The organism is Treponema socranskii subsp. buccale, from assembly GCF_024181585.1.
Lineage (GTDB): Bacteria > Spirochaetota > Spirochaetia > Treponematales > Treponemataceae > Treponema_D > Treponema_D buccale.
This window is the reverse complement of the sequence record NZ_CP054258.1, coordinates 1-114799: the sequence shown is the minus strand read 5'-3', so window position 1 is coordinate 114799 and position 114799 is coordinate 1. Positions and strand designations below refer to the sequence as shown.

Annotated in this window: 113 protein-coding genes and 4 pseudogenes (1 of these 117 cut by a window edge); 56 read left to right on the top strand and 61 right to left on the bottom strand. The window is 47.8% G+C overall.

Annotation, left to right across the window (positions count from 1 at the left end; translation table 11 throughout):
- Window positions 1-212: pseudogene (locus tag HRI97_RS12605) on the bottom strand (ketopantoate reductase family protein); its annotated part reaches 676 nt to the left of the window's first position; the annotation flags it as partial.
- 80 nt (window positions 213-292) lie between these two features.
- Window positions 293-637, bottom strand: a complete 345-nt coding sequence (locus tag HRI97_RS00565; RefSeq protein ID WP_253725985.1) for a winged helix-turn-helix transcriptional regulator — start codon at window positions 635-637, stop codon at window positions 293-295.
- Window positions 638-769: 132 nt separating this feature from the next.
- Here HRI97_RS00565 and HRI97_RS00560 point away from each other — a divergent pair, with 132 nt between their 5' ends.
- From HRI97_RS00560 to HRI97_RS00545, 4 genes are all read left to right on the top strand, one after another.
- Window positions 770-1165, top strand: coding sequence for a nuclear transport factor 2 family protein (locus HRI97_RS00560; protein ID WP_253725983.1), 396 nt, complete (start codon window positions 770-772; stop codon window positions 1163-1165).
- An 86-nt stretch (window positions 1166-1251) separates the two neighbouring features.
- Window positions 1252-1584, top strand: a complete 333-nt coding sequence (locus HRI97_RS00555; protein WP_253727334.1) for a BrnT family toxin — start codon at window positions 1252-1254, stop codon at window positions 1582-1584.
- Window positions 1556-1828 carry a BrnA antitoxin family protein gene (locus HRI97_RS00550; RefSeq protein ID WP_016521330.1) on the top strand — a complete coding sequence of 91 codons (273 nt, stop codon included), beginning with the start codon at window positions 1556-1558 and terminating at the stop codon, window positions 1826-1828. The genes HRI97_RS00555 and HRI97_RS00550 overlap by 29 nt, the downstream gene beginning before the upstream one ends.
- A gap of 180 nt (window positions 1829-2008) precedes the next feature.
- On the top strand, window positions 2009-2368 hold the full coding sequence (locus HRI97_RS00545) for a hypothetical protein (protein WP_253725982.1): 360 nt from the start codon (window positions 2009-2011) through the stop codon (window positions 2366-2368).
- On the opposite strand, the gene HRI97_RS00540 is transcribed toward HRI97_RS00545, so the two are convergent.
- The 3 genes from HRI97_RS00540 to HRI97_RS00530 all read right to left on the bottom strand — a co-directional run bounded on the left by HRI97_RS00540 (window position 2353) and on the right by HRI97_RS00530 (window position 3436).
- Window positions 2353-2646 (bottom strand): hypothetical protein, encoded by a 294-nt coding sequence (locus tag HRI97_RS00540; RefSeq protein ID WP_253725980.1) that lies wholly within the window; start codon window positions 2644-2646, stop codon window positions 2353-2355. The genes HRI97_RS00545 and HRI97_RS00540 overlap by 16 nt on opposite strands.
- A 129-nt stretch (window positions 2647-2775) precedes the next feature.
- Window positions 2776-3174: a PIN domain-containing protein gene (locus HRI97_RS00535; protein WP_253725979.1), complete on the bottom strand. Its 399-nt coding sequence runs from the start codon at window positions 3172-3174 to the stop codon at window positions 2776-2778.
- Entirely contained in the window at window positions 3158-3436 is a 279-nt protein-coding gene (locus HRI97_RS00530; protein WP_253725977.1) for an antitoxin, read from the bottom strand. The genes HRI97_RS00535 and HRI97_RS00530 overlap by 17 nt, the downstream gene beginning before the upstream one ends.
- A 426-nt stretch (window positions 3437-3862) precedes the next feature.
- Between HRI97_RS00530 and HRI97_RS00525 the strand changes: the two genes are divergently transcribed.
- The gene (locus tag HRI97_RS00525; RefSeq protein ID WP_253725976.1) at window positions 3863-4426 is read left to right on the top strand and encodes a YbhB/YbcL family Raf kinase inhibitor-like protein; all 564 of its coding nucleotides are present in this window, start codon (window positions 3863-3865) and stop codon (window positions 4424-4426) included.
- Window positions 4427-4476: 50 nt separating this feature from the next.
- On the opposite strand, the gene HRI97_RS00520 is transcribed toward HRI97_RS00525, so the two are convergent.
- The 3 genes from HRI97_RS00520 to HRI97_RS00510 form a co-directional block, all read right to left on the bottom strand.
- Window positions 4477-4854 carry a RidA family protein gene (locus HRI97_RS00520; protein WP_253725974.1) on the bottom strand — a complete coding sequence of 126 codons (378 nt, stop codon included), beginning with the start codon at window positions 4852-4854 and terminating at the stop codon, window positions 4477-4479.
- Window positions 4855-5052: 198 nt separating this feature from the next.
- Window positions 5053-5760, bottom strand: coding sequence for a hypothetical protein (locus HRI97_RS00515; protein WP_253725973.1), 708 nt, complete (start codon window positions 5758-5760; stop codon window positions 5053-5055).
- Between the two features lie 134 nt (window positions 5761-5894).
- The gene (locus tag HRI97_RS00510; RefSeq protein WP_253725971.1) at window positions 5895-6749 is read right to left on the bottom strand and encodes an aldo/keto reductase; all 855 of its coding nucleotides are present in this window, start codon (window positions 6747-6749) and stop codon (window positions 5895-5897) included.
- A 491-nt stretch (window positions 6750-7240) separates the two neighbouring features.
- Between HRI97_RS00510 and HRI97_RS00505 the strand changes: the two genes are divergently transcribed.
- Window positions 7241-8155, top strand: coding sequence for a ketopantoate reductase family protein (locus HRI97_RS00505; protein ID WP_253725969.1), 915 nt, complete (start codon window positions 7241-7243; stop codon window positions 8153-8155).
- Window positions 8156-8296: 141 nt separating this feature from the next.
- Here HRI97_RS00505 and HRI97_RS00500 read toward each other — a convergent pair whose 3' ends face one another.
- The 4 genes from HRI97_RS00500 to HRI97_RS00485 all read right to left on the bottom strand — a co-directional run bounded on the left by HRI97_RS00500 (window position 8297) and on the right by HRI97_RS00485 (window position 11990).
- Complete coding sequence (locus HRI97_RS00500) at window positions 8297-9031, bottom strand: glycerophosphodiester phosphodiesterase (RefSeq protein WP_253725968.1); 735 nt, start codon at window positions 9029-9031, stop codon at window positions 8297-8299.
- A 41-nt stretch (window positions 9032-9072) separates the two neighbouring features.
- The gene (locus HRI97_RS00495; RefSeq protein WP_180487502.1) at window positions 9073-10371 is read right to left on the bottom strand and encodes a TRAP transporter large permease; all 1299 of its coding nucleotides are present in this window, start codon (window positions 10369-10371) and stop codon (window positions 9073-9075) included.
- Window positions 10368-10853, bottom strand: coding sequence for a TRAP transporter small permease (locus HRI97_RS00490; RefSeq protein WP_253725967.1), 486 nt, complete (start codon window positions 10851-10853; stop codon window positions 10368-10370). Before HRI97_RS00490 ends, HRI97_RS00495 begins: the two co-directional genes overlap by 4 nt.
- A gap of 120 nt (window positions 10854-10973) precedes the next feature.
- Window positions 10974-11990 carry a C4-dicarboxylate TRAP transporter substrate-binding protein gene (locus HRI97_RS00485; protein ID WP_253725965.1) on the bottom strand — a complete coding sequence of 339 codons (1017 nt, stop codon included), beginning with the start codon at window positions 11988-11990 and terminating at the stop codon, window positions 10974-10976.
- Between the two features lie 148 nt (window positions 11991-12138).
- Between HRI97_RS00485 and HRI97_RS00480 the strand changes: the two genes are divergently transcribed.
- Window positions 12139-13191 (top strand): LacI family DNA-binding transcriptional regulator, encoded by a 1053-nt coding sequence (locus tag HRI97_RS00480; RefSeq protein ID WP_253725964.1) that lies wholly within the window; start codon window positions 12139-12141, stop codon window positions 13189-13191.
- A 35-nt stretch (window positions 13192-13226) separates the two neighbouring features.
- Here the strand turns inward: HRI97_RS00480 and HRI97_RS00475 are convergent, their stop codons facing one another.
- The 3 genes and pseudogenes from HRI97_RS00475 to HRI97_RS00465 all read right to left on the bottom strand — a co-directional run.
- Complete coding sequence (locus tag HRI97_RS00475; RefSeq protein ID WP_253725962.1) at window positions 13227-14072, bottom strand: HAD-IIA family hydrolase; 846 nt, start codon at window positions 14070-14072, stop codon at window positions 13227-13229.
- Between the two features lie 73 nt (window positions 14073-14145).
- Window positions 14146-14559, bottom strand: a pseudogene (locus HRI97_RS00470) (nuclease/transposase family protein); the annotation flags it as partial.
- 146 nt (window positions 14560-14705) lie between these two features.
- A pseudogene (locus tag HRI97_RS00465) lies at window positions 14706-15191 on the bottom strand (Rpn family recombination-promoting nuclease/putative transposase); the annotation flags it as partial.
- Between the two features lie 573 nt (window positions 15192-15764).
- On the opposite strand from HRI97_RS00465, the gene HRI97_RS00460 reads away from it, so the two are divergent.
- The 3 genes from HRI97_RS00460 to HRI97_RS00450 all read left to right on the top strand — a co-directional run bounded on the left by HRI97_RS00460 (window position 15765) and on the right by HRI97_RS00450 (window position 17467).
- Complete coding sequence (locus tag HRI97_RS00460; protein WP_253725961.1) at window positions 15765-16844, top strand: cytidylate kinase family protein; 1080 nt, start codon at window positions 15765-15767, stop codon at window positions 16842-16844.
- An 87-nt stretch (window positions 16845-16931) separates the two neighbouring features.
- On the top strand, window positions 16932-17177 hold the full coding sequence (locus tag HRI97_RS00455; RefSeq protein ID WP_253725959.1) for a hypothetical protein: 246 nt from the start codon (window positions 16932-16934) through the stop codon (window positions 17175-17177).
- Window positions 17174-17467, top strand: a complete 294-nt coding sequence (locus HRI97_RS00450) for a hypothetical protein (RefSeq protein WP_253725957.1) — start codon at window positions 17174-17176, stop codon at window positions 17465-17467. Before HRI97_RS00455 ends, HRI97_RS00450 begins: the two co-directional genes overlap by 4 nt.
- Before the next feature lie 232 nt (window positions 17468-17699).
- On the opposite strand, the gene HRI97_RS00445 is transcribed toward HRI97_RS00450, so the two are convergent.
- The 4 genes from HRI97_RS00445 to HRI97_RS00430 all read right to left on the bottom strand — a co-directional run bounded on the left by HRI97_RS00445 (window position 17700) and on the right by HRI97_RS00430 (window position 23585).
- Complete coding sequence (locus HRI97_RS00445; RefSeq protein ID WP_180487511.1) at window positions 17700-18488, bottom strand: formylglycine-generating enzyme family protein; 789 nt, start codon at window positions 18486-18488, stop codon at window positions 17700-17702.
- A 285-nt stretch (window positions 18489-18773) separates the two neighbouring features.
- A complete protein-coding gene (locus HRI97_RS00440; RefSeq protein WP_253725956.1) occupies window positions 18774-20108 on the bottom strand; it encodes a DUF1302 family protein in 1335 nt (444 codons plus the stop codon).
- The gene (locus HRI97_RS00435) at window positions 20105-20914 is read right to left on the bottom strand and encodes an outer membrane lipoprotein-sorting protein (protein ID WP_253725954.1); all 810 of its coding nucleotides are present in this window, start codon (window positions 20912-20914) and stop codon (window positions 20105-20107) included. Before HRI97_RS00435 ends, HRI97_RS00440 begins: the two co-directional genes overlap by 4 nt.
- A 202-nt stretch (window positions 20915-21116) precedes the next feature.
- Window positions 21117-23585, bottom strand: a complete 2469-nt coding sequence (locus HRI97_RS00430; protein WP_253725953.1) for an efflux RND transporter permease subunit — start codon at window positions 23583-23585, stop codon at window positions 21117-21119.
- Between the two features lie 122 nt (window positions 23586-23707).
- Between HRI97_RS00430 and HRI97_RS00425 the strand changes: the two genes are divergently transcribed.
- From HRI97_RS00425 to HRI97_RS00395, 7 genes are all read left to right on the top strand, one after another.
- Window positions 23708-24487 (top strand): ZIP family metal transporter, encoded by a 780-nt coding sequence (locus HRI97_RS00425; protein WP_253725952.1) that lies wholly within the window; start codon window positions 23708-23710, stop codon window positions 24485-24487.
- A gap of 236 nt (window positions 24488-24723) precedes the next feature.
- A complete protein-coding gene (locus HRI97_RS00420; protein ID WP_252722170.1) occupies window positions 24724-24945 on the top strand; it encodes a hypothetical protein in 222 nt (73 codons plus the stop codon).
- Window positions 24946-24954: 9 nt separating this feature from the next.
- Window positions 24955-27051 (top strand): heavy metal translocating P-type ATPase, encoded by a 2097-nt coding sequence (locus HRI97_RS00415; RefSeq protein WP_253725951.1) that lies wholly within the window; start codon window positions 24955-24957, stop codon window positions 27049-27051.
- Between the two features lie 32 nt (window positions 27052-27083).
- Window positions 27084-27362: a hypothetical protein gene (locus HRI97_RS00410; RefSeq protein WP_253725949.1), complete on the top strand. Its 279-nt coding sequence runs from the start codon at window positions 27084-27086 to the stop codon at window positions 27360-27362.
- A gap of 123 nt (window positions 27363-27485) precedes the next feature.
- Window positions 27486-28700, top strand: coding sequence for a pyridoxamine 5'-phosphate oxidase family protein (locus tag HRI97_RS00405; RefSeq protein WP_253725948.1), 1215 nt, complete (start codon window positions 27486-27488; stop codon window positions 28698-28700).
- A gap of 472 nt (window positions 28701-29172) precedes the next feature.
- Window positions 29173-30342, top strand: a complete 1170-nt coding sequence (locus HRI97_RS00400) for an FIST signal transduction protein (RefSeq protein ID WP_253725947.1) — start codon at window positions 29173-29175, stop codon at window positions 30340-30342.
- Window positions 30343-30362: 20 nt separating this feature from the next.
- Window positions 30363-31799, top strand: coding sequence for an aldehyde dehydrogenase family protein (locus HRI97_RS00395; protein ID WP_016521298.1), 1437 nt, complete (start codon window positions 30363-30365; stop codon window positions 31797-31799).
- A gap of 258 nt (window positions 31800-32057) precedes the next feature.
- Here HRI97_RS00395 and HRI97_RS00390 read toward each other — a convergent pair whose 3' ends face one another.
- From HRI97_RS00390 to HRI97_RS00380, 3 genes are read right to left on the bottom strand one after another with little or no spacing between them, the layout of a single operon-like run.
- On the bottom strand, window positions 32058-32849 hold the full coding sequence (locus HRI97_RS00390) for a MurR/RpiR family transcriptional regulator (protein ID WP_253725945.1): 792 nt from the start codon (window positions 32847-32849) through the stop codon (window positions 32058-32060).
- Window positions 32850-32880: 31 nt separating this feature from the next.
- Window positions 32881-33930, bottom strand: coding sequence for an SIS domain-containing protein (locus HRI97_RS00385; protein WP_180487487.1), 1050 nt, complete (start codon window positions 33928-33930; stop codon window positions 32881-32883).
- A gap of 52 nt (window positions 33931-33982) precedes the next feature.
- Window positions 33983-34867: an ROK family protein gene (locus HRI97_RS00380; RefSeq protein ID WP_253727333.1), complete on the bottom strand. Its 885-nt coding sequence runs from the start codon at window positions 34865-34867 to the stop codon at window positions 33983-33985.
- A 161-nt stretch (window positions 34868-35028) separates the two neighbouring features.
- Here HRI97_RS00380 and HRI97_RS00375 point away from each other — a divergent pair, with 161 nt between their 5' ends.
- From HRI97_RS00375 to HRI97_RS00365, 3 genes are read left to right on the top strand one after another with little or no spacing between them, the layout of a single operon-like run.
- Window positions 35029-36294 (top strand): ABC transporter substrate-binding protein, encoded by a 1266-nt coding sequence (locus HRI97_RS00375; protein ID WP_253725944.1) that lies wholly within the window; start codon window positions 35029-35031, stop codon window positions 36292-36294.
- Window positions 36295-36296: 2 nt separating this feature from the next.
- Entirely contained in the window at window positions 36297-37199 is a 903-nt protein-coding gene (locus HRI97_RS00370) for a carbohydrate ABC transporter permease (RefSeq protein WP_180487484.1), read from the top strand.
- Window positions 37196-38041 (top strand): carbohydrate ABC transporter permease, encoded by an 846-nt coding sequence (locus HRI97_RS00365; protein WP_180487483.1) that lies wholly within the window; start codon window positions 37196-37198, stop codon window positions 38039-38041. The genes HRI97_RS00370 and HRI97_RS00365 overlap by 4 nt, the downstream gene beginning before the upstream one ends.
- A gap of 81 nt (window positions 38042-38122) precedes the next feature.
- Here the strand turns inward: HRI97_RS00365 and HRI97_RS00360 are convergent, their stop codons facing one another.
- Window positions 38123-38887: an IclR family transcriptional regulator gene (locus HRI97_RS00360; protein ID WP_253725943.1), complete on the bottom strand. Its 765-nt coding sequence runs from the start codon at window positions 38885-38887 to the stop codon at window positions 38123-38125.
- Between the two features lie 109 nt (window positions 38888-38996).
- Here HRI97_RS00360 and HRI97_RS00355 point away from each other — a divergent pair, with 109 nt between their 5' ends.
- The 3 genes from HRI97_RS00355 to HRI97_RS00345 all read left to right on the top strand — a co-directional run bounded on the left by HRI97_RS00355 (window position 38997) and on the right by HRI97_RS00345 (window position 41612).
- Window positions 38997-39458, top strand: a complete 462-nt coding sequence (locus tag HRI97_RS00355; protein ID WP_253725942.1) for a chemotaxis protein CheX — start codon at window positions 38997-38999, stop codon at window positions 39456-39458.
- A 277-nt stretch (window positions 39459-39735) separates the two neighbouring features.
- Window positions 39736-41100 carry an aminopeptidase gene (locus tag HRI97_RS00350; RefSeq protein WP_253725941.1) on the top strand — a complete coding sequence of 455 codons (1365 nt, stop codon included), beginning with the start codon at window positions 39736-39738 and terminating at the stop codon, window positions 41098-41100.
- Window positions 41101-41198: 98 nt separating this feature from the next.
- On the top strand, window positions 41199-41612 hold the full coding sequence (locus HRI97_RS00345) for an EamA family transporter (protein ID WP_253725940.1): 414 nt from the start codon (window positions 41199-41201) through the stop codon (window positions 41610-41612).
- A 99-nt stretch (window positions 41613-41711) separates the two neighbouring features.
- Here the strand turns inward: HRI97_RS00345 and HRI97_RS00340 are convergent, their stop codons facing one another.
- The 6 genes from HRI97_RS00340 to HRI97_RS00315 all read right to left on the bottom strand — a co-directional run bounded on the left by HRI97_RS00340 (window position 41712) and on the right by HRI97_RS00315 (window position 48741).
- Window positions 41712-44849 carry a hypothetical protein gene (locus tag HRI97_RS00340; protein WP_253725939.1) on the bottom strand — a complete coding sequence of 1046 codons (3138 nt, stop codon included), beginning with the start codon at window positions 44847-44849 and terminating at the stop codon, window positions 41712-41714.
- A complete protein-coding gene (locus HRI97_RS00335) occupies window positions 44830-45786 on the bottom strand; it encodes an RluA family pseudouridine synthase (RefSeq protein ID WP_253725938.1) in 957 nt (318 codons plus the stop codon). Before HRI97_RS00335 ends, HRI97_RS00340 begins: the two co-directional genes overlap by 20 nt.
- Window positions 45787-45795: 9 nt before the next feature.
- The gene (locus tag HRI97_RS00330; RefSeq protein WP_180487696.1) at window positions 45796-46011 is read right to left on the bottom strand and encodes a SlyX family protein; all 216 of its coding nucleotides are present in this window, start codon (window positions 46009-46011) and stop codon (window positions 45796-45798) included.
- Between the two features lie 18 nt (window positions 46012-46029).
- Window positions 46030-47100, bottom strand: a complete 1071-nt coding sequence (locus HRI97_RS00325; RefSeq protein ID WP_253725937.1) for an endo alpha-1,4 polygalactosaminidase — start codon at window positions 47098-47100, stop codon at window positions 46030-46032.
- On the bottom strand, window positions 47097-47639 hold the full coding sequence (locus tag HRI97_RS00320) for a methylated-DNA--[protein]-cysteine S-methyltransferase (RefSeq protein WP_253725936.1): 543 nt from the start codon (window positions 47637-47639) through the stop codon (window positions 47097-47099). Before HRI97_RS00320 ends, HRI97_RS00325 begins: the two co-directional genes overlap by 4 nt.
- Before the next feature lie 142 nt (window positions 47640-47781).
- Complete coding sequence (locus tag HRI97_RS00315; protein ID WP_253725935.1) at window positions 47782-48741, bottom strand: DMT family transporter; 960 nt, start codon at window positions 48739-48741, stop codon at window positions 47782-47784.
- 200 nt (window positions 48742-48941) lie between these two features.
- Between HRI97_RS00315 and HRI97_RS00310 the strand changes: the two genes are divergently transcribed.
- The 7 genes from HRI97_RS00310 to HRI97_RS00280 all read left to right on the top strand — a co-directional run bounded on the left by HRI97_RS00310 (window position 48942) and on the right by HRI97_RS00280 (window position 58287).
- Window positions 48942-49787, top strand: a complete 846-nt coding sequence (locus tag HRI97_RS00310; RefSeq protein WP_180487462.1) for a phosphohydrolase — start codon at window positions 48942-48944, stop codon at window positions 49785-49787.
- Window positions 49788-50037: 250 nt separating this feature from the next.
- Window positions 50038-50757: a TetR/AcrR family transcriptional regulator gene (locus HRI97_RS00305; protein ID WP_253725934.1), complete on the top strand. Its 720-nt coding sequence runs from the start codon at window positions 50038-50040 to the stop codon at window positions 50755-50757.
- 51 nt (window positions 50758-50808) lie between these two features.
- Window positions 50809-52266: an MATE family efflux transporter gene (locus HRI97_RS00300; RefSeq protein WP_253725933.1), complete on the top strand. Its 1458-nt coding sequence runs from the start codon at window positions 50809-50811 to the stop codon at window positions 52264-52266.
- Window positions 52267-52472: 206 nt separating this feature from the next.
- Window positions 52473-54236 (top strand): ABC transporter ATP-binding protein, encoded by a 1764-nt coding sequence (locus HRI97_RS00295; protein WP_253725932.1) that lies wholly within the window; start codon window positions 52473-52475, stop codon window positions 54234-54236.
- A gap of 79 nt (window positions 54237-54315) precedes the next feature.
- Window positions 54316-56052, top strand: a complete 1737-nt coding sequence (locus HRI97_RS00290; protein ID WP_253725931.1) for an ABC transporter ATP-binding protein — start codon at window positions 54316-54318, stop codon at window positions 56050-56052.
- 2 nt (window positions 56053-56054) lie between these two features.
- Window positions 56055-57773 carry an ABC transporter ATP-binding protein gene (locus HRI97_RS00285; protein WP_253725929.1) on the top strand — a complete coding sequence of 573 codons (1719 nt, stop codon included), beginning with the start codon at window positions 56055-56057 and terminating at the stop codon, window positions 57771-57773.
- Window positions 57763-58287: a methyltransferase family protein gene (locus HRI97_RS00280; protein ID WP_253725928.1), complete on the top strand. Its 525-nt coding sequence runs from the start codon at window positions 57763-57765 to the stop codon at window positions 58285-58287. The genes HRI97_RS00285 and HRI97_RS00280 overlap by 11 nt, the downstream gene beginning before the upstream one ends.
- 53 nt (window positions 58288-58340) lie before the next feature.
- On the opposite strand, the pseudogene HRI97_RS00275 reads toward HRI97_RS00280, so the two are convergent.
- Window positions 58341-58469 (bottom strand): annotated as a pseudogene (locus HRI97_RS00275) (SUMF1/EgtB/PvdO family nonheme iron enzyme); the annotation flags it as partial.
- A gap of 191 nt (window positions 58470-58660) precedes the next feature.
- Window positions 58661-59713, bottom strand: a complete 1053-nt coding sequence (locus HRI97_RS00270) for a formylglycine-generating enzyme family protein (RefSeq protein WP_253725927.1) — start codon at window positions 59711-59713, stop codon at window positions 58661-58663.
- A 214-nt stretch (window positions 59714-59927) separates the two neighbouring features.
- On the opposite strand from HRI97_RS00270, the gene HRI97_RS12600 reads away from it, so the two are divergent.
- The 7 genes from HRI97_RS12600 (at window position 59928) to HRI97_RS12560 (ending at window position 63930) form a co-directional block, all read left to right on the top strand.
- Window positions 59928-60356 (top strand): ATP-binding cassette domain-containing protein, encoded by a 429-nt coding sequence (locus tag HRI97_RS12600; protein ID WP_366794191.1) that lies wholly within the window; start codon window positions 59928-59930, stop codon window positions 60354-60356.
- Window positions 60341-60760 carry an ATP-binding cassette domain-containing protein gene (locus HRI97_RS12595; RefSeq protein ID WP_366794189.1) on the top strand — a complete coding sequence of 140 codons (420 nt, stop codon included), beginning with the start codon at window positions 60341-60343 and terminating at the stop codon, window positions 60758-60760. The genes HRI97_RS12600 and HRI97_RS12595 overlap by 16 nt, the downstream gene beginning before the upstream one ends.
- A gap of 82 nt (window positions 60761-60842) precedes the next feature.
- Window positions 60843-61670, top strand: coding sequence for an EFR1 family ferrodoxin (locus HRI97_RS00260; protein WP_253725926.1), 828 nt, complete (start codon window positions 60843-60845; stop codon window positions 61668-61670).
- 167 nt (window positions 61671-61837) lie between these two features.
- Window positions 61838-62089: a type 1 glutamine amidotransferase family protein gene (locus tag HRI97_RS00255; protein ID WP_253725925.1), complete on the top strand. Its 252-nt coding sequence runs from the start codon at window positions 61838-61840 to the stop codon at window positions 62087-62089.
- A 29-nt stretch (window positions 62090-62118) separates the two neighbouring features.
- Window positions 62119-62865: an alpha/beta hydrolase gene (locus tag HRI97_RS00250; RefSeq protein ID WP_253725923.1), complete on the top strand. Its 747-nt coding sequence runs from the start codon at window positions 62119-62121 to the stop codon at window positions 62863-62865.
- A gap of 263 nt (window positions 62866-63128) precedes the next feature.
- Complete coding sequence (locus HRI97_RS00245; RefSeq protein WP_253725921.1) at window positions 63129-63788, top strand: epoxyqueuosine reductase QueH; 660 nt, start codon at window positions 63129-63131, stop codon at window positions 63786-63788.
- 16 nt (window positions 63789-63804) lie between these two features.
- Window positions 63805-63930: a hypothetical protein gene (locus tag HRI97_RS12560; protein WP_277055230.1), complete on the top strand. Its 126-nt coding sequence runs from the start codon at window positions 63805-63807 to the stop codon at window positions 63928-63930.
- A gap of 122 nt (window positions 63931-64052) precedes the next feature.
- On the opposite strand, the gene HRI97_RS00240 is transcribed toward HRI97_RS12560, so the two are convergent.
- Window positions 64053-64625, bottom strand: a complete 573-nt coding sequence (locus HRI97_RS00240; RefSeq protein ID WP_253725920.1) for a flavin reductase family protein — start codon at window positions 64623-64625, stop codon at window positions 64053-64055.
- 223 nt (window positions 64626-64848) lie between these two features.
- Here HRI97_RS00240 and HRI97_RS00235 point away from each other — a divergent pair, with 223 nt between their 5' ends.
- Together HRI97_RS00235 and HRI97_RS00230 are read left to right on the top strand one after the other, a co-directional pair.
- On the top strand, window positions 64849-65679 hold the full coding sequence (locus HRI97_RS00235) for a hypothetical protein (protein ID WP_253725918.1): 831 nt from the start codon (window positions 64849-64851) through the stop codon (window positions 65677-65679).
- Between the two features lie 64 nt (window positions 65680-65743).
- The gene (locus tag HRI97_RS00230) at window positions 65744-65938 is read left to right on the top strand and encodes a type II toxin-antitoxin system RelB/DinJ family antitoxin (RefSeq protein ID WP_253725917.1); all 195 of its coding nucleotides are present in this window, start codon (window positions 65744-65746) and stop codon (window positions 65936-65938) included.
- Window positions 65939-65984: 46 nt separating this feature from the next.
- Here HRI97_RS00230 and HRI97_RS00225 read toward each other — a convergent pair whose 3' ends face one another.
- Window positions 65985-66320 carry a helix-turn-helix domain-containing protein gene (locus tag HRI97_RS00225; protein ID WP_253725915.1) on the bottom strand — a complete coding sequence of 112 codons (336 nt, stop codon included), beginning with the start codon at window positions 66318-66320 and terminating at the stop codon, window positions 65985-65987.
- A gap of 90 nt (window positions 66321-66410) precedes the next feature.
- Window positions 66411-68552 (bottom strand): ATP-dependent helicase, encoded by a 2142-nt coding sequence (locus HRI97_RS00220; RefSeq protein WP_253725914.1) that lies wholly within the window; start codon window positions 68550-68552, stop codon window positions 66411-66413.
- Window positions 68553-68587: 35 nt separating this feature from the next.
- Between HRI97_RS00220 and HRI97_RS00215 the strand changes: the two genes are divergently transcribed.
- Window positions 68588-68995, top strand: coding sequence for a hypothetical protein (locus HRI97_RS00215; protein WP_253725912.1), 408 nt, complete (start codon window positions 68588-68590; stop codon window positions 68993-68995).
- A 112-nt stretch (window positions 68996-69107) separates the two neighbouring features.
- Window positions 69108-69611 carry a CAP domain-containing protein gene (locus HRI97_RS00210; RefSeq protein ID WP_253725911.1) on the top strand — a complete coding sequence of 168 codons (504 nt, stop codon included), beginning with the start codon at window positions 69108-69110 and terminating at the stop codon, window positions 69609-69611.
- A gap of 71 nt (window positions 69612-69682) precedes the next feature.
- Here HRI97_RS00210 and HRI97_RS00205 read toward each other — a convergent pair whose 3' ends face one another.
- The 8 genes from HRI97_RS00205 to HRI97_RS00170 form a co-directional block, all read right to left on the bottom strand.
- On the bottom strand, window positions 69683-70957 hold the full coding sequence (locus tag HRI97_RS00205; RefSeq protein ID WP_253725910.1) for an MFS transporter: 1275 nt from the start codon (window positions 70955-70957) through the stop codon (window positions 69683-69685).
- A 4-nt stretch (window positions 70958-70961) separates the two neighbouring features.
- Entirely contained in the window at window positions 70962-71501 is a 540-nt protein-coding gene (locus tag HRI97_RS00200; RefSeq protein WP_253725909.1) for an NUDIX hydrolase, read from the bottom strand.
- Between the two features lie 131 nt (window positions 71502-71632).
- A complete protein-coding gene (gene ppdK / locus HRI97_RS00195) occupies window positions 71633-74518 on the bottom strand; it encodes a pyruvate, phosphate dikinase (protein WP_253725907.1) in 2886 nt (961 codons plus the stop codon).
- 217 nt (window positions 74519-74735) lie between these two features.
- A complete protein-coding gene (locus HRI97_RS00190; RefSeq protein ID WP_180487454.1) occupies window positions 74736-75446 on the bottom strand; it encodes an ABC transporter ATP-binding protein in 711 nt (236 codons plus the stop codon).
- Window positions 75439-76233, bottom strand: a complete 795-nt coding sequence (locus HRI97_RS00185; RefSeq protein WP_180487453.1) for an ABC transporter ATP-binding protein — start codon at window positions 76231-76233, stop codon at window positions 75439-75441. The genes HRI97_RS00190 and HRI97_RS00185 overlap by 8 nt, the downstream gene beginning before the upstream one ends.
- Window positions 76233-77315, bottom strand: coding sequence for a branched-chain amino acid ABC transporter permease (locus tag HRI97_RS00180; protein ID WP_253725894.1), 1083 nt, complete (start codon window positions 77313-77315; stop codon window positions 76233-76235). Before HRI97_RS00180 ends, HRI97_RS00185 begins: the two co-directional genes overlap by 1 nt.
- Window positions 77312-78217, bottom strand: a complete 906-nt coding sequence (locus tag HRI97_RS00175) for a branched-chain amino acid ABC transporter permease (RefSeq protein WP_180487451.1) — start codon at window positions 78215-78217, stop codon at window positions 77312-77314. The genes HRI97_RS00180 and HRI97_RS00175 overlap by 4 nt, the downstream gene beginning before the upstream one ends.
- Window positions 78218-78295: 78 nt before the next feature.
- On the bottom strand, window positions 78296-79459 hold the full coding sequence (locus HRI97_RS00170) for an ABC transporter substrate-binding protein (RefSeq protein WP_180487450.1): 1164 nt from the start codon (window positions 79457-79459) through the stop codon (window positions 78296-78298).
- A gap of 233 nt (window positions 79460-79692) precedes the next feature.
- On the opposite strand from HRI97_RS00170, the gene HRI97_RS00165 reads away from it, so the two are divergent.
- The 9 genes from HRI97_RS00165 to HRI97_RS00125 all read left to right on the top strand — a co-directional run bounded on the left by HRI97_RS00165 (window position 79693) and on the right by HRI97_RS00125 (window position 89480).
- A complete protein-coding gene (locus HRI97_RS00165) occupies window positions 79693-81204 on the top strand; it encodes an L-fucose/L-arabinose isomerase family protein (RefSeq protein WP_253725893.1) in 1512 nt (503 codons plus the stop codon).
- Window positions 81205-81313: 109 nt separating this feature from the next.
- Window positions 81314-82336 (top strand): LacI family DNA-binding transcriptional regulator, encoded by a 1023-nt coding sequence (locus HRI97_RS00160; RefSeq protein WP_253725891.1) that lies wholly within the window; start codon window positions 81314-81316, stop codon window positions 82334-82336.
- Window positions 82337-82470: 134 nt separating this feature from the next.
- Window positions 82471-83253: a TrmH family RNA methyltransferase gene (locus tag HRI97_RS00155; protein ID WP_253725890.1), complete on the top strand. Its 783-nt coding sequence runs from the start codon at window positions 82471-82473 to the stop codon at window positions 83251-83253.
- A 183-nt stretch (window positions 83254-83436) separates the two neighbouring features.
- Window positions 83437-84753: an ABC transporter substrate-binding protein gene (locus HRI97_RS00150; RefSeq protein WP_253725888.1), complete on the top strand. Its 1317-nt coding sequence runs from the start codon at window positions 83437-83439 to the stop codon at window positions 84751-84753.
- A 77-nt stretch (window positions 84754-84830) separates the two neighbouring features.
- Complete coding sequence (locus tag HRI97_RS00145) at window positions 84831-85721, top strand: carbohydrate ABC transporter permease (protein WP_253725887.1); 891 nt, start codon at window positions 84831-84833, stop codon at window positions 85719-85721.
- A 43-nt stretch (window positions 85722-85764) separates the two neighbouring features.
- Entirely contained in the window at window positions 85765-86652 is an 888-nt protein-coding gene (locus HRI97_RS00140; RefSeq protein WP_253725886.1) for a carbohydrate ABC transporter permease, read from the top strand.
- Between the two features lies 1 nt (window position 86653).
- A complete protein-coding gene (locus tag HRI97_RS00135) occupies window positions 86654-87961 on the top strand; it encodes a phosphodiester glycosidase family protein (protein WP_253725885.1) in 1308 nt (435 codons plus the stop codon).
- A 123-nt stretch (window positions 87962-88084) separates the two neighbouring features.
- Window positions 88085-88669 (top strand): phosphodiesterase, encoded by a 585-nt coding sequence (yfcE, locus tag HRI97_RS00130; RefSeq protein WP_253725884.1) that lies wholly within the window; start codon window positions 88085-88087, stop codon window positions 88667-88669.
- A 31-nt stretch (window positions 88670-88700) separates the two neighbouring features.
- Window positions 88701-89480, top strand: coding sequence for a metal ABC transporter substrate-binding protein (locus HRI97_RS00125; RefSeq protein WP_253725883.1), 780 nt, complete (start codon window positions 88701-88703; stop codon window positions 89478-89480).
- Between the two features lie 24 nt (window positions 89481-89504).
- On the opposite strand, the gene HRI97_RS00120 is transcribed toward HRI97_RS00125, so the two are convergent.
- Window positions 89505-90836, bottom strand: a complete 1332-nt coding sequence (locus tag HRI97_RS00120) for a DNA recombination protein RmuC (RefSeq protein ID WP_253725882.1) — start codon at window positions 90834-90836, stop codon at window positions 89505-89507.
- An 88-nt stretch (window positions 90837-90924) separates the two neighbouring features.
- Complete coding sequence (locus HRI97_RS00115) at window positions 90925-92061, bottom strand: Gx transporter family protein (protein ID WP_253725881.1); 1137 nt, start codon at window positions 92059-92061, stop codon at window positions 90925-90927.
- A 19-nt stretch (window positions 92062-92080) separates the two neighbouring features.
- On the opposite strand from HRI97_RS00115, the gene HRI97_RS00110 reads away from it, so the two are divergent.
- A complete protein-coding gene (locus HRI97_RS00110) occupies window positions 92081-92260 on the top strand; it encodes a hypothetical protein (RefSeq protein WP_253725880.1) in 180 nt (59 codons plus the stop codon).
- A 3-nt stretch (window positions 92261-92263) separates the two neighbouring features.
- On the opposite strand, the gene HRI97_RS00105 is transcribed toward HRI97_RS00110, so the two are convergent.
- Both HRI97_RS00105 and HRI97_RS00100 read right to left on the bottom strand, forming a co-directional pair.
- Window positions 92264-93142 carry a hypothetical protein gene (locus tag HRI97_RS00105; RefSeq protein ID WP_253725879.1) on the bottom strand — a complete coding sequence of 293 codons (879 nt, stop codon included), beginning with the start codon at window positions 93140-93142 and terminating at the stop codon, window positions 92264-92266.
- Between the two features lie 29 nt (window positions 93143-93171).
- Window positions 93172-93699 carry an HdeD family acid-resistance protein gene (locus tag HRI97_RS00100; protein ID WP_253725878.1) on the bottom strand — a complete coding sequence of 176 codons (528 nt, stop codon included), beginning with the start codon at window positions 93697-93699 and terminating at the stop codon, window positions 93172-93174.
- A 197-nt stretch (window positions 93700-93896) separates the two neighbouring features.
- Here HRI97_RS00100 and argA point away from each other — a divergent pair, with 197 nt between their 5' ends.
- Entirely contained in the window at window positions 93897-95219 is a 1323-nt protein-coding gene (argA, locus tag HRI97_RS00095; protein WP_253725877.1) for an amino-acid N-acetyltransferase, read from the top strand.
- A gap of 112 nt (window positions 95220-95331) precedes the next feature.
- Here argA and HRI97_RS00090 read toward each other — a convergent pair whose 3' ends face one another.
- From HRI97_RS00090 to HRI97_RS12555, 8 genes are all read right to left on the bottom strand, one after another.
- A complete protein-coding gene (locus HRI97_RS00090; protein ID WP_253725876.1) occupies window positions 95332-96306 on the bottom strand; it encodes a peptidylprolyl isomerase in 975 nt (324 codons plus the stop codon).
- A 141-nt stretch (window positions 96307-96447) separates the two neighbouring features.
- Window positions 96448-97149 (bottom strand): RNA-binding cell elongation regulator Jag/EloR, encoded by a 702-nt coding sequence (gene jag, locus HRI97_RS00085; protein ID WP_021495493.1) that lies wholly within the window; start codon window positions 97147-97149, stop codon window positions 96448-96450.
- Between the two features lie 91 nt (window positions 97150-97240).
- Window positions 97241-99022 (bottom strand): membrane protein insertase YidC, encoded by a 1782-nt coding sequence (yidC, locus tag HRI97_RS00080; protein ID WP_253725875.1) that lies wholly within the window; start codon window positions 99020-99022, stop codon window positions 97241-97243.
- A 128-nt stretch (window positions 99023-99150) separates the two neighbouring features.
- A complete protein-coding gene (gene yidD / locus HRI97_RS00075) occupies window positions 99151-99372 on the bottom strand; it encodes a membrane protein insertion efficiency factor YidD (RefSeq protein ID WP_253725873.1) in 222 nt (73 codons plus the stop codon).
- Complete coding sequence (gene rnpA, locus HRI97_RS00070) at window positions 99369-99731, bottom strand: ribonuclease P protein component (RefSeq protein ID WP_253725872.1); 363 nt, start codon at window positions 99729-99731, stop codon at window positions 99369-99371. The genes yidD and rnpA overlap by 4 nt, the downstream gene beginning before the upstream one ends.
- Window positions 99732-99753: 22 nt before the next feature.
- Window positions 99754-99909 carry a 50S ribosomal protein L34 gene (rpmH, locus tag HRI97_RS00065; protein ID WP_016521223.1) on the bottom strand — a complete coding sequence of 52 codons (156 nt, stop codon included), beginning with the start codon at window positions 99907-99909 and terminating at the stop codon, window positions 99754-99756.
- 305 nt (window positions 99910-100214) lie between these two features.
- Complete coding sequence (locus tag HRI97_RS00060; protein WP_253725871.1) at window positions 100215-100460, bottom strand: hypothetical protein; 246 nt, start codon at window positions 100458-100460, stop codon at window positions 100215-100217.
- 61 nt (window positions 100461-100521) lie between these two features.
- A complete protein-coding gene (locus HRI97_RS12555; protein ID WP_301338894.1) occupies window positions 100522-100650 on the bottom strand; it encodes a hypothetical protein in 129 nt (42 codons plus the stop codon).
- A gap of 56 nt (window positions 100651-100706) precedes the next feature.
- Here HRI97_RS12555 and HRI97_RS00055 point away from each other — a divergent pair, with 56 nt between their 5' ends.
- From HRI97_RS00055 to HRI97_RS00040, 4 genes are read left to right on the top strand one after another with little or no spacing between them, the layout of a single operon-like run.
- Entirely contained in the window at window positions 100707-101606 is a 900-nt protein-coding gene (locus tag HRI97_RS00055) for a restriction endonuclease subunit S (protein WP_253725870.1), read from the top strand.
- Window positions 101585-102589, top strand: coding sequence for a site-specific tyrosine recombinase/integron integrase (gene xerA / locus HRI97_RS00050; protein WP_253725869.1), 1005 nt, complete (start codon window positions 101585-101587; stop codon window positions 102587-102589). The genes HRI97_RS00055 and xerA overlap by 22 nt, the downstream gene beginning before the upstream one ends.
- Before the next feature lie 3 nt (window positions 102590-102592).
- Window positions 102593-103462 (top strand): KilA-N domain-containing protein, encoded by an 870-nt coding sequence (locus tag HRI97_RS00045; RefSeq protein ID WP_253725868.1) that lies wholly within the window; start codon window positions 102593-102595, stop codon window positions 103460-103462.
- A 2-nt stretch (window positions 103463-103464) separates the two neighbouring features.
- Window positions 103465-104760: a restriction endonuclease subunit S gene (locus tag HRI97_RS00040; RefSeq protein ID WP_253725867.1), complete on the top strand. Its 1296-nt coding sequence runs from the start codon at window positions 103465-103467 to the stop codon at window positions 104758-104760.
- Here the strand turns inward: HRI97_RS00040 and HRI97_RS00035 are convergent.
- From HRI97_RS00035 to dnaA, 7 genes are all read right to left on the bottom strand, one after another.
- Complete coding sequence (locus HRI97_RS00035) at window positions 104729-105289, bottom strand: restriction endonuclease subunit S (RefSeq protein ID WP_253725866.1); 561 nt, start codon at window positions 105287-105289, stop codon at window positions 104729-104731. The genes HRI97_RS00040 and HRI97_RS00035 overlap by 32 nt on opposite strands.
- Complete coding sequence (locus HRI97_RS00030; protein WP_253725865.1) at window positions 105286-106950, bottom strand: HsdM family class I SAM-dependent methyltransferase; 1665 nt, start codon at window positions 106948-106950, stop codon at window positions 105286-105288. The genes HRI97_RS00035 and HRI97_RS00030 overlap by 4 nt, the downstream gene beginning before the upstream one ends.
- Before the next feature lie 2 nt (window positions 106951-106952).
- Entirely contained in the window at window positions 106953-110126 is a 3174-nt protein-coding gene (locus HRI97_RS00025; protein ID WP_253725864.1) for a type I restriction endonuclease subunit R, read from the bottom strand.
- Between the two features lie 171 nt (window positions 110127-110297).
- Window positions 110298-110843: a DciA family protein gene (locus HRI97_RS00020; protein WP_253725862.1), complete on the bottom strand. Its 546-nt coding sequence runs from the start codon at window positions 110841-110843 to the stop codon at window positions 110298-110300.
- 17 nt (window positions 110844-110860) lie between these two features.
- Window positions 110861-112024 carry a DNA replication/repair protein RecF gene (gene recF, locus HRI97_RS00015; RefSeq protein ID WP_253725860.1) on the bottom strand — a complete coding sequence of 388 codons (1164 nt, stop codon included), beginning with the start codon at window positions 112022-112024 and terminating at the stop codon, window positions 110861-110863.
- Window positions 112024-113127, bottom strand: coding sequence for a DNA polymerase III subunit beta (gene dnaN, locus HRI97_RS00010; RefSeq protein WP_253725859.1), 1104 nt, complete (start codon window positions 113125-113127; stop codon window positions 112024-112026). The genes recF and dnaN overlap by 1 nt, the downstream gene beginning before the upstream one ends.
- Window positions 113128-113398: 271 nt before the next feature.
- Window positions 113399-114799 carry a chromosomal replication initiator protein DnaA gene (gene dnaA, locus HRI97_RS00005; protein WP_253725857.1) on the bottom strand — a complete coding sequence of 467 codons (1401 nt, stop codon included), beginning with the start codon at window positions 114797-114799 and terminating at the stop codon, window positions 113399-113401.

Here is a 114799-nt window from a genome sequence, read left to right as displayed (position 1 = left end):
ATAAAATCATAGATATCATCGTTTTGCAATGTATCGATAACTTTAACCTTTGCTTTATACTGTTTGCCGTTTTTTTCATACAGCAAGCCGCGGGTTTTCAGTATTTCAAGTTTTTTCCCTCTTGCGTACACCGTCGTGTCACAGCCCGCTTCGGCGAACGCGGCGGCGTACAAACCGCCGATTACGCCCGCACCGTAGATTAAAAGTTTCATTTGTCGATTGCGGTCTCCTCTGAATTGAAAATTATTCCACAAATAGATTTCAGTATAAAAACTAAAATATTGGTGTAAATTCAACTGCTTTTTCCTTTTTGCATTTTATGTAATTCGGCGATATAATTCAAACCGAAAGTCTCAATCTCGTCTAACACTTTTTGAAATTTGGTTCCCAATTTACTTAAAGAGTATTCAACATGAGGCGGGACTTCGGCAAAGACTTTTCGGTCGATCAGTTTATCTTTTTCAAGCTGACGCAGCTGTCTTGTTAAAACAGTTCGAGTTGTTGCAGGCATTAATCTTTGGAGTTCATTAAACCTTTTTGTGCCCGTACTCAGATGATATAAAATTATAATCGCCCATTTCCCTTGCAATACTCTTTGAGTAGTAGCGAAGGGGCACTTATCATAAATCGACATCATAAAAAACTCCTTTCAGGTAGTATATTAGATACCATGTATTATAAATATTCGTACTTGTAAAATCAAGATAAGGGAGTATAATAATACCCGTAGAAGAGAGGAATCCTTTTAAATATTTTCCGGAGGAATTTTATGAAAAATGAAGCAATGAAGGTATTTGATGCTTATCGAGATGCATTGGAAAGGGGTGATTTTGCAAAAGTTTTTGCAACAATCTCCGATGCTATTGTATGGCACATGGGAGGCGAAAGTTCGCTTTCAGGTACGGTTGTAGGGAAACAGGCACTGGGAGAGGGTTTAGGAGAATTTGCAAAAAGGAGCGACGGTACATTTAAAGTTATTACCAATTGGGCTGCAAGTAACGATTGTTTTGTTGCTGCAAGTGTTGTTTCCGCAGCAGAGAGAGGTTCTGACAAGTTAAATGATCCGGGTATTGATCTATTCAAAATAGAAAACGGCAAGATACAAGAAGTATGGACTTTTGCCGAACAGCAATCGGCAGAAGATACATTTTGGGACAAAGTATAGAATTTTTCCGTGTTACAGATAATTCATCGCGGAAAAGTCATATTTTCTTTCGATGAGTAAATATACTTGACAGTATATACACATCAATATATATTTCTCTTGTGGGAAAAACAATTATAAGTGAAGATAATCGTTTTGAGTGGGACGAGGATAAAAATCTTGCCAATATTGAAAAGCATGGAATAGCTTTTGAAGAAATATTGGAAGTATTTGACGATCCTGCATTTTTGACAGGATATGATTTTGAGCATTCCGAAAAAGAGGATAGATATTACGGAATCGGAAATTTGAACGGAATATTGATAGTTCTGGTCTTTTTTACTGAAAAGAAAAACAGAATACGGTTAATATCCGCACGGCAAGCAGATAAAGGCTTGAGGGAGGAATATTATGATTACTTCAAAAAAATTAACGGCTGAAAGATTGGAAGAAATAAAAAATTATCCTATATCGTATGATGAGGATAGTCCTAAATTAACAAAGAAACAAATTGCAAGGCTAAGACCGGCGCATGAAGCATATTGGAATGTAACGCCCGTTAAAAAAACAATTTCCATAAAAATAGATGCCGATATTCTTGCAGTCCTTCAGTCTTTAGGCAAAGGCTATCAGACTAGAATAAACAGTATTTTAAGGAAAGCTATTACTACGGGTGATTATTAATTTAACATTTATCCTCAGCTTATGCCTTCCAATAAGTCCGGTATGTTGTTGTATTAAGTATGCGGACTCTTTTTGTTTTGTAGTTGTATTTGTTCGGGTTGAAAGCTGATATCTTTATGATATAATGATAAGAGAAAGACTATTGTGTATACGGCCGGTCGAGCGAAAGGTTGAAGAAAGATGAAAAAGAATTTACTGATATTAATTGTGTTTTTTATTACATCAATATTATTTGCATTAAATAGCGAATATTTTAATAATACAAAAATTGATATTCTATATGTAGATTCGATTGAGGGACTGCGGATTAGAGATACTCCCGGTTTGACGGGAAATAGAATCGGTGTCCTGTATGATAGAATGATTGTAAAAGTTGTAGAAATCGGTGATGAAGATTTCCAAAGTGAAATAACACAGGACGTTTTTCAGATTATAGATATAAAAGAAAATGCGCTGACTTTAAGATTAAATGATGTTGAAGGAGAACTTGTTCCTTCATTTACAAATCGCTATTTTTTGAGTTGTTATGAAAAAATATAAACAATATTGGGAGAAATAAAATACGCTTTTTCTATCGGCATATCGGATAAAGCGTGCATGGCAAAAAACGCGCCAATACTGTTTGCTATAATCATCACGGATTTGCAGTCTTTAAAAACGGAATCAAAATACGGCGAAAATTCTTTTTTTGCTTCCCATGGTGATTTGGCCTTGTAATCGAAACCGATAACATCGGCGTCTGCAAAAAACGATTGATAATGCGATGCCTCTTTTGCGCTTCCCCCGTTTCCGTGTATGTATATGATCGAGCTTTTCATAATTCCGCCTCAAGTTTTATTTGTACTGCATTCTCATAGTATAAATCCCGCACAGTTTCTATTTTTTCTTTTTTCTTTCGGTGCCGGCGGTTCATCATACACCGCCTTTTGCTTACTGTTGCTCTCTTATTATCTTTTCCAGTTTTCCAATTTCAATAACGGAATATTTTTAAAATGCTTTGTATTATTGGTTACTAAAGTCAAATCATTGTAAATTGCCGTCGCTGCAATAAATAGATCCATGCCTTCTATTCTCATTGCTTTGGAATACATGTTCGCTTTTATATCGGCAAATAGTTCCATAATACCGATATTCAACTCTTCGACAGGGTAAATTTCGCGAATACGATTCACTTTTAGCATATTCGTCCGTTCATTCTGCGAGCGTTTTGCACCGAATACAAGCTCTGCATACGTAATCAGCGAAATCGAAATAGGGATATTTTTGTTTTCTTCGAATTTTGCCAATACCGTCTTGTCGCCTCGCAGCGCGAATATTATGATGTCCGTATCAATCAAATATGCCATCTAAAGCCTCGAATCTTGTTGAATTGACGCGGGTGTTTCTTATATCGTCAATAATTTCTTTCGTTCTTCTTGCATCTTCCCATGAGCCCGAAAGTTTCAAAAATTCTTCTGTGGCATTTTTCGGTTTTACGGGAACGGAAGTAAAATAATTTTGCAAAATGGTAACGACTTGTTGGCTGATTGAGCGGTTATCACGTTTTGCGGCGAATTTCAATCTGTCGTATAAGCGGTCATCCATGTCGCGGACTTGTAACATTGCCATGTTTTGCCTCCGTTTATAGTATACGGCAGACTGCATGAAAAATCAAGCAAAGTTCATGTCAAATCAATATATTTTTTATACGATCCCCACACACTCATGGGGAGCCCCAATGACCTGCCGGTATTCAAGACTTCTCTAGCCGGCCATATGCCGTGCCTATTGTTCCTGCACCGTAGATTAAAAGTTTCATTGTATAGCCTCGGTTATTTTATTCGTGCGGATGGCTTAATTCCCCGACGCTCTGCAGCGGGGGTGTCGATTTCGGTCATAATTAAATGTTTCGTTAAGGGAGCGACAATAACAAGGGGCAGCGATGCGTATTTTCGACGGAGGCAGGAATTTGGCATAAGCCACACGGTTACCATCCTACAACACGCAATCGCACAGCCGTTGACTTACCGTATTTTTATGAAGTAGGATAAAGCTATGAAACTTATACGTATAACAGTACCGTTGCTTACGGCGGCGCTTCTTATTTTTTGCGGCAGCTGCCGAAGCGGCAGCCTCGAAGCAAAAACCCCTGCGGGAGAAGGCACGATGAAACTGACTTGTTCTGCTTTTGCCGACGGCGAAAAGATGCCGGCGGAATTTGCAAAGCTCGGCGCGAATCGCATTCCGCCGCTGGAAATCGCCGGAGTACCGAGCGAAACAAAGAGCTTGGCGATTATCGTGCACGATCCGGATGCGCCGTTGCCGGGCGGGTTTTACCATTGGACGCTGTGGAATATTCCGCCGGAAACGACATCGATCGGAACGGACAACTTGCCCGCGGGTGCGGTTGAAGGCAAAACCAGCTGGGGAAAAAGCGGATACAACGGGCCGCAGCCGCCGTTCGGTAATCACCGCTATATCTTTTATCTGTATGCGCTCGATACGGCGATCGACCTTCCGGCCGGCAGCAAAGTAAAGGAACTGAAAGCCGCGATTAAAGACCATATAATCGAAACGGCTTCACTTACGGGTATGTTCGCGGCAAAAGACAATCCCTAAAACGGAACGAAAAAAAAACCGCGCTTAAATAAAAAAGATATATTGGGACATCAGCTTGCCGCTTGGGCGACGACTTCCACTTCGACGAGTACGTCTTTCGGAAGCTCGACAACCGCTACGCACGAGCGCGCGGGCTTTCCCGTAAAATATTTTGCGTACACTTCGTTGAACGCCGCAAAATCGTTCATCGTTTTTAAAAAGCACAGCGTTTTGACCGCTTTCGTAAAATCGCTTCCCGCCGCTTCGAGCACGGCTTTGAGATTTTTCATAACCTGTTCCGCCTGTTCGGTTATCGTTTTGCCTTCGACGGCGCCCGTCTGCGGATTGATCGGAATTTGTCCGGATGTGTACACGAAACCGTTTGCAACGATCGCCTGAGAGTACGGACCGATTGCAGCCGGTGCATTTTTCGTATCGATTACTTTCATAAAATTGCCTCACTGTATAAAAAGATTGTATATGTCAGTATAGTGCTGAAAAATAGTAAGGTCAAGAAAATCGAATCGAGTATTGAAGCGGGAAAAAATTCACGCAAATGAATTTTGTGAAATTCCACGAAGACGAAAATGATACCGCGCACAGCTGTGCGGGGCATCGGAAAAAAGAGAGCGCTTTAATTCTGCACTTTACCATGCGGCGGAAAACACGAGCGGTTTTGCCGCCGTGAGCAAATCGACGAGCGGACACTCGATTGTTTTTACCGCTTTTTCTCCGTTCGGCGCAAAAAACGAAATCTTTATTTTCGCGCGCGAGGCTTCATCGGCGAGCGCTTTACCGTAGACGGAAGCGATCAAATCGACGTATTCGTCTTTGGGTACAGCTTCTCCGAGAAAAACGGGCGCCATAAATAAATCGATATACGACTGCAGCGTATCGGGCAGGAGTTTATATAATTTTGCACAGGATGCGGGAGAAACCGTGATCGCCGAACTGCGGGCGGATCGGGAAATACAGCCCGACCGCGATATGGGGTCATTTCCTTCTTTCGGCAGGCGAAGCGCAATACCGAGAGATGCGTTCGCCGGAGATGCGACGCGCACGTCTTTGATACCCGCCGCCCGAAACTGAGAGGTCATTTCATCCGCATCGAAAAGCTGCGGCCCGCTTTCGCCCGAAAGCGACTGCATGATTTCGATAAAGGCGGAATCGAATGCCGCGTCATACAATATGTTTATGCTGCCGTCACCGTTTGCATGCAGTTCGACGGAAGACGTACATGATGCGAATACGAGCGGTATCAAAAGCGCGGCGATCGCAATCATCGATTTAAAAAGCGAAGATTTTATTCCGGCCGTTTCGGAGTACGGTATTTTTATCGATATGTTTTTTTTCATCACATAACCCTTCGTATGAAAAACAAACGGAACGGTTAAACGAAACACTGAAATGGCGTGTTTCATTTAACGGCGAGTTTGCTGAAAGGCAAACGTCGCATATCAACATGTGCGCGCCGCTCGAAACCTCCGCCCTATTCGACGTCGAGCGGCATTTTATGCGTCGGCGGCGGAAAAGCTTTATCCAAATCGGCAAGATCTTCCGCATCGAGCTGCACCGTATCGGCGCCCGCATTGAGCAGCGTGTGCTCTTTTTTCGAACTGCGCGGAATCGCAATCGTACTGCCGTCGCGGATACACCATGCGAGCAGCACTTGCGTCACGTCGCAGCCGTGTTTTTGGGCAACGGCGGCGACGATTTCGTTTTCAAATAAACCGCGGCGCAAAGTCCCCGCCTGTGCAAGCGGGCAATACGCCATAAGCGCGACGCCGTGCCGCCGCATCCACGGCAGTAAATCGAATTCGATGCCGCGCGAACCCAAGTGATAGAGCACTTGATTGACGGCGCAATTTTTCCCCGACGGAAGCGCAAAAAGTTCTTCCATATCGCTTGTGTCGAAATTCGAAACGCCCCATGCGCGGATTTTTCCCTTCATTTTCAGTTCTTCCAGACACGCGACCGTTTCGGCGAGCGCGATGCTTCCCCGCCAATGATAGAGATACAGATCGAGATAATCCGTACCGAGCCGCTCGAGCGTCGCATCGCACGATCGCTCCATATTTTTTTTGCCGGCATTCGACGGCAGCACTTTCGAGACGATAAAAAGATTTTTCCGCACTGCCGATGAAATCGCTTCTCCGACGAGTTTTTCGCTTAAGCCGTTACCGTACATTTCCGCCGTATCGACGAGCGTCATACCCGCTTCTATGCCCGCACGTATCGCATCGATCTCCTGAGCGCGTTTAGATGTCCTCTCTCCGATATACCACGTGCCCTGCCCGATCGCCGGCACAACCGCCCCGTTCGATAACCTTACCGTGTTTTTCATCGCTTTACCTCGCATATTGATTGTATAGCGATTACCGAAACTTTGTCTATGCGATGTGCGACAGAATAATCGTACCGAAAACCATATTCTCTAAAAAATAGCATGTAACATTAAAAATCGGCTGCACTCCCGGCAGCAGCCCTGCCGTTCGCCGCGGCAGACCGTGATTGGAATTGGACTGCGCAATCTTTTTGACAAAAGATTGCTTGCCATTCCTTGTAGTACGGCATTGCAGAAAATGTCAATTTTCGAAAATGCCGCACTCGTGTGCGAAAGCGCACACGTATATACACAAGTTTGCTTTGCAAACTTGCAGTTAAACGGGGCGCGCTATTTTAGCGTCCCGTTTAAACTCGGTCTGAGCGGCTCGGCGGCAGTTCCGCTGCCTCGCGTTCCGCCTTTTTATCAATACGCTTCTTTTCTGAGTATCCATTTCCGGTGCGCTTGCTCCGTCATTGCGCCGGCATCGCATTCGATGGTATACTGAAGGTATGAAAATCGCTTCGGTATCGATAGTCGGATTGGGTGCGGTAGGAGCCGTCGTCGCGTCCCGTCTCACCTCTTTTTTGGGTAAAGCAAACGTACAGTGCATAGTCGATGCGGAGCGCAAAGCGCGCTGCGAGCGCGACGGCATCTTCATCAACGGCGTGAAGCAGGATTTCAATTACCTTACGCCGGAAGATGCCGTGCCTTCGGATTTAATAATCATCGCGACGAAAAACCTTCAGCTCGGCGAAGCGCTCGAAAGCATCCGCACTTCCGTCGGAACTCACACGGCGATCATGACACTCTGCAACGGCATTCAAAGCGAACGCGATACGGCGGCGGTTTACGGCGAAGAGCGCGTACTCTGGAGTTTTATCATCGGCATCAGTTCGATTCACGAAAAAAATCAAATCCGCTGTCCCATCGAAGGCCGTATCGTATTCGGTGAAAAGGACAATAAAAAAACTGATCGGGTAAAAGCTGTCGAAGAATTATTTACAAAAGCGAAAATCGAAAGCGAAGTACCGGAAAACATTCACCTCGAGCAGTGGAAAAAATTTCTGCTCAACGTCGTGTTCAATACGCTGAGCGCTTTGTGCCGCGCTCCGTACGGTGCTTTTTCAGCCCCCGTTATGCGCGATCTTGCGCGGAGCGTCGGAAGAGAAGTCATCGCCGTCGCTCAAGCGGAAGGCGTCTCGCTCACGCAAGCGATATTCGAAGATACGCTTTCGCTTATCATCGGTTTGGATGCGCACGGTAAAACTTCCATGCTGCAGGATTTTGAAGCAGGCAGAAAAAGCGAAAACGAGTGGTTTTGCGGTACGGTGAACAAGCTCGGAAAAGCGCACGGCATTCCGACGCCCGTGTGCACGCTGCTCGAAGCTCTCGTCGAAGGCACGGAAATCGCGCGCGGCATCTGACCGCTTCGAAACACCGGCACGCTTTTCGAAATCAATAGGTTCAATTTCGATTTTTCCGAAACTCAATATCCAATCTGACAATCGTCCGAATTGCGCTTTCCGGCAAAGACGGTATCCGAACAATTATTATTAATTATTTTTTCATCCTTTTAACATTCCGTTGCAATATGCGCGGCACACCGCCGGATAATTCGTGATGATTCCGGAAATATCCCACGCGTACATTTTTTCAAGTTCGGCCATCGAGTTGACCGTCCATACGTTGATGCCGATACCGTGCCGCTTCAATTCCGCGACCGCTTCATCGTTCAGATTTTTATAACTCGGATGGTAGAATTCAAAACCGTATTTTTTGCAGTAAAAACCCGCATTTACCAAACCCGCTTCTTCGACGAGCGCTCCGGCCGGAATCGAAGGCGCGATTTTTTTTGCCATGATGAGCGAGCTGTGATTGAACGACGAAAACATCACTTTTTTTTCGAGTTTGTATTTATCGACGATATCGATCGTTTTTTGCTCGATGTCCTCATAATACACAAGCCCCGTTTTCAGTTCGATATTCGTCGTTATGTTTACCGTCGCCGCCCATTCGCAGTATTCTTCGAACGACGGTATCGATTCTTTCGGATATTTTCCGTTCCACGTTTTCGCCGCGTCGAGTTTTCGAATTTCCGTAAAGGCGTAATCGCGGACGGCACCGGAGCCGTCGGTCGTACGGTCGACTTTTTCATCGTGTATGACGACGACCGTTCCGTCTTTTGTAAGCTGTACGTCGAGTTCGATTTCGTCCGAACCCGCTTCAACGGCTTTGCGGAATGCAAGCATCGTATTTTCAGGATAAACTCCGCTGTATCCGCGGTGTGCAACAACGTTCATAAAATCCTCCCGACATTCTCCCGTGTTATTTGCCGCTTTCATCATCCGGCCGCACCGTAAATTAAATTCGGTACGACGAGCGATATCTGCGGAATATACGTTATGAGGATGAGCGACACGAGAAGCGCGATAATAAACGGATACACTTCTTTGATAAACGCTTCGAGTTTACAGCCGGTAATGCCGCAGCACGTAAACATCATGGAACCGAACGGCGGCGTAAGTCCTCCTATCATGATATTGACGATGCAGATTAAACCGAAGTGTATGACGTCTACGCCCAGCTGCGTGATAACCGGTACGAGCAGCGGCGCGAGGATGATGATGAGCGCCCCTCCTTCGAGAAACATACCGCCGACGAGCAGCACGACGTTGAAAATTATCAACATAATATATTTGTTTTGCGTAATGCCGAGCAGCCACGTCGTCATCGTCTGCGGGATGCGCTGCCAGTTCAAATAATAGCCGAACACCGATGCCGCAACGATAATAAAAACGACCGTACTCGTTCCGTACACCGTTTCGAGGATGATCGGAACGATGTGTTCTTTTTTCAATTCTTTGTATACGAATTTTCCGACGATGATACAATACAAAACCGCAATCGCTCCGGCTTCCGACGGCGTAAACAAACCGATGCGGAGTCCGAGCACGATGCCGAACGGGAAGAGCAGCGCCCAAAGCGAATCGAGCGCCTGCTTACCGATTTCAACCGGAGACGCTGCGCGCATTCTCGTCGTCCCGTAGTTTCTCTTCTTTGAAATAATATGCACGGTTATCATCAGCGACAGCGTCATTAAAAGACCCGGTAAATATCCCGCGGCAAACATACGGCCGACCGAACAGCTTGCGATGAGCGCGTAGACGATTAAATTGATGCCCGGCGGAATGACCGGCGTAACGGCGGAAGACGCGGCAGTGATCGCTGCGGAAAACGCTTTGCCGAAACCGCGCTTTTCCATTTCAGGAACGAGCATTTTGCTTTCCATTGCGGCATCCGCGTTTGCCGACCCGGAAACGCCGCCCATGAGCATACTGAGTAAAACGTTCGACTGCGCAAGTCCGCCCGGCAGATGACCGGTGAGTACATCGGCAAACTGCATGAGCTTTTTGCTTATACCGCTGTAGTTCATAATTGAGCCGGCCATAACAAAAAACGGAATGGCGAGCAGCGGAAAGGACTGCGTCGCGCTCACAAAACGCTGTAAAAGCAGGGCGGCCGACGTACCGGTATCGATAAAACCGAAATAAAACATGGTCGCGCCGAATAGAGCAAACGCGATCGGCATACTTGAAAAATACAGAACGAGAACGAGAATAACGGGAAGGTATCCGATCATTGCGTATCCCCCTGCTTCGTCATTTTAATAAAATCAAAAATGAAAAATTTGACGGAATATATCGTCATGAGCGTAAACGCGATGAGAATCGATGCGCTGATACATACCGACGAAATGCCGAGAACGGGCGTCGGTTTTACGTGCGACACTTTTACGTAGCGCAGCGCCATATACGCAATGTAGCCGTTTACGAGGATGAGCAGCAGATCCATGATGACGGCGATAAAAACGCGTGCTTTTCCTTTTGCAAGGTTGACGACCATATCGACGCTCACGTGTACTTTCCGTTTGTACGCAGCCGCCGCTCCGAGAAAAACGCTCCACACAAAACAGCCTGTAGCAACTTCTTCCGACCAAAAGATAGCCGTTTTCAGAAAATAACGCGTAAACACGTTGATGATGACGAGCACCGTCGTCGCTATGAGAAAAGTTCCCGCGCAGATTTCTTCAAAATAATTAAAAAATTTTTTTATTTTTTCCATTTTGATATCCGTAAAAGCCGAAACGCAGGCGAAAGCTTTGCCGCACACCCGCGTTTCGGAAGATGAGCATACCGGCACGCGCTTATGCGGCCGCTGCGATACACGATTATATGCGCGCGATTATTTTTTCGGCATTCTCGCGATTTCCGCGCGGAATTTGTCTACGATGCCGGGTGTCGTGCCTTTCATATTGGCATACACCGGAGCGACGGCTTTTGCGAACGCGTCGTGATCGACTTCGTTGAACGTGATGCCCTGCGATTCGAGCTTCGCTTTTGCCGTGCTGTAGTTTTTCGAAACTTCCGAAATCATGTGAGCCGCGCCCTTCGTAAACTCTTCCTGAATGATAGTTTGATATTCTTTCGGAATGGAATTGAACAAATCCGCGTTGATGTATACGCCGCATGTTCCGAGAAAGTGATTCGTGAGCGCCATCTTTTTTGCGACTTCGGAACTGCCGTTTACACCGTATGCGTCCATCGTTCCTTCAAGACCGTCGACGACACCCTGCTGTACTGCGGAGATCGTTTCGGAAAACGGCAGCGGCGTTGCACTCGCGCCCATGGCGTTGAGCGTGTTGATAAAGAGCTGGCTGCCCGGTACGCGGATTTTCATACCTTTCAAATCCGCCGGCGTTTTAATAACTTTATTCGTCATCAAACTTCTAAAGCCGAAAATATAATCGAGGGCGAGCACTTTGATTCTGTGCTTGTCTTCGACTTCTTTGATCATGCGTTTGACCAAATCGGTGCGGATGAGATATTCATATTGATCGAAATTACTGTAGAGCATGGGGCCGACGAGCGCGTTGAAATCGGGAACGTAGTCGCCGAGATAGGACGGATCTTCCACCGAAATGAATTTCGCACCCTGCACGACCTGTTCGACGCCGTCTTTGTATGTGGCAAGCTGTCCCTGCGGATACTGCTGAATTTCGATTGCACCGTTCGTGCGCTTTGCAATATTGTCGCAGACGATCGTAAGCGATTTTGTCAGCTGCTCGTTCGGCGCGAATACGTGGCTCATCCTCAAAACGAGTTTGTAATTTTTTTTGCCGGCTGCCTTTTTCTGGGCGCCCAACGTATTTGCCGAAAGCAAAATCGCACATGCGGCAAAAAGGATCACCGTTTTTTTCATAAGTCCTCCTACATTGATAATTCAACAAAATTAAACAACAGTCGATGACTATACTTCCGTAATTTCCCCTAAATCATAAGGCCTAAACGTACACTTGTCAAATTTTTCTTGCGCTTTTTTAAAATCCGTGTTAAATTTTGTTTAACAAATGAAAGCCAAACCGACTTTGCGCGATATAGCCGATGCCGTTCACATTTCAACGGCAGCCGTTTCGATGATACTCGCAGGAAAAAATCTTTCCCGCTTTTCCGACGATACGATCGAAGCCGTATATGCCGCCGCCAGAAAATTCAACTACAAACCGAAACACGGTATCGACAAAACGGGCATCATCGTCATCGTCTGTCCGTCTATAATCAATCCGTACTACGCAACGCTCCTGCAGGGCATGGAACTCGCCGCCGAAAAAAGCGGCTATACGACGCTCATCTACAATACATATTGGAACATCGAACGCGAAAAGAAAATCATCGCATTTGCGCAAAACCCCGCCGTGCGCGGATTGATTTTTTCGATGGTACCGCAGCAGCCCGGACTCGTCGAAAAAATGGCCGACAGTCTGCCTGTCGTCGCGGTCGGAGACAAACAGGATGCGATGCGGATCGATATGGCGGAAGTGAACAACTTCGATGCGGGTTATCAAATGGGAGTGCATTTGATTTCGCTCGGACACAAGCGCGTCTGCTATGTTTCGACGACGCTCAATAAATATCATTCTTCGCGCGTATTGCGCTACAGAGGCTTGTGCGAAAGCTTTAAGAAATTCGGCAGCGGTGCCGTATCGCTTATTACGAGCGACGTCGATCCGATGTTGGAGCTTTCGACCGTTGAAATCGAACACCGCACGGGGCGTGCGCTCGCTGAAAAATGTATACAAATGTATCCCGACGTTACCGCGATCGTCGCCATCAACGACATGGTCGCCTACGGCGTCATCGACGAAATCATCGAAGAGGGGTTTCGTATCCCCGACGACTACAGCGTATGCGGTTTCGACAACATCTACCCGTCCAAGTTCAGCGGAGTGTCGCTTACGACGATCGACCACTTTATCAATCAGCGCGGACAGAGCGCGTTTTCGCTTTTGCAGGCGAAACTTGAAAACGGCGATATCGAACACGTCGCCTTAACCCGTCTCGAATTTAAAAACAAACTCATCGACAGAAAGACTACGGGGAAGCCTCGGATGAAAGCGCATTGAAAACGCGCCGGAAAAAATATGACGATATTGCCGTTTTATTCCAGGAACGAACCGATTTCGCGCAAGTCGCGGAAAATCGCATCGGGCTTCGTGTCGGATTTTTGTACGTCGCGCATGTTCGCTTCTCCGGTGAGCACGAGCAATCCGTGAGCGCCGTTGTTGACGCCGACTGCTATATCGGTGTAAAGGCGATCGCCGACAAAGGCGATTTCGCTGCGGTTTTTCCAGCCTGCGCGGAGCATCGCCATGTCGACGGTTTCGGGATTCGGTTTTCCGAGCGATTTTACTTCGCCGACGCCCGCCGACAGCGAAATCATCGCGCAGAACGCGCCGACGTCTGTGATGTAGCCGTTTTCGACGGGGCAGTTGATGTCGGGATGCGTCGCAAGATAGACGGCGCCGGCGCGCACGCAGTCGCTCGCTTTTACGATCTTTTCATACGTGAGCGTCGTGTCGAAACCGATGACGACGATATCCGGATCGTCTTCGACGAGGTCGATTCCTCCTTCGCGAAAACTTTTGATAAGCGCTTCCGTTCCGACGAGGTATACGCGTTTTCCCGGATACGCGGCGTTCAGATATTCGATCGTTACGTCTCCGCTCGTCATAATCTGCTTCCGCGAAATAACGCAGTTCATGCCCGCGAGCTTTTCGATGTACACGTCGGGGCTTTTCGACGAGTTATTCGTAAAAAATAAATAATCGCGTCCGGTTTTTTCGAGTGTCTTTAAAAAATCGAGACTGCCCGGCAAAATCGTATTGCCGAGATAAAAAGTGCCGTCCATGTCGAGTACAAAATGTTTGCATGAATTGACGAGCGCGGCGCGGTCTATGCCTCTGTTAAACGCTTCGATGTCTTTCGGATCGTTGTAATTCAGCATCGCAAAACCTCATTGTCGCAATCCTAGCCGACCGGAGCGTATGTGTCAACGCAGCGGGATGCACAAAGAAGCGTTACAGCTGTTTGACTTCAGCTTCGGAGAGACCGGTCATCGTGCAGATTTCGGCAATCGGGTAATTATGCGCGCGCATGAGCTTCGCCGTTTCAAGTTTCGCCTGATATGAGCCTTCGGAAATGCCCTGTGTAACCCCAAGAGAAAAACCTTTCGCTTCGCCTTCTTTGAGTGCTATTTCCCGCTCTTCTTCTCTTTGCACGGCTATGTCCACATCGTAATCGTATTCGGCAATTAACATATTCATCACCTCCCGACTTTTTCTTTGTAAATACTCCCGCAGGATGTCGTTTTGTATGCACTCTTTGATCGCGTTCCTAAAACCGTTTTCACTGTCGAGCTTGGTATGTTTCCGCACCGCTTCGATAAACAGCGTGTATTCTTTCAGCGGTTTGCACGTATGCAATATCTTACTTCTTTAAAATTATACAGCGAGTAAATCTTCAGATTTAGGAGCGGTATAATTAGTGCGCGAAAGCGCACACGTATATGGGCGAGTTTTCTTTTGAAAACTCGAAGTTAAAAGCGTCGCGCCATTTCAGCGGCACTTTTAAACCTTCCCTTATTATAATTGATATTCGTCACGCTGACAACGAGTTCGAGGCTCGGTTTTTCGGGCGCCGTTATAAAAGCGTCGGACAGACGGAGGGTCGTGCTTTCCGGGTAATCTTCTTCGCCGTTGTAAAATACGTAAAACTCCGGCGTAGGGATTTTTTTCAATCTGCGGAGATAACGGTCGCGGGGATTTTGTATACGTTCATAAAGCCGAGCGGCATACTGTAAAAATCGCAGCGGCATATTGGCGTTGATTGTGGATTGGTGTTCGATCAATACGATGATTTTCCCGTCGACGAGGCAGGCGACATCGTTGCAAAAGGCCATATACATCACCTGTTCGAGACGCAGCGGTTCGAGTTCCGTCGTTTCATTGAGGCAAGTGCCGTGAAGCGCGTTGTAGAGCGAAAGAAAGTTCGCTTTCGCGTTTTTATCTTCGCCGAAAAAATCGACAAAGACCGAATCCTTATATCGACGATTATGCTTTGCCATAAAACCTCCGGGATAACCGCACCGGAAATGGATACTTAGAAAAGAAGCGCATACTTACATAAAAAGGCGGAACGCGAGGCAGCGGAACTGCCGCCGAGCCGCTCAGACCGATGGCAAGCAATCTCTTTGTAAAAAGAGATTGCGCAGTCCGATTCCGATTACGGTCTGCCGCGGCGGACGGCAGGGCTGCTGCCGGGAGTGCAGCCGATTTTTTATGTTATATGTTATTTTTTAAGAATACAATTTCCGGTACGGTTATCCTGATAATACTTCACTATATATAAATCGCGGAAAGTTGCGATTTCGGAGTTTTTTCGAAAAATTTTCTGCGCGGCAAGCCGTGCGGCAAACGGGGCGTTGCGGGGTGTCCCCGCAGGAAGGGGCAGCGCGCAACGGAGTGCGCGCGAGGGGAAGGCTTTCCCCCTTAAAATATACATACGGAATTTTTCTTAAACCGCTCGACTGCAGACAAGTCTGAGAATTTCCCCCGTTTTTTTCGTACACAAATCCGTCGAAATATGGTATACTGACTTTACGGATCGTATCCGTGTGTATGATAAAGGGGTATTTTATATGGATATAAAAATCATCACTGTCAGCAGACAGTTCGGTTCGGGCGGGCGCATCATCGCAAAGGACGTCGCGGATAAACTCGGTTGGAAATTTTACGACCGGGAAATCATAGAAAAGATTGCGGAAAAAAGCGGGCTCGCAAAGGAGTTTATCGAAGAGCGGGGCGAATACGCATCCGCGGGACAAAACCTCGTGTACAGCGCGCCGGCGGGCTTCGGCGGATTTTCTACGGGGCAGTCGGTATTCGATAAGCTCTACGTGATGCAGTACAATATTATCCGGGAGATTGCGGAAGAGGGACCCTGCGTTATCGTCGGGCGATGCGCCGATTACGTGCTGCGCGACAGAACGGATTGCTTTCACGTCTTTATCTATGCGGATATGGATTTCCGCATCGCGCGCGCAGGCAGCATTTATAAAGTCGATGCGCCGAACATAGAACGCTATCTGTTCGACCGCGACAAAAAGCGGAAGCTTTATTACAAATACAATACCGACCGCGTTTGGGGCGAAGTAAAAAATTACGACTTGTGTCTCAAAAGCAGCGCAATCGGATTGGATACCTGCGCGGCGATGATCTGCGATGCGGCACAGCACAAAACCGTCGGTCCCGTACGGAAATCGATCGAAGCCGCAGAAAAAGCGGCTGTATCTGCAACGAAAAAGTTTGCAGCGGATTTGAAAAAATCGGCGGAGGATGCAGGAAAGACGGCGGCTTCCGCTGCAAAAACGATTGCGAACGATATAAAAACATCTGCTCCGAATGCGGCGAAAAAGATTGCGGATGACATAAAAGTATCGGCTCCGAAGACGGCGAAAAAAATTGCCGAAGAAGTCAAAAAGACCGCTCCCGAAGCCGTGCGTAAAATCACCGCGGAAGTAAAAAAATCGTCGGTGAGTGCGAAAAAAACGGCGGCTTCCGCTGCAAAAACGATTGCGGCAAACGTAAAAAAATCCGCGCCGAAAGCGGGAAAAGAGGCGGCCGAAACTGCGAAAAAAATCGCGTCGAGCGTAAAAAAAGCGGTATCGACACGTGCGGAACACGGTGCAAAGGCGAAGGCGAAAAAAAAGGCTGACTGAAAGAAAGCTGTCTAAAAACTTCAGTTTTCGGACAGCCGCAAGGCTGTTGCAAGCGATGCGGCGATATGAAAATGAGGAGATGCCGCGATGATACAAGACGATATGTTGCAAAAATTCGACGTTCCGAAATATATAAAATATTTAAGCGTGATTTACATTGCGATAAGCATCGCGACGGGAACGATATCGTTGATTTTAAAAATATTGGAAGAGGGGCGCGCCACGCTCGATCAGCTTTCATATATAACCATGATGCTGCGCAATACGGTCGAAGGTTTTATCTTTTGGGGAGTCGGCCGGGTATTTGCAAAATTTACGGAAGAAAATAAGTGAAATTCAAAAATTATTTAAAGCTGGGCGCGCTTTATTATTTTTTATCCGGCGTCGTCAGCGTTTTCTTTTTCGTTTTATTTATCATCGAACTTCCGAGCGCTCGGCGCTCATATACGGCGTATACGGGATCGGTAAGCGGGACAAACGTATCGCCTGAGTTTTATTTTATAGCGCACTGCATGGGAAGCTTTCAATATTTTATTAAATTGCTCATCGTTACGCTGATCGCGTTTTTTATTTTTAAGAATTTTAAAATCGTGTACGGAAATATAAAAAAGGTATTGGGATAATAAAGCAGCGTTGCAGGTACGGGCATTTGAAAACAAAGCCTACGCCGCCCCGGAGCCGTGCCACAGGCAGCGACCGGAGCGGAGCGAGGACGCCGCGCGTGAGCAAGCGGCGGAGGGGCGGATGGCAAAAAAAGCTCCGTCCGAAAATTTATTAATTATTAAAACCTGTCATGGGTTTTTGTGCTCGGTGAACTCTGTAAAAAAATCTGCGGCGCGGGCACGGAGAAAATTGTTATTTTTTCGAGCGGACGACGCGCATGCCGATAAAGTTGTAGCGGGAAGCGGGGCTCCCGCAGTTTCTGAAATACGGCGAGCAGTCGGATGCTTCGGCATTCCATGCGCCGCCGCGACCCATGCGGTCGGTGTTGTCGGCTGTGCGTTCGGCGCCGCGCGGGTTTACGAATTCGCCGGCCGTATAGCAGTCGTACCAATCCCAGCACCATTCCCATACGTTTCCGAAAAGATCGTAAAAGCCGAGCACGGAAGGCGATTTTAAACACACGGCATGTGTCATGCAGTCGCTGTTGTTTTTGTTCCACGATCGGTTTTCGTCGGCGTCTTTCGCCGCTTTTTTTTGTCCGTCGTGAACGCCGCCGCGCGCTGCGTATTCCCATTCGGATTCGGTCGGGAGCCGGTAGCCGTTCGCTTCCCAGCGACATTGGACATTGTCCCAGACGTTGTTTTGTTCGTCGGGAACGGCGCCCCATTTTTTGGGATCGGATTCGCCTTTGATGATATAGCACGGGGTCAGTTTTTCGGCGATGCTGCGTTTGTTACAATAGACGAATGCGTCGTACTGGCTTATGTGTTCGACGGGGCGTTTGATTTGCGATTCGCCTTTTTTCGGACTGCTTGAAAAATATGCGGGATTTACTCCCATAATTTTTTTCCATTCGGCTTGGGTAACCAAATGTTCGTCCATGTAAAAGTCGTCGACGGTAACGGTATGTACCGGCCGTTCGTCGGCCATACCGGTCGGAGAACCCATTTGAAATGTACCGCCCTTAACTAAAATCATCATGTTCCCGTATTATAACACACCTTTTGAAATTTATCAAAAAAAATTGAGGGATACGGGAACGATTTTTATACGTCGATTTGTATTGAGATGTGTACCGGCAGATTATACGGTTCGGGGATCGATTCGATTTTTCCGTCCGCTTAGCCGACTCGAGCTTTTAGGGCGGGTTTCCGTAAGCATACCGCTTAAGCGCACGGCGCGCGATCGGAACCCCGCCTTGAGCACATTTTTATTTATTTTCGAAACTCGCCGTTCGCTCGACCTGCAAAACGATCGGAATCGTACTTAAAATTTAACCGTTCCTTCGAATCGCACGCAGCTCAAATCTTTATACTTTCCGTAAGTGCCGTCGCTTTTCGGACCGGGAAAATAGCCGTCGAACGCAAGCGCAAGCGAAATCTCGTCGGTGAGGTTGTACTTGGCTTTAAGGCCGGCAAAGCCGTCCAAATCGTTCCAGCGTACAAGGCCGGTACACGAAAGCGTGAGTGTTTCGGAAAAAAGCGTTTTCGAAAGGTTTGCCGTAGCCCCGTGCTCGTACGCGTCGCGCGCAAGCGAGTCGACATAAGCGAATACGACGTCCCCGTAATACTGCGCGGTAAGCATCCAGCCGTTTTTATTCCAGTCGATTCCCGCAAGGGCTCTCAGTTCGTTTTTTCTTTCGCAGCCGCCGAACGAAGTTTGTCCGAGCTGAAGCGCACGCTCGATAAAAAACGCGCTTTCCGCTCTGATCACAAAAGCTCCTGCGGGAACGGCCAAGTCGAAGCCCGCCATGCCGTACCGATAATACTTTCCCGTCACGGTAAATTTTGGCGACGGTATTGTAGTAAATGTGTACGATAGATTCGGCGAATCGTCAAAGCCGTAGTATCCGTACAGCGAAAAGTCGATCGCCGGAAACCAAAAACTTACGCGCGCGGCATAGCTCGAATTCGCGATGTTCAGCTCCGGCTTTGAAATATCGCCGAGTACGACCGGTACGGCACCAACGGAACTCGGAATGAGCGCTTTTCGAAGCGGATTCCACGATTCGAACGGAAGCGCAGAGGGTCTGAAAAACGGAATCCAATACGCATCGGCGGAAAAATACGTTCCCGAAAGCGTGCCCTTTATCGCGTCGATGCCGAGCCTGCTTTCGCTGTAGTTCGACGTACCGAGCGATGCGAGATTTTGCGGGCAGAGGATATCCGCGATGCGTATGCCGTCCGCCTTTCCCCAAGCCGTTATCTGCCGTCCGATTTTTAAGCCCGCCGTCAAACCGTTTCCGAACTCGTTCGACGTCCACGAAAAATACGCTTCCTGCAGTTCCGCGCCGAGTCCGTCGGTAACCGAAAAACTTCCGCCGGAATTCGCAGCGAGCGCATTGAAATACGCGTTGCCCGCGATAAAGACCGCACAATCCGCAAAGCGCGCGTCGACCTCTCCGCTCACCGTTTCTTTTGCGGGTGAAAAATCGCCCGCATTGTCGCCGCGGATAAAAACGCCGACTGCGGTTTTGGCGCTTCCCGAAAATGTGATGTCCTGCGAAAACGCGAAGGAGGCGGAAAGAATGCAGACAGCCCCGAACACGGCGGTACGATACCGCCGCACAGCCTGCAACATTTTTAAAATTAATAATTTCATTTTATCGCTCCGCGTTCAAGGGATGCAACGGTAAAGACGGAATCGTTTATGGGCATATTGTAATGCACGTCTTTCATTTCGATGACGGTCGAATGATTCGTCCTGACGTTTACCATCGTCATTTTTCCGATCGTCCATATACCGTCGATTTTTTCAATGTTTGTGCACTCGAGTTTACGCTGCAGTGCGTTTTGCCGGTCGTAGTATTCGCTTTTTAATAATTTAAAATTATCTTTGCGGATCCATACGATGCGGCGGGGATTTTTTTCCGTTTTATCTTTTGCAGCGCATTCGATTTTCCAGCAGTCGAAGCCGTCGACGGTTTCGGAAGCGAGCACGGTAAACGTATCTTTCGAAAGCGCTCTGTCGCCCATATCGTCGTACGTAAAATCCGTTCCCATAAAATCGCCGCCGCTTTCGCTGCCGGATATGCGGCGCACTTTTTTCATCGCGGGCATATACAGCCAATTGTCGGAATCTTTTTTCGTACCGTCGGCTTTTTCATCGTATTCCCACATCAAATAGCCGACACCGGCGACGTCTTTCGGCGTACGGAAAACGATGACCGTTTTATCGTTATCGCCGTAATCTTTCGTATAATACACGATTTCGCGCACTCGCTGATTGCCGGTTTTATTGACAAGCGTCATCGTTGCGGTATAGGTTCCCGTTTTGCCGGTGTCCGCGTCTCGCGCGCGCTTCATAATATCGTAGCCGCTCAAATCCTGTGCGGCGGCCGCGAACACGCAGGCACCGACTGCAAAAAATACGGCAGCTCTTTTTAACAATTTTTCGATCCTTTTCATAGTATCCTCCAAAATCAATATTATTAAGTCGAATATCGAGTTTTGAAAATATTAGTTAAATAAAGCTATGCTTTCGGCGAGAACCCGTCCGCTTAGCCGTGGTCGAGCTTCTAATGCAGGCTTCCGTAAGCCTAACGCTCGAAACGGCACGCAGCCGGAACCTCGCCTCCGCACCATTTTATTTATTTTCAAAACTCACCATTCAATTGATGCGCGAAACGGTTGGAAAATTATCATGTTTCGACGCATTGTTTTCTTTTGCATCCGCTTCTTTTCCGAACGACTTTGCCGAAAACAGCAGCACCGGCGTCAGCGTATAATCGGCGATAAGGGCAGCGGCGAGTCCGACGACGCTCAGCAATCCGATGCGGAACAGCATACTTATCGAACTGAACATATACATCGAAAACATCGCGCACAGGATAACCGTCGTCGCAATCATCGATCGACCGATTTTGACAAAAGAATCGACGACCGCTCTGTGATAATCGCCCGTCGCCTCGTATTCAAGTTTGACGTGATTCGTAAAGTGGATCGTATCGTCAACCGCGATGCCGAGTATCATCGGCATAATCGTCATCGTGAGCATATCGAGCGGATATCCGAAAAAGCCCATGAGTCCGCCGACGAGCAGTACCGGTGCGGCGTTCGGGATCATGGCGATAAATCCCGTATGTATGCTCGAAAACACGATTATCAAAAGGAGTAAAATTATTATAAACGAACCGCCGAGCGATTTCAATTCGCCGGTAACGAGCGTGTGATTCATCGTTGCAAAACCGACGATTTCGCCGATGCAGAAAACTTTCGCGCCGGGAAAATAACGAGAGCCGAGAGAACGCGCATCGACTATGTCCAAATCGATCGCGTTCGCATCGTATTCTTTCAATTCGACGTGTACGTATGCAGTGCTGCAGTCCTCGCTCATCCACACGGAAAGATTTTCACCGCCGGATAATTCGTACAGGAATAACAGCTGCGCTAAAAAATCCCGCTCTTTCGGAACCGTATAAAACGCAGGATCGTCGCCGTTCAGCGTGCGGTTCATCTCTTTTACGATATCGGTTACGGATGTGACGCGCGGCTTCGTACCCGATATTTTCGTCAGCCTGAGTTTGCCGAGAGCGGCTCCCAAATCGTCGAGTGCCTGCATATTTTCGGGCTCTTTAAATGCATCGGCTTCGGGAAGTTCGATCATCACTTCGTACGAATATTGGTTGCCTAGTTTCGAATTCATAATGGAAATCATGCGCTCGACATACGGGATTTTTTTGCCCATCATACCGACGTAGTCCATATTCACTTCAATGCGGAACATATAGAAAACGGATGCCGTCGCGATCGCACCTCCGACGATGAGGATCGGCAGGCGGTGTCGGAGCACTTGTTCGCCGAAGCGTCCGTATACGGCGTCGACTTTTTCGTGAAACGCTTTTATGCGCGCTTCCCGCCGGAGCGCTTTCGCTGAAGACGATTTTGCCGCCGCGGGGGAGTCCTTTCCGTAGCTGTACAAAACCGGAAGCAGCACGATGACGTACAGATAGATGATAAAGACGAGTGCGGAACAGGTACCGCCGAGCCAGCGCAGCGCACCGATGCCGGCGGTAAAAAACGAAATAAAGGATGCCATCGTCGTGATGACGGTAAATAAAATCGGCCAGCCGGTCGTTTTCACCGCGGCGATTGCAGCTGTTTTGCGGCTGCCGCACTTACGGAATTCGTAATTGAACCCGTTGATATAGTGAATCGCATAACCGACAGAAAGCGCCATACCGAGCAGTATCGGCAGCGTCAGAAGATTTTCTCCGGCAATGATGCCGAACCAGCCGGAAAAGCCGAACACCGTACCGATACCGCCGACGGTTGCAAAGATCGGAACGAGCACTCCCCGCACCGAACGGATAAACAAAATCAAACAGACGAGCATGACGATAAAGCCCGTGATGATACGCCATTTCATATCGTGCCTTACAGCGCGGCTTTCTTCCGTTTCGATGTAGCCGACGCCGCTGCCTTTGAACGTGTAAGCGTCGCTTTTAAATTCATCCGCCTCGACGATCGGGATCGCAGCGTCGCCGACTTTGTACATATCCGCATAATCGTCGTCGTAAGGCGTCAACGAAAGAACCACCCACGTCTCTTTTGCATCGTCGGACACGATATTGTTGACGAGCGATTCGCGGCTCATGATAAACGCTTTTTTTTCGGCGAGCTCCGCGCGTTCTTCCTCCGTCATCTGCGAGAGCCCTTTGCCGCCGCCGGGGATGCCGTCTTTAAACGGATTGCTGACTTCGATACCTTCTTCCGTGCCTTGCGAAACGGTCAAACGCATAAGCGACGTAACTTCATCCGCGAACGGTACTTCCGCTTCGAGGCGTTTGCCGAGCCGGTCGATCGCAGAAAGCACTTCAGGGTCGAACACGTCGTCGGCCTCGACGAGCACGGCGACGACGTCGGTGTTTCCGAACAATTCTTTAAATCTGTCATTTGCGGCTTTTTGCTCTTTGGAATTGGTAATCCACTGATCTTCGTCGTCTTCCGATTTAAACCTCGGCAAGCCGGCAAAGCCCGCAAGCGTGATAAGGGCGATTGCAATTAAAAATGCCGTCCGATGCTTTATTTGAAAACGTCCGATTTTTTCGAACCGCGTATTGATTTTGTTTACCGTCATACAGTCGTCCGTAAAAACATACGTGCTCAAAAGTTATATTATGCTAACTTATTATCGGATGTATGCTATGCGAAACTTGATTTTTTGTCAACACAGCGGAATAATAGGCGTAAGGAAATAATATGACGACCGTTTTTTGGGGGTTGATGATTCCGTTTATCGGAACGACGCTCGGCGCCGCATGCGTATTTTTTATGAAACGCGAAATGCACGACGGTGTGCGGCGCGCGCTTATGGGATTTGCCGCAGGCGTGATGATTGCGGCATCCGTATGGTCGCTCCTCATCCCGTCCATCGAGATGGCCGATGCGGCGAAACGTCTATCGTTTATACCGGCTCTCGTCGGCTTTTTATTCGGCATCGCCTTTCTCTTTTCGCTCGATAGAATAACACCGCACCTGCACATCGACGCATCCGCTCCCGAAGGACCGAAATCGCGCTTGAGCCGTACGCTCATGCTCGTGTTCGCCGTAACGCTGCACAATATTCCCGAAGGCATGGCCGTAGGTGTCGTATTTGCGGGCATGACGAGCGGTACCGCCAACGTCTCCGCCGCCGCGGCTTTTGCACTTTCGCTCGGCATAGCGATACAAAACTTTCCCGAAGGCGCGATCATTTCGATGCCGCTCAGGACGGAAGGCAACAGCAAAGCGAAATCGTTTTGGTACGGTATGCTCTCAGGCGCCGTCGAACCCGTCGCCGCCGTGATTACGATTTTATTAACCGAGATCGTCACAGCCTCTTTGCCGTATTTTCTTTCGTTCGCCGCCGGCGCGATGATTTACGTCGTCATCGAAGAGCTCATCCCCGAAGCGACGCGGGATGATAAAACCGACGTCTGCACGATCGGGTTTGCCGCCGGCTTCGCACTCATGATGGTGCTCGACGTCGCATTGAGCTGATATGGAAAATACCGCATGGACGCGTTGCAAGCGGACGCTGCTCGGATTTGGTTGATGAAGTCTGGTGTTGAAAAACGGCCGAGCCGTTTTTCTTTTATAGGAGACGCGCATAATTCCTCCGCATTGCTCGGAATTATGCGCTCTTGCATTTTCCAAGCCGCAGCGGTATTATGAATTAATTACAAAAATCACAGTTCGATCAAAATATCGGAATTGATTTCCGACAGGAGAATACGATGTCAGAAGGGATGAAAAAATTTTTACTCGGTGCGGTTGTCGGGGCGGCTGCGGTGTCGCTTATGAAAACGGATGCATTCCGCAAAAGCTGTTCCAAGCTGATAGCTGCTGGTTTACAGCTTAAAGAAGACGCCTCGGTGTTTTTCGAATCGGTAAAAGAAGATGCCGAAGATGCGGAAGCGGAGGCAAAACAAAAAAAGGCGAACGCGGCGAAAGCGTAACTGTCCCGTATGAAGTTTTATGTTAAGCATTCTCTCCCCGGACGCATGCGCGTGCGGTACGACAAATCCGAAGTAAGCGTGCGACAGGCTGTGCTTGCGCAAACTCTGCTTTCCGTTCAGGAAGGCATGGCTCAAGTAACGGTCAATCACATCGTCGGCTCTTTTCTTATTCGTTACGACGAAACAAAACAATCCGAAAAAAATATCAAAGCGCTGTTTAGAGCTCTTTCCGACAAATATCTCAACGATGCGGATATGCTGGCATCCGTTACGCTCCCGCCGAAGCGGGCAAGCCTTCCGGAATCGCTCATTTCGATGGCAGTATGGCATTATGCAAAGCGGCTTTTGCCTCCGCCGCTCGGATCGATCTTACAGCTGGCTTCGATCGCGCCTCGGGTTTTAAAAGGTGTCGAACGGATTTTTTCCGGACGAGTGTTCTGTGCCGACGTTCTCGATGCGACGGCCATTACCGCTGCCGCGGCGACGGGTGATATGTCAACCGCATCGAATATTAATTTTTTACTCGATATCGGCGAAACGATCGAAGAATACACGAAAAAGAAATCGTATGAAGATTTGGCGTCGACACTGTTTTCCGAAAACGATCAAGCACAGCTCGTCGAAGGGGAAACCGAACGAAAGGTTCCGTTGTATACGCTGAAAAAAGGTGATATCGTCGCGGTGCGCACGGGTTCGCTCATTCCGGCGGACGGCGAAGTCGTCAAAGGTGAAGCGCTTGTCAATCAGGCGTCGATCACCGGAGAACCGCTCGCCGTCGAAAAGCGAAAGGGGCACAGCGTGTTTGCCGGAACGATCGTGCAGGAAGGAGAGCTGTTCGTGCTCGTACGCGCGACGGGCAGCCAGACGAAAGTGCAGAATATCCTCGCGATGATCGATTCGTCGCAGCAGCTGAAAGTTTCGTCGCAAGTCCGGTCGGAAAAACTTGCGGATCAGCTCGTCAAATACAATTTTTTGCTTTCACTTTTGACGTTTATTTTTACGGGAAATATAACAAAAGTCTTATCGACGCTTATGGTCGATTATTCGTGCGCTATGAAGCTCGCAGCTCCGCTTGCGGTTTTGAGCGCGATGAAAGAAGCGGCCGAGCACGGCATTCTCGTCAAGGGCGGAAAATTTCTTGAAGATGCTTCACGAGCCGATACCGTCGTATTCGATAAAACCGGCACGCTTACGGCAGCGGAACCGAAGCTTTCGCGCATCATCGTATTCGCCAAAAAAAGCGAAGATGATATGCTCGCGACGGCCGCCTGTTTGGAAGAGCATTTTACCCATCCCGTCGCCCGCGCGATCGTACAAGCCGCCGAAGATAAAGGGCTCAAGCATCCCGAACGCCATGCAAAAGTCGAATACATCGTCGCGCACGGCATCGTAACGACGCTGAACGGCAAACGCCTTTCGATCGGCAGCCGGCATTTTATCTTTGACGATGAAAAAATAATTCCTCCGGAAAATCTCGATACAGTCGCCGAGGATGCACTCGATCGCGGCGAATCGCTTTTGTATCTTGCAGAAGAAAAACGGCTGCTCGCCGCTTTTGCGATTACCGATCCCGTGAGAGCCGATGCGAAAGAGATCGTCCGTCACCTGCACGGTACGGGCATTGTCAATTGTACGATGATAACGGGTGACGACGCGGGTGCGGCAAAGACTGCGGCGGGACTTGCGGGCATCGACCGCTATATCGCACACGCACTGCCGGAAGACAAAGTCGCCTACATCGAAAAACAAAAACAGGAAGGACACACCGTCATCATGATCGGTGACGGCATAAACGATGCACCTGCGCTCGCCGCAGCAAATACCGGAGTCGCTATGGGCGACTGTGCGGAAATCACCGGAGAGACGGCGGACATCGTACTGCCGTCGGGCGACGGGCTTGCCGCATTGTTGAAAACGCGGGTTATGGGTCAACGTTTGATGAAAAAGATCGACGACAACAATAAAAATATAATAATTATTAATTCCGCTCTTATCGCTGCGGGTTTGTTCGGATTTATTTCGCCGTCGCTTGCCGCCGTTCTGCACAATTCATCGACGATCGCATTTGCCGTGCGGGCAATGCAGCCGTTATTGAAAAAAGAATGATGCAAATCAATTATTTTCCGGGGAGACTGCGTTTGCGCGATCCAGCACTCCGCGATGAAGCGATACGGACGGCCGCCCTTGCCGTATTACACTCGATTTGCCCCGCAGCCGATCCGAAGTACAACGAAAAAACGGGAAGCGTGCTTATCACCTACGATCCTGACAGCGTGCCGCTCGAGCGGTTTAAGATATTGGTTCCCGATTTACAAAAACTTCGGCAAAAGATCGCCGTCTATTCGGAAAAAAATCGAGATGATATTCTTTCGGATATTGCGCGGATCCGCTCGATTATCGATTCATGGGGCGGTTGAACACATCATCTTGTCCGTCGTATATTTTTGTACGGAACGAGCGCTGCGGAATGCGCGATATTTTTTATATTTAAAAACTTGAAAAATTCAATTTTCCGATAGGGCTTATATCGGGAGGATTGCATGCGAAGAAAAGACAGAGAAGTGACCGATATCCGGCAAATCGAAAACATCATCGAAAAAGCGAAAGTCGTGCATGTCGGCATGATCGACGACGGCGTGCCCTACGTCGTACCGATGCAGTACGGTTATGTTTTTACCGACGGGGCGTTGACGCTCTATCTGCACAGCGCAAAAGAGGGGCGTAAAATCGATTGCATTAAAAAAAATCAGAACGTGTGTATCGAACTCGAAACGGACATTGCGCCGATTTCAGGCGGCGACATTCCGTGCAAATACAGTTCCGCGTATGCGAGCGTTATGGGTGACGGTACGGCCGAAATCGTCGAAGACCCGAAGGAAAAGGTGTTCGGTTTGGAGTCGATTATGAAAACGCAAACCGGCAAAGCTTTTACCGTATCGGAAGAGATGGCGGCGGCGGTGAGCGTCATAAAGATTTCCGTTCCCCGCGTAACGGCGAAGAGCCGGCCGAGCCAAGCGCCGAAAGACGTACGTCAGGAAAACCGTGCGATAAAAAGCGGCGATGTGGAAAGCGCTGTACCCGAAAACAGGGTATCCGAACGCGCTGCATCGGAAATCGAAAAGCCGGAAACGGAACGGCAAAACGGCAAAAAATCCGATCCGAAGCAAACGACGTATCTATTGGTTTTCAATCAAAACGGAAATGAAACGCCGGTGGCGTTGTTTGAAAACATCGACGAAGCGAGAAAAAATCTTCGATCCGTTCCCGGTTATGCGATGAGCGAAGAACGGGACGGCGATTTTTGCGACGTGCGCGAAACGTTGAGTCCCGGAAAACTGCCCGATTATACCGAAATCGAATATAACGGAAACCGTATACCGCTCAGCCGCTTTATGTTTCCGGATCCCGACGATGTGGAAATCATCTGGCGGGAAATTCCGAATATGGAAAAAGCAAATCGGGGACTTGCGGCAGGATATACGCGCGTGGACGCATACGTTATCGACAATGCGGAAGTGAAAGCGTATATCGAAAAGCGGGAGCGCACATACGAACGCGCAAAAATTTTGCTTGAACGGCAAGGCTGCGAAGTTGACAGGTCGTTTTTCGGTTCCGAAGACGGAGAGGCGATCGTGTATAAAAAAAGGGGAGAAAGCGATTGGCATTTTTTAATGCACATGGATCCCTCTTTCGTCGACGGCGCCCCCGACGGTGAAAAAGATTTCGAACGCTGGCTGGAAGAGGATATGCAATAATTTTTGCATATCAAAACTTCCCGCTTAAAAATTACTGTATAATAATTATTTTCTATAATAAAACGGCGGCGATGCAAAGCACATATACCGCCGTTGCCGAAAGCCGAATCATCTATTGTTTCACATCGTAAAACCGTATTTTTGATATACAAAACCCTCGATTTTTATTTTCGTTGACAGCTGAAAATTCACCTTCTATCATAAAATCAAAAGGTCGAATGTCGAGTTTGAAAAATATCAGCGGATAAAGCTGTGTTTACGGCGAGAACCCGTCTGCTTAGCCGCGGTCGAGCTTTTTAAGACAGGCTTCCGTAAGCCTAACGCTCGAAACGGCACGCAGCCGGAACCTTGCCGTAAACATAAATTTATTTGCTTTTCATACTCGCCATTCAGTTAATACGCGAAACGGATGGAAAATTTCGAGTTTTAGAAAACTCGAAATTGAGCATAAAATTTTTTACAGGAGGTTGCTATGTTACGAATACGGACTGCGAGCAGCAATAATGCCGATGCGGCACTGGCGGGAAAGGAATGCGCACGGAAAGTAAAAGACGCGCTGCACGATCTGAAACTTGTATTTGTATACAGCGGCGTTTCGTATGACCAGCAGGCGTTATTGAAAGCGATCGGCGAAGAACTTCCGGGAGTGCCGTTGATCGGAAACACGTCGTTTTCCGGCGTCGTTACGCAAGACGGGTTTGTTACCGGCGAAAAAGGCTTTGTCGGAATCATGGCGCTGTCGGATACCGATTTGACGGTCGGAACGGCGGGCTTGGCAAAGAGCGGAAGTGCGCGGGAAACGGGACGGAAATTGGCGGAAAAGGCGCTCGCCGCTGCCGGTAAAAAGGAAGCGCCCGCCTATATGTATATGGTCGCGCCTCCCGGCGAAGAAGAATACTATTTGAAAGGTGTTTCCGACGTTGTGGGAAGAGTACCGCTTTTCGGCGGCAGTGCGGCGGACAATACGCTCGCAGGCGAATGGAAGCTGTTTGCCGACAAAACGATAACCGGCGACGGTGCAGCCCTTGCTTTTTTCTATACGAAAGCCGCCTTTGCGAACAAATATACCGGCGGCTACAGTGAAACCGGTAAATACGGTGTTATCACCAAAATCGCAAAAGAGCGTACCCTCGTGGAAATCAACGGGAAACCGGCACTTGAACAGTACCGCGAATGGACGGGTGCGAGCACAAAAGATACGGAAGGCGGCAATCTGCTCGTGCGTTCCATTACGAATCCGCTCGGAGTAAAAGATCCCTTGGGCGATTTGATCGCGGTGCGTCACCCGATGAACGGCAATGCCGACGGTTCAATCGCAGTAGGAAACAATCTTGCGGTCGGAACGGCGATAGCCCTCCTCGAAAGCGATACGGACGGTTTAATAAAAGCCGTGAGTACGGCTCTTGCCGACTTAAAAGCGAAAATGAAAGGGCCGATAGCCGGTTTCCATTTGGTTCACTGCGGCGGCAGGCGGATCGGAATCGGAGAGCGGATAAACGAATTGACCGCAGCGATTAAAAAAGAGGCGGGAACGATTCCGTTTATCGTCGAATTTACGTTCGGCGAATACGGTTACGAAGACGACGGTCGCAATACCTGCGGCGGTCTTATGCTGTCCTTTACGGCGTTCGGTGAAAAATGAATTAACGAGAGGTAACAATTATGAAGATGATTATCAACGGAAAAAAAACGGACAGCGCGAGCGGTCAAACCTTTGACGTAATCGCGCCTGCGACCGGCAAAGTGATCGACAGTGTCCCGCGCGCAAACGAAAAAGATTTGGATGCGGCGATTGCGGCGGCCGTACGCGGACAAAAAGAATGGGCGAAAGTGCCTGTTTTTAAACGCGCCGAAGTGTTGTATAAGTTCTTGAGCTTGGTGCAAAAATCGCACGAAGATTTGGCTCGGCTTTTGTCGAGCGAAAACGGCAAACCAATAACCGAAGCGCGTGCCGAAATCGGAAACGTTACGATCGGCTTCAGCGGATTTATCGAGCGGGCAAAACACTTTTACGGCACGATTATTCCGCAGGGAACGGAAGCGGGACAGCAGACAACGATGCAGCTGGTGCTCAGAGAACCGGTCGGTGTCGTCGTGTGTATCATTCCGTTCAATTTTCCGTGCGATCTGTTCGACCAAAAAGTCGCTCCGGCTTTGATGATGGGCAACTCCGCGCTCGTCCTGCCTTCATCCGACAATCCGTTGACATTGATGCGGCTGACGGAACTGCTCGTTGAAGCGGGCGTACCCGACGGTGCGATCCAGTGCGTTACGGCTCCCGGCTCCGTCAAAAGTTACGCCGTTTCCGACAAGCGGGTCGGCTTGGTTACGCTGACGGGAAGCACCGAAGTCGGAATCGATTCGGCGATAAAGGCGGCCGCAAACCTTACGCACACGGCACTTGAATTGGGCGGAAACGACGCGTTCATCGTGCTGGACGACGGAGACGTCGATTTGGCGGTCGAAGAGCTCGTGTGGGGGCGCATGTACAATACCGGACAGGTATGCTGCGCAAGCAAGCGCTTTATCATTCACAATTCGCTGAAAGACGAATTCGCGAAAAAAACCGTTGCAAGAATAAAGCAGCTGAAATTCGGCGATCCTGCCGACGAAGATACGAAGATCGCCTGCCTTATCAGCGAAAAAGCGGCGATACAGGTTGAAAAGCAAGTGCAAAAAACCGTCGAACAGGGCGGCAAAATCGTTTTGGGCGGAAAACGCAACGGCGCTTTTTACGAACCGACGGTCATCACGGATGTTCCGAAAACGGCCGATGTCGCAAAAGACATGGAAATATTCGGTCCCGTCGTACCGATTATCGGATTCGACACCGACGAAGAAGCGATCGAAATCGCGAACAATTCCGTGTTCGGCTTATCGAGCTGTGTATTTTCACGCGATCAAAAACGTGCGTTTAAAATCGCGAACGCGATGGAAGCGGGCGAAGCGGTTATCAACGGAGCGAGTTTTTATCGCTCGTTTGAGATGCCCTTCGGCGGGTGGAAGCACAGCGGCATCGGCACTGAAGGCGTCATGTCCACGTTCAACGAAATGACGAAGATAAAAACCGTCGTGCTGAAAAATATTATTGAAGCGTAAAATAAAACAGCTTATAAAAATTCCGAAAGGCGCTTTCGGGTAAAATCCGCGGGCGCTTTTTTTATGAACGCCGTAAAACACGCTGCCGGATAAAGATTCGCTTTGTGTACCTTTTCTTATGAGCGCCGCAAAACGCGCTTGGGGTAATTTTTTGTTGCGTCTTTTTTAACGCACGCGGATATTTTTTGTTACGGTATTTTTAAAAGCGCGAGGGTATTGTTTTAAAGGGCGATAAAATTTACAAGTTCCCTTTCGCTTTTAAAACAATTCCGACGATACGCTGTGTGCCGTTAAGTTCAAAGCATGAGCCGCATTCGGCACACTTTTAAACAATCTGTTGCATAATACTTCTATTAAAAACGACACGGGAATTTTACTTCCGATTTCGGCGTCGAGGACTTGGGAGCGCAGTTTAAGGCAAAAAGTCAGATCCGCGGCGGCTCCCAGCGGAGAACGTTCGTAATTGGTAACGGCGATAACGGCAGCTTTCGTTTTTTTTCCCTGCCGGACGGCGTTTAAAATTCCCTTTGTACTTCCCGAAAAAGAAACCGCAATTAAAACGTCACCCGCATTCAGCGTTGAAGCGCGAATCGCCTGCAAATGAGAATCTCCTTCAACCGCGACGTCAAAGCCGATCCGCATAAGCCGATAACATAAGTCCCACGCTTGAGCATAAGAGCCGCCGCTTCCGATGACAAGTATTTTTTTTGCAGGAACCAAAATCTTTACCGCCCGCTCGAAAACGGCCGGCTCTATTGCCTCGTTTACCGTCCGGATATCTTTGCAAACGGAGGCAAGAAAACTGTCTTCGTCCGGCGGCGTGTCGCTTTCTTTTTGCGACGGCTCGAGAGCAAGCTTTATTTTAAAGTCCTGAAATCCCTTGCATTTAAGCTTTTGGCAAAATCGGATTATCGTTCCGTAACCGACGCCGCTTTCTTCGGTTGCCATCGTTATCGATTTATAAATGAGCTCGTTTTCCCGCAAAACATATTCTGCAAATTTCCGTTCGGTTTCGCTGAAAACGGGAAGCATTGAGCGGATATCGTTCAAAATCGAAGTTTCTTGCATCTTTGTTTATCTTTTATTCGGTGACGGTGATTTTTCCGCCGTAATTGAAAATCCCCGCTTCCAATCCGCGCGCGGCGGCGAGGAAGTGAATGATCCTGGGATGAATGCCCGAAACGGCTAAAGGAAACAAAGTTTCGTCGCCGGAAAACACCGAGCCGATTTTCAACACTTTGATCGATTTATGCGATACGGACGGAGTGTCGTCGGTTATAACCAAAACTTTCGCACCGTGTTCAGCCGAATCCGAAGCAAGCTTCCATGAAAAAGCGCTTGTTTTTCCTTTGGCGCAATAAATCACGATCGAAAATAATTTTCCGACGGATTCGAACGGCCCGTGACGAAATGCGCCGCCCGTAAAGGGCGAACTTAAACAGTGAGTGCCTTCCATAAAAGTGAGCGCCGATTGCCTTGCGCAGGTGTACGCGGGACCGCGCCCCACAAAGGCGATCGCATCTCCCGGAAGCAGATGATGAACGGCTTCCTGAATTTCTTCATCCGAAACGGAAAGCAATGAATCGGCGCCTTTATCGAGCGTGTCGAAAAAGCTTGCTGACGGCACTTGTTTTTTTGCGAGGGTTTCGCCCATAAAATTCAATACGGCAAGCGTGTTCGTATATGTTTTTGCCGAAATGCTCGCCTCTTCTCCTCCGAACAATGGAAAAACGAGTCGGGCACTTTTACCCAAAATGCTTTCGGTATCGTTTGTGATTCCTACCATAGACGAACCGATGCGTCCCGCTTCGATCAATTTTCGGATTTCAACGCTTTCACCCGATTGGCTGGTTAAAATCGACAGCGTTTTTTCGTTTTGTTTTTGTACTCCGTAATACAAATATTCGCCGGCATCGCGGACGGAAATCGGAAGCCCGTTCTGTTCGAATTTCGGCAGCGCGCTGTAAATTGAAAATTCGGAAGTACCCATTCCGAGAAAACTCAATGCCGAATGTTCGCTTACAAGCTTTTGCCAATCCGTAAGCTTTTTAAGTCCTTCCGCTCGATAATAATCGACGACGCGGTGAAGCGCTTCGGGTATTTGTACAATTTCATCATAAAATTTGCTCATATAATCCACCTCAAATAGTATCTGCCGCCGAACGAATTATCCCGCAGCAGGTTTAATATTGTATCAGCGATGCGGCGCCTAAAATGGGCGCCGTATCTCCCGCCTTTGTTTTATATATTTGAATTCCTTTTAAAGCGGAAAAGTTGGAAAACTCCGGTGCAAAAAACGCGTAGTCCGATGAAACCGAACCGCCGAAAACTATCGCATGCGGATCGAACATATTGACGGCCTGACACAAAAACGCACCGAGGCGACGGCCGTATACTGCAAAACACTGCAAGGCGGCAGGATCGTTTTGCACCGCTTTTTCGTGTATTTGCGCCCCGGAAATTTCCGTACCTGAAAATTTTTTATACAAACTTCCCAAAAAACGACCTCCCAGACAGCGGTCGACGATTTGATCTTTTTCTACGCTCGCATCGCTTTCATCGCCGGCTATAGATATCGGCGAGCGCCAAATTTCGCCCGCTTGTCCGCGTGCGCCTTTAAAAAGCTTTCCGTTTATGATAATCCCCATCCCGATGCTCGTTCCGAGTGTAAAGCCGAGCAGGGTCTTTTTTACCCCATCGTCAAACAGCGCGTATTCTCCCAAAACGAAACACGACGCGTCGTTTTCCAAGACGACCGTTCTGCCTAAACGCTGCGAAAGTTCTTTTGCCAAAGGGTAATTCGGCATGGTCGGCAGATTTTCGCAAGTATCAAGACAGCCGTTTGTAATCGATGTAGGAACACCCATCCCGACCGGAAGCCCTTTTTTTCCCGTTTCTTTTTCGGCCGTTTGAATCAAAGATATAATATCGTTTACTATATCCGCGGGAGGGCGGTCGCGCTGTGTGGCACAGCGGAAAATCCTGCTTTTAACGGCCGAACCTTCAACAAGAGCGCAGCGCATTTGCGTTCCGCCGAGGTCGAAACCCCAAGCGACGTTATTTTTCATTTTTATCACAAAATGGATTATATATCCGAAAAAATATTTTGTAAAGGATTATATATCCAAAATTCGATAAATTATGGATATTTTATACTTGACAGCTCAAAAAAGACGGATATAATATCCTTATAAAGATTAAAAACCCCAGTTATAAGGAGGTAACCGGTATGAAAAAATTCCCGATGATTATCGGATGCGCTTGTATCGTTGCGCATATTTTCGCTGTCGGCAGTACGGACGGCGGAAACGGAGCTGCTTCGGACAAAGTACAAATCCGCTTTCTCGCCATGGCACAAGCCGCTTATTCCGAACAAAACGTCAACGATATGACCGCCGACTTTATGAAAAAGCATCCGAATATCGTTGTACAAACCGAATTCGTACCCTACGAAGAGCTTCGGAATAAAACGATATTGGCATACGGGTCAAACAATCCTTACGATGCTGTATTGGTTGACGATATTTGGTATGCCGAATATGCCCAAAAAGGTATCATTTCCGATATTACCGCACAAGTGCCGGAGTCCTACAAAAAAGGCGTCCTTGCCGGCGGTTGGAATTTTACTACAAAAAAAGGCAAAATTGTCGGACTGCCGTGGTTTTTGGACTGCATGTATCTTTTTTATAATAAAAATATGCTCGCCCGTGCCGGCTATACAAAAGGACCCGCAACGATCGAAGAAATGGTTGAAATGGCAAAAGCAATCAAAGCAAAAGGTATTTGCGAATATCCTTTCGCATTCAGCCTTGCGCAAGCCGAAGCTTTAATTTGCGTATATTCCAACTTTTTGGAAGCGTACGGAGCGGAATACCAGGATAAAAACGGCAATTGGATTGTCGATAAAACCGGGGTCAAAGCGCTGGAACTGCTTGTACAGTTAAAAAAAGACAAACTCTTAAATCCCAATTCTACGGAATATCTCGAAGAAGACGTTCGCAGAGTTTTTTCCAGCGGCGACTGCGCTTTTACGATGAACTGGCTTTATATGTACGCATTGGCTTCCGATCCTGCCGAAAGCAAATTGACAAAAGCTCAAGTCGGTATTTCCGTCCTCCCCGGCATAAAAGGAGGCAAAAAATACGCGGCAATGAGCGGGTCTATGGGTCTGTCGGTCGTTTCAAAAACAAAACATCCTAAAGAAGCGCTGGAATATATTCTGTATCTGTGCAGCAAAGAGGTTCAGGATAAATATTCGAATCTTCAGCTTCCGGTATGGACGGCGTCGTATGACGATCCGGCCATCATCTCCGGTAAAGAAGAGCTGGCTGCGACCGCAAAAATCGCATTTAATATTATGAATGCACGCCCCAGCGTTGCAAGCTATCAGGAAGCCAGCGCCGTTTTGCAGCAGTATATACAAAAAGCGCTGTACGGAGAACTCAGTCCGCAGGAAGCGCTGCGCAAAGCCGTCGCTGAAATGAGCAGAATGTAAGTATGAAAAACCGGAAGCTCATACGACAGACCGATATTTTGCTCACGCCGATGCTCATCCTGATGATTTTAATCATCGGCTGGCCGCTCGTTCAAACTTTCATCATAAGTTTTACCGATACCAATCTTTTAGGAAATGAGGGGCATGCGGTCGGTTTAAAAAATTTTATAAACGGATTGCGCAATATCGATTTTCTTGCATCGTTGAAAGTTTCCGGCATTTTTGCGTTAGTGAACGTCACTTTGGAAATTCTTCTCGGTACGGCGGTCGCTTTATTGTTGAATCAGCCGCTCAAGGGTGTAAAATGGGTCAGAGGCCTTTTGATTCTCCCTTGGGCGGTACCGACCGTCGTAAATGCAATCATGTGGCGTCTCATTTACAACCCCGAATACGGCGCGATGAATTCGCTGCTGTATCAGCTTAAAATAATAAAAAATTATACCAGCTGGCTCGGCGATGCAAATAAAGCGTTGTTTTGCATTATGTTTGCGGATCTTTGGAAAAATTTTTCATTGGTATCGCTGATCGTACTTGCCGCTCTGCAAACCCTATCAAAAGATCAAATAGAAGCGGCCGTTATAGACGGAACGAATGCATGGCAGCGCTTTACCGCAGTTACTTTGCCGCATATCATCCCGTCAATTCAAGTCGCGCTGGTATTGCGCATAATCGAAGCGATTAAAGTATTCGATATTATTTATGTTATGACAAAAGGCGGACCTGCAAACAAAACGAGATCCGCAAGTATTTTCATATATCAGGAAGCATTTACCGATTCCCGGCTCGGTTCGGGAGCGGCGCTTGCCATAATTATGGTATGCCTGATTATGATTTTTATCTTCGCGTATTTGCGGATTTTGCTTCCGAAAAAATATACGAAAAACACAGCGCGGGGCGATGTATGAAACAAAAACGCATAATTATTGTTTTGGAATATGCGGCAATAATCGCATTGGTCGTGTATATCATAGCTCCGTTCCTCTGGCTCGTTATTATGTCGATAAGCACGGCTGCGGATTTGACGGAAAAACCGCTGAAATGGATACCCGCAAAACCGACATTCGATTCGTTTAAGAGTCTTCTTGTTTTAACAAAAAACAGCCGAGGCGAAGCGTTTTTATTCGCATTGCGGAACAGTTTACGCACTTCAATTCTTACGGTTTCCATTTCCCTTACAGCGACCGTTCCCGCAGCGTGGGTTTTTTCGCGTTATCCCGGAAAAAAGGATTTTATTCTTCGCTGCGCCGTTTTCACATTTATGCTGCCGCCCGTCGCATACGCTCTTCCTCTCTACCGCTTTTTAAGCAACGGCGGCATGCTCGATAAATTCTGGGCATTGTCTCTCGTATATTGCACGATCGTTTTGCCGTTTTGCGTATGGCTGCTTAAAGACGCCGTCGATACCATTCCCTTTGCGCTTGAAGAGGCGGCTATTTTGGACGGTGCGGGGATCTTTTCTCGTATATTCAAAGTTGTAATGCCGCTTTTACTGCCGTCGATCGGAACGGTCGCTCTGTTGGCGTTAATTATGGCATGGGACGAATATTTTTATGCCATGCTGTTTACAAACAGTAAAAATGCGCTTACCTTGCCCGTAGTCATATCGAATCTTGCGAGCGGCAGACAGTCCAATTACAATTTAATTGCAGCGGCGGGCGTTTTAACATCTTTGCCGCCGGTGCTCGTCGGCATGATTTTCCAAAAATCGCTTATCAAAGGACTCGCGGTCGGCGGAGTAAAAGAATAAACGATAAATCGCTTGTCCGGAAACAATAAAAAAAGGCGCTTTCGGGTAAAATCCGCGGGCGCTTTTTTTATGAATGCCGTCTTACGGCACGTAGCCCATATTTTGAGAAATCTCCGCGGCGGTTTGTTTCAGGTATTCGACTATTTCGGGAATCCGCTCGTCAGTGAGTATACTCGTGCTGCCGCTTGCGCTTATTGCCGCGATTATATCGCCCCGATAATCGTATACCGGCGCGCCGATACAGCGGTGTCCGATTTCGAATTCTTCGTTGTCGATCGCCCAGCCCCGCTGCCTGACCGAATCGATTTCTTTTTGCAGCGCTTCAATCGTCGTAATCGTATTCGGAGTAAAACGCGTGAATTCGGTTCTTCCCATAATCGATCGGAGCTGCGTATTGGAAAAATTTGCCAAAAGGCACTTGCCGAGCGAAGAACAGTATGCATGCATACGCAGTCCGATTTGCGAATACAATTTGATATTCGAAAATATATCCATCTTTTCGATATAAACTACTTTATCGCCTTCCAAAATGCCCAAATGCGACGTAAGCCCGAACTTTGCCGTAATCTGTGCGATGTACGGACGCACTTCCGTTTGCAGCTCCAAACTGTCGATGTAGTAGCTCACCGCTTCGATAAGCTTCAATCCGATTTTATATGTACCGTCTTCATTCTTTTTTAAATAACCGCGCTTGAGCAGCGTCGCAATAATGCGGTACGCCGTACTTTTATGCAGACCTGTTTTTTCGGCGATTTTCGTCAGCACGGCGGAATTTTTATTTGCCGCTACCGCTTCGATGATATCCAATGCCCGTTCAATAGACTGAACGCCGTAATCATTCGCCATCGCGCACCCCCTTTAAATGTACGGTAAAGTATCCGTATTGTTCAAGTACTTTCACGACGTTCTCACGACGCTTGCCCCAAATTTTACATTGCGATATACTGAATTCGAAATGGACGTTAAAATTATTAATCCGTTTTTAGTTTCATGCGAAAATGCATTCAAAAACATGTTCGATATGCCGCCGCAGCATAAAGATCCGTATCTGCTCGACCCGAATGCCGGCCATGCGTGGGAGATTTCGGGGTTGCTCGGTATTACGGGCGACTACAACGGTGTCGTTGCCTTTCGACTGCATAAAATCCTCGCGGATAAAATGCTGGAACGCTCGGGTATAGAGATCGTTATGGAATCGGAGCGGGAAGAACTTGCAAAACAGCTCGTAAGCGAGTTTACGAATATCATCGCGGGAAATGCGGCTTCGGAAATTAAAAACAAAGATATAAAAGTATCACCCCCTGTTGTCGTTGCAGGAAAAGATCATACGCTTTCGTGGCCGAAAACTTACCCGATCGTGGGTATTCCGTTTACGACGCAGTACGGACCTTTTGAAGTTGACGTGTGTTTTAAATAGGTCGAATGTCGAGTTTCAAAAGTATTTCTAAATAAAAGTATGCTTTCGGCGAGAACCCGTCCGCTTAGCCGCGGTCGAGCTTTTAAAGCAGGCTTCCGTAAGCTTAACGCTCGAAACGGCACGCAGCCGGAACCTCGCCTCCGCATCATTTTATTTACTTTCGAATCTCGCCATTCAATTGGCGAACGAAACGGATGGAAAATTTCGAGTTTTAAAAAACTCGAAATTAAACCTATTGATCAGGTTTTTATAAGTACGCAAATAATTAGGAGCATATATGGACGAAAAATTTATTAACGATTACAAAAAATTTTTAGACGGCGGAAAAACCGAACGCGAGTGTACCGCACGGATCATCGAAGCGGCGGAAAAACGCGGTTATAAAGATATCGCGGCATATAAAACGCTGAAAGCCGGCGATAAAGTGTATGTGCAAAAAATGCACAAAACCGTCGCACTGTTTGAAATCGGTACGGGCAGTCTCGAAGACGGCATGAATATCCTCGGCGCGCACATCGATTCGCCGCGCCTGGACGTAAAGCAAAATCCCGTTTATGAAAAAGACTGTATCGTGTATTTGAATACGCACTATTACGGCGGTATTAAAAAATATCAGTGGGTAACGCTGCCGCTTGCGATTCACGGCGTTGTGTGCAAAACCGACGGCAGCGTCATCAATGTGACGATCGGCGAAGCTGCGGGCGATCCGGTGTTTTGCGTATCGGACATTTTGCCGCACCTCGCACAGGAGCAGATGAAAGAAAAAGCGTCGGATTTTATTCCCGGCGAAAACCTCGACCTCATTTTGAGTTCCGGCATTCCGCAAAAAAAAGACAAACAAAAAGAACAAAGCGATGAAAAATCTTCGAAGAATAAAGAGAAATATAAAAAAGCCGTTTTAAAATTATTAAAATCGAAATACAATATCGATGAAGGAGACTTCGCATCCGCCGAACTTGAAATCGTTCCGGCAGGCTTATCGCGCGACTGCGGCATCGATCGATCGCTCATCCTCGCATACGGGCAGGACGACCGCGCATGCGCATTTACGTCGGTGCAGGCGCTCTTCGACAGCTCGGCTAAAGCGCGCACGAACTGCTGCCTCTGCGTCGACAAAGAAGAGATCGGAAGCGTAGGAGCTACGGGCATGGGTTCGCACTTGCTCGAAAATGCGGTCGCCGAAATCATTTCGCGCATGAGCGGCGGCTACAGCGATTTGACGCTCAGGCGCTGCCTTGCAAATTCCGCGATGCTTTCAAGCGACGTCAACGCGGCATTCGATCCGATGAACGGCAACCTCTACGATAAAGACAATTCATCGTTTCTCGGCGGCGGAATCGTCTTTAACAAATATACTGGAAGCCGAGGCAAATATTCCGCGAGCGATGCGAACCCCGAATTCATCGCAAAAGTCCGCGCGCTCATGGAAAAAAACGACATCCCGTTTCAAATGGCCGAACTCGGAAAAGTCGATCAGGGCGGCGGCGGTACGATCGCCTATCTTGCGGCAAAGTACGGCATGGACGTACTCGACGCGGGCGTTTCGGTTTTAAGTATGCACGCGCCGTGGGAATTGACGAACAAAGAAGACATCTGCACGGCGTATAATTGTTATAAAATATTTTTATCGCTCGAAAAATAAGGCGCTTTTGAAAAAGCTAAGCGGATTTTTAGAATAGCAAAATACAAACTGCTTTAAAAATCCGCCTTTCAATCGATACCGTTACACGGAGGCATAGTATGTGGCTGCCCTTTGCCGTCTGTTCCGCAGTGTTCGCCGCGCTCACTTCGATCTTCGCAAAAATCGGAATCGAAGGAGTCAATTCGAATCTGGCAACTGCGATCCGAACTTTTGTCGTACTCGCGATGGCGTGGCTTATGGTTTTCGTCACACACGAGCAAAGCGGCATCGCAGCGATTTCAAAAAAGAGCTGGATTTTTTTAATTCTGTCGGGACTCGCTACCGGCGCATCGTGGCTTTGCTACTACCGCGCGCTGCAGACGGGAGACGCATCGAAGGTCGTTCCCGTCGACAAGATGAGCGTCGTGATCACGCTCGTCCTTGCGTTTATTTTTCTGCACGAAAAATTTTCGGTAAAATCGATCGTCGGTGCGCTCCTCCTTACGGCGGGTACGCTCGTCATGGTGTTGTAAAAACGGCGGATGCGTGAGGGAGCGACCTCGACGATGGTCGTCGGCGCATGATCGACAACGTTTCAATTCACGCTCCCGTGAGGGAACGTTCAGCATAATTTAATAAGCAAGATTCCAGCCGAATTCGAATGCAAAATAATTTTGCTTTTTGGTTTCACGAATGACATAACGCAAACCCGCGCGCACGGTCGATGTCAAAAGCGGCGTCGCTGCGGCACCGAAGTTCGGTGTAAAGGTCAGCGATGCGGATAGGGTAACCGAATCGCAATAGCGCATTTCGCCCGAAAAAAGATTCCGTACAAGATGCGGCGCATCAAAAAAATCCCACGATGTGCCGCCCGTATAATCGAAACGGCCGGTATACGATGCACGCAGCGCCCAGCGGTTTACGTAGAAAAGCGGAATCGCTTTTTGCACTTCGCCCGCAAACAAAATAATTTCGGCGGTATTTTTTATAAAGGTCGATCTGCTCGGAAAAAATCGGGTGCCGAGCGTGAGCGGAAAATTATACGTATAATCATAACGGCATACATACGGCAAAATACGCGGCAGGCAGACAGCCGCATTGACCGAAAGATTTTGATATATATTGTTTTGCGAAAAAGGCGTTCCCCATGCAGCTTCATATTTGATTATATACGATGCGTTTGCGGCAAAGCCCGCTCTCTCGTATACGCCCGCGCCGGTTTTATAAATATTCGAATAGCCGACGGATAATTTATTAACCGCGATAAAGATCGGTAAAGCATCGTCATCTTCAAGGATGCCGAAAAGCGATGTGAAACCTTTCGGAAATTCCGTGCGGCTTTGCCTGCCGGCAAAAACATGTACATCGTCCCCGAACGTAAGGCGCGATATCCTGCCGACGGGAATCGCCGACGAAAGATTCACCGTGTGAGCCGTCTGCTTAAAGCCGCGACGGTCGAATTCGATTTGGTTGCTGAGCGAATATTTGAAAAGCGGAGTCGCCGTTCCGCTTTGGAAGCGCGTTTCGATCGCTCCGCTGTTTGAAAGAATACTGTAACCTCCGCTCGCGATTGCGATTTTCGACGACCACGGATTATTGGACGCGTAAGTAAAACCCAGCGGTAAAAGCATGCTTGTCACATCGCCGAGCGCATTATGTCCGTATGTCGATGCGATGCCGACCGGCAAAAAGATGCCGCGTTTATAATAATCGAACGGATTGTATTTTTTCGATCGGGCAAAAATCATTTGCACGTCTCGATTGTCGTCCGTCTGCTCTCCGCTTTGCACATTGTCGGCAGCTTCCGTCGATCGCGCTTTGTTTGCAGCTTCTGTTGCTTGCACGTCCTGTGCGTGCGGAGCGGCTTTGTCCGTATCGGAGTTTTCAAGCCTTTCGCGTTTTGCGCCGAGCGCGATTTCCCGCATCGGTATACTGTCGCTTTCCGCAGTCAAAAGGCGATTGTCGCGAAAAAAATGCCCCGTATATGCGATACTGCCGTTTTGCAGCATGACGGGATCGTATACGCCGCCCGACACATCGTCCGTCTGTAAAAGCATCGAAGCAAAATCCTCTCGGTCGTCATCGGATTTTTTAATTATTAATTTTCCGAAGCGCGGCATCGTATCTTCGGCCGCCCACGAAAACGTAAATACTTTTTCAGCATACGAACTTCGGGCGTTCCAATCGGTATCGGCACCGCTCACGGAGCGATCTGCAGTATCCGCCGTACCAGTGTCCGCAGCATCTGCAAGCGAAACATCACCGATAACCATGCGATCGTACGGCGCATCGTATACCTTTTCCGAACCGTCCGTAATCGAATACAGTCGAATCGACCATTTCATACCGCTTTTGCATATGTATACGATTTCGCCGCCGCCTGCGTCCTTCGGCGTAAATGCGACGTCTCCTCGATCGAGGGGACGGGATGCGATGAATGACGCGCCGTGTACTTTGCCGTCCGCGCTTTTGTCAAGTTTGTAGACAGTGAGCGTGCTTTGCTGCGACTTCGTTTTTACCGCCGCGAGATAATACTCTCCGTTCCATGAGATGACGGCCGCATCGCGCAGTCCCGTTTCTCTTATCGTATAGCGCGAGCGGCTTTTCATGTTAAAGATATGCACTTCGCTTTTCGGAACGGCATGCCTTTCGCTCATCACGCTGAAGGCCGCATATTCGCCGTCAGTCGAAAGAGATGTGTGCCGCAGATTTTTGACGGTACATATTTTTTTTGCGCGATCGCAGCATCTTCGTTCGGCATCCCATTTTGAAAAATAAAAACTTCCGGCTGCGTCGTCGACAAAGCCGAAGCCTGAGCTGCACGAAACGAGCGACGCATATCGTGAGGCGCGCGCGTTTTCTTTCGAGCGTTTATCGGTGCCGGAAAAATAATCCTTGCATGCGCCTTTGACGAGCGGGTCGGGATACTGCGCGGCGGAAGCGGGCACGGCGACCGAATCGTAAAAAAGACGCCACGCTTCTTTGACGGAAATTCCGTACACCGATTTGAATGCGGCGGATGCGTGTACCGTTTGAAAGTTGACACACTTATATAAAAAGCGCGCATAGTTTTTCATACCGTACGTTTTTTGAATCCAGTTTTCAAACGCCGCACCGAAATGATAATTCGTATCGTACGGATAGATATCGCGCGAACCGTAGATATCGGCATGCGACGGAAAAGCACCTTCGATTTTTGCCTGCCGTACCGTTTGCGCGCTGTACGGATCGTTCAACCGTCCTTCGCCGCCGGCACTTTCCGATGCGACGGCAACGCCTTCGGTCCGTGACCGCGTGATAAACAAATACGCGGGATTTACGACGTCGCCGAAGACCGCGCCGACTCCGCGCCAAAACGCATTTTTCATATTGTATGAAACGGCGTGCGTGAGCTCGTGTCGGAACGTCGACAAAAAATCGTCCGATGCGACGGCGATCTTTTTCGTCACCGGCGTATCGTACATGACGATCGTGTCGTAACACGCAGGCGAATAGTACGCGTTGAATTCGTCCTGTGCAGGCGTTATGACGACGGGAAAGCGCTTCCATTGCTCGGTTTCAAGATACGCGCATACGTCTTCGTATATCGCATCCGCATGACGCGCAAGATGTTCGGCGCTTCGGGCGGAATCCGGAGCATAGATGATATCGAACCACTGCGTCTTTACGACGCGGATATCTTTTTCGCCCCACATGACACCGTCGGCGGCACTGAGCGAAAGCGATATAAAAATCGAGACGATAAAAAAATTAATTATTATTTTTTTCATATACTGCACCGCCCGTGCCGCCCTTTTGCGAAGCGGCAAAATCGCGCGGCAAAGCCGGCTTACCGCGCATTCCTCTTTCCTTCCGCCATACCGGAAGCTCAGGTATTTCATCGCCGCGACGGACATATTCGAGCCAAGCTTCGGGTTCGGGAACTTCGAAGCGTACGGTTTTGTGCGTTGCGGGATGGACGAATTCGATAGTACGCGCGTGAAGCGCAAGGCGGCAAAACGGATCGGTACGAGCGCGGTGCGTTTCATCTCCCGCAATCGGACAGCCTTTCGACGCGAGGTGCGCGCGTATTTGATTTTTTTTGCCGGTATCGAGGTCGAGCTCGAAAAGCGTATGCGTCCGCCCCCGCTCTACGATGCGATAGCGTGTACGCGCTTCGACCGTTTTAAACTTCGCCTTTCCGCCGGAAAAATCGAGATGTTTCACGTAAGTCGTTTTATTTTTATCGAATCGTTTTATCCGGTACGCTTTATCGGAAGGCTTATCGTCCGCTTTCGGAACGAAGCCGATATTGTACGCGTTGTACGCAAGAGGCGCGTCGATGACGCCGGAATCGGGAAGCGCAGGCCCTTTCGGATTTTCGGCAACGGCACGATATATCCGCTTACTGACGACTTTTTGCCAAGAACGCATAAGCGAGCGCTGTACCTGCTCGCTCAGCGCAAAGAGCATAACGCCGGACGTGTCGCGGTCGAGGCGGTGTACGACGAAGGGACGATGCCGCTGCGAATACGTGCCTTTGCTCCTCATGATGCGGCAGAGCACGTCGAGCGCCGTCCGCGCTTTGCTGCCCGGATACGGAACGGAAAGCATGCCCGACGGTTTATGTATGACAACGATATACGCATCTTCATAGAGGATATCGATTCGCTCGCGTCCGAAATCGATTTTATGTTCGCGCTTGTATTGCGTGCTCGGCTTTTCCATAATTATTAATTAATAATGCGGCGGTATGCGGTTGGGAATTTCTTCTGCCGCATCGGCCAATTCGCGCAGTTTTTCCGACATCGCTTTGCACTGCGCCGTAATCCCGTCGATCGATTTCGTGTGAACGACGGAAACGCCCTGCAGCTGATTTACAAAATCTTCGAGATAGACAAGTTTCGTTTCGAGCGCGACGATGCGCTTTTCGATTTCAATATCCGTAGACAACTCCTTGTAAGATGCGGTTTACCGCTCTTCGAAATATTCGTATGCATCGACGATGTCGAGGTAAACGCCGTCGAATCCCGCATCGATAATTTTTTGAATATATGAATCCTCGCCGCCGCAGATGATAGTTTGCCAATCTTCGTTCCAGTATCGTACTTTGTAATTTCCTTTCCAATCGGGATTCAATTTGTCGAGCCACACAGGCGCATTTTTTGTCAATTTTTTTCCGCGTATCCAGCGCTCATCCCAATACCGGCGATAGTCTTCCGCTTCGCCGATACTCATATACGCGATGACAAAGCGCGCGCCGCCTGAAGCTTTTTTCTTAATCGATTCGACAGCCGCACGGGAAAACGGCACATCTCCGCCGTCTACAAAGGCGTCCATGATCACGGCGTCGTAATCCGTCGCCCGTATTTTTTCGATGAGCGCACTTCCGTCCGCATCGCCTGAAGACATGCCGAGCAAAAATAAAAAATTTTTCGCGTCGGAAAGTTTCGTCACGTCGTTTCGATTTTTGCGGTACGGATAATACTCTCGCCCGTATCCGCTTTGTTCCGGAATAAGGGCGAGATTTCTGTCGGGCGCGGCAAAACCGATAAAACCCGCTGCGGCGTTTTTCGCGTAAGAGTCGGCGATCGCGGCTCGGGAAGAACAGTAATCGATCGAAAAGACGGTCTTACCTTTTTCCGAAAATTTTTTGCACGTACCGACAAAATATGCGGACGCCTTCGAAGATGTCGCTTTGCCCGCTCCCCTTTCGCCGTAAAACGTATCTTCGCGGCCGCATCCGTCGATCGCATCCATGTACGAAGCATCGGCTTCCGTAAGCGGCACTCCGTTTTCGTCGGCGGGGGCATCGCTGTCCCACGCGACCGTCTGCCCGTTTTGCGGAATGACGACAAAGTGCGGATTTTGCGCCTTTGCATAGGCGGATATTTTTTTAATAAAAGAGCGCATTTCTTCGCGGTAACGCGGCGGCACATCGTGTGCGGTACCGGGTGAATTGTCGCTGCAAAAAACAGCCGCGGCAAACATGAAATTAATAATTATTAAAATTGTACATCGTCTTTTGTCGTTTTGTTTCATAAAGCTCCGTCGGAAGTGCGCCGGACATCTTTAAAAAGTTTCACATCGACACCTTCCAGCTCAAGAAGTTTTATTTTTTTATCGATACCGCCGGCATAACCGGTCAGCTTTCCGTCCGATCCGACGACTCTGTGGCACGGTATGATTACGGAAACGGGATTATGCGCAACCGCTCCTCCGACCGCGCGCGCCGATACCTGCCCAAACCCTTTGCGTTTTGCAAGCGTTCGGGCGATATCGCCGTAGGAAATCGTTTTACCGTACGGAATCTTTCGGAGGACGGCCCACACCGCCTGCCGAAAATCGCTTCCTGCCGGAGCGAGCGCGAGTTCAGCCGCATCCGGTCTTTTCCCCGCAAAATATCGATCGAGCCAACGTTTTACTTTGACCGATGTTTTATCGTCGTCTTTCGGCACCGCCTCCGAAATCGCCGCGCCGTAATATTTTTGCCCTTCGAACCACAGTCCGACGAGCGCTCCGTCCTTTACCGCTAAAAGCATATCGCCGAGCGGCGACGAATAAGATGCCGTGTATATCATACTGCTCCTGAGCCGGAAAAGAGTATACTATAAGCGGAAGAATCGGTAAACCGTGCGCGGAAATTCGTTATTGAAGCGAAAATACTGTTTTTAGTTTTACCCCGTGATGCGATCCTTACTTCATTTGCCTTTCGGAAGCCTGTTACATTTGCCTTTTCGTTTTTTTATTCGACAGCACAAGTCCGCAAATCGTAAGCAGGACGCCCGCTGTGCTCAATGCGGTGATCCGCTCACCGAGTACGAAATACGCAAACACGATCGTTACAACGGGAATCAAATAGATGCCGACGGTCGCGCGGACGGCGCCGAGCTTATCGCATGCGGTGTTCCACGCGGCAAAGCAGAGCGCGGACGCGGCGACGCCGAGAAAGAGCAGGTTAACCCAGTTGAGCGGTTTTGCGAATCGGGCCGTATTGACGGCCGCATCGAAGCTTACAAAAAAATTATTATGGTTTTTTGCAAGCGGAGACAATGCGCCGAAGAGTACGAGCGGCGCCATAAAGATGAGCGCATAAAAAAATATGCGCCGTACGACCGCCAATTTGTTAAGACGCAGCGCGTTGATCTTCGTGACGAAGAGCGTATAAAATCCCCATGAAACTGCGGAACCGAGCGCGAGCAGATCGCCTTTCGGTTTTAAGTGGAATTCCGCCGCTCCGTTAAAGCTTACGAGCGCGACACCTGAAATCGCGATGATAAAACCTGCGATAAAAAAAGGCGTGACGTGTTTTTCATGCAAAAAAATCTGCGCAATGATTGCGGCGAAAATCGGGCAGATCGAAACGATGACGCTTACGTTCGATGCCGATGAAAACATGATCGCGATATTTTCGAGAAATTGATATACCGCGACGCCGCTTAAACCGGCTGCAACGAAAAGCCGTTCGTCTTTTTTACGTTCAAGCTTGAGCGGATGCGGGCAGAGAATCCACAGCATGGCATATGCGAATAAAAACCGGATAACGAGAATTTCGAGTGCGGAAAAATCTTTTAAAAGCGATTTCGTGCAGACAAAAGTGATACCCCATACGAAGATCGAAAAAGCGGCGCAAAAAAAGCCGGTAAGCGATTTCGATTTTTGAGATCCGCGATTTTCAAACATGACGGAAGTATAGCACATTCGCCTGTTTTTTTCACACAGTGTACCGATTGCCGCGCGCAGATTAGACACCGATTGTACAGCGTACCGATTGCCGTGCGCAAAGTGACCGCGCACCGCGCCGCACAAAACCGCGCACAGCACGTGACGTTTTTACGCATTCCGTTTACAATAGATATCGTACTTATAACAGGAGCAACATCATGAAAACCGAACGATCGCCGAAAGAAATTTCGGTCGATAAAAAAATCATATCCGCGCTTGAAAAGCTGATCGCGCTTACGCCGGAAAAAGACGGTTTACCGCTCACCGTCGCAAAAGCGCTCATGCGCGACCAGGAAATCGAAGCGGTACAAAATTATGCCAACAACGTTTCGATCGTACGGCTCGGCTACAACGATCACGGGCCGGTACACATGCGCACGGTTACGCACAACGCGATCAAAATGACGGAGATATTGTACAAAGCGGGCGTACAGTTAAGTTTGCAAAAAGAAAAAGCGGGCACTTTTGCCGACAGTTTGACCGCCGTCATATTCGCTTCGTTTTTGCACGATTTCGGTATGTCGATCGGCCGGCAGGATCACGAATTGTACAGCGTTTTTCTCGCGCTCCCCGTCATCGAACGGCTGCTCAACAAATTCATTCCCGGCGGCGAAAACCTCGTACGGCGCGTAACCGTCCGCTCGCTCGCGATGGAAGGCATCGTCGGCCACATGGGTACGCACAAAATCCATTCGCTCGAAGCCGGCATCATCCTCATCGCCGACGGCTGCGATATGACAAAGGGCAGAGCGCGTATTCCCCTCGGGCTCGACAACGCTCCGACGATCGGCGATATCCATAAGTATTCGGCGAACTCGATCGAACGCGTCGAAATCGGCGCGGGCAGCGAAAAACCCGTGCGCATTCAAATATACATGTCGGCGGAAGTCGGCTTTTTCCAAATCGAAGAAGTGCTGCTGCAAAAGATAAACGCAAGCCCCGCAAAACCCTACATCGAACTGCTCGCCGGCGTCGAAGGCGAAGCGATGAAACAATATTTATAAGCGCGCAGGTTTCGGAGACGTTGCTTTCGGACGAAACCTTTTTGCCATCCGCCTTTCCGCCGCTTGCTCACGCGCGGCGTCCTCGCTCCGCTCCGGTCGCTGCCTTCGGCACGGCTCCACGGCGGCGTAGGCGTATCGCAGCGCGGACGCTTTATGTGCAGGCATATTGCACAAACAGTGCGGTGCGAAAACACAAACTGCAAAACATTGACAAAGCGATAAAAACATATTAGCGTTGCTTACAATCGATATGAAAGCAAACGCAGCAAAATCCGAACTCGGAAAAACGAAAGCGCATTCGAAATCGCCGTCGCAATCGGAACAAGCATCGGAGCATACAAAGACAAAAGCGCCGAATTCCAAAGAGCGCATTTTGCACTGCGCCGCTTCCGAATTTTTGCAAAAGGGCTGGGCGAAAAGTTCGATGCGGGAGGTTGCGAAACTTGCCGGCGTTACGACCGGCTCTCTGTATTTTCATTTTAAAAATAAAGAAGCGCTTTTCGACGCGCTCGTAAAAGACGTATACAATGCTCTTTTGGCAAACCATCGCGCAATGTACGACACTTTTTTTACGATGCCGCCCGACATAAAAAAGCGGCGCGCCTTCCGTTTTGAAAGCCGCAAAAAAACGATCGACTTTGTGTATGAACATTACCGCGCGGTAAAGCTGCTCGTGTGCGGTTCGGCCGGCACCCGCTATGCCGATTTTTTTTCGCTCATGATGGAAGATACGTACAAAGCCGATGTGCGCGCTTTGTCGTCGCTCAAAGACCGCGGAAACATACCGCATTCCGACATAGACTTGCGCCTGTATTCGGCGATCGATAAAAGCTTTTGGAACTGCCTGTTCGAAACCGTCCGCTTGGATATTCCCTACGAAAAAGCGCTCAAGTACGTCGCCGTACTCGACGAGTTTTACGAAGCCGGCTGGCGGAAAATTTTGTGCGAAAATCGCCCCATTGGAAAATGAAAATTTGTGTTTTACGCTTTACTTATACGCAGTATAGGATAAACATACTGTTTGATTTTTGCATATAAAGAATTGTATTTTACGGTTTTTATCTGCTTGACAGTTGTTCCCGTTACTGCACAATGGATTGTTATGAACGATGAAAAACAAAAACAGCGTATTTTAAATGACGGTTTGTGGAAGCTTATCTTCGATTTTTCATGGCCGGCCGTAGTCGCCATGGCGCTTTTGGGCGCGAACAATGTGCTCGACGGCATCTTTGTAGGCCGCCTTGTAGGGCCGGAAGCGCTCGCCGGTATTTCCGTAGTTCTTCCGCCCCTGCTTGCGTTGATCGGCTTTGCCCTTTTGTGCGGAACGGGTGCGGGCTCTCTTTTGAGCATTGCGATCGGAGCCGGCGACAGGGACATTCAAAAAAAACTCTTGGGTAATATGAATACGCTCATGCTTATGAGCGCGCTCTTTTTGATGTGCATCGGTTTTGCATTTTCGCACCGCATCGTTTTTTTGATGGGAGGACGCGGCGAGGCTTTGGCACTCGGCGAAACATACTATCGGACTTTGCTCTACGGCGCTCCGTTTTGGATTTACGCAATCGCTTCCAATGCGCTTATCCGCTCGGAAGGTAAGATGAAAACCGGAGCGCTGATTATGGCGTGCGGTCTTTTGTGCAACGCGTGTGCGAATTATATTTTGATGGTGATTTTCGGCATGGGCATCCGCGGAGCCGCATTGGGAACGAATATCGGCATGGCTCTGCAATCGTTTATCGGCATCGCGTACTTTTTACGTAAACCGCTCGCCGGCGAATTCGGTCCGCTCCGACAAACCTTTGCATTCCGTTTCGACAAAAATATTATCGCAAAAATTTCCGGTATGGGACTGTCCGCCTTTATTATGCAGATTATGATGGGCGTGCAAAGCGTGCTTGTTTTGAATGTGCTGAGTGCCTACGGCGGCGAAGCCGATATAGCGTTTTACGGCGTCGTTACGCGCCTTTTCAGCTTTGTCGTGCAGCCGCTTTCGGGACTTATGATTGCCCTGCCTCCGATTATCGGAATCAATTTCGGGGCGGCAAAAACCGATCGGGTTATCGCGGGCTTCAAATGCTTTTTGGCGGCGGCGCTTGCGCTCATTATACCGTTTTGGGTGTGCATGCTTATCTTTCCCGAAAGCGCCGTATCGATTATGATGAAAAATCCTTCCCTGAGCGCATCCGATATATTGAACTTCAGGCTCTACATGGCCCTGCTACCCGTCATGCCGCTCAGCTTTTTGACGCTTGCGTTTTTTCCGGTAATCACTAAGGGGCACATCGCGTCAATCATCGGTATTTTACAGCAAATTGTGTTATACGTTCCGGTCATGCTTATTTTGCCGATCTTTACCGGAGTTGCAGGCGTGTATTACGGTACCTTTTTGATCGAATTGACGACGGCGCTTCCCATCCTCATATTGCTCAAACGCGAATTCCGCTTGCTGCGCACGGGCCTTACCAAGTGGGAAGGGTAATTGCTTTTGCGACCCGGTGCACCGTTTTCGATTTGCCTATAGGAACACACGAGGAGGCATCGTACCGTTGATACGATTTTCGGTTTTGTTTTTAAGAACTTCGGCAGTTTGCCGCTTTTTTCCTTGACAAATTTCTTTGCGCTCTGTATTATAACGATGTTATGTTAGCTTAGGCTAATTACAGGGAACGTCTATCCGGAGAAATTATGCTACAAAGATTTTTTGCGTTGTCTGACGCGGGGACGCGGAATTTGCGTTCGGCGATTACGTTCGGCACTATTATCAATTTGTTTTTGATGGTTCCATTGGGGCTTTCGCTGTATGTGCTGCGCTATTTTTTGGCGCGCATTATGCAACAAGGTTTTCAAGTGCCGAATGTATGGGCGGTGTCGGCGGCCGCTCTCGCGATGATTGCCGTGTTGTTTATTCTCGAAAAATTAAAATACGGCAAGACATATAACGGTGCGTATGAAGAAGCGGCGAACGTACGTATTTCGCTTGCCGAATCGCTTCGGAAACTCCCGCTGTCGTATTTCGGCAGGCGGGATTTATCGTATCTGACTTCGACGCTTTTGAACGACGTTACTCTGATTGAAGAATCGCTTTCGCACGCCGTGCCGGAGCTGTTCGGCGGCATCATTTCGATTTTGATTGCCGCGGCTCTTTTGGCGTTTTTGGATTGGCGGATGACGATTGCGCTTTTTATCTTCGCCTTTGCAGGATTTTTTATCATCGTTGCCGCTCGATCAGTGCTGGATAAAAAAGCAAAGCAAGCGTTTGCGCAAAAAGATTTGATCTACGATTCCCTTCAGCAGATGATCGACAATATCAAAGTGCTGAAATCCTCCGATAAAAAAGCGGCGTATGTACAAAAGCTCAAAGACGATATTACCGAGTCAACGTACATAACGCTCAAAGCGGAAGCAGCGGGCGGAGCGTTTATTTTCGGTTCGGCGGCGATTGTCCGCTTCGGCTTTCCGCTGGTGATTTCATACGGCGCGTACCTCTTGTCGCAGGGAAGAATCGAACTGTTGACGTATATTGTCTTTTTGCTCGTTTCCTGCCGCATTTTCGATCCGCTGACGACGGTGTTTATGATGCTCGGCGAATTCTTTTTAATGCTGATTGCCGTTGAGCGCAAACAGGCGATTGTCAACTATCCCAAACAGACGGGAAGCGAAAGTTTTAAGCCCAACGGTTACGACATCCGCTACGATAATGTTTCATTCTCATATAATGAACCGAACGGCAAAGATGCGGACAGCGATACCGAAGAAAACACGGTAAGCGGAATCGACTTTACCGCAAAGCAGGGCGAAATTACCGCCCTCGTCGGGCACTCGGGCTGCGGTAAATCCACGATTGCACGCTTGGCGGCTCGCTTTTGGGACGCTTCATCGGGCACGGTGAGCGTCGGCGGCGTCGATGTTTCTACGGTAGATCCGGAAACCCTGCTCGCAGCCTTTTCGATTGTGTTTCAGGACGTCGTACTTTTTAACGACACGGTATACAACAATATCTTAATCGGCAACCGAAACGCGACAAAAGAACAAGTGCTTGCCGCCGCAAAAGCCGCCCGGTGCGATTCATTCATCGAAAAGCTGCCGCAAGGCTACGATACGGAAATCGGCGAAAACGGTTATACCCTTTCGGGCGGTGAACGCCAGCGGCTTTCCATTGCCCGTGCCCTTTTAAAGGACGCGCCGATCATCCTTTTTGATGAGGCGACCGCCGCCCTCGACCCTGAAAACGAAACGCTCATCCAACATGCTATCGGCACACTTATAAAGGGCAAAACCGTTATCGTCATCGCTCACCGCCTGCGCACCGTCGAAAATGCCGACAAAATCATCGTACTCAACAAGGGTATGATTGCCGAGACCGGTACCCACGCAGAACTGATGGAAAAGAACGGCATTTATCGGCAGATGTATCGGCTGCAGCGGGAAAGCGAGCAGTGGTCGGCGTAATAATTATTAATTAGAGGGTATATCATTTTAATTACACGAAACGTTTCCGATTATCAATTAGCCGGATCAGGAGGTCTGAATGGACACATATAAAAGATTGTTTAAATATACGCCGGAAAAAATGCACTGCGTGTATATTTCGGCGTTATGCGCCGTGCTGGGCGTCGCTTCTCAGATGGGGGCATTTTGGTTTTTATGGAAGTTTTTGTACGCGCTTTTGGTTACCAAAAACGTTACGGACGGCTCGATGTACGCGACGGTGATTGTCTCGCTGTTGGCGGGCTATTCGATTGTGTACTTCGGCGCTTTGTGGGCGTCGCACGTGCTCGGCTTTCGGCTTGAATCGAATTTGCGCAAAACCGCAATCAAACATTTAATGAACGCTTCATTTGCGTTTTTTGACATGAACCCGTCGGGAAAAATTCGCAAGCTCATAGACGACAACGCGCAGGAAACGCATATGCTGGTTGCGCATTTAATTCCCGATAATATTTCCGCATTGTTTACGCCGATTTTTATGTTTATCATCGTCTTTGCGGTCGATGTAAAGCTCGGTTTTTTGCTCCTCGGTGTTGCGCTTATCGGCGGTGTACAGATGATGTTTATGATGGGCAATAAAAACTTTATGCAGAAGTATCAAGCGGCGTTGGAGCGGATGAATGCGGAAGCTGTCGAATATGTGCGCGGCATGCAGATTGTAAAAATCTTTAAAAGCACCGTCGAATCCTTTAAGGCGTTTTACGAAGCGATTACCGGCTATTCCGATTTGGCATACAAGTACACGCTCAGCTGCCGTTCTCCGTATGTGATGTTTCAAGTGCTGTTTAACCTGTTCGCGGTATTTACCATTCCCGCCGCTGTTTATTTTATGAATAAGGGCGCGGACGGAAATCTCATCATTGCAAAAATCGTCTTTTTTGTGTGCATTGCCGGCATTCTTTTTTCGGCGTTTATGCGCGTTATGTATGTCGGAATGTACAACTTTCAGGCAAAAAGCGTTGTGGATAAGCTCGAAAATCTTTTTGCAGACATGGAAAAAGACAATCTCGAACACGGTACGGAAGAAAAGTTTGACAACTTCGGAATCGAATTTAAAAACGTTTCGTTCGGCTATACCGACGAAAAGATTTTAAAAGACGTGAGCTTTATGTTGGAGCCGAACAAAACCTACGCGCTGGTCGGTTCGTCCGGCGGCGGAAAATCAACCATTGCAAAACTTATTTCCGGTTTTTACAAAATAAATTCAGGCAACGTTTTAATCGGCGGAAAGGATATTTCTTCATATTCAAAAAATGCGCTCATGCACAGTATCGCCTTTGTGTTTCAAACGTCGAAGCTTTTTAAAACGAGCATTTTTGAAAATGTCAAAATGGGTAATAAACATGCAAGCGATGAAGAAGTGATGAATGCGCTTCGGCTTGCCCGCTGCGAAGACATTTTGGCAAAATTCCCCGAACGTGAAAAAACGGTTGTCGGTTCAAAAGGCGTGCACTTATCCGGCGGAGAAATTCAGCGTGTTGCGATCGCCCGCGCTATTTTGAAAAACGCGGATATCATCATTTTGGACGAAGCCTCCGCGGCCGCCGACCCCGAAAACGAATACGAAATTCAGCAGGCCTTTTCCAATTTGATGAAAAACAAAACGGTTATTATGATTGCGCACCGCCTCAGCTCGATTAAAAATGTCGATGAAATTTTGGTTGTCGAAGACGGAAACATCGTCGAGCGCGGCAGCGACGCCGAGCTTATGCAAAAAGGCGGAAAGTACAGCCGGCTGCAAAAGCTGTATTCTCAAGCAAATGAGTGGAGAGTCTAAGAATGAATAAATTACAAAAATGGTTCGGGGTTACCGAATCGGGTGCAAAAGGAATAGTTACGGCGTCGGTATGGTCGATGCTTGCGGATATCTCGTTTATTTTACCGATGTTTTTAACGATGTTTTTCCTGCAGGGATACTTTGAGGGAACGCTGCGGCCGGCGGGATTTTATATCGGTATTATTGCCGCCCTTGCGCTGGTGATGTATGTGCTTGTTCATATCAATTACAACACGCTCTACACGGCGACGTTCAAAGAATGCACGGAACTGCGCGTGAATATTGCAGACCGGCTCAAAGCCCTGCCGCTTGCGTATTTTTCGAAGCACGATGTTTCCGATTTGTCGCAAACGGTGATGACCGATGTCGCCGCAATCGAGCATGCGCTCAGTCACGCAATTCCGCAAACAATCGGCCTTGTGCTGTATTTGATTATAATCGGCGCGATGATGATTGCCGCTCATCCGGGATTGGGTTTATGCGTATTTGTACCGATTATCATCAGTTTTATTCTGTTAATCTTGTCGAAAAAAATTCAAATACGGGAAACGACGCGGGATTTTCATAAACAGCGTGAGCGTTCGGAATTTTTTCAGGAGACGATAGAGCTGCAACAGGAAATTAAAAGCTACGGGCTCACGGATACGGTTGCAGCAAAATTGAATCGCAATGTCGACGAAGCGGAAAAACTGCATTTGGTTGTGGAAGCGCATCAAGCGATCCCGCTTAACATCGCACTGCTGTTTTTAAAGTTTTCCATCGGCGTTACCGTATTTTTCGGACTAAAAATGTATTTGGCAGGAACGGCGCCGCTTTTGTATCTTATCGGCTATATTATCGCAGCCTCGCGCGTTACCGACGCGGTTGCAGGCGTTGAAGCAAACCTTGCCGAGTTGATGTATATCGATTCGCGCGTTAAACGCATTAACGAGCTGCGCGAAACAAAAACGCAGGAAGGCGAGCCCGCTTCGTTGCGGCATTACGGCATTCAATTTGAAAACGTCGAATTTTCGTATAACAAGGGGCAAAAGATTATTGACGGTATTTCGTTTACCGCCGAACAGAATCAGGTTACCGCGCTTGTCGGTCCGTCCGGCTGCGGAAAGACAACCGTGCTCCGGCTTGCATCCCGTCTCTACGACTACGATAAGGGACAGATCCTCATCGACGGCAAAGACATTGCAAAGATCGACACCGACAGCCTCTTCGATAAAATTTCGATTGTGTTTCAGGATGTAGGACTTTTTAATACGTCGATTATGGAAAACATCCGGGTCGGAAATAAAAACGCAAGCGACGACGACGTTATTGCCGCCGCCCGCCTTGCAAACTGTACCGAGTTTATCGAAGCGCTGCCGGACGGCTACAATACGGTTATCGGTGAAAACGGCAGCAGGCTTTCCGGCGGAGAGCGGCAACGTCTTTCCATTGCACGTGCACTTTTGAAAAACGCGCCGATTATAATCCTTGACGAAATCAGCGCTTCGCTCGATGTGGAAAACGAAATGAAAATTCAGGAAAGCCTCAACACGCTCATAAAGGGCAAAACGGTGATTATCATTTCGCACCGCTTAAAGTCGATCGAAAACGCCGACAAAATTATCGTCATGAATAAGGGCAAAATCGATGCGGAAGGCAAACACGCTGAACTCCTAAAAGCCTCACCGCTCTACCGCGACATGATTGAAAAGTCGGGTTTGACGGAGACATATGTTTATTAAACGGAAGGATAAAATTTTACCGCCTGCTCCGAAAGAACATCTTCCGGTGATGGGCGTCGGACCGGTGTGCATTGCGATTATGATTGCGCTCACAGCCGCGGGCATTGCACTTGTCAAATTCGATATGCTTACCGGCGGAAATGTGAACGGCACGCGAACTGCAATTCTTTTTGTCATTGCCGGCATCCTGTGCATTGCAGGCGGCATTGCACTGTGGTGCGCCGCGGTATTCGGTGCGCGCATCGACATCAAGATAAAATCGAACCGGCTTGCAACCGACGGCGTATATGCCCTTGTGCGCAATCCCATTTATTCGGCATTTTTATTTATTTGTACCGGCGCACTGCTGTTTTGCCGGAATCGGTACGTATTGATTTTGCCGCCGCTTTTTTGGCTGTACCTTACCGTGTTTATGAAATTGACGGAAGAAAAATGGCTTGCCGAACGCTTCGGCGATGAATATGGTGCATATTGCAAACGGGTCAACCGCTTTATTCCGTGGAAAAGAGGATGAATATGAATGAAACAAAAAAACGGGCATCGGAAAATCGGACGGAAAATCGAAAGCAGGCGGAAGCCAAGATTGTTGTTCCTGTTGTCAGGACTGTTGTTGTTCCGTTTGCCTACAGTGCAGTTGTTCGCGTTGTTGTTCCAACTGCCGCCGCGTTTGACGCGGTTAGAGCCTGACACGGCACCTTATAAGGTCCATACCGTTTTTAACCAAAAAATTTTCGAGCCGCTAAAGCGGCTAACACAATGCAGGTCATTCTTATTTTCAAAAATTTCCTGCACCGCATCTACGCATTTGTGCTTTGGCAGGTGCGCCGTTACGGGCTGCTTACGCTGCGCCCTCCACTGCTTACCCGCCTACGCACAAATGTGTGAACTCAAGGGCACCAAGCCAGGCGGAAGCCAAGATAGTCGTCCTCGTTGCCAGGACTGCTGCCGGACCGTGCGCCTACAGTGCAGTTGTAGTCGTTCCAACCGCCGCCGCGATGGACGCGGTAAAAGCCTGACGCGGCACCTTGAGGATCGGTAACTGTGTTAGCCGCTATATCGCCGTACCAATCAAAACACCATTCCCAGACATTCCCGCTCATATCGTGTAAGCCAAGTGCATTTGCCCGCTTTTTTCCTACAGGATGAGTTTTATTGTCTGAATTACCTCTATACCATGCAACCTCTCCTGTTTCAGCCGTATCCCATTTATCTTTGGCTCCGCTTGCACTGTTTAATTTGGTAAGGTATACATCGCCGTATTGTTCCGCATTTTCAGTATTGCTTCCCTGCCAGCGGGCTGCATATTCCCACTCGGCTTCGGTAGGAAGGCGGTAGCCTTTTTTACTCATATCGGCATAAGCGGCATCGCAAGCAGCTGTATCAGTCGCATTTTTTAATACCGCAATATCGGTTTTGCTTTTGCGGTATACGCATTCTCCCTCGCCCATCGTCTTTGCTGTATACGCATTACACCACACAATGCAGTCCCGCCAGTTTATAGTCGTTACAGGCTCTTTTTTTCCTGCTTCTGTGGGAGCGGCTCCTTCGGTTCCGTCGCTGCCTTCTTTTCCCTTATTTGCAAAGGCGTAGCCATTACTTTCTGCCCATGTCAGTACCTCGTGCCATACCTCGTACGTTACCTCTGTTTTGCCCAGCTTGTAGGGGCTTAATTTTACCTTCCGGTCTTTAATAAATACACCTTCCCAATAAGCCTGAGTTCCGGGTAAGGTGTAGTCAGGGTCAACGCCTACAATGCCTGTTGTCGGAGGTATTATTTTTACAAAGCCGTCGCCTGTGTCTTCAACAGAACCTACATCGGGAGTTACGGGGCCGCCGCCTCCTGCGCTGTTGGGGCAGGCGGTAAAAAGTACCAACGCAGCAAGCAGCAACGCTGCTGCACCTAAACCTAAGAGCTTGCCGCTCTTTTCCTTCATTTTCATACGAAAACCTCCTCCATATGTGTAATTATAGGGTATATAATAACAAAAAGCAACGGAATATCAAAGCGCAGGGAAAAACGGTTATCGTTGCCGAACACCGCCTTTATTATTTAACCGGAATTGCGGACAGAATCTATATATGGAGAAAAGCGAAATCGCCGGTATTTTTACGCCTGGCGACTTTAAATCGCTTAGTTCCGGAAGGCGGCATCGCATGGGCTTACGGGCACCAGATTTGAGCGAAGTGCGGCCCGATTGCGCGCTTGATACGGCGGCCGTACAAAACAGGACAGCATCCGCGCCGGACAAAGCAGCTCATACATCGGCTCAAGGGGCACACGAGCGGCTTGAACTGGAGGTGAAGAATGTTTCGCTGTACCGCAAAAAAAAGCTTGTTTTGCAAAACCTTTCTTTTTCCGCCCGCGCAGGCGAAATTATCGCAATTACGGGCGCAAACGGTACCGGAAAAACAACCTTTGTACGCGCACTGTGCGGCTTGCACAAAGAAACGGCCGGCAGTTTTCTATGGAACGGAAACGCGCTTAAACCGAAAGAGCGTCTGAAGCGCGCATATATGGTGATGCAGGATGTGAATTACCAGCTTTTTGCGGAAAGCGTCGAAGCCGAATGTTCTTTCGGCTGAAAGCGGTAAAAGCGGAATCGGTCGAAGCGGCTCTTGGTGCGCTGCATTTGTCGGCGCTCCGTTCGCGGCACCCGGTTTCTCTTTCAGGCGGAGAAGCACAGCGGCTTGCCATTGCCCGTGCCCTGCTGCAGGACGCACCGATTATCGTACTTGACGAAGCGACAGCCTTTGCCGACGCCGAAAACGAATACAAAATAAAAAAGACATTCGACGTGCTGCACAAAGACAAAACCGTCATTATGATCGCCCACCGCCTCTCTTCGGTCGTTAACGCCGATAAAATCTGTGTCATCGATGAGGGCACGCTTGCCGAAACGGGGACGCATGCCGAACTGCTCGCACGGAAGGGCTTGTACGCAAGTATGTGTGACAACTTTCAAAAAGGCATCGAGTGGAAGGTTTAATAATTTGTAATTGATAATTAGAGGGTAATGGGAAATCGGCAATGACTGAAAGTTTTATGCCGATGTGTTATAATCGCCTGCAATGAATATGTCTGCGGATAAAATTAAACTTGCCGTTATTTATTTCTCACCTACGGGAACAACGAAAAAAGTCATTGATTATATTGTTAAAGGAATTGACGGGGACATAATATGTTCTACGGATTTGACTAAACGGGACAATAGAGAAAAAACACAAGATGTAAGTTTCGCAGATGCGGATTTGATAATCGTGGGCGCTCCGACATACGGAGGGTTTTTATATAAGGAATTCAGAAACTGCCTAAAGCATTTGGATTTTCAAGGAAAATGTATAATTGCAATCACACTATACGGTAATGCATCACCGATGTTTGCTACCGGAGAAATGATATCTATAATACAAAAGGGTAACGGAAAGCTGCTCGGGTACGGTGAATTTGTCGGGGAGCATTCATATTCCGGTAAAGATATTCCGGTTGCGAAAGGCAGACCCGATAATGATGATTTACAAAAAGCGGTACTATTCGGAAAGACTGTAAGAAACAGATTATTACATACGGAAACACGGCATCTTTATAATAGGACAACTGTGTTTGATAAAATTATAAATTTTGTCGCAGATAAAAAACCGGTACATACCGGGAAAAGGATGTTTACTATTCCGCATACAGATAACGAAAAATGTATTCACTGTTCCGAATGTGTAAAAGTATGTCCTAAAAGTTGTATACGTGCGGATATGACAACCGATAAAAATGAATGTATTGTGTGCATGGCATGTGTTAAAATATGCCCGACGGGGGCAAGAGAAGCCCATCCTAAAAATATACTAGTCAAATCAGGTTTACATAGTATAAATAAAAGAAAGCACAAATCCCGTTTTTTCTAATCGGAGAGCGGCCGGCGGAAAAATCGTCGCATGCGGCACAGGCGAAGAAATCGTGCGAATCGGATAAGCTTCACCGGCACCTATCTTGTGCAGGTTTTGAACTAAAAGCATCTTTTACTTACGGCTTTTCCGGGTATGGGAATTTCCGCCCGGACAATTGACACGGCGTGCGCTGCAAAGTACAATGCGCTACGATTGGAATCGTCGATTATAAAGCCGGCAACATACAAAGCGTGCGGCACGCGCCGGATTTTTTGCGCATCGAATACGTGATTTCGGATACGCCGAAAAATCTTGAAAATGCTTCGTGCCTTATGTTTCCCGGCGTCGGAAACGCGGCCTATGCAATGGAACGCGTCAAAAAAGCGGGTTTCGATTCTTTTTTTAAAGAACGCGACGCACGGCTCAACACGTGGTAAAAATTATTATTTGCGGGAGAACAGGAGATATGGTTATACACGAATACGGAAACATTGAGGCGGAAAAAATACTGGTTTTGCACCCGATGTTGCTGACCGGTGCCTTTGCGGCAAAGCTGTTTGCGCCGCTAAGCGATCGGTACTGTATTATTGCGCCGGATTTGTCGGCTCACGGGCAAGCGTCTTCGAGTGAGTTTGTTTCCGCCGAAAACGAAGCTGCGCAAATCCTTTGCTATTTGAAAGAAAAAGGCTATACGGATATCGCATTGACGTTCGGCATTTCCCTGGGAGCGCGGATTGCGCTGGAGCTGTTGAAGGATGACGACATACACTGGAAATGCATTGTTTTGGACGGTGCGCCGGTATACAAAAATGCCCGCTTTTTGCGCTTTGTGTATACCGCCGTCTTTTTAAGTAAATGGAAAAAGGCGCGAAAATGCAAGGGGTTTGCTCAAAAGAAAATGACCGCATTGTTCGGTGAAGCGGGCGAAGTAATGGGAAGCACGTTTGAAAGCATGGGTGAAAAAAGCCTGCGAAATATCATAGCGGCATGCAGCCGCTTCGATTTTTATCCGTATCCGAAAGATGTGCAGCAGCGTATGTATTTTGAATTCGGCAGTAAAGAAATAGATGCACGGCAAGCAAAGACGATTTTGTGCCGCTACCCTTTTGTGCATATCGCACTGCATAAAGGGTACGGGCACTGTCAGTATATGGCAGCGGAAAAAAAGGCATACCTTGCGATGCTTGAAGAGCGCATGAAGCGGAAGGTTTGAATAAATTGATAACCGATAATGCGATGATATCGGTTCAAACGAGCATACAATTTACAAATTAACAATTTAAATCCCGCGTCATATCCGAAGCAGTTTCATCGGTTTTTTTACCGGGACGAAACCTTTTTGCCATCCGCCCTTCCGCCGCTTGCTCACGCGCGGCGTCCTCGCTCCGCTCCGGTCGCTGCCTTCGGCACGGCTCCACGGCGGCGTAGGCGTATCGTATTGCGAGCGTCTGTCGGCAAGTGCTATAATCGAAGGCGATGAAGCGTAATTATCAATCGGAACTCGACGGCATCCTCGACCGCATCTCAGCGGAAGAAAGAGCGGGAGCGCCTGCAGTAAAGCCTTCGCTGCTCCTCCACGCATGCTGCGCTCCGTGCTCGTCTTATGTCATCGAATACCTCGCATCGTATTTCGACATTTCGATTTATTATTACAATCCGAATATCCATCCGCAAAAAGAATACGAGCGGCGCTTACACGAACTCGAAACTTTTTTACCGCAATTTCCGCCGGCGCTCGAAAACCGCGTTCGGCTCATACGTGCGGATTACGATGTACGCGAATTCGAAGAGGCCGTGCGCGCAGCCGAAAATCCCGAACTCGCTTCCGAAGCCGAACGCGGGGAACGGTGCAGACGATGCTATGAACTGCGTATGAAGCGCGCATACGAATACGCCCGTGCGCACTCTTTCGATTGGTTTACGACGACGCTTTCGATCAGCCCGTTTAAAGACGCGGATAAAATCAACGGTATCGGTGCGATGCTCGAAGCATCAGGAGGCCCGCGCTTTCTCACAAGCGATTTTAAAAAGCGAAACGGTTTTAAACGCAGTCTCGAAATCAGCAAAGAATACGGCATGTACCGGCAGGACTATTGCGGCTGTAAGTATTCGCTCGAAAATACGAGAGCACATTGAACGACGGCGGTTCCGCTTGTCGTGCGTGAGGGATTGGAGAGGCGAAAGTTCCGAAGCGAGCGATGCGCGAGCGGAGGAATGGAGCGCGAAAGCGCGGAACCTCGAAAAGCCCGGCCCGAGCGGAGCGAGGGACACGCCCTGAAAATTAATAATTAATAAAAAACAAACATCGCGAAAACTGCAACAGATTTGGAAGAATGCATACCGGCTGCGGGGATCGGAAAAGCACGTGCATTGAACGGGCACGCGCTTCCGAAACCGCGTTTATTTTTTCATCAGATCGGCGCCGCTCTTCCACGCCTGCCCGACTTTTTCACCGATGCGGTAATAACCGTTTTGGAATTGGTCGAATACGAACGCATTGATTTTTTCAGGATCGATTTTGTTTTTTGCGTCGAGAATTTTTTCGTCCGCGATGACATTGACGATTTCACCGACGACGCGGAAGCCGCACACGCCGTGTTCGATCGCCGCGACTTTGCATTCGAGCGTGAGCGGGAATTCTTCGACGACGGGAGCGTCCACTTTTCGGCTTTTATACGCATGCAATCCCGTACGTTCGAATTTGTCGGGCATCGTATTGCACGACGCGATGCCGAAAAAATCGGCCGCTTCGATATTGTCGAGATCCGCAATGCTGAGCGTAAAAGCGTTTCTCTTTTTGATATTTTCGGACGTTTTGTGCGATTCATCGAGATTGAGCGCGACCATATTTTCCGCGCACATACCGCCCCACGCCATATTCATGACGTCGACGCTGCCGTCTTCGTTGTACGTCGCAACCATAAGCACCGGCATGGGAAACACATAGGGATGAACGCCTAAATCTTTTTTCATACTAAGCCTCTGTAATTTTTGCGGAAAATCGCAAGCTTTGATAAAAACGACGACAGTCTTTCGGCCCGCCGTTTACCGTATCTCACCGGATAAAAACACTATCACCGAAAGGAGGCTTTGTCAACGAAGGGGGAATCGGGTATCGAGGACATTATCTGAAAGTTATGATATGATACAGTATCATATTTCAATTAATAAATATAAGAACGCAGAAGGAAAGACTATGCCGGCAAAAAAGAAAACAAAATCGACTAAAACCGCAGCAACGTATAAGAACGAATTAGGATTGCCTCTTACCGATCCCGCCGAAATCGCACAAGATATCTGCTGGACGGCATGGGATATCGACAGTTCAACGGTGCGAGGCAAAAAGGAACGGGAGCGGCTTGTAAAAGAAGCGTTGCAGTATGACGAAAACTGCACCGATGCCTATTGTATTCTTGCTTCCGAATCTTCAAATGCGGAAGATAAACTCCGCTATGCGTTAAAAGCGAAAAAGAGTTTTGAAAGCACACACGATGCATCGTACTTTAAAGAAAACGAAGGCATCTTTTACGGTGTTTTGGAAACACGTCCCTATATGCGAGCTCTTTGGTACTATGCCGATGCTTTGCTCGATATCGATAAAAATAACGCGGCGGAAACTATGCAATATATGCTGCGCCTTTGTCCGAACGATAATCTCGGAATCCGTTATCGGCTTATCAATCTGTTCATTGCGATGAAAGATTTTGTTGCCGCGCGAAAACTGCTTAAAGCACACCCTGACGATGCCGGTGTTGAAATGATTTACGGGGCACTGTTGCTGTTGTTCGCGGAAAACAATTCGGACAAAAAGACAATCGCGCGGGCATACAAAAAAGCGAAAGAACGTAATCCTTTTGTTCCGGCTTATCTGCTCGGCAAAAAAAACGTTTCCGGTGAGGAAAACGAATATATCGCTATGGGCAGCGAAGACGAAGCGGCGCTGTATGCCCGCGATAATAAAATACTGTGGGAACAGTTTCCGACTGCGCTTGATTTTTTTAAGGAAGCCGACAGGGAATCCTTATAACAGAAGTAAGAGTTCGCCCGCGGCTTATAAAAAAAACAGTATAATACTGTAATAAGGGTTGAGTATGGCAAGTACATTGGTCCAAATCCGTGTTGATGAAAAATTGAAAGACGATGCGGCTGCCGTCTATGAAAATCCGGGGCTCGATTTATCGACAGCAGTACGTATTTTTTTTAAGCGCAGCGTTGCCGAAAACGGTATTTCCGACATGAATCTTGAAGAAATCAATACCGAAATCGATGCCGCTCGCAAGCGATAACGGGATGCTTTTGTACGCGCGTCAATTTTCAAGCCTCATAAGACTGTTATTCCGTTAAGAACTCTTCTATCGTATCTACAAGCTCGTTAAAATTGTTACGAAGACGGTTCATCAACGCTTTCGTTCGTTTGTCGTTGTAGGCTTGTACACTGCCTGATTCCAGGAAAAGTTCATACGGTTCAACTTCAAGCGCATTCGCAAGCGAAGCTATCGTTTCAAATTTACCGACTTTTTTTTGATTTTCAATTTCGCTTATATATGCGCTTGTTATGCCGGCACGTTCCGCCAGCCGTTCCTGTGTCAGCTTTTTTGATAACCTAAAACGTCTGATATTTTCCGAATATAATAGAAATGAAAATAAAATTTGAAGAGTGTTTTGCAAAAGAAATAATATAAAGTGAACCTCTAAAAACTGCAGTTTTTAGAGGTAATTTTGGAAATACGATATTTTTCAATCCCCCTACGCGCCTCATCAGAGCGCCTGCAATTCCGCACCGAAGCGGATGCTCCGCTCGGTTTGCATCGAATCGAACGCGATGCCGTAACAGCCGGCTTTTTTGCTTACCGAAACGACGGTGCCGAAGCCGAAAATCGGATGGCGTACGCGTGTGCCTTCTTCGTAGGGTGTGCCGATCCGTTTGAGCTGCGCTTCACTGTAATCGATGAGCGTTTTCGTCTGCACGACAAGCGATTCGTCGAGTTCTCTTTCAAGCGTGAGGTTTTCGAGTCCCGCATCGAAAATAAAACGCGACGGCTGTTTAAAGAGGTTGTCGTTCGCCGTCCCTTCCGCATCCGACAAAAAGAGCGCGTCTTTCGCACGTGTCATCGCGACATACGCGATCCTCCGTTCCTCTTCCATATCGTCGAGCGAGAGCGTTTTACGCGACGGAAACACGCCTTCGTTCAGACCGCAGACAAACACATACGGGAACTCCATGCCTTTTGCCGCGTGGATCGTCATGAGTTTGACATTACTTCGATTTTCTTCCCTGTCCAAATCGGTAAAGAGCGCAATGTGCGATAGAAAATCTTCCAGGCTCGCGTCGTCGTCCTGTCCCGCTTTTTCCACCGCACGGCGGAATTCGGCGACATTGTCGAGTCTGTCCTGATCGTTTTGCAAACGCAAGTATGCTTCGTAGCCCGACCTGTCCATAACCGCCTGCAGCAGCGTACCGAGCGGAAGGGCGGTATACGATGCGCGAAGCGTTTCTATCGCTTCGACGTATGCGCGCGCTCCGGTACCTGCAAAAAGCGACGTATCGATATTTCTTTTAAGTTCGTCGTACAGCGCCGTACCGTTTTGTTCGGCAAGAGTCCGCAGCGCATCTATTTTCGTTTTGCCGATTTTCCTCGACGGCATATTAACCGTGCGCAAAAACGCGACGTCGTCACCGGACGTGATCATGCGGAGATAGCACACGATATCTTTGATTTCCCTGCGGCTGTAAAATTCTATACCGCTGTAAAATTTATAGGGTACGCGCTTATCGATAAACGTTTCTTCGATCGCGCGGGAAAGATAGTGTGCGCGATATAAGACCGCGATGTCGCCGTAGGCTGCGCCGCGTTTTGCAAGCTCATCGATTTTATTAAAAATCCAAAGCGCTTCTTCGCCTTCGCTTTTACAATGGCAAAAAATCGGTTTGACGCCCGCCGCCTTTTCCGCCGTAAGCGTCTTTTGATACCGTACGGTATTTTTTTCGATCAGCGTATCGGATGCTTTGATGATTTCCGGCGTCGAGCGGTAATTTTTCGAAAGCAAAAACGTTTTCGCATCGGGATAAGTTTTATCGAAATCGAAAAAGAGTCTTACGTGCGAGCCGCGCCACGAATAGATCGTTTGATCGGGATCGCCGACGATGTAGAGGTTTCCGTGCTTTCCGGAAAGTGTCTGTGCGATTTTGTACTGCTTTTTGCTTACGTCCTGAAATTCGTCGACCATGACGTACTGCATGCGTGCCTGCCATTTTTCGCGCACGGCGGGAAAATGTTCGAGGATATACGTCGTAAAATTTATTAAATCGTTGAAGTCGAGACCGAAGATTTTTTTCTGCTCGTAGATATAGCGTGCAAAAATTTCATCGCGGCGGTCTTTGATAAAATTGAAACGTTCGCGAAGCTGTTCGTTGTTCATGCGGTAGATATCGTCGATATACGTGTCGGCGCGCATTTTTTTCGCTTCGAGCACTTCGTCGATCGCGCTTTGCACCGTCATCTCCCGCATCGTAATGTGCATATCGGAAAAGATGCGCAGCAAAATATCGCGCTCATCTTCCGTATCCATGATGACGAAATTTTTCGGGTAGTTTAAAACGCTGATGTCTTCTTTTAACAGCTGAACGCAAAACGCGTGGAACGTGCAGATATATCCCAAATCGACATCTCCGAGCCGCTTACGCACGCGCTGTTTCATTTCGTTTGCGGCACGGTTTGTAAAAGTCGCGCACAAAATATTGCCGGGAGCGATGCCCGCTTCGTCGACGAGGTAGCAGTAGCGCGACGTCAGCGCTCTCGTTTTGCCCGTACCCGCTCCCGCGATGACGCGCACGCGCCCTTCCGTCTGCATGACGGATGCCTTCTGTTCATCGTTGAGCGATAAAAGAATCGATTCCATACTGTCGGTATGCAGTCTAAATCAAAAGCGCTCCCGTGACAACCGGCGGCCGCGGCATAACGACGGTACGGAACTGCGACAATGCAGCCGCCGGCAAAGGTGCCGATATGGCAGTGCAGCTGAAAATACTGTATAGTAACGGTATGATTGTATCGCACACGAAACTGCTTGTGCTCTTTGTACTCTTTATCGGAGCGGGAGCGGCGTTTACCGTAACCGGAGCCTACATGCTTTCGAAAAAATATCTCGCATCTCTCGGCGACAAAAAGCGGCTCGGAAAAGCTGCCGGAAGCGCATCGCTCGCACTCGGTGTTCTCACTATCGTAACGGGTATCATGTTCTTTATTGCGCCCGACGCGGCGGCATACATCGTCGTCATCTATCTTGCGTTTTTATTCGTACTCGCGTGCGGTGCGATGATCGCCGCGAAAATAAAAAAATAAAATACATGGAGGTATATATATGAAAAATCCGAAAACGAAACATATCGTAAAAATTATTAAAATATTCGCGGCCGCTTTGCTGCTTGCGGCGATATCGATATCATGCGGAAATATGGCGGAAGATCCCAATGCCGCTTATTTTGCCAAACTGGAAAATGACGTGCTTGACGAAATCAATTTTGCGCACACACAGCCGGCGCAATACGTAAAAACTCGTTTGGAACCGTATGCCGGTGAAAATCCCAGTACTGCCATGACGGAATGTATTAACGAGATGACAGTAATGAAGTCGCTGAATCCTTTGAAACTCAATAAAAGACTTACGCTTGCGGCAAAAGAATGGGTTCGCTTGCAAGGAGCAGGCGGAGGTGTCGGACACGGGAATGTGGGAGAACGGATCCATAAACACGGCTTGTATCCGCATACTTGGGGTGAAAATATCTCTTACGGCCACGACGATGCGAGGACGATCGTCATCCGACTTTTGGAAGACAATAGCGATCCGGACCGCGGGCATCGCAAAAATATTTTAAGCCGTGCTTATACGCACGTCGGTATCGGCTGCGGAACGCATACAATATATCGTTTTATGTGCGTTCAGGATTTTATCGGCTGAACGGACGGAGCGTCGCCGAACGCACAGCGCTATCTAAAAATACTTTCGAAGCTCGGCATTTTAATTAATTATTAAATTTTATTTACACGTTTTGTCAGCCGTACGAGCCGCTCGTGAGACGCGATCATGAGAAGGCAAAACAGCAGCACGTATACAGGCAAAAGCGAGATGCCGAATTTGTCGGCGAGAAAACCGAAGAGCGGCGGCAGAGCGCAAGTGCCGATATACGCGCTTGCCATTTGTACACCGATAACCGCCTGCGATTTATTTGCCCCGAAATGATGCGGCGTTGCATGGATGAGGCTCGGAAAAACGGGCGCACAGCCGAGCCCTATAAGCGCGAAACCCGAAAGTGTAAACGTATTTCCGAACGGCACAAAGAGCAATATCACTCCGGCAAGGATAACGATTTCGCCGAGCCTCACCATCTGCGTATCGTTCAAATACATCGAAATAAAACCGGCGAGCGCGCGGCCTGCGGTAATGCCTAGGTAGACGAAGCTCGCATAGCGCGCCGCGACATCCGCTGAAACGCCGTTGTGCAAAACCGCATAGCTCGCCGCCCAAAGGCCGCTCGTCTGTTCCACCGCGGAATAACAAAAGAATGAAAGCATCACCGCTTTTGCGCCGGGTAAATTAATAATTTCTTTAAGCGAAAGCGGACGGGTATCGGCCGAATCGAGTGATGAAGCTTTCGACGTATCGAATGCGGAAGACTCCGTCGTCTTCGGCACGGATGGGCGTATATCGGATACGGAAGCCTGCGCTGCTCCGGATATCCGCTCGGCTGCGCTTATATCGTTTCGTTTCCAAAGCGGCAAACTGAAGACGAGAAGGGCAGTAAGCGCGGTTTGCAGTACCGCAATCGCGCGATAACCCGCATTCCACGTGTTCCCGTGTGCAAGCGCAAAACCCATAACGTAGGGACCGGCCGCCGCTCCTACTCCCCACATACAGTGCAGCCAGCTCATGTGACGGCTTTTGTAATGAAGCGCGACGTAATTATTCAGCGACGCATCCACGCTGCCCGCACCGAGTCCGTACGGAAGCGCCAAAAAGACGAGCGCATAAAACGAATGCGAAAGCGAAAAACCGAAAAGCGCGAACGCGGTCAGCGCGACGCTCGCGGCGGTCACCCGTCCGGTTCCGAATTTTTTCGTCAATCGATCGCTCTGCAAACTCGAAACGACGGTTCCAAAAGCGATGATCATCGAAATGATACCGGCGTAAGAAACGTTTACGCCGAATTCGCGATACATAACCGGCCATGCGGAACCGAGCAGCGCATCCGGCAAACCGAGACTGATAAATGCGATATAGATAACCGCGAGCAATACGTGTATCATGTTTTCACAATATACCTTTAAGGTGCGCAAACATGCAAGCGCAAATCGCTTTGCAATCGTTTATCTCTCCGTCACCGATTTGTTTGAGCAGCGTATCGACCGGAAGCCATTCGACATTGAGAAATTCGTCGTCATCCAGCTCCTGCCGCGTTTTTTGAAGGCGGCGCGCATAAAAGATGTAAAGCGTTTCCGTAATAATTCCCGGCGACGGATACATCATGCCGAGGTATTCCATAGAATCCGCAATGCAGCCCGTTTCTTCCCGTAATTCGCGGCGCGCCGCATCGACAGGCTTTTCTCCGGGAATTTTATCGAGCTTGCCGGCGGGTATTTCCGTCGTAATCCGATCGATAGCGTATCGGTATTGCCGGACAAGTGCGACTTTACCGTCGTCGATCGCTAAAACCGCAACGCCGCCGGGATGCTTTACCACTTCGCGCGTCCCCGTTTTTCCGTCAGGTAAACGAACCGAATCGACGCGAAAGGAATACGATGCGCTTTTATACAACTCTTCGGAAGAAATTTTTTGTTCGATAAGTTCCATTTCACGTACCTCCGCATGCTTCCGTTTGATTTTAAAACCGGCAATTGCACTGCAACCGCTGCATAAAAAAACCGCCCGGCATTTTGCTTTCGCGCTTACCGGACGGTTTCCGCTGTCACATACAGCTTAGATTATTTTTTTGCTTTTTTAGCGGTTTTCTTCGCGACCGGTTTTTTTGCAGTCGGTTTGTTAGCGGCGGTTTTTTTCGCCGTTGTTTTTTTTGCCGGTTTTGCCGCGACTTTTTTCTGTGCGGCTTTTTTTACCGTCTTTGCGGTACTCTTTTTTGCCGGAGCTTTTTTTGCAGCCGGTTTTTTAGCGGCAGCTTTTTTCGCCTTTGCCGCACGGATAACCGCTTGCGCCGCCGAAAGGCGTGCGATCGGTACGCGGTAAGGCGAGCACGAAACGTAATCGAGACCGACGCGATAGCAGAAGTCGATCGTCGCAGGATCGCCTCCGTGTTCACCGCAGATACCGAGGTGCATTTCCGGTTTAACTTCGCGCGCGTCCGTAACCGCCATTGCCATGAGTTTGCCGACACCCTTTTCGTCGAGCGTCTTAAACGGATCGTCGTCGAGGATGTTGCGATGGTAGTACGCGCCGAGGAATTTGCCCGCATCGTCGCGGCTGAAACCGAAGGTCAACTGCGTCAAATCGTTCGAACCGAAACTGTAGAAATCCGCAACCTTCGCGATCTCTCCGGAAAGGAGCGCCGCGCGCGGGACTTCGATCATCGTACCGATTTCAATTGCGACTTTCATACCGCTCTCTTTTTCGACTTTTTCGATGACTTCTTCGCATTCTTTGCGGATCGTCGCAAGCTCGTTCGGTTCGCACACGATCGGGATCATAATCATCGGGCGGACGGGGATGCCGCGCTTTTTGCATTCGATCGCTGCAAGCGTAACGGCTTCCGTCTGCATTTTATAAATTTCAGGATAGGTGATCGTGAGACGGCAGCCGCGGTGACCGAGCATCGGGTTGAACTCTTTCAGTGCGTTGAAGCGCGCGGTAAGCGTTTCAACCGACACGTCAATGCCTTCTTCTTTCAGCACTTGCTGCACTTTGCGCGTTCCCTCTTCATCTTTCGGAATAAATTCGTGAAGCGGCGGATCGAGGAAGCGAATGATGACGGGCTTGCCCTTCATCGCGTCAAAGATGCCGGAAAAATCTTTTTTCTGCAGCGGCATGATTTTCGCAAGCGCTTTTTCGCGGGCACTCGTCGTATCGGATGCGATCATCGCCTGGAAGTACACGAGCTTCGCGGGATCGAAGAACATGTGTTCCGTACGGCAGAGACCGACGCCTTCCGCACCGAAGTTAAACGCGGCCTGCGCCTGATCGGGCTGGTCGGCATTTGCGCGGACGCCGAAACCTTTGATCGTCGATTTGCCGACTTTGCGGACGGATCCGTTGCGGACTTCGTCGCACCATTTCATAAAGGTGCCGAAGTCGCCGGTGATCTGCGGCTCTTTTGTCGGGATCTGTCCGGCGTATACGTTGCCCGTCGAACCGTCGATCGTAAGCCAGTCACCCTGCCGGTACGATTTGCCGTTGACGGTGATGGCGCCGTTTGAAAAACGGATCGCTTCGACGCCCGAAACGCAGGGTTTGCCCATCTGGCGCGCGACGACAGCCGCGTGCGACGTGCGTCCGCCCGTCGCGGTGAGGATGCCTTGAGCGGCCGCCATACCGGCGATATCGTCGGGGCTCGTCTCTTTGCGGACGAGCAGCACTTTTTTGCCTTCTTTTGCAAGCTTTTCCGCTTCGTCTGCCGTAAACACGATTTGACCGCAGCCCGCTCCCGGAGAAGCGTTCAAACCGCTCGCAATGACGCCTGCGCGTTTTGCAGCGTCTTTGTCGATCATCGGGTGAAGCAGCTGGTCGATTTGATCCGCATCCACGCGGAGGATCGCTTCTTCCTTCGTGATAAGTTTTTCGCCGACCATATCGACGGCCATTTTGACCGCGGCAGGACCGGTGCGTTTACCGTTGCGGCACTGGAGCATATAGAGCTTGCCCTGCTGAACGGTGAATTCCATATCCTGCATATCGTGATAGTGCTTTTCGAGATTGTTGCGGATTTTGATGAGTTCGTCGTAGACTTTCGGATTGTCTTTTTTCAGCTGACTGATTTCCTGCGGCGTGCGGATACCGGCGACGACGTCTTCGCCCTGCGCGTTCATCAAATATTCGCCGAAGAATTTGTTTTCGCCGGTCGAGGGGCTGCGGCTGAAGCACACGCCCGTGCCGGAATCGTTGCCCATATTGCCGAACACCATCGCCATAACGGTGACGGCCGTTCCCTTCAATCCTTTGATATTATTGAGCTCGCGGTACTTGATCGCGCGCGCATTCATCCACGAACCGAAAACCGCGTTGATCGCGTGCCACATCTGCTTTTCCGGATCCTGCGGGAATTCCGTTCCCGTCGTCTTTTGATACAGCGCTTTGTATTTTGCGACGATGTCTTGAAGCTCCGACGTATCGAGTTCGTTGTCGAGTTTTTTACCCGCGCGGGCTTTCGCTTCCGAAAGAATTTTTTCGAATTCTTCATGCGGAACGCCCATCGCGACGTCGCCGAACATTTGAATAAAGCGGCGGTACGCATCCCACGCAAAGCGCGGATTATTCGTCTTTTTTGCAAGACCGAGCACCGATTTGTCGTTGAGGCCGAGGTTGAGGATCGTGTCCATCATACCGGGCATGGAGCTCGCCGCACCCGAGCGGACGGAAACGAGCAGCGGATCGTCCGGAGCGCCGAGTTTTTTACCGAACGCGCGTTCGAGCTTTGCAAGATTTGCCGCGACGTCGGAATACAGTTCTTTCGGATACTTTCTGTCATTATCGTAGTACATCTTGCACACATCGGTTGAAATGGTGAATCCCGGCGGAACCGGAACACCGATATTCGTCATTTCGGCAAGGTTCGCACCTTTGCCTCCGAGTTCCGCACGCATATCGGCGTTGCCTTCGGCTTTTTTGTTGCCGAAAAAATAAACGAGTTTTGTCTTTGCCATGTAATAACTCCATATAAGGATCGAGAGATAAGATAAGAAAATAATACAAGTAATCGCCTGCCCTGTCAATGCGGTTGTCCGTGCGATAATTATTAACGCAGTGCTGCGCACCGTTTTTTCGACACCTGTTTGCCCGGCAAACTCGCGGCGCAAACGATGCGAAGAGCGCGATTGTTTTCGACGATTTGAAGCGCATTTGCCGTTTCGGACGATACGTTTATTTTGCGCCGCCCAAATACGCTTCTTTGATGCGCGTATCGGCGAGCAGCTCTTTTCCCGTACCTGAAAGCGTGATCCGCCCCGTTTCCATAACGTACGCCGCGTCGGCGATTTTGAGCGCGGCGCGCGCATTCTGTTCGACGAGCAGCACGGTCGTACCCTCCGCGTTTATTTTACGAATCGTATCGAAAATATCTTTGATGATGAGCGGGGCAAGCCCGAGCGACGGTTCGTCGAGCATAAACAATTTCGGACGCGCCATAAGACCGCGCGCGACGGCGAGCATCTGCTGCTCTCCCCCGGAGAGCGTTCCCGCATTTTGTTTCGCGCGTTCTTTTAATCTCGGAAAAAGTTCATACACCATATCGCGGTCTCTTTCTATACCCGCTTTATCGCTTCGGTGATAAGCGCCGAGCGTAATGTTTTCCCACGTCGTGAGGTTGGGGAAAATACGGCGCCCTTCCGGCACGAGCACGACGCCATCCGAAACGATGCGCTTTGTTCCGAGTGCGGTCAGCTCTTTTCCGTTCCACGCGATGGAACCCGATTGCGGTTTTACCAATCCGACGATCGAATTGAGCGTCGTCGATTTTCCCGCTCCGTTCGCGCCGATCAGCGATACGATTTTTCCGTCGGGAACTTCGATCGAAATCCCTTGCAGCGCGTGAATGCCCCCGTAATATACTTCAACGTTCGTAAGCTCAAGCATCGCCGCCCTCCGCATCTCCGTCGAAGAATTCGTTTTCCGTACCCAAATACGCGTCGATCACTTTTTGATTCGAGCTTATCTCTTTCGGCGTTCCTTCGGCAATCGTATTACCGTATTCGAGCACATACATTCTGTCGCAGATTCCCATAACGACCTGCATATGATGTTCGATTAATAAAATCGAAATACCGAAATCGTTTCTGATTTTTTTAATAAAAACCATCAGCTCTTCCGATTCCTGGGGATTCATCCCCGCCGCCGGTTCGTCGAGCAGGAGCAGTTTCGGCCGCGTCGCAAGCGCGCGCACGATTTCAAGGCGGCGCTGTTCGCCGTAAGGCAAACTCGTCGCACTGTCGTACGCGTGTTTTTTTAAATTGACCTGATCGAGGAGATCGAGCGCATGTTCTTTGACTTTTTGAGCGCGGTGTCGGTATCCCGGCAAATGCAGCACCGATTCGAATACGCTGAAGTGCGCACGCAGATTTCCCGCAACCGTGACGTTTTCAAGCACGCTCATTTCGCCGAACAGCCTGATATTTTGAAACGTACGCGCAAGTCCGAGTTCGGTGATTTGATGCGGCTTCAATTTTACGATATCGGTATCGTCCCAAAAGATGCCGCCGCCGGTCGGTTTATACACGCCGGTGATCATATTGAACGCGGTCGTTTTGCCCGCTCCGTTCGGCCCTATCAAGCCGACGATTTCGCCGTCATCGACTTTGAGATTCAAATCCCGAACCGCCGTGAGTCCGCCGAACTGTATCGTCGTGTGAATGCACTGCAGCATCAGCGGCCTCCCGTTTTTCGATTTTTCAACTTCGGCACAAGTCCGATCTTTGCAAGATAATCCCAGGAAAATTCGTTCGTGCCCATGAGACCGCGCTGCCGATAGATGACGACGATCATAAGCAAAAGCGAAAAGACGACCATGCGCAGTCCGGGCAAACCGTTTGTTTTGACGAAAACGAAATTGAGCGGACCGTCGAGAAAGCGCAGCATTTCCATGCACACGGTGACGACGATCGATGCGATGACCGAACCCGTAATGCTGCCGTTTCCGCCGAGCACGACGATGAGCAGGATATTGTACGTGAGGCCGAACACGAACATACGCGGATCGATTGTCTGCATGAGATGCCCGAGCAAAGCGCCTCCGATTCCCGCCATAAAACCCGACATGATAAAACTGATCGTTTTAACTTTTGCAACGTTGATACCCATCGCTTCCGCCGCGATTTCGTTGTCGCGGATCGCTTTAAGCGAACTGCCGAAAGCGGAATTGATAAGCGCAACCGTAAAGACGATTGCGAGGATCGCGCAGCCCCACACGACGTAGGTCGTCGAATACTTCGGTAAGCCTTTTAAACCGAGCGCGCCGTTCGTCACTCGCTGCAAATTCGTAATGACGACGCGGATGATTTCCGCAAAACCGAGAGAGGCAATCGCGAGATAATCGTCGTGCAGACGCAGCACCGGAAGTCCGATCAAAAAAGCAAAGAGCGCGGCGGCCAAGCCTGCAAGCAAAAGGGCCGGCAAAAACGGAATCTGAACGCCTGCAAGCGGTTGTATAATCGGCGCAAGGTAAAAATTCATTTCTTTTTGCGCGGGACTCATCGTCAAAAGCGCCGAAACATACGCGCCGATCGCCATAAAACCCGCATGTCCGAGCGAAAAAATGCCGGTAAAACCGTTTAATAAATTGAGCGAAAGCGCAAGGACGATATAGATTGCGCAGAGATTGAAAACGCGCAGCGTAAAATTATCGAAAAAAACATCGGCTGCGGCGATGAACGCAAGCGCAAGCACAGCCGCACACACGGTCAATATCGTTTTTTTCTTTTTATCGATTGTTATGACTGCCGCGCTCATACTTTTTCCACTTGGTTTTTTCCGAGCAGCCCCGCAGGCTTAAAGAGCAGCACGAGGATAAGCACGATAAACGCAAACGCGTCGCGGTAGCCGGTAAGCGCCGGCAAAAACGCGATTATCATGATTTCGAGAAAGCCGAGCAAAAAACCGCCGAGCACCGCTCCTCCTATATTGCCGATGCCGCCGAGCACCGCTGCGATAAAACACTTGAGTCCCGGCATGATACCCATCGTCGGATTCAGCTGAGGATATTTTAACGCCCACAGGATGCCGCCGATGGCAGCCATGAGCGAACCGATTCCGAACGTAAAAGAAATCGTTTTATCGACGTCGATCGCCTGAAGCCGTGCCGCATCCAAATCGGTCGAAACCGCACGCATCGCCATACCCGTCTTCGTTTTATTGACGACCCAAAGCAGCAACACGAGGAGTACGGCCGTCACAATCGGAATGACTGCGCTGATTGCAACGACGGTAACCGCGTTTTTCGACGAACCGAACGTAAACAATTTATTAAAAATATCGGGAACGGGAAAACCTTTTTGCCGTCCGCCGAAAACGACGGTCGCCAAGTTTTCGATCAAAAACGAAGCGCCGATAGCGCTTATCATAACGGAAATTTTCGGCGAATCGCGAAGCGGCCGGTAGGCGACCCGTTCAAGTCCGATCCCGAGCAGAGCCGTCAGCGAAATCGCAACGATAAAAGCAACCCACCACGGTAAAAAAAACGTCGCGATGAGATAAAACGCAAAATATCCGCCGAGCATAAAGATATCGCCGTGCGCAAAGTTGATGAGGCGCAATATGCCGTACACCATCGTATAACCGATTGCGATGAGCGCGTAGAGGCTGCCGAGCGAAAGCGCATTTACGATATGCTGCAAAAAAAGTACCGGTGTCATATACAGTTCCGAAACACGATACCTGCCGCAAAACCTTTGCACCGCCTTACGGCAGGTATTATTAATTATTAAAAATTCTTACGGGTTTACGATTGTGATATAGGTAAACTTTCCGTCTTTTACCGTTTTAATAAAAGCGCTTTTCGTCGCGTCTCCGTTTTCATCGAGCGTAACGTTTCCGGCAACTCCTTCGAAGTCGCTCGTCGCCGCAATCGCATCGCGAATCTTCGTCGTGTCGATCGAATCGGCCCGACGTATCGCGTCGAGAACAAGGCGATATCCGTCAAAAGCGAGAACCGTAAACGCGGCGGGTTCTTTGTGATACTCTTCATCGTATTTTGCCAAAAAAGTTTTCGCAAGATCGCCCGTCGCACCGCCTGCATCGAAAGCCGTAGAAAGAAGACAGCCTTCAACGGCATCTTTTCCGACATCGATGAGTTCGGGTGTTTCCCACGTATCGCCGCCGAGGAAAGGTGCAGTAATGCCGAGCTCTCTCGCCTGCTTCATGATAAGGGCGCTTTCCGTGTAATTGCCCGGCGCAAAGATCACGTCGGGATTGCTCGCTTTGATCGTCGTCAGCTGCGCGGTAAAATCCTGATCGCCGGTATTGTAATTGAGCTCTGCAAGAATGCTCGATTCTCCGGCAAGTTTTTTAAACGTGTCGGAAAAGAATTTCGCAAGACCGACGGAATAATCGTTCGAAATTTCACGGATAAGCACCGCGGTTTTCGCGTTGAGATTTTTATTCGCGTATGTCGCCATAACGGTTCCCTGAAACGGATCGATAAAGCATACGCGGAAATAATACGGATTGTCCTTTGTAACGAGGGGATTCGTACACGTCAATCCCATTGCCGGAACTTTCGCTTCCTGCACGATGGGACCCGCTGCGATGGAATAGCCCGAACCCCACGAACCGAGTACAACCTTTACTTTTTCTTTGTCAACGAGGCGCTGTACCGCATTCGCCGCTTCGACTTTATCGGATTTGTTGTCGGCGACCACGAGTTCGACTTTATATTCTTTCCCGCCCGCCGTAACCGTCGGATACAGTTCGTTTGCAAGACGGACGCCTTCGAGCTCAAGGGCGCCGCCCGCCGCATTCGCTCCCGTCATCGGTTCGAATACGCCGATTTTAATCGTATCGCTTTCCGCCTGAGCGTTTTTTTTCGTACATGAAACAAAGGTGCCGAGTGTAAAAACGGCCGCTGCGAAGGCGACGAGTTTACCGATTTTTTTCATAATTTCCTCCAAATAAAATGGGACGAACAAAAAAAGCCGAAATTTGTATTCGCGTACAAACTCCGGCGATTTACTGTATGAAAATTATAGTCGAATTCGATTTTTATGCAAGTGCCCGCTTACTGCGATTGCTCTTACGAAAAAAAGCGATCCGATTGATAAAAAACAATACATTCGATACGATAATACCGTGCACGAGCACGGTATTATTCCGTAAACAGGAGAACACAGCTATGAAAAAAATTACAAATGTCCCCGAAGTCAAACTCGGAATCATCGCGGTCAGCCGCGACTGTTTTGTCATCTCGCTTTCGGAGCGGAGGCGCAAAGCGATCGTAGAATCCTTTTCGCAGTACGGTACTATTTACGAAGCGAAGACGACGGTCGAAAACGAAGTCGATATGCTCAAAGCCGTCGACGAAGTAAAACAGGCGGGCTGCAACGCGCTCTGCGTATTTCTCGGAAACTTCGGCCCCGAAACGCCTGAAACGCTCATCGCAAAAGAATTCGCAGGTCCCGTATTGTACGCCGCTGCGGCCGAAGAGCGCGCAGGCGATTTAATCGACGGGAGAGGAGACGCGTACTGCGGTATGCTCAACTGTTCGTACAATCTCGGGATTCGAAAACTCAATGCGGTCATCCCCGAATATCCGATCGGAACCGCCTGCGACATTGCAAAAATGCTGTGTGATTTTATTCCGGTCGCACGTGCGTGCATCGGCATCGCAAATTTGAAAATCATCACGTTCGGCCCTCGCCCTCAGGATTTTTTTGCGTGCAACGCGCCGATCAAAACGCTCTACGATATCGGCGTCGAAATCCAAGAAAACTCGGAACTCGATTTGCTCGTGTCGTACCGCGCGCATAAAGACGACGGCCGCATTCCCGAAGTCGTAAAAGATATGGAAAGCGAACTGGGTACGGAAGGTAACCGATTTCCCGATCTGCTCCCGCGCATGGCGCAGTTTGAACTTACGCTGCTCGATTGGGCGGAAGCGAACAAAGGTGCGCGAAAATACGTCGCGTTCGCAAACAAATGCTGGCCGGCGTTTCCGAAAGAATTCGGCTTCGAACCCTGCTATGTAAACAGCCGCCTTGCGACACGCGGCATTCCGGTTGCGTGCGAAGTCGACATCTACGGCGCGCTCAGCGAATATATCGGTACCTGTGTGACGGGCTCTCCGGTCACGCTGCTCGATATCAACAATTCCGTACCCGCCGATATGTACGAAAACGATATTAAAGGAAAATTCCCCTACGCCTACAAAGCGACGGATGTATTTATGGGATTTCACTGCGGTAATACGCCGTTCTGTCGTTTAAATCCGAAAAGCAAACCTGCCGTCAAATATCAGCTCATTCAGCATCGCCTGCTCGAACCGTCGGGCAGTGTACCCGATTTTACGCGCGGTACGCTCGAAGGTGATATCGATTCCGGCGATATCACGTTTTTCAGACTTCAGAGCGCTGCGGACACGACGCTGCACGCGTACATCGCGCAGGGCGAAGTGCTCCCCGTCGCAACGCGTTCGTTCGGCGGCATCGGCGTGTTTGCGATTCCCGAAATGGGCAGGTTTTACCGTCACGTGCTCATTTCAAAACGGTTCCCGCATCACGGCGCCGTAGCCTTCGGACATGCGGGCAAAGCGCTGTTCACCGTATTCGACTATCTCGGCGTACAGGATATTTCATACAATAAACCCGCCGGACAGCTGTACTGCGATGAAAATCCGTTTGAAAATTGACAGCCTGAATGTCGAAAGTATTTCAAAATAAAGATATGCTTTCGGCGAAAATTTCGTTCGCCGGCGTACGCCGTTCATTGATGCATAAAATGAAAACAAAAGGATACATATGGCTGTCACGATAAAAGATATTGCAGCAAAAGCCGGCGTATCACGCGGAACCGTCGACCGCGCACTTCACAACAGAAAGGATGTCAATCCTGAAGTGGCGAAACGGATCCGCCGTATCGTCGACGCAATGGGCTACATACCGAATCGCGCAGGCAAAGCGCTTGCAGCGCGCAAACAGCCCATCCGCTTCGGCTGCCTGCTCCCCGACAAAGACAATCCGTTTTTCACTGATGTCATCAAAGGATTTCGGCGGGCCGAAGCGGAGCTCAAAGATTACGGCGTGAGTGTAGAGTTGATTCACATACGCGGATTCGACGTGCAAACGCATATCGCCGCGATAAAAAAAGCGGCAAAAAAACGTTACAAGGGCATGTGCATCACGACACTCGACTTACCCGAAGTGCAGCGCGAAGTCTTTGCGCTCACGCAGAGCGGTACCCCCGTCGTAAGCGTCAACACCGATATCCCCGACAGCGGAAGAATCTGCTATGTCGGCACCGACTACAAAAAAGCGGGATACACCGCAGCGGGCATGTTGTCGCTTATCACAAAAGAAAAACAAAAATTATTAATCGTAAGCGGGTCGTTTCACATACGCGGACACAACGACAGAATCAAAGGATTTTGCACAGGCCTTGCAGAACACGGCATTGCATATGAAATTATTAAAACGGTTGAAGCCTTTGACAGCAACGAAGATTCATATATACTCACGCATACGATTCTTTCGAAGCATCCCGAAATTACCGGCGTCTTCGTCGTCGCAGGCGGCGTCCCCGGAGTATACCGTGCGATAAAAGAGCTCGGTCGCTCTTCAATCGTACCGCTCGTATTCGACGATTTGCCGGAAATCAAAAAAATTATCAAGGAAGGCGGCATCGGCTTTACGATCTGTCAAGAACCGGAAACGCAGGGATATATCGGCATAATGCGATTATTCGGTTACCTTATGGAAGAAGGGAAAAAATTACCGGACGACTATATCACACAGACGATTATTAAAATCGCCGGTAACATATAGAGCACGATCAGCCATCGGTATACGCAAGCCGACAATGGCAGCCGGTACGGAAGCGTTCAGCACCGCTCGCGCACGACGAATAATACGACAAATAACGCGTTGTCACGTGCGGCACAATCGGCTACAATAAATTCATGCGAAACAAACAAAACGACGAACTCGCCGTGTGCGGACTTTCCGCCGTAAAAAAGCTCGAAAAAAAAGATTGGAAAAAAATCCGCCGATTGTATTTTACGAAAGAAACCGCACCGTTTTTCGGCGGCCTTTGCAAAAAGCTTGCAGAAAATCGCGGCATATACAATTTGGTCGAGCCGGCCGATTTGGAAAAACTTTCCAGAACCGTGCATCATCAGGGCGTCGTCGCGATGATCTTTATGCCGAAAATCACACCGCTCGATTCCGACGTCTCGGACGAGTGGATTGCAAACGGCGAAAACGTGCTCGTGCTCGACCGCATCGGCAATGCGAACAATTTCGGCGCAATCGTCAGGAGCGCGGCTTTTTTCGGTATGAAAAACATCGTTATCCCGGCGGACGAATCGCAGTCGGCCGTTACGACGAGCAGCTACCGCATCGCACAAGGCGGTATGGAATTCGTTACGATTTATTCGGCGAATTCGATTGCGCGTTTTATGGAAGCGGTACGCGGACGCATGCTGCGGATCGGCACCGATTTGCGTGCAAAAAAAACACTCGCGGAAATCGCCGGTCTGCGCGGCGAAAAACCCCTGCTCATCGTGCTCGGCAACGAAGAGGACGGCATATCCGATGACGTGCGGAAAAATTGCGACGAATGCGTCATCATCCCCTTTGCGGGATTTACAGAAGGAAGCGAGCCCGCCATACAAAGCTTAAACGTCGCACAGGCGGCATCGATTATTTTATACGAACTGATACAGCGGCCGAACGGACACTGATGTAGAGTAAACATTTTTATCAAAATTTTTATCGCCTTAATAATTTATTGACAGCGTATACGGAATGGAGTACTATAAAAAAATTAAACAAACGTATAGTGCTGCTTTTTCGGCAAAACTTTTCTCTGTCGATCGGCAGTATTATACACGGTACGCATATCGATTCATTTTTCAGGAGGCGTTATGAAAAAAATGGTTTTAGCCGTCATGCTTGCAAGCATCGGCGCGGCGGTTTTTGCAATGGGAGCTTCGGAAACGACGAGCTCTTCCGCAAAACCGGTTACGCTGGAATGGTGGACGTGGGATCCGACCATGAAAGATCAAAATATGCAGATCATTGCAAAGTATCAGGCGGAACATCCGAACGTAAAAATCAACAATACCATTATCGATACACATGAATATTGGACGAAACTCCGCATTCAGGCTCAGCAGCGCAAACTGCCCGACGTCTTTACGATGAGTTCCGGCTATCTCGAAGAATGGGCGGAAAACGGCCTCATGTACAACCTCGATTCGCTTATCAAACGCGACGGCACCGATAAAAAATTTTATAAATCGATGATGGACGCGACGAAAGCGATTTCAAAAAGCGATCACGTCTATGCACTGCCGTTCGCGCTCGTTACGGCGGTGCTTTACTATAACAAGGATATGTTTGACGCGGCAGGCGTCAAATATCCGACGGAAGATTGGAGCCGGGACGATTTTCTCGCCGCCGCAAAAAAATTGACGATCGATAAAAACAATGACGGTGCCGTCGACCAGTGGGGCTTTTGGTTTTACGGACGCTATGCGCAGATCGAAAGCTGGGTGTATGCGAACGGCGGCAACCTGCTCAATGCGCAAAAAAACAAATTCGCTCCGGATGCCAACGCGCGCGATGCGCTGAATTTTCTGTACCGGCTCGTTGCCGTTGAAAAAGTCGCACCCCGTCAAAAAGATATGAGCGCATTCCGCAATCAGGATATTTTTCCGCAGGGCAAATGTGCAATGTGGATCGACGGTTCATGGTATGTCGACAATCACCGCAAAACGCTCGGCAACAGCGTAAAGTGGGGTATAAGCCGCGTTCCGTTCGGACCCGCAGGCAAAGCGAAGCGCGTCACCTACGGCTGGCCCGATGCATATTGTATGTCGCCGAATACGCAGAATGTCGATGAAGCGTGGAAATTCATGCAGTACGTTGCGGGCGAAGGCATCGATTTGTCGCAGTATATGGCGGGTAAAATTCCGTCGAACATTGCGCTTTCAAAAGGCATCGTCGACCCGGCTCAGCAACCCGGCAAAGAGATGGAGCTTTTGAACAAAGAAGCGGGAGAGCCTCTTAAAACTTCCTACACAAAAGGATGGAACGAATGGAGAGGCTACCGTGCGAACGAAGCGATGGGCTTAAACGGTTACATCGACAGCGCGCTGAACGGCGAGAGAACGATGGATCAGGCGATTACGGCCGCGACCAAAGACATCAATGTCGTTCTTTCCCGTTATTACAAATAATTGATTTTATCGGCGGCATGCGTCACTTTGCATGCCGTCTTTTTATTATTCGATATTTATTAATTTAGGATATAATAATGTCTTCCAAATCACTCGTATGGCACAAGCCGTGGACACCGTGGATTTTTTTATTACCGACCGTCATCGGCTTATTCGTATTTCGTTTAATGCCGATCGTCGCAGCATTTATCTTAAGCTTTTCCGATTGGAATTTGCTCGCATCTCCGAAATTCAACGGATTCGCAAACTATATCGAAGCGCTTAAAGATCCCGACACATGGCTCGTTATCCGCAATACGTTCAAGTTTTCCGTTTTCTATGTAATAGGCGGTATGCTGTTCGGTTTGATTTTTGCCTGCCTTATCAACGTAAAAATAAAAGGCATCAATTTTTTTCGCGCGGCCATTTACATGCCGGTCATCACTTCTTCGGTTGCGGTCGGAATCGTTTGGCGATGGCTGCTCGGCCCCAACTACGGACTCCTTTCCGTTATTTTAAAAAGCGTCGGCATTATGAGTATGCCGAATTGGCTCGGCGATAAAAAACTCGTTTTGTTTACCGTTGCATTCGTTCAAGTGTGGAAAATGTCCGGTTACTATATGATTTTGTTTCTTGCCGGCCTTCAAAATATATCACATGAAATGATCGAAGCGGCGACCATAGACGGTGCAAGCCGACCGCAGCGTTTTTTCCGCATAACGCTGCCGCTCTTGAGCCCGACGACGTTTTTTATTTTAACAATCGCAATCATCGATTCATTTAAAAACTTCGAATTGATTCTTGCCATGACGCGCGGCGGACCGATGAACGCATCGAACACCCTCGTCTATGACGTGTACTTAAACGCATTCATATATTACCGCGTCGGCTTCGCCGAATCGATCGCGTTTATCCTTTTGATAATCGTCGCGTTTTTCACCGTCTTGAATTTTTACATCAGAAAACGCTGGGCGCAGCCGTGGGATTAAAAAAAATTCGGAAAAGCATCGTCTCAAACGGGAGCGGCGCTTTTTGAAAATTACCGTTTTGGACAAAAAGTTTTATCAGGAGAATACCGTGTTGGACAAAAAAGACTGCATTCCGATCATACGATATACATTGATTATTTTATTTGTACTGCTTTCGATTTTTCCGTTCATTTGGATGGTGTCGAATTCTTTTATGAGTGCGAAAAACATTTTCGCCGATCCGCCGAGATTCATACCCGATCTGCTGTTTACCGACCAAATGTGGGACAACTATAAAACGGTTATGGACGTATACAATTTCGGACGCTATATTTTAAACTCCGTTTTTGTCGTCGTGCTTGCCGCGGCAGGACAGCTTTTCGTATGTTCACTCAGCGGTTTTGCATTTGCACGGATGCGTTTCAAAAGCAGAAACCTGCTGTTTTCTCTTTTAGTGCTCACGTATATGATTCCGGTTCAAGTTACGATCATCCCCGAGTACTATCTTATGATGCGCTTGAATTGGCTCGATTCCTATCTTCCCCTGATAGTGCCGTCTTTCCTTGCCGGCGCGCTCGGTACGTTTATGCTGAAAGAATTTTACGAACAAGTACCCGAAGCGCTCTTCGATGCAGGGATTATCGACGGCGTGAATTCGCTTCAAATGTATACGATGATTTACGTACCGCAATCGATCGCGCCGATCGCGACGCTGTTTATCATCGCGTTTATGAACAACTGGAATGATCTGCTTCGGCCTATGCTCTACATTGCCAAAACGGAGCTGTACACCGTTACGCTCGGACTTACGATGTTCCAAGGTCAATATTCGAGCGAATGGAATTTGCTGCTTGCAGCCGGCGTACTTGCCGTTTTGCCGCTGATCATCGTATTTATTTTCTGCCAGCGTTATATCATCGAAAATTCCATGAACGCCGGCATCAAAGGATAATATGACTGTCATCAAACGCTTGGATCAAATCGACAATCCCGACGGAAATATTCAGCGGTTTTTGACCGTGTCGGGATTCGGCTGGAACGATATCGCCTTTACACAAGCTCCGTTCCGTTCCGATTTTATTAAATCGCTGGCACAGCTCTATCGCGTGGCCATCATTCCGAAAAACCCCTCAGAAGCCGGACACTTGATTTTTTTTCACGTACCGGACACCGTCGATACGGCTTCGATGCCCCGAACGATCGGCGGCGTGACCTATTACGATGCGACGGCAAACCTCGCCGCGTGGATCGAAAGCGGCGATCCGAAAAGCGAAAGCCTGCTGAATGCGGTTATAAAAGCGGGTTTTTGCGATACGGCTGACGGATCGGGTGCGGGTGCGCGGGCTATGCCGGTTTCAAATCGATTCGGCTGCGTAAGCGACGCCGCAAAAACGCATGACATAGCATGTAACGCGCACTTTTTTTTAATGGACACTTTCGATGCGCTCAATCCGTACGATCTTTTCGGAACGCCCTACGGTATGACCGTGCAAAAAGGAACAATGATTTTGCCGCCGCTGCATCATCGTCCCGCACTCGTCGTGGATACTGACGGAAAAACACGGATCGCGCATCCCGAACTCACCGAAGTGTCCGTAACGATAGACGGCAAAACGTACGTACACGGCAAAAACTGTCTTTTTTTTGAACGCCCCGATACGGAAATGACGCCGCCGTGCAGCGGAAGCGCATTGCTCGTTGCCGACGGCCGCGTCATCGCATCGAAAAAAGGAGGAGCCGTTCGCGTTCCCATGGGAGGCTTTGCCGTTCAAACGGAAAAGCCCGTTGCCGTTTCCGATCCGCACTGTTCCTTTCAAAGCGATACGCCGTATGCGTTTGCGCTGCAAGTCGGACCTGCGATGACGGAAAACGGAAAACTTGCCGTCGATTTTTCCGGCTGCCCTTTTTGCGAATTCGGGAAAATGACCGCATTTCCGCCGACGGTATATCCCCTTTCCTGGGACGACGGAAGAGCCGGACGGATAGTGCTGGGAGCCGATAAAGACGATTTGCCCGTGTTAATTTGGGCGGAAGCCGCAAGCATCCACGGCCACGTAAAAGGAAAAGAAAGTCCCGGCTGTTCGCTCAAAGAAACGGCTGCATACTGCGCCCGTATCGGTCTTCAAAATTCGGTCAATTTGGACGGAGGCGGATCGTCGCAGCTGCTTGTAAACGGCGAGAGGTTTTTGCATTTGAAAGATCGAACGGCCGACAATCGGGAAGCGGAACGACCGGTACCGGGAATCATCGTCATATCGTAAATCGGCACGCAACGCTATCGCTCCTTAAAATGCGGCATTACAGAAAATATCAATTTTCGAAAATGCCGCATTAGATTTTCAAAACATTGCCAAAGATCCCCAAGCACGATATGATTTATGTGTATGAAATACTTTATTATGTCCGATATTCACGGAAGCGCCGCGGCTTGTGAAAAAGCGCTCGCGCACTTTCACGCGCTTAAATGCGATAAAATTATTTTACTCGGCGACGTGCTCTATCACGGACCGAGAAATCCGCTGCCGGAAAATTATGCGCCCGCCCTTGTCGCGCAAATGCTCAACCCGCTCGCGCACGACATAATCGCGTGCCGCGGAAACTGCGACTCCGAAGTCGATCAGATGGTACTCGCCTTTCCGATTTCGGCGGATTACGCCTGCATCGCCGATGAAGGTATAAGAATTTTTGCATCGCACGGGCACATCTATGCTCCGGCAAAACAAACGGCAAACGAAGCAATTGTCGCCGGCAGCAAAGTTCCGCCGCTTTCCCCGAACGATATCGAACTGTTCGGCCACATCCACGAACAGCACTTGTACAAAACGCAAGCCGGCGTACTCGTATGCAATCCCGGCTCGACATCGCTTCCGAAAAACGGCTCTCCTGCGGGATTTGCCGTATACGAAAAAGGCGAAATCGCGCTGTACGATATGGAAGGACGCGAACTCAAGCGGATGACCTGTAAATAAGCTGCGCGCAATCGAAAGAGGATTTTACACGATGAAAAAAATTATTATTTTTATACTGCCGATAGTATCTGCGGCGCTCCTTTTCGCAAACGGAAAAAACGATATACCGAACTTCGCACAAAACGCAGTCGAACCGAAAACTCGCATCGTCGCATCGACATCGTGGACAGCCGCTTTTGCCGATATCGCAGGGGCGGACAACGTCGAAACGATCGCACCCGCAACGCTTCGTCATCCGCCGGAATACGAAGTGACGGTGAGCGATATTCAAAAAATCACGGCAAGCGATCTTTTCATCTACGCCGGTTTTGAACGAATGATGAAAACGCTCGGCGATTCTATAGACGGAACGAAAATGATGCGCATCGCAAGCAACAATTCAATTGCAACGGTAACGAACGAAACGGCAAAAATTGCGGAAAGATTGGGTACGGAAGAAAAAAACAAAGTGCGGCTCGCCCTCTATGTAAATGCCATCCTGGATGCGAAAGCGGAAATCGAGCGGCGCGGAAAATCGAATGCAAAAGTGCTGTGCCACAAACACCAGCGCTACCTCGCCGCCGATTTGGGTTTTACCGTTGCGGAGACATTCGGACCGGAGGCTGTGACGGCAAACCAAATCGCAAACGCAAAAACCGGCGGCTACGATATAATCATCGACAATGTGCATAACCCCGTAGGCAGTCCGCTTGCCGAAGTTGCGCCGAACGCCGCGTATATCGTGTGGCGAAACTTCCCCGACAAAGTCGAACGGAATGCATTGCTGCACGTCATACGGGAAAATATCGCCGCGCTGATGAAAGCGATGTAAACGCCGAAACATACGGTCGGAAAATTATTCCGTGTCGCTTCTCGTGTCGATGAGCGTTTTTTCGATATCCGATTGGGGAAGCGCATCGACACGCGTCAATTTTCTTTCGATGGCGCGGCTGCGCGTTTCCGCTTTTTCGATTTCATTAGTCGCCGACAGCAGCTTTTCTTTTGTCTTTGCCAAAACCGCGCCGAATTTACCGAATTCCGTTTTTACCGTACCGAGCAATTCCCAAATCTTACTCGTCTCTTTTTGAATCGCGAGCGTGCGAAAACCCATTTGCAAGCTGTTCAAAAGCGCCGTCAACGTCGTCGGTCCCGATATCGTAACTTTAAAATCGTTTTGCAGCTGCTGTACAAAACCCGGAATGCGATTCAGCTCCGCATACAAACTTTCATACGGAACGAACAATATGCCGAAATCGGTCGTATGCGGAACTTCGATATATTTTTCTTTAATATCTTTTGCCATGCTCCGTATCTCTGAGGCCAACGCTCTTTTCTGCAATTCGATTTCGGCCTTATCTCCCGTTTCATACGCCAGTGTCAGCTTGTCCCAAATCGCAACGGGATATTTCGAATCGATCGGCAGGTAGATATAATCGCGTTCCGTAATTTTCGACGGAATTTTTACGGCAAACTCAACGACCATTTTCGGATTGGAAGGATTCGGATGCGCGTTTTTTTCGTATTGTTCGGCCGATAAAAAATCGCTGAGGATGGCTTCTAGCTGCACTTCGCCCATGCCGCCGGCGGTCTTTACATTCGTCAATGCGCGTTTAAGCCCGCCGACATCGCCGGCAAGAGTCTGCATTTCGCCGAGGCCTTTTTGTACGGCTTCAAGCTGCTTGCTCACGATTTCAAACGAACTCGACAATCGCTTTTCAAGCGTCGACTGCAGTTTTTCATCTACCGTCATGCGCATCTGCTCAAGCTTCTTTTCGTTGTTGTCCTGTATGTTTTTAAGTCCGGCTTGTATGGTTTCCTGCTGTTTAAAAAGATTTGCCTGCGTTGCACTTGATAAACTGTCGAATTTTTGAGAAATAATCGCCATAAATTTCGTTAAATTATTCGTCAGGGATTCATGCGTGTTTTTCGTCAGCGTATCCAATTTTCCGTTTATCGATTCTTGGAATTTTACGAGCGTTTCGGTGTTTTCCTTTCGCGATTCTCTGTCGCTTTCGGAATTCGCTTTTCTGCTTCGTTCAAATTCGTCTTTCAGATTTTTTTCGTAATTTTCAAGCCGATTGATAATCGTCCGTGAATCGGTTCCGCTTTTTTTAACAATAAGCACGATTAATAAAATGACGGTGAGCAAAAGCAATCCGATAATCGCTATAAAAAACTGCAATTCCATATTATTAATTTAAAACTCCTGCTCAGCCCTGCGATTCACCGAAGCGGCTTCATCGATATGCGTATCGTCTTTCAGTATGATCCCGCGCTCACGCTTCCCACAATTCGTTGAGGCGCGAATCGAGGGCGGCGATGACGCGGCCTCGCGAAAAATGCAGGTGCTTTGCCGTAAGCGCGTCGAAAGTCGTAAACATCTGTCCGAGAAATATGCCCGCTTTGCCCGGCAAGTGCAAATGCGGCGATATGGCGAATTGTGAAAGAAATACCATGCCGGAGAGAATGCCGCTTTTGTGCAAGCCGATGAGGAGCGAGTCGAGCGTAATGCGGAATTTACCGAGCGACAGGAGCACTCTGCCCGACGGTGCAAGGAGCGCAAAAAACGTAATGCCGATCGTCATAAAGATAGACGGCAACACTTTGATGCGTCCGTGTTTTTTTATTGCGGCCATTGTGAAAAACGCCGCAACGAAAATCCACACGATGCACACGCGCACGATGCCGGATACGTTTTTCGGAACGACCAGTCCGTGCAGTAAAAAGATCGGGAACAGAATCATCGCGGCGATAAACTGAACGCGCGAAGTTTTGGCGTCGGCATCGAGCGGGCTGCCGGAAGAGGGGGCAGCGGAAAAGACCGGAGCGCTTTCGGCGCGAGGACTTTGGAGCGAGGGGGAGACTTCCCCCCCTGCCGTATTCGAATCTGGCTGCTCGGCGAGGAGGCGCTTATACCACGACGATTTCGCGCAAAAAATATTGACAAAAATGCCGAGTACGAGTCCGGTCACAAGTCCGGTAAAAAAAAGAAGCGGAGCGATGTAGCGCGTTTGAGTGCCGAAAATCATCACGCGGGCGACGGCAACCTGAGCCGCATTGTTCGCAAGCGCGCCTGCGAGGCTCAAGCCGATATTCGACATGAGCTTCGTTTTGTGAAAGAGCGCGTAGAGCAGGAGCATCGCAAAACCGGAAGCGAACGAACCCGCTGCGGAAAAGACGAACACGTATGAAAAAAGCGTGCCGGAGATGAGCGCCTGACCGAGCACTTTCAGCACGATCAAAAAGGCGACGTCGCGTTTGGACATCATCGCAAGCGAAATGAGGATCGGAAGGTTTGCCAGTCCGAGCCGCATAAAGGGCAGCGGTTTCGGAATCGCGTATTCGACTGCGGAAAGAAAAAGACAGAGCGCCGCAAAAAACGGAACGCGCGAAGATTGGGCTGTACGAGTCATAGTGTAAGTATAGCGCATCGTGCGGAAAGCAACAACGGAGCGGGAGTGCGTTCGGGGAGCGGGCGGTGCAAGAGACGGCATACAAACCGCCGAACTCGGAGCGGAGACGATAGTTTATATTTATGACGTTATCGTAACCGCCGTATCGATTTTTGTCAAAAAGCCCGGCAGATACGTCGCGCCGCGTTTTCTTATTTGATGTTCATTCGCCGAAAATTTCTTTTCTGTGGTATTCGCCGAGCTTTTCGAGGTCGCAAGCGAGCGATGCGTTTGTACCGGATAGTGCGGCGCCTTTCTTGTTGCCGTGTGTTTTTTTACCGCCGCCGTCCGCCGCACGATTTTTTTGATAGGCTTTCAAATCGATGAGAAAGCGGTTCATCGAAAAATGCTGATAGACGAAAACGCTTTTCCATGCATCGCTTCCGGCATAGGCGGCTTTCAGTGCGTCGCGGTACGGCGCAAATATACCCTTCTCTTTCAATTCCGCATAACCGACAAGCCACAGCTGAGGAGGATTAAAACACTCGCCGATTTTTGTGCCGTCCGTATCGGCTCGGCTTCGCGCGTCTTGTTTTCCGCTTGCACTGTTTTCCCAAAGTGCGCGATGCAGCTTTGCCGTGTGTTCGGCCATCCACAGCTGGCTTATTTCGATGAGCTTTGCGATTTCAGGATCTGCTTTTTGCAAAGAACGCAGATGGTGCGTCTTTGCGGTATGCACGGGTGTTTTATTCAGGATGACGACGTTTTTTCTGAAATCGGTTTGCAGTTCGGGATTGCGCCGAAAAAAACCGTCGGCGATTTTCCCGCTCTGTCCGACGAGGTAGCGATTGTTGATCGAAAGCTGTTCGTCTTTGCCCGGATTGTCGCCGATGACGATCAATTTGATTTCATCTTGAGCGGAAACGTCGTCGAGCGCACGGTTGTACACGACCGTCGTTTCAACGGGATAATCCGGCGTATCCTTTTGCGCGGCGGTTTTTTGCAGCGCTTCGAGCGCCGAAGCGTACTTCGACCACTCGGCAACGCGAGATCGGAATTCGTCGCGGAATTCGACAAAGGCTTTAAATTGCGATCGAAGCATCACCGCACTCCGCGACTCTCAGGAAAATATTATTGTGCGGTTTTTCGCAATCGGAAAAACGAAACGATATTGATAATACCCTGATACAGAAAACCGAAGCCGATCATGTACGCGACGACCAATCCGGTAAAAAGCGGATGAAAGGCCATGACGATGCCGCAGAATATTCCGAGTACGCCGGTCAAAAATAAATAATTTCCTTCGCGCTTGTCGGCTTTGTGTATTTCAAAGCCGATAAAGATTCTTGAGATCCCGCCGAAAAGCATCCAAAACACGAATATGTACGGAATGAGCGTGACCATCGCGCCCAGCGGACCGGAAAACAGGATAAGAGAAAGCACGACGGTAACGATGCCGTCAAAGAGCATAAAGCCGCTGCTATTTCCTTTATCGTAAAAATAGCGGACTATTTCATACACGCCGTTGACGAAGAGTACCGCCGCAAAAAAAATCGATAACGAAACCAAACTGACCATCGGCTGAGCGATTACATAAATGCCGGCGATAACGGATAGAATTCCCGTTATCAATAAACCCCACTGCAATTCTTTTCTCATACGTCCTCCTGATGTAACCGGCGCGGATCGCCGCGTCCCGATCGCTGTATCAGGTGCGCCGATTATCGCGTATTACCGTATAGTTTGCGCGGAGCTTTGTCAAGCAAAAGAAATACGGAAAAGATACAAGCTCCCCGCTTTTCCGCACTCCGGTTTCGACATTGCCGCTTTCCGCGTCCGCGCGCTATAATAGCCTTATGGCGGACACTATACGAATCGAAAAAGCACAGCGCATACGCGACGTCATTCGCTACGTCGACCGATTTAAAAACGCCGTCGTCGTCATCTATCTCGACGACATCGACTCGCCGCTTTTTTCAAGCCACATCCGCGACATAGCGCTTATCAAAAAAGCGGGACTGCACGTACTCATCGTGCCGGGCTCGCGCGAGCGCATCGACGAAGTGTTGTCGGCATCGCATATTTCGTGGACGATGCAAAACGGTGTGCGCGTTACAACGCATGAAGCGATGCCTCTCATAAAAATGGCGGCGTTCGACGTTTCGAATACGGTGATGACTTCGCTCGCCGCGAACCGCATTTCCGCCGTGATCGGAAACTGGGTACGCTCGCGCGCGATCGGCGTGCTCGACGGCAAAGATTACGGGGACGCGGGCGAAATCGACAAGCTCGAAACCGACGCGATCCGCACGGTGCTTGCCGACGGCTTCGTTCCGATTTTTCCGTGCATCGGCTGGAGCCGAACGGGAAAGCCGTACAATATCTCTTCTCCGGCGCTCGCAAAAGAAGTCGCCGTACAGCTGCAAGCCGATAAATTGTTTTTCGTCACAAGCGGCGACGATATAAACGCATCGCACTTTACCGTACCGCCCGGAATCACCGTGTCGGAAACGGGCGAAATCCCCGCGCTCAATCTCGGCGAACTCGATTCTTTTATCGAAGCGAACGCGAATTCGGAAAACGGCAAAATCGTTTCGCTCCTGCGCTTGGCAAAGAGCGCGTGCGCATCGGGTGTCGCAAGAACTCATATCGTAAACGGCGCGCTCGACGGCGTGCTGCCCTGCGAAATTTTTTCAGGACTCGGAAGCGGTACAATGATCTACTCGGAAAACTACGGCGGCATACGCACGATGCAAACCGAAGACATTCCGGCAGTTCTTTCGCTTATGCGCCCCTTCGTCGCGTCCGGAAAACTTTTGCCGAGAAGCGATGCCGAACTGCTCGAAAATGCGGACGATTATATCGTCTACGAACTCGACGGCGGCATACGCGCATGCGCCGCGCTGCATTTTTACGACGCGCATCAGGCGGAAATCGCAGCGGTCGCCGTGGACGAATCCTGCGCGAATATCGGCGTCGGACCGAAACTCATCGAATTTTTATTAAAAAAGGCAAAGCGGGAACGATGCGAAAGCGTGTTTATCCTCACGACACAGGCGGCCGATTGGTTTGAAAATTTGGGCTTTGTGCCGGACGATATCGCAACGCTGCCTGAAAAGCGTAAAGAAAAATGGACGCCTGCCCGAGGCTCGAAACTGTACCGGCTGAAACTGCAGTAGAGGGCAAGTTCCGAATAACAATCGAAACGAGTTTCGTTTTTTTTATAAGGCGATAAAAAAACGCCGCGTTTGAAAACACGGCGTTTTAATAATTAACAAATTTTATTTACCTTTACTGCAGCGTAATATCGAATGCGATATATGCATTTTCGGGGATGACGCCCGGGTAACCGCGCTCGCCGTACGCCAAATCGGGCGGGATGACGATCGTGCGGCTTTCGCCTTTTTTCATATCCTGCACCATCGCGTCGAAACCGGGAATCATCTGTCCCGCGGCGGTCGTAAAGGACAGCGGCGCCCTGCCTTCCGACGAATCGAATACGCGGCCGTCTATGAGGTAGCCTTTGTAATCGACGGAAACTTTTTTGCCCCTTCCCGTTTTTTCGCCGCTGCCGGCTTTCTTTATTTTATAATAAATGCCGTCGGCGTTTTTTTCGAAATTCGCAAAATTCTTTTCGATCGTTTTGATCTGATCGGCGAACGCGGCTTCTTTTCGAGCGGCGGCCGCTTTCAGCGCGTCGGCGGATAATTTATTAAAATCGCTTTGCGATGCGGTAAACTTTTTCGCGTCTTCGCCGTTCCGCACAATCGTAATCTTTTTGATAACATCGCCCTGTTTTGTCTTATTGACGATGTCCTGTCCTTCAAGCACTTTGCCGAAAATCGTGTGTTTGCCGGTGAGCCACGGCGTCGGAACGATCGTGATAAAAAATTGACTGCCGTTCGTATTCGCTCCGGAATTCGCCATGGCGAGGAGGCCGCCCGAAGTAAATGCGTATTTGTCGACGATTTCATCGGGAAACGAATAGCCCGGGCCGCCGGTGCCGTTGCCACGCGGGTCGCCGCCTTGGATCATAAAATCCTGATCGTCGCCGTTTCCCTTGCTGATGACGCGGTGAAACGTGAGTCCGTCGTAAAAGGGTTTGCCTTTCGCCGCATCGAGCGTGCCTTCGGCAAGCCCGACGAAATTCACGACGGTAAGCGGCGTATCTTTGTAATACAGCTCAAGCACGATGTTTCCGCGCGTCGTCTCCATGACGGCGAATACTCCGTCTTTTCCCTGAATCGATTTTATGCTTTTTTCCATAGGATTGCATCCTCCGTACATGATCGTAACACAGCACATTGCAAACGATAATAACAATTTACGCATAGGCATTTTCACCTTATCAAAAATTAATAAAATTTCAAATCGCTTCGATCGCGCCGCACGCGGCGGCGGGATACGTCAACGAACGCCCTTATAGAGAACGCGCACTTGCTTGTACAGACCGTCGCCTTCCGATTTCGTGTCGATATCGGGGATGTCGTTGAGCGTCGTGTGAATGAGGCGGCGTTCGAACGGATTCATCGGTTCGAGCAAAATCGAATTGTGCGTCTGATGCACTTTGTCCGCAGTCGTGTACGCAAGGCGCACGAGCGATTCTTCGCGGCGGATGCGGTAATTTTCCGAATCGAGGATGATGCGCACGTCTTCGTGGCCGAGCCGGCCGGCGTAGATATTTGCCAAAAGCTGGAGCGCATCGAGGTTTTTTCCCTTCCGCCCGATAAGGATCGACGAATTCTGCGAATTCATCTTTATGCCGATTTTCTTCGCTTCGCGGAACACGATTTCCGTTTTTACGTCGTAGCCCATCTTTTCGATAATCGTGTCGACGAACTCAAGCAGCTTTTTTTCGAACTCATCCTGCGGCAGCGGATCGGCGACGATTCTCGCAGGCGTTTCATACATTCTGTTGTCGTTCCCCGCGTGCGACGCATCGGGAGAATCGACCGGATTGACGCGGATCTTTACATAGCCTTTTTTGAACAGCGAATTTTTTTGCGTTTCAAGGATCTCCACGTCGAACTGATCGCGTTCGAGACCGAGTTCGCTCGCGGCTTTTTCGATCGCTTCTTTTTCGGTTTTTCCTTCATACTCGTATATCATAACGTACCTCTTGCTTTTTCCGAACGGCGGTTAAAACTTCCGAAAGTACAATTTTCGAAAGCCGCCGATCAGCCGATTAATAAAATACGGCTCAGCGTTTTTTGCTTTTTTTAACAATTTTAAATTGTCCGGCTTGCGCGGAGATTTCCGCTTTTTTTTGCCGCATTAATTTATTGATTACCAGCTGCTGCCCCATCTGGATGATATTGCTCACCGTCCAATACAAAAGCAGTCCGGACGGCGCATTGTAGAACAGGAAAAAGAAAATGAGGGGCATACCGTACATCATAAATTTCATCTGTCCCGCACTCGAACCGGCTCCGGCCGCAGTGCCGCCGACCATCGTGATTTTACCGTACAAAAGCTGAGACGTGAGATAGATGATCGGTAAGATGCGGAGCGAATTACCCAGGAAAGAACTTATAAGCGGTATGTCGCGTTTGAACGTATACACACTGTCGCCGGTCGAAAGATCTGGAATCCATCCGGGAATAAACGACGCACCGCGGAATTCGAAATAATTATTAAACAGATCGTACATCGCAAAAATTATTAAAAATTGGAAAAGCATCGGAAGACAGCCGCTCATCGGATTGTAGCCGTTGTCTTTGTAAAGTTTTGCCGTTTCCGCCTGTAATTTTTGAGGATTGTCTTTGTACTTCGTCTGCAGTTCCGTTATCTTCGGCTGGAGTGCCTGCATTTTAAGCGTACCGAGCGATTGCTGTCTCGTCAGCGGGAACATCGCAAATTTCAATAAAATCGTCATGATGATGATTGCGACACCCCAGTTGTGAACGACTTTGTACAGCATTTCGAGAACCCATTTGAGTATCTTTTCAAGCCAGCCGAGCCAGCCGTAGCCCTGCAGCGATTCGTCGAGTTTTACATTTTCAAGCTGCCAACCGTTCGCCTGCGCCGTATTGTAGAGACGCAAATCGGTTTCGTTGCGCGGCCCGAAGTAAACGTAATACGTATCGGCCATATCGGTTCCGGAAAAAGGCTTGCGCGTAAAAAAGGCTTGCGCGTTCGCATAGTCGCCGACTTCCGTGCGCGAAGAATAATACGCTTCGCCCGTCATCGTCTCCGGTTTTTCGGGAATGAAAAGTTCTTCGAAATATTTTCCGGCGATGCCCGCCCACACATAATCGCGTTTGTACGGTTTAAACTGTTTCGTACCGACTTGTACGTATTTTTTTTTGTTACCGTCGAACGTGATAAACATACGCGAATCGTAGCGATTGATGCGCGGGTTATAGTGCGGCCCGACTTGCGGCGCCGTGCGGATCGTGTAGGCAGCGTTGTTCGTGTTGAGCGAAACGGCGCCTTCATCGCTGTGTATTAAAACTTCAAGTTTGAACATGTATTCGCCGGGGATAAACGTATAGCGTTTGCCGAACGTATAGCCGTTATAGCGCCGTGTAAAAAGTACGGTATTCGCATCCGGCTGTTCGACGCTGAACAGCTCGTTTATCATCGCGCCGTTCGCATCACCGAATGAAACGGCGCACGCGCGGTTAAAAGCGGAAATATTGTCCGCCATTTCAACGCCTTTGTTCGTATCCGTATCGACGTGATTCAGCAATTCGTAGCCGATGATATCGCCGCCCCTGTTCGTAAAGACCGCTTTGATTTTATCCGTCACGATCGTAAGACTCTGCTCGGAAACGGCTTCTTCGGTATCGGAAGAAGCGATAAGCACGGGTGCCGCGTCTTGCGAATTTTCCGGAAGCGCATTTTCGGAAATCGCCGCAGACTGTTCCGTATTTGCCGAAACGTTTTGACGTTTCGGTGCAAATACGGTAGACTGCAAAACCAAAAACACGCCGATCACGACCGTCATCAACGCGATCGCCCAAACAGTATTTTTATCCATAATAAATCTCCATCAAATTTAAAAAAGGTACGCGCGGGACGGCGCGGCATTTTAAAATTATTATTTTACGCAACACCTCATTTTTCGCACGCGATTCATGTGCGCGCTATTTGTCGCAATGCCGCATTTTACGGAACGGGATCGTATCCGCCGGCATGAAACGGATGACAGCGAACGATTCTCTTTATTGCAAAAAAAAGCCCCTTGCCCGGCCCGTATTTTTTAATCGCTTCGATCGCATACTGCGAACACGTCGGCGTGTACCTGCAGCACGACGGAAACAACGGAGAAATACAGATTTGATAGGCACGGATACAAAGACAGAAAATTCTCGTAAGGAATTGTTTCATTCCGCAATCAATCCCGCTTTTTTACACAATAATCGAAATTGCGCACATCGGGCATCGAACGAATCCCGCCCGGGATACAATAAAAAGAGCATATCGTATCCGACATCCAACTGTGCTTTTAATAAACGATAGACTTCACGGCTGTATCTTTTCGACAAGTTTCTCTGCACCGCGTTACCGTATCCGCGGGACAGAGGAAATCCGACGCGATTTACGCGCAATCCGTTTTTTGCATAAAACAGCTTTGCGCCCGGAATACCCGTTCGCTTTCCGTTTTTAAAAAGCGCTTTAAAAGCGGCGGATTTTTTTATACGTTCTGAACGTTTAAATCCGCTCTTCTTTTTTAAAGCGGCTTCCATCGGCAGCTTCCGTCCCTAAAAATCAATACTTCTTTTTTTCGTCCGCGACCGACAGCTTTTTGCGTCCTTTTGCGCGGCGGCGGGCAAGAACTTTGCGGCCGCCCTTTGTCGCCATGCGCGCTCTGAATCCGAATTTTCTGTTGCGTTTAACTTTGCTGGGCTGATATGTCCGTAACATAGAACATGCTCCTTATATAATCAACCGCGATATCGCTACCGAGGTCATAAGATATCGAAATAAGTAATCAAATATATCATTATTTTTTATACTTGGTCAAGGCGCGGAAAAGGCTCCATGTCTTACGCATGAGAATCTATATTCCTCAAAAAATAAGCGTTACCGTAAAAATCGGCTGCACTCCCGGCAGCAGCCCTGCCGTTTGCGCGGGGAACTTCGCGCTTCGCGCTCGTTGCAAGTGCCGCGGCTGACCGTGATTGGAATCGGATTGCGCAAAATTTCTTCGAAATTTTGCTTGCCATCGGTCAGAGCGGCTCGGCGACATTGCCGCTGCCTCGCGTTCCGTCTTTTTTTATTTTATTATACGCCTCTTTTCTGTGTATACATTTCTCATGCGTAATCCCTGAAAGAGAGCGAGCTGCATTTGTGAACTTAATCCTATCCGCTTTTCTATTTTTAATATCAATAACGATTGAAAAACCAAGTAAAAGTGATAAGAAAGAAACAAAACTTATAGGTCTGATTACCGTCGAACTATATATGGTATTCATTTTTATACTCTTTCAACGATCCGCGTCGTGTGTATAACATACAAACCGAACAAAAGCCTTTTTATCTTTCTTCTCCCTTTTCCATACCGAAAATGCGCGTCGTCAATCGCTTATAGCGTTCGTAGGGTTTGCCGGGCAAAAACGACGTAAGCCGCTGCTGAATTGTCAAATAAACGAAACTGCAAAGCATTTCATGAGAATATCTTGCAGAAAATTCTTTACAAATCGTTTTATTATAATGCACCGATGCCGAATTGTAAAATGCTTTCTTACGGTGTTCATGTTGTGCCTGAGGTTTATTTTTTTCTTGAACTGACCGGTATTTCAATTGATAAGATAAACAGGAATTTAGAAGAGCTGGCAAAGCAGATTTACGACTATTGGTTCGTGCAGTTTGACTTTCCGAATAATAAAGGCAGACCTTACAAGAGTTCTGGCGGAAAGATGGTATGGAATGAACTGTTAAAGCGTGAAATTCCTTCGGGGTGGGAAGTAAAGCGTGTTTCTGAAGTAATAGAATCAGTTGAAAGAGGTATTTCGTATACTTTTGATGATATTAAGAATGTAAATGGTATTCCAATGTTGAACTTAGCATGTTATGACAAATCGGGCGAATATCGCTCAGGAGAATTTAAATTCTTTTCAGGTAAGTGTTCTAATAAAGTCTATCCTTTTGAAATGTTTATTGCTTGTACAGATATGACCCAAAATGCAGATATAATTGGAAGACCAATTTTTGCACCTACAGAATTTAAAGAATATGTTTATTCTATGGACTTGGCAAAAATTACACCGAAATCTATTTCTAAAATGTATTTGTATTATACATTGAGAACTTCATTTTATCATAAATATATAAAACCTTTCGCCTCAGGAACAAATGTAAAACATTTAAATATTAATGGAACAGAACGATATGTGATTTCACTTCCAGCAAAAGAAGAACAAGAAAAATTTGAAAATACAATAACGCCAATAAAAGAAAAACAACAAAATTGCTTAAAAGAAATCCAACAACTCTCCGTCCTCCGCGACACGCTTCTGCCGCTTCTTATGAATGGACAAGTTACGCTAAATTCCTGTTTATCTCAACATTATTTCCATTATTTCGTAAAATTTAATCTATGGGAGGTGTATGTGATATGAACACAAAAACACAAATTATGGAAAGCTTACAAGAGCAGCTTTCTAAATCGTTTGAAACGGATAAAATTACGAGAATTTGCCGAATTTTGGACAGGATTTTGGACGGATTTTCTATTTATAGAATTGAGAAAAAAGAAACCAAGAATCATTTGTTGCTTGAAGATTTTATTCAGGCAAAAAAACTGGAAGGTTGCTCTGTAAAAACTCTTGCTTATTACAATTCTACTTTGGAGAAACTTTTTATATCTACAAAAAAACCTGCTACGGAAATAACCTCGGAGGACATAAGAACATATCTTTCTAATTTTCAAACTATACGACAAGTTTCAAAAATGACTATTGACAATAACAGGCGTATTTTTTCAACATTCTTTTCCTGGTTGGAAAATGAAGATTTGATTCTAAAAAGTCCAATGCGCAAAATTCATAAAGTCAAACAAGATATAACTGTTCAGAAGGTTTTTACAGACGAAAATATGGTAATTTTGCGGGATAATTGTACCGACGCAAGAAGCAAAGCTCTTGTAGATCTTCTGGAATCTACCGGAATGCGTGTGGGGGAACTTGTAAAATTGAATCGAAGTGATATTGATTTTGAGCAGCGCCAAACAATAGTGATTGGTAAAGGCGCAAAAGAACGAGAGGTTTATTTTAATGCAAGTACAAAATTACATTTAAAAGAATATTTGAAGTCAAGAACCGACGATTCTCCCGCATTGTTCGTTCAGCAAAAGGCACCATATAATCGGCTTTCTATAAGCGGAGTTGAAGCTGCATTGAGAAGACTGGGAAACTCTGCTAGTATCAATAAAGTTCATCCGCATAGATTCAGGCGAACAATGGCAACGGAAGCGATAAACAGAGGAATGCCGATTGAACAGGTACAGAGGCTTTTGGGGCATGCAAAAATTGATACTACAATGAGATATGCGCAAGTGGACCAGCAAAACGTAAAGATAAGCCATAGAAAATATTTGGGGTAAGAAATGAAAACAATAAAAGAAACAATTCATGCAAAAGGAATTGAAATCGGAATATATACAACCGATTTTGAGAATGAATATATTTCTCTTACTGATATAGCCAGATATAGAAGTTCTGACCCCAGAATTACAATACACAGTTGGCTTAGAAGTCGTGATATTGTTGAATTCCTTGGACTTTGGGAAGTTTTGCATAATCCGGATTTTAAACGTAGCGAATTCGATACGTTTAAAAGTGATGTGGGAACCAATGCATTTACATTTTCTATAAAAGACTGGAATGAAATCCTTTATGGAAAAGGAATTATAACAAAATCCGGCAGGTATGGCGGCGGAATTTTTGCTCATTCTGATATTGCATTGGAATTCGCCTCATGGCTTTCTCCGGAATTTAAACTTTACATCATAAAGGACTATAAACGCTTAAAAAATGATGAGAATTCACGGCTTTCGCTTAATTGGAATCTGAATCGTGAACTTACAAAACTAAATTATCATATTCATACAGATGCAATAAAAGAAAACCTGATTTTACCGGATCTGACTCCTGCCCAAAAATCATTTGTATATGCAGATGAGGCAGACTTATTGAATGTTGCACTTTTTGGCAAAACTGCAAAAGAGTGGAGAATGGAAAATCCAAAGAAAAAAGACAATATCCGTGATTACGCAACAATAAGTCAGCTCCTGGTGCTTGTCAATTTAGAAAGCTATAATGCCATTTTGATTGAACAGGGAACAGAGCAAGGGCGACGGCTTGAACTGTTACGCCGGACTGCAATTAAACAGCTGACGACGATCAATTCCTTGGAAATACCGTTATCTTCACTTCCAAATAATAATCTTCGGATTGAAAAAGGGAAGGAAAAGTAATTATGGAATTTACGAAATATAAATTGGGAGACCTGATGGAAGTTACTCGTGGGATGTCGTTATGTGGTAAACATTATGCAACTGAAGGTAATTTAATGCGTTTAACACTTGGTAATTTTGACTATCACAATAACTGCTTCAAAGATGATAAATCAAAAGACAATTTATATTTTACCGGCTCCGTAAAAAAAGACTTCATATTAAACAAAGATGATATAATCACTCCACTTACAGAACAAGCAATAGGGCTCCTTGGTTCTACTGCTAAAATACCATTTAGCGGAAAATACATTCAAAGCCAGGATGTCGCACTAATAAAATGCAATGAAAAGTTGTACCCTGATTTTGCCTTTTATTTGATTCCATCAAAGATGGTAAGATTTCAGTTAAGTGCGGCTGCTCAGCAGACAAAGATTCGACATACTTCGCCCGACAAAATCAAAGACTGTACTGTATGGGTTCCTGAATATTCCGTTCAGAAAAAAATAGGAGACCTCCTCACTACGATCGATAAAAAAATATCAATCAATCGTGAGATAAACAGGAATTTAGAAGAGCTGGCAAAGCAGATTTACGACTATTGGTTCGTGCAGTTTGACTTTCCGAATAATAAAGGCAGACCTTACAAGAGTTCTGGCGGAAAGATGGTATGGAATGAACTGTTAAAGCGTGAAATTCCTTCGGGGTGGGAAGTAAAGCGTGTTTCTGAAGTAATAGAATCAGTTGAAAGAGGTATTTCGTATACTTTTGATGATATTAAGAATGTAAATGGTATTCCAATGTTGAACTTAGCATGTTATGACAAATCGGGCGAATATCGCTCAGGAGAATTTAAATTCTTTTCAGGTAAGTGTTCTAATAAAGTCTATCCTTTTGAAATGTTTATTGCTTGTACAGATATGACCCAAAATGCAGATATAATTGGAAGACCAATTTTTGCACCTACAGAATTTAAAGAATATGTTTATTCTATGGACTTGGCAAAAATTACACCGAAATCTATTTCTAAAATGTATTTGTATTATACATTGAGAACTTCATTTTATCATAAATATATAAAACCTTTCGCCTCAGGAACAAATGTAAAACATTTAAATATTAATGGAACAGAACGATATGTGATTTCACTTCCAGCAAAAGAAGAACAAGAAAAATTTGAAAATACAATAACGCCAATAAAAGAAAAACAACAAAATTGCTTAAAAGAAATCCAACAACTCTCCGTCCTCCGCGACACGCTTCTGCCGCTTCTTATGAATGGACAAGTTACGCTAAATTCCTGTTTATCTCACGATTGACAGAAATCTTGCGGTCTATATTTGAAAGTACGGTTGCAATTTTTCGCTGAGTTGCAAGAGATGGTAATGAAATCTCAATTTTGGACAACATCACAATTGTTAATGCCTTTTGAACAGCACCAATTAATGAATATTCAATTTGCTGATTAAAAAACGGACTTTTCATAAAAAAAAGTAAATATAAAGGGTATACTTCTTTTTTGATATTTTTAAACCAAATAATATTTCCATCTTTAAAATAAAACTTTTTATTATCTTCAACTAAATAAGTGTTTCCAATTGTTCCTACAGCGGTAATCAGTATATCGTTCTTTTTAGGCACACCATAGTTTTTTTTTAGTTCTTCATAACGTTCTGGAGAGATATAACATAAAAACTCAGAAGAAGGATTAGCTATAGAACCATCTGAAATTTCCTGTCCTCGTATAAACGGTATTCCTCCGTCAACATACTCTTTTTCAAAGATTCTTTTAGAGGATGTAATTTTGCAAATCTCGCCCAGTTTATATTTCTTCAGTTCCGCCATCATTTCACTTCCTCATGAAATTCCAGTGTGTCTAAGTCTTTTAGAATTTGAGTGCCCAAATCAGCGCTCTCTTTGAACAGGTTTTTAAGTGTCTCTTTTTTTTCTGCAATCCGCTTGTTAAATTCTTCTTCGGTAATATCTACATATTCAATCTTGATGTCAAAATACTGACCTGCAGAAAGGGAACAATTTTTTTCTTTTATATCTTTATACTGCTTTACAACTGAAAAATCTTCAACAATCTTTTTGCTGCGGAAAGTGTCCACAATTTTTTTCACTTCCTCCGGGCGAAGGCGGCGTTTCTGGTTATTGCCTTCCTTGTATTCCTCGCCGAGCTTTGATGCATCGATCAGCACAATCGTGTCGTCATCTGTTTTTGGAGTACGGTCAAAAATCAGTATGCTTACATTTGTTCCTGTTGTAGCAAAAACATTGCTCGGCATACTTACAACGCCGCAGATTACGTGGTCGTTTACGATGCGCTCCAAAATTCTTTTTTCCACGCCGGACTTTGCCGTTATGAATCCGGTAGGAACAACAATCGCTCCTCGTCCTGTAGGCTTTAAAGAATTAATAACGTGCTGAATAAAACAAGTATAAATTGCCATTTTCGGCTTTTGAGGATCTATGTTTTTTACTTTGTTCGGAACTCCCGCCCAAAAGCGCATACTGTCGGCAGTGAGCGAGTCTGAATATTCCGGAAAATCAAGCTTGAACGGCGGATTTGAAACGACAAAATCAAACGTTTTTAGCCGTCCGTCGCTTTCTTTGTGTGCAGGTTCTGTGAGCGTGTTCCCCTGAATAATGTTCGGAAGGCTTCCTACGAGATTATTAAGGATAAGATTTAATCGGAGCATTTCCGAGGATTTTTCGGAAATGTCCTGACTGTAAATTGAACACCTGTCCTCTCCGATTGCATGGGCAAGAGCCATAAGCAATGTTCCGGTTCCGGCGCTCGGATCGTAACAGGTAACGCCTTTGTATTCTTTTTTGTCTTCGGTCAAAAGGGCTGCCATTACCTGTGCTATTGCACGCGGAGTAAAATATTCAGCGTATTTTCCGCCGCCTGCATTGTTGTAATCCTTGATAAGATATTCAAAAACGCCGGAGAAAAAATCATATTTTTCATTAAAGACCGTCTCGAAGTTAAAACTTGTAACCGTACTCATAAGGGCTTTCGCAAAAGCGTCCCGTTTTGAGGTGTCAGTAACATAAGTAGTAACCGCGGTAAAAATACTTACTTTAGACTTTCCGGATGTGGAAACAGAAAATGTATCTGCATTCTGACTTGCAATTTCAATTAAGGTTGAATCGAGCAATGCTGAAAAGTCGCCCTGCCCCGAAGCATTGTAAAGGTGTGCAAGTGTCTGATGCGGCTTTAATCGGGGAACTGACCCCGGAAGATAAGTAAACAGATCTTCAACTTCATCTTCTGTAAAAGAATCGTATTCGGCATCCCATTTTTCCGCTTTCTTCAGCCGCTCACCATATTCAGGCGCCCGTTTTGCTTCGTACCCGAATTTATCATTGAAAAATTTATAGAGAAATATTTCTGTAATGATTTTGTATTCGCTTCCGTTGTTTGCAAGACCGTAAGCTCCCGTGGTTGATTTTAATGAGTCGATAAGCGCAATCGTTTTTGAGTTTAAGCCCTGTTCTGCCATTTTTATATTATCGCTCCGTAACTATTATACTGATTTATGTATTCATTTGAAATTAAATTAGTGATGTATTTTTTGTCATCAATTGCGGCTTTTATTCCCAGTGAGTATAGTTTTGTCGCTACATTTGACATTACATCCTGTTTGAATTTGCTCTGGCTGTCGGTTTCAAGCACGTGCGGGTTCAAGTCTACATACGAATCTATAAGGCGTTTCATTTCATAAAGATTTTCACACAAAGTCATCTCATCATTTGAGATTATAGCAACTGGCCGTGTTGCGTTTTCTTCCAGAATGCGCTTGTGAACACGGACAAAACGCTCGTCGTTGTTGTATTTCTTTTTCAAGAGATTGTTCCGTGCATTGATTTCCTTTATCTTTTTCATTACTTCATCCATGTAGTGGATATTTTCTTTTGCATCTTTAACCGATTCCGGAACAAAGCCTTTTTTGCGGAAAAAAGAACGGAATTCTTCTGCAAGATTAACATACTTATCTTCGACTTTATCGAAATTAACTTCAAATTCGCGCTGAACCCGTTCGTACTTATCGCGTAAATCATTAATAACGATTTGAAGTTCTTCGGGAACGCCTTTTATGAATTCAAAGTCAATCTCGCTCAGGGCAAGATTGATAATTCCGCTCACATCTTCCTTGTGTTCATTGCCTTCAAGTAAATTGATGCGCTCTATTCTATGGGTAACTTCGCTTATAAGAGAAGGAATCGTACCGGGAAGCATATCACGAACTTTTGCAGTCAGCTCTTCATCGCCTGATGAACGGATTCGGTTTATAAGAGCTTTTGCCTCGTCTAAAACACTTCTCAGTTCATACAGTTTGTTTTTATCTTCAATCTCATCAAGCTGAATTCTGAATTCTTCCCGGTTTGAAACATCAAAATACCAAAGAATTGACTTTATGTTCCGGATTTTTGCAGCGATTTCTTCTTCGCTTTCAAGAATAGCCTGTGCCGGAGGAAGCTCTTCGCCGGTTTCTTTTGAATCATTCGTGCGGTTCAGTTCTTTCAGATAACGTTCATTCGTAGCGTCAAAATTTTCTTTTATGTTTACAAAATCAACAACATAACCGTATTTAAAATCTTTGTACGGCCGGTTTACGCGTGTTAATGCCTGCAGCAGATCGTGGCCGTCAAGTTTGCGTCCTAAATACATTTTTTTCAAACGGGGTGCATCAAATCCCGTAAGAAGCATTTGATTTACGACAAGTACATCTATGCTTTCTTTTTTCTTGAATTCGTCGATGTATGCCTTGCGCTCTTCCTTGTCGCCCTCGTCATGAAGAATAAGCGCTGCAATCAAAGGCTTTTGAATCGACGGAGCTTTCATCGGGTCGTATTTTTCGGCAAGCTTCAAGTCCTCATATTTTTTTGCCTCATCGTACCGTTTTGTCCAAAGTTCATAGAACTTTCTTGCCTGCGGATTTGTCTTACACACAACCATTGCGGCGACCGTATCATCAGAGTTTTCTATTCTGAACCTTCTTATGTCTTGTATTACATAGTCGATGAGAGCGTTCAAATACGTTTCATTTTCAATTATTTTATCTTTATCTATATCAGACTTTTTGACTTCAACATCACCGGCCAGTTTATCAAGAATCGCTTCAAGTTTTTCACGATAGACAGTCTGAATCGGTTCACGCATGAGCTTTAATGTGTATCCGTCCGCTATTGATTTGTCGTAATAATAGGTGTTGATGTAATCGCCGAATACACGCCAGCTTTCTCTCTCTTCTTTTAAAAGCGGCGTTCCTGTCATTGCGATTTTAATTGCATTTTTGTCAGCTTCCAAAAGGTTTGCAAGAAATGAGCCTTCCGGATTATAACCTCTGTGCGCTTCATCAATAAAAAAGATTCTCTGGAGATTTGTACTGTATGAATTCACAACTTCTATAGGCGTGTGGTCTTCTTCAAATTTCTGGATGTTCACGACCATAATTTCAAGCTCGCCGGTATTATTTTCAACAAGACTGTTGTCTTTGATATCTTTCATCAGTTCGTCTCTTGAAGATGCAGAGCGAACTTTCAAGCCCCTGCCGGCAAACTCATCCATAGCCTGTTCCATGAGAGATATACGGTCAACGATAAAATAAAATTTTGCAGCAATATTTTTTGCGGCAAAGAAATCCGTAAGACTTTTTACGGAATAATATGCCAATGCGGTTTTTCCAGATCCTTGAGTATGCCAAATGATTCCGCTTTTTATTTTCCTATTAAGAGCATCCCTAATTGCGAGTGAAGCAAAAAGCTGCTGGTAACGCATGATGTGTTTTTGCAATTCTGTAACGGTTTCTCCGGTATCAAGTTCTTTTTTTAAATCAACATATGCAAAGCCGTATCGAAGCAAAAACAGGAATCGTTCTTTGCTCAACATCGATGTGATGATCCTGTTTGTCGGCGTACCGGGTTTACAGTTAGTTACAAACTCCGGATGATGAGGAAGAGAAATGCAGTTTCGGTGCTTACAGATTTTTTTTGTAATTTCTTCTGTCAACGGCAGATAAGGATAGTTTTCTGCAAAATTTTTAGTCTCTTCGCGGAATACATTGTAGAATGCTTTTTCTTTGGATGTACAACAATAGAACGCTCCTTGAATAGGAATTCTATTCCGGCTGTCGTATTCCTGATTATTTGAGTAAATCATCAGTTGTGTGATATTGAAGAACCTTCGAAATGCCTTATTTCTAAACCGCGCATTTGTTCGATCAAATTCTGCACGCATTCCTTCGTGGTTATTAGGCTTCTTAACTTCAATAAAGGCAAGAGGTAAACCGTTTATAAAACATGTTATATCCGGGCGGAAACTGTCTTTTGTATCTTCGTTTTCACAGGTAAATTCGGTTGTTATATGCCAGGTATTATTTTCCGGAGTGTCAAAATCAATGAGATGAATTCCGGAATTTGAAGAAAGAAGTGTATAAAATTCTTTACCGAGATCATCGTTGTTCAGACATGTAATAATTTTATTAAGGAAGTTTTTACAATCTGTATCGGAAAGCGCGGGATTTAATTTATGAAGTTGGGAAAGGAAAATACCGGTAAGAATATTTGTTTTAGAATCATATATTTCTATTTTATCAATATAGTTATAACCAAGCCTGCATAAATGCAAAGCCGCCGGCACTTGAACCCTTGTATTTTCATTAAAATCCGATGACATTAAGAACCAACCTTTATTCTCATAATATCACATAATTATTTATTTTTGCAGATAAGAACGATATGTCGATCCAAGCCGGCTTGGTTCTTGAAAAAATCCCAAATATGAAATCATACCGGCGGCAGACGCCGTACGGGCAGAAAAAAATACGAACGCCGAACAAAAGTTCTTTTATCGTTCTTCACCTTTTTCCGCTTCCGCGGCTTTTTCTATGCTCACCTTCAGCGCATCGAGTTTTGCCTGCAATTCGGGAGAAAGAGGCTGACCTTTACGTGCGCCCTTTTTATCCTGCCCGCCGTAATGCGTTTTATAACGCTTTTCCATTTTCCGCCGCTCTTCGGCAACCTGTTCGTCGTAGCTTTTGCCGCAGAGTTCCGCGCCGCTTCCTTTCAGTTTAAACGACAGCGTCGTTATGCCGAGTTCCGGCGCGGCTCGCTGCAAGCCCGTCAAAATAAATTTCGAATAGAGCTGTAAAATCTGAATCCAACCCGGATGGTCGGCTTCGGCGAGTAAAACGCCTTTTTCAAATTGTATGGGATTCGTATGAGCGCAAAGCTGTTCTCCGTAATCGCGGCCGGCCGAACGCACTTTCGACACGACGCGCTTCCACGTGTCGATGAGCTTTCCGCTTTGCTCGAGCGTTTTTTTGTCGAGGTTCGAAAACACGCTCGTTATCATATCCGCTGCGGAAACGATATTTTGTTCGCCGTTATTCATATACGCTCCCGACGATTTTATTCGTGCGGCCGATTCGATACTTCATTACTCTGCGGAAAACTTTTTGATTCTTCTTCCCGCATCTCGTTCCATTCCCCGTTTTCGATACCGAAAATGCGCGTCGTCGAACGTTTATAGCGTTCGTACGGTTCGCCCGGTAAAAACGTGCAAAAAAGCTGATCGTAGTCGGGCAAAATCGCGGTCATTTTTTGCCGCTTGTCGGGGTCGAGTTCGAGCATGACGTCGTCCATCAAAAAAACCGGCTTTACTCCGGTAACCCTCGTATAATAAACGGCTTGCGATGCGCGGAGCAAAAGCGCCGTAAGCCGCTGCTGTCCCGTCGACGCCGTCGGTATAAATTGATTTCCTCCGCGCATAAAAACGATTCGGTCGCGGTGAGGTCCGCTCATCGTCGTCTCCATCATTTTATCCCGATCGCGCTTTTCCGAAAGCCGCTCCCGTATTTCTTCCGGCAAAGGAAAACGCGTACCCGATCCGTCTTCCGTTTCTTTCCACGACGGCACATAGACGATGCGCACACCGTCTATACCCGCGACGGCTTCGTATAATTTTCCGAAAATTTGATTGAATTGGAAAACCGCCGTTTTACGTTTTTTTTGCAATTCGAGTCCGCACTGTGCAAGCTGCATATCATAAACATCGAGCATTTCGTAGGAACGGTCTTTTAACAATTGATTGCGGTTTTTTAAAATTTTTTTATAATTGCGCAGATCGTCGATATACAGTGCATCGAACATAGTAAGCGATTGATCGAGAAAAAAACGGCGATGCTCGGGTCCTCCGGTCGCAAAGCGCATATCGTCATGACAAAAGAGCACGCACGGAATCGTATTTATCAATTCTTTTCGATCCTGAACGCGCTTGCCGTTTTTTTCGATTCGTTTGACGCCGTCCGCACAGCGTATGTCTATTTTTTGAACGTTACCGCTTTCCTGTTTGTAAAGTGCGTGAAGCGCAAAGGCCTCTTCTCCCGTTTTTACGATTTGAGAATCGGTATACGTGCGGAACGAAGAACCGTACGCGGAATAATACAGCGCTTCGAGAATATTCGTTTTCCCCTGCCCGTTCGTCCCGACAAAATAGATTTCCTTTCCCGAAAAATCGATTCTGCCGTTTTTCAAATTGCGAAAATTGTCGACTGCGAGCGATAAAAACGGCATCAGTTGAGATTCATCGGCATGATGATGTGAAAATAATCGGCTGCCGGTTCCGGCCTCATCGTGATCGCTTTCATAGGTTCGGTAAATTCGAAAACGATGTTTTCCGTGCCGATAACTTTGATAGGCTCGGCGACATAGAGATAGTTGAGCGCAATCGTCACTTCTTCGCCGTCGTATCTGCACGGGATCTCTTCGACCGCCGTTCCCAAATCGGTTTCAGGCGAAATGAGCGTCAGCGTTCCGGGCGACACTTTGAACAAAAGCCGGCTCACCTTTTTGTCGATGAGGATCGTCGTGCGCCTGAGCGCAGAATCCAAATCGGTTTTATTAACTTGGAACGAAAACTTTTGTTTTTCGGGAATGACTTTTTGATAATTCGGAAACTGTCCTTCAAGAAGCGCCGACGAAAATTCGTAATTACCGAATTTTACGTAAATCAATTTGTCGACGACGGCGACGGAAACGTTTCCTTCATCGCTCGCATTTTTCAAAATACAACTCAATATTTTTATCGGAACGATAGCCGACGGAAAATCTTTTATGCCCTGTGCAATCGATTTTGCCGAATACGAAAGACGGCGGCCGTCGGTTGAAACCATAATCAAATCGTCGTCTTTTTTCGTAAAAAAAACACCCGTCATAAAATAGCGGTTCGCATCTTCGGAAACGGCAAATATGGTCTGCGAAATCATCGCTTTCAAATCTTTTGCCGCGACGTCGAAAAATGGCACATCCTCCGCCTGTTTGACTGCAGGAAATTTATCGCTTGCGATGCTCTTAAGTTGAAACTTTATTTTTTTTGCGACAGGCGTAATCGTTATCTTTACGTCTTCCTGTTTGAACTCGATTTCACCCTGAGGCGAAGACGCGAGGATGCTCATAAACTTATCGCAGTACACCGTCGTCGATCCTTCTTCCTGTACATCGACCGGAATTTTTGTTAAAAAACCGACCGACGAATCTGTCGCCTTTATCGTAAGCGTATTGTTTTCCGCGCTGAAAAAGATATTCGACAAAATCGAAATAGCGCTTTTATTCGTAATGATTTCCTGAGCAACCGCGATTTCTTTGATCATCGCATCTCTGTCAAAAGAAAATTTCATACAAAACTCCTGTATCGATTACGCAATAGTATTGTTTTTGTTGCGTAGATTCGTTTTTATTCACAAAATGTCGCTTCTTAAATTTATATTATATATATAAATTTAGTCATAATAATAGTAAGGCCGGGCAAATTGTGGAAATCTCATCTATTTATTTATATTCTCGAGATTTACGTCGTGTATATCTTTATGCCCTTTGTCCACATATTATACACTTTTCCACATTGTATACCTTTTTATGTGCTTTTTCCACAACATTATAGCACATTATTCACTTTTTGTAATCTTTGATTTCCCTCATCAAAAGTTGAATTCTCGCTTCCAGCGACGAATCGATTTTTATCTCCGATGAAATTTTATCGTACGAATGCATGACCGTCGAGTGGTCGCGTCCGCCGAATTCGCTGCCGACTTCCGTAAAAGAATATTCGGTGAGCTCGCGTGCGATGTACATGGCTATTTGGCGCGGGATCACGTATTTTTGATCGCGTTTTTTGCTTTTCAAATCAGCAACCGAAATCGTATACAGATCGGCGACGACTTTTTGGATCGTTTCGATGGAAATCGTTCCGGCCGACGGACTTGAAAAAATATCGCGCAGCTGCTGTTGCGCCACTTCGATCGTAATCGGTTTTTGAATCAATTCCGCGTAGCCCGTCATCTTCGTCAAAGCCGATTCCAAATCACGCACGTTCGTTTCGATATTTTTTGCGATATAGTCGATGACGTCTTCGGGAATTTGCTTGTCGAGCAATTTCAATTTATTTAATAAAATAGCCCGCCGCGTTTCGTACGACGGCAATTTCAAATCGATGCTGAATCCGTTCGACAGGCGGCTTTGCAGACGTTCGTTAAACACTTTCATCTCTTTAATCGGGCGGTCACACGTAAAGACGAGCTGGGAGTTTTTATCGCGGAGCGCGTTAAACGTATAAAACAATTCTTCCTGTACTTTTTCCTTTCCCTGCAAAAAGTGAATGTCGTCTATGAGCAGCACGTCGAGATTTCTGTATTTCGATTTGAATTTATCCATTTCTTTTATCTTCGATCCGATAGACCAGATAAATTCGTTTGTAAACGATTCCGCCGAAATATAGCAGATTTTCAATTTTTCATCGCGTTGAAACAGATAATTTCCGATAGATTGCATGAGATGCGTTTTTCCGAGCCCGACGCCGCCGTAGAGCAAAAGCGGGTTGAACCTTTTTCCCGGCTCTTTTGCCGCTGCAAGCGCCGCATTGTACGCAAAACTGTTGTCTTCTCCGGGTATGAAGGTTTCAAAGGTAAAAGCTTCGTTCAGCTGCGGATGTTTTTTTTTCGCTGCAGGAGACGCGGTTTTTTCATCGCTCTTTTTTTGCGGAGCGGTGTTTTGCGCGGACGCTTTTTCGGCAATATTTTCATTGCTTACGATATGCTGCAACTTGATATTTTTTTGACCCGTCAGCGCTTCTATTTTTTTTGCAATTTTATCGATATTGCCTTTTTTGAGCATCGTCTGCCACAAAAATTCTGACGGAACGGACACGGTTATCGTATTGTCGGTATCTTCAATATACTGCATATTGAACCAGAGCTTGAATTCCGTTTCCTGCTGAGAGCCTGCGTTTTTATATTCTTCGTGAATTTGATCCATCGCATAGAACCAAACTTCGCGATAGTTATTATTGGGCAT

Bases quoted from the DNA above. Each gene is read 5' to 3' on its own strand.
- HRI97_RS00565 (WP_253725985.1), bottom strand. From the start codon at position 637: ATGATGTCGATTTATGATAAGTGCCCCTTCGCTACTACTCAAAGAGTA.
- HRI97_RS00560 (WP_253725983.1), top strand. From the start codon at position 770: ATGAAAAATGAAGCAATGAAGGTATTTGATGCTTATCGAGATGCATTG.
- HRI97_RS00550 (WP_016521330.1), top strand. From the start codon at position 1,556: ATGATTACTTCAAAAAAATTAACGGCTGAAAGATTGGAAGAAATAAAA.
- HRI97_RS00545 (WP_253725982.1), top strand. From the start codon at position 2,009: ATGAAAAAGAATTTACTGATATTAATTGTGTTTTTTATTACATCAATA.
- HRI97_RS00540 (WP_253725980.1), bottom strand. From the start codon at position 2,646: ATGAAAAGCTCGATCATATACATACACGGAAACGGGGGAAGCGCAAAA.
- HRI97_RS00535 (WP_253725979.1), bottom strand. From the start codon at position 3,174: ATGGCATATTTGATTGATACGGACATCATAATATTCGCGCTGCGAGGC.
- HRI97_RS00530 (WP_253725977.1), bottom strand. From the start codon at position 3,436: ATGGCAATGTTACAAGTCCGCGACATGGATGACCGCTTATACGACAGA.
- HRI97_RS00525 (WP_253725976.1), top strand. From the start codon at position 3,863: ATGAAACTTATACGTATAACAGTACCGTTGCTTACGGCGGCGCTTCTT.
- HRI97_RS00520 (WP_253725974.1), bottom strand. From the start codon at position 4,854: ATGAAAGTAATCGATACGAAAAATGCACCGGCTGCAATCGGTCCGTAC.
- HRI97_RS00515 (WP_253725973.1), bottom strand. From the start codon at position 5,760: ATGAAAAAAAACATATCGATAAAAATACCGTACTCCGAAACGGCCGGA.
- HRI97_RS00510 (WP_253725971.1), bottom strand. From the start codon at position 6,749: ATGAAAAACACGGTAAGGTTATCGAACGGGGCGGTTGTGCCGGCGATC.
- HRI97_RS00505 (WP_253725969.1), top strand. From the start codon at position 7,241: ATGAAAATCGCTTCGGTATCGATAGTCGGATTGGGTGCGGTAGGAGCC.
- HRI97_RS00500 (WP_253725968.1), bottom strand. From the start codon at position 9,031: ATGAACGTTGTTGCACACCGCGGATACAGCGGAGTTTATCCTGAAAAT.
- HRI97_RS00495 (WP_180487502.1), bottom strand. From the start codon at position 10,371: ATGATCGGATACCTTCCCGTTATTCTCGTTCTCGTTCTGTATTTTTCA.
- HRI97_RS00490 (WP_253725967.1), bottom strand. From the start codon at position 10,853: ATGGAAAAAATAAAAAAATTTTTTAATTATTTTGAAGAAATCTGCGCG.
- HRI97_RS00485 (WP_253725965.1), bottom strand. From the start codon at position 11,990: ATGAAAAAAACGGTGATCCTTTTTGCCGCATGTGCGATTTTGCTTTCG.
- HRI97_RS00480 (WP_253725964.1), top strand. From the start codon at position 12,139: ATGAAAGCCAAACCGACTTTGCGCGATATAGCCGATGCCGTTCACATT.
- HRI97_RS00475 (WP_253725962.1), bottom strand. From the start codon at position 14,072: ATGCTGAATTACAACGATCCGAAAGACATCGAAGCGTTTAACAGAGGC.
- HRI97_RS00460 (WP_253725961.1), top strand. From the start codon at position 15,765: ATGGATATAAAAATCATCACTGTCAGCAGACAGTTCGGTTCGGGCGGG.
- HRI97_RS00455 (WP_253725959.1), top strand. From the start codon at position 16,932: ATGATACAAGACGATATGTTGCAAAAATTCGACGTTCCGAAATATATA.
- HRI97_RS00445 (WP_180487511.1), bottom strand. From the start codon at position 18,488: ATGATGATTTTAGTTAAGGGCGGTACATTTCAAATGGGTTCTCCGACC.
- HRI97_RS00440 (WP_253725956.1), bottom strand. From the start codon at position 20,108: ATGAAATTATTAATTTTAAAAATGTTGCAGGCTGTGCGGCGGTATCGT.
- HRI97_RS00435 (WP_253725954.1), bottom strand. From the start codon at position 20,914: ATGAAAAGGATCGAAAAATTGTTAAAAAGAGCTGCCGTATTTTTTGCA.
- HRI97_RS00430 (WP_253725953.1), bottom strand. From the start codon at position 23,585: ATGACGGTAAACAAAATCAATACGCGGTTCGAAAAAATCGGACGTTTT.
- HRI97_RS00425 (WP_253725952.1), top strand. From the start codon at position 23,708: ATGACGACCGTTTTTTGGGGGTTGATGATTCCGTTTATCGGAACGACG.
- HRI97_RS00420 (WP_252722170.1), top strand. From the start codon at position 24,724: ATGTCAGAAGGGATGAAAAAATTTTTACTCGGTGCGGTTGTCGGGGCG.
- HRI97_RS00415 (WP_253725951.1), top strand. From the start codon at position 24,955: ATGAAGTTTTATGTTAAGCATTCTCTCCCCGGACGCATGCGCGTGCGG.
- HRI97_RS00405 (WP_253725948.1), top strand. From the start codon at position 27,486: ATGCGAAGAAAAGACAGAGAAGTGACCGATATCCGGCAAATCGAAAAC.
- HRI97_RS00400 (WP_253725947.1), top strand. From the start codon at position 29,173: ATGTTACGAATACGGACTGCGAGCAGCAATAATGCCGATGCGGCACTG.
- HRI97_RS00395 (WP_016521298.1), top strand. From the start codon at position 30,363: ATGAAGATGATTATCAACGGAAAAAAAACGGACAGCGCGAGCGGTCAA.
- HRI97_RS00385 (WP_180487487.1), bottom strand. From the start codon at position 33,930: ATGAGCAAATTTTATGATGAAATTGTACAAATACCCGAAGCGCTTCAC.
- HRI97_RS00380 (WP_253727333.1), bottom strand. From the start codon at position 34,867: ATGAAAAATAACGTCGCTTGGGGTTTCGACCTCGGCGGAACGCAAATG.
- HRI97_RS00375 (WP_253725944.1), top strand. From the start codon at position 35,029: ATGAAAAAATTCCCGATGATTATCGGATGCGCTTGTATCGTTGCGCAT.
- HRI97_RS00370 (WP_180487484.1), top strand. From the start codon at position 36,297: ATGAAAAACCGGAAGCTCATACGACAGACCGATATTTTGCTCACGCCG.
- HRI97_RS00365 (WP_180487483.1), top strand. From the start codon at position 37,196: ATGAAACAAAAACGCATAATTATTGTTTTGGAATATGCGGCAATAATC.
- HRI97_RS00360 (WP_253725943.1), bottom strand. From the start codon at position 38,887: ATGGCGAATGATTACGGCGTTCAGTCTATTGAACGGGCATTGGATATC.
- HRI97_RS00355 (WP_253725942.1), top strand. From the start codon at position 38,997: ATGGACGTTAAAATTATTAATCCGTTTTTAGTTTCATGCGAAAATGCA.
- HRI97_RS00350 (WP_253725941.1), top strand. From the start codon at position 39,736: ATGGACGAAAAATTTATTAACGATTACAAAAAATTTTTAGACGGCGGA.
- HRI97_RS00345 (WP_253725940.1), top strand. From the start codon at position 41,199: ATGTGGCTGCCCTTTGCCGTCTGTTCCGCAGTGTTCGCCGCGCTCACT.
- HRI97_RS00340 (WP_253725939.1), bottom strand. From the start codon at position 44,849: ATGAAAAAAATAATAATTAATTTTTTTATCGTCTCGATTTTTATATCG.
- HRI97_RS00335 (WP_253725938.1), bottom strand. From the start codon at position 45,786: ATGGAAAAGCCGAGCACGCAATACAAGCGCGAACATAAAATCGATTTC.
- HRI97_RS00325 (WP_253725937.1), bottom strand. From the start codon at position 47,100: ATGAAACAAAACGACAAAAGACGATGTACAATTTTAATAATTATTAAT.
- HRI97_RS00320 (WP_253725936.1), bottom strand. From the start codon at position 47,639: ATGATATACACGGCATCTTATTCGTCGCCGCTCGGCGATATGCTTTTA.
- HRI97_RS00315 (WP_253725935.1), bottom strand. From the start codon at position 48,741: ATGTTTGAAAATCGCGGATCTCAAAAATCGAAATCGCTTACCGGCTTT.
- HRI97_RS00310 (WP_180487462.1), top strand. From the start codon at position 48,942: ATGAAAACCGAACGATCGCCGAAAGAAATTTCGGTCGATAAAAAAATC.
- HRI97_RS00305 (WP_253725934.1), top strand. From the start codon at position 50,038: ATGAAAGCAAACGCAGCAAAATCCGAACTCGGAAAAACGAAAGCGCAT.
- HRI97_RS00295 (WP_253725932.1), top strand. From the start codon at position 52,473: ATGCTACAAAGATTTTTTGCGTTGTCTGACGCGGGGACGCGGAATTTG.
- HRI97_RS00290 (WP_253725931.1), top strand. From the start codon at position 54,316: ATGGACACATATAAAAGATTGTTTAAATATACGCCGGAAAAAATGCAC.
- HRI97_RS00285 (WP_253725929.1), top strand. From the start codon at position 56,055: ATGAATAAATTACAAAAATGGTTCGGGGTTACCGAATCGGGTGCAAAA.
- HRI97_RS00280 (WP_253725928.1), top strand. From the start codon at position 57,763: ATGTTTATTAAACGGAAGGATAAAATTTTACCGCCTGCTCCGAAAGAA.
- HRI97_RS00270 (WP_253725927.1), bottom strand. From the start codon at position 59,713: ATGAAAATGAAGGAAAAGAGCGGCAAGCTCTTAGGTTTAGGTGCAGCA.
- HRI97_RS12600 (WP_366794191.1), top strand. From the start codon at position 59,928: ATGGGCTTACGGGCACCAGATTTGAGCGAAGTGCGGCCCGATTGCGCG.
- HRI97_RS12595 (WP_366794189.1), top strand. From the start codon at position 60,341: ATGTTCTTTCGGCTGAAAGCGGTAAAAGCGGAATCGGTCGAAGCGGCT.
- HRI97_RS00260 (WP_253725926.1), top strand. From the start codon at position 60,843: ATGAATATGTCTGCGGATAAAATTAAACTTGCCGTTATTTATTTCTCA.
- HRI97_RS00250 (WP_253725923.1), top strand. From the start codon at position 62,119: ATGGTTATACACGAATACGGAAACATTGAGGCGGAAAAAATACTGGTT.
- HRI97_RS00245 (WP_253725921.1), top strand. From the start codon at position 63,129: ATGAAGCGTAATTATCAATCGGAACTCGACGGCATCCTCGACCGCATC.
- HRI97_RS00240 (WP_253725920.1), bottom strand. From the start codon at position 64,625: ATGAAAAAAGATTTAGGCGTTCATCCCTATGTGTTTCCCATGCCGGTG.
- HRI97_RS00235 (WP_253725918.1), top strand. From the start codon at position 64,849: ATGCCGGCAAAAAAGAAAACAAAATCGACTAAAACCGCAGCAACGTAT.
- HRI97_RS00230 (WP_253725917.1), top strand. From the start codon at position 65,744: ATGGCAAGTACATTGGTCCAAATCCGTGTTGATGAAAAATTGAAAGAC.
- HRI97_RS00220 (WP_253725914.1), bottom strand. From the start codon at position 68,552: ATGGAATCGATTCTTTTATCGCTCAACGATGAACAGAAGGCATCCGTC.
- HRI97_RS00210 (WP_253725911.1), top strand. From the start codon at position 69,108: ATGGCGGAAGATCCCAATGCCGCTTATTTTGCCAAACTGGAAAATGAC.
- HRI97_RS00205 (WP_253725910.1), bottom strand. From the start codon at position 70,957: ATGATACACGTATTGCTCGCGGTTATCTATATCGCATTTATCAGTCTC.
- HRI97_RS00200 (WP_253725909.1), bottom strand. From the start codon at position 71,501: ATGGAACTTATCGAACAAAAAATTTCTTCCGAAGAGTTGTATAAAAGC.
- ppdK (WP_253725907.1), bottom strand. From the start codon at position 74,518: ATGGCAAAGACAAAACTCGTTTATTTTTTCGGCAACAAAAAAGCCGAA.
- HRI97_RS00190 (WP_180487454.1), bottom strand. From the start codon at position 75,446: ATGCTTGAGCTTACGAACGTTGAAGTATATTACGGGGGCATTCACGCG.
- HRI97_RS00185 (WP_180487453.1), bottom strand. From the start codon at position 76,233: ATGCTGCAGTGCATTCACACGACGATACAGTTCGGCGGACTCACGGCG.
- HRI97_RS00180 (WP_253725894.1), bottom strand. From the start codon at position 77,315: ATGAGCGCGGCAGTCATAACAATCGATAAAAAGAAAAAAACGATATTG.
- HRI97_RS00175 (WP_180487451.1), bottom strand. From the start codon at position 78,217: ATGACACCGGTACTTTTTTTGCAGCATATCGTAAATGCGCTTTCGCTC.
- HRI97_RS00170 (WP_180487450.1), bottom strand. From the start codon at position 79,459: ATGAAAAAAATCGGTAAACTCGTCGCCTTCGCAGCGGCCGTTTTTACA.
- HRI97_RS00165 (WP_253725893.1), top strand. From the start codon at position 79,693: ATGAAAAAAATTACAAATGTCCCCGAAGTCAAACTCGGAATCATCGCG.
- HRI97_RS00160 (WP_253725891.1), top strand. From the start codon at position 81,314: ATGGCTGTCACGATAAAAGATATTGCAGCAAAAGCCGGCGTATCACGC.
- HRI97_RS00155 (WP_253725890.1), top strand. From the start codon at position 82,471: ATGCGAAACAAACAAAACGACGAACTCGCCGTGTGCGGACTTTCCGCC.
- HRI97_RS00150 (WP_253725888.1), top strand. From the start codon at position 83,437: ATGAAAAAAATGGTTTTAGCCGTCATGCTTGCAAGCATCGGCGCGGCG.
- HRI97_RS00145 (WP_253725887.1), top strand. From the start codon at position 84,831: ATGTCTTCCAAATCACTCGTATGGCACAAGCCGTGGACACCGTGGATT.
- HRI97_RS00135 (WP_253725885.1), top strand. From the start codon at position 86,654: ATGACTGTCATCAAACGCTTGGATCAAATCGACAATCCCGACGGAAAT.
- yfcE (WP_253725884.1), top strand. From the start codon at position 88,085: ATGAAATACTTTATTATGTCCGATATTCACGGAAGCGCCGCGGCTTGT.
- HRI97_RS00125 (WP_253725883.1), top strand. From the start codon at position 88,701: ATGAAAAAAATTATTATTTTTATACTGCCGATAGTATCTGCGGCGCTC.
- HRI97_RS00120 (WP_253725882.1), bottom strand. From the start codon at position 90,836: ATGGAATTGCAGTTTTTTATAGCGATTATCGGATTGCTTTTGCTCACC.
- HRI97_RS00115 (WP_253725881.1), bottom strand. From the start codon at position 92,061: ATGACTCGTACAGCCCAATCTTCGCGCGTTCCGTTTTTTGCGGCGCTC.
- HRI97_RS00105 (WP_253725879.1), bottom strand. From the start codon at position 93,142: ATGCTTCGATCGCAATTTAAAGCCTTTGTCGAATTCCGCGACGAATTC.
- HRI97_RS00100 (WP_253725878.1), bottom strand. From the start codon at position 93,699: ATGAGAAAAGAATTGCAGTGGGGTTTATTGATAACGGGAATTCTATCC.
- argA (WP_253725877.1), top strand. From the start codon at position 93,897: ATGGCGGACACTATACGAATCGAAAAAGCACAGCGCATACGCGACGTC.
- HRI97_RS00090 (WP_253725876.1), bottom strand. From the start codon at position 96,306: ATGGAAAAAAGCATAAAATCGATTCAGGGAAAAGACGGAGTATTCGCC.
- jag (WP_021495493.1), bottom strand. From the start codon at position 97,149: ATGATATACGAGTATGAAGGAAAAACCGAAAAAGAAGCGATCGAAAAA.
- yidC (WP_253725875.1), bottom strand. From the start codon at position 99,022: ATGGATAAAAATACTGTTTGGGCGATCGCGTTGATGACGGTCGTGATC.
- yidD (WP_253725873.1), bottom strand. From the start codon at position 99,372: ATGAAACAATTCCTTACGAGAATTTTCTGTCTTTGTATCCGTGCCTAT.
- rnpA (WP_253725872.1), bottom strand. From the start codon at position 99,731: ATGGAAGCCGCTTTAAAAAAGAAGAGCGGATTTAAACGTTCAGAACGT.
- rpmH (WP_016521223.1), bottom strand. From the start codon at position 99,909: ATGTTACGGACATATCAGCCCAGCAAAGTTAAACGCAACAGAAAATTC.
- HRI97_RS00060 (WP_253725871.1), bottom strand. From the start codon at position 100,460: ATGAATACCATATATAGTTCGACGGTAATCAGACCTATAAGTTTTGTT.
- HRI97_RS12555 (WP_301338894.1), bottom strand. From the start codon at position 100,650: ATGCTTTGCAGTTTCGTTTATTTGACAATTCAGCAGCGGCTTACGTCG.
- HRI97_RS00055 (WP_253725870.1), top strand. From the start codon at position 100,707: ATGCCGAATTGTAAAATGCTTTCTTACGGTGTTCATGTTGTGCCTGAG.
- xerA (WP_253725869.1), top strand. From the start codon at position 101,585: ATGGGAGGTGTATGTGATATGAACACAAAAACACAAATTATGGAAAGC.
- HRI97_RS00045 (WP_253725868.1), top strand. From the start codon at position 102,593: ATGAAAACAATAAAAGAAACAATTCATGCAAAAGGAATTGAAATCGGA.
- HRI97_RS00040 (WP_253725867.1), top strand. From the start codon at position 103,465: ATGGAATTTACGAAATATAAATTGGGAGACCTGATGGAAGTTACTCGT.
- HRI97_RS00035 (WP_253725866.1), bottom strand. From the start codon at position 105,289: ATGATGGCGGAACTGAAGAAATATAAACTGGGCGAGATTTGCAAAATT.
- HRI97_RS00030 (WP_253725865.1), bottom strand. From the start codon at position 106,950: ATGGCAGAACAGGGCTTAAACTCAAAAACGATTGCGCTTATCGACTCA.
- HRI97_RS00025 (WP_253725864.1), bottom strand. From the start codon at position 110,126: ATGTCATCGGATTTTAATGAAAATACAAGGGTTCAAGTGCCGGCGGCT.
- HRI97_RS00020 (WP_253725862.1), bottom strand. From the start codon at position 110,843: ATGAATAACGGCGAACAAAATATCGTTTCCGCAGCGGATATGATAACG.
- recF (WP_253725860.1), bottom strand. From the start codon at position 112,024: ATGCCGTTTTTATCGCTCGCAGTCGACAATTTTCGCAATTTGAAAAAC.
- dnaN (WP_253725859.1), bottom strand. From the start codon at position 113,127: ATGAAATTTTCTTTTGACAGAGATGCGATGATCAAAGAAATCGCGGTT.
- dnaA (WP_253725857.1), bottom strand. From the start codon at position 114,799: ATGCCCAATAATAACTATCGCGAAGTTTGGTTCTATGCGATGGATCAA.